This window comes from Psychrobacter immobilis, from assembly GCF_904846065.1.
Classification (GTDB): Bacteria; Pseudomonadota; Gammaproteobacteria; order Pseudomonadales; family Moraxellaceae; genus Psychrobacter; species Psychrobacter immobilis_H.
This window is the reverse complement of record NZ_CAJGZV010000001.1, coordinates 2,537,545-2,652,887: the sequence shown is the minus strand read 5'-3', so window position 1 is coordinate 2,652,887 and position 115,343 is coordinate 2,537,545. Positions and strand designations below refer to the sequence as shown.

Below are 115,343 nucleotides of genomic sequence, written 5' to 3'. Positions count from 1 at the left end.
CGTTAAACAATTTATTGGTACGTGAGATACTATCTAACCATAATAATTTTGAAATTGTAACTTTTGATGACAATGTAACGTGCCCAATTCAGTATTTACCTCTCGAAGGTTTGAGTGTTGAAGGATGAATACAGGAATATACACGAAGTATCGAAACATTTACGCAATATTACATAATCCGGCTGTAATTACATTCTAATAATATTCGTTTTTTTGAATGTATTGTTTAGATTATTTTAACAATTCTGCTCTAGAGTAGAGAATATCAAAGTTGTGGATAGTTTTTCAATCATCTGTTGGCGACGTTCATAATGTGAACGGAGCTAGCAGGTGATTTTTTTTGTTTGCACCATTACAAAATCGCAGCGTTATCAACTGGTTTTTACGGTTTTGTTTACACAACTTTACATAGCAACATTAATAATTTCAATGATTTGCCAGACGCAAAAGTGCTTTTTTGAGATTTTCATCAGTGGTGACATGCTCTGCGGCCTGTGATATAGTCCGCTTTGTGTTTTGGCTAAGAGCCTGATTTTCATTGGCTTTACTAGATTTTGACAAAGTTGCTGCTGCTGCTGATAGTTGTTTAGATGAATGATTATCAGCTGAATTTTTAGCTACGACGACGCGAATTTGCTTAAGTTGTTTAAATGTAATTGACTGCTCTGTTAAGACTTGCAAATAAGCGCTCTGCAAATAGCGAATATGATTGGCAGCAGTCATTGAGCCCACACTGAGTATTAATTGCTCAGAGGTGAGGCCTACGATCCAACAGGCATTAAGAATTTCTTCAGGTAGACAATCTACCAATAGCTCTTTTACCTCGTTGGTCGCTTCTATGTATAGCCGCATATTGTCAGCAAGCGTTCGGGGTAGTGCGCTACCAGCAAAAGCTTGATGGTCGATAAGTTGGGCAAGCCGATTTGGCTGTTTTTTTGACATCGTGATGACTCATCTAATAGGTGACAAAATCGATATTCATAATTGACATGCTAAAGGCAATTGATACTGAACGATTTGCGAGACAGTGAACTAAGCGGAATATGGTATTAACAGATAATACCAGCATTAGTCACTACAGAAGAAATAGCGGGCTGTTTTAACAAGGATTTTATCATGTTTTTGTAATGATCATCTCCTCTAAACTAATTGATGCTTTGTCACGGATGACGAGCGGTCTTGTATTAACAATAGGTAGTAAATTTATGAAACAAGCTTTATTAATTTTGTCAGTATTGGGAATGGGTATAGCACAGACAAGTGGTGCTGTCGAAACAACCTTTCAACCAAATAATACCTTGAGTCATACCATCACTAACATCTCTGCTTCTGCGAACTACGGTTCTAGCCGCAATATCTATAGCACTAACAGTGGTGCTCATGTATATAGCAATGATGAGATCAGTCAAGCCATTGATAATTTAAGTGCGCATGCCAAGCAAAAAGAATACCAGCTTGCTTCGCTTACCAGTCGTTTGTCTTATGAGCAGCGTCAGCAGCAATCAAGCCGCGCTCCTGATCGCAATTCTGCTCCTGCTATCGCAGCGGCAAGTGCATCGCGAGTAGCACTGTCTAGAAGCTCTGGCTACTGTGCTCGCTATGTACGTAAAGCGCTACAATCAGCAGGTTACGAATTTACGCCTAACCCTTCAGCTTATCAGTATGCCTCTCGCGGCACACTTGCTCAAGCAGGTTTTACCAAGATCAGTAATGATATGCAGCCACAAGTGGGTGACGTCGTTGTCTATAATCGTACGTCAAACCGTCCACATGGTCATATCCAGATCTTTGATGGTAACGATTGGGTATCTGATTTCCGCCAAAACAGCATTAGCCCATACAGTGGCACTTACAGCTATACGACATGGCGTGATTCGCAATATGTCGATGATGCATCAGACCGTGGTATTTACCTCGCGATGGCTGACAAATAATAGCCAGCTAGATGTAACTTAAGTTAAAAGTTTTCTCCAAATCCAGTAATGCTCTTTATAGCGTTGCTGGTTTTTTTTGCGCTTTGAGTTGTAATGCTTAAGTTAAAAGTAGAGTTAAAGCTCAAATCTCGACCAGTGGCTACGATTGTGAAAGTCAGGCGGGGAGGTGTGGTTTGGGGCAAAATATAAAGCAATCTCACCAAACCATAAAATAACGCAAGGATGTATTTGCTCAATCACAGTATTTGCGATGGCGTACTGCTGATTGGGTCGTTGGATTACTGGTACATTAAAGCTGCGCTCATAATGATGAGGTTTATTTGCGACTGATGGATCATTAAATAAAGGATTCTCCACGTACCTTAATGTTGGCTTTACATTATTTATCCAATTAATAGACGCGCGCGCCTGTCCATCAGCTGCATATAAGGGTGTTGGCGGTAAGGTCGCAGGATTACGATAGCTTTCAAATTGATATAGCGCGTAACGACCGTCTGGATTGGCATTAATCTCGATATAGGGCGTTGCCTTTTGAGCATCCGTTAGATTTTCATCATTTATCAGACGACCAGCGATAAAACACTCAAGGCAAGTCTCTTCCCACAAGTAATCATCGAATATTACTTGCGCTTGCTGCCACACTGACCAGTTTAGCTGCTTTGCTAGCAGTTGGTTGGGCAGGGTGAGTTGATAGGTTAGCTGTAAGTATAGTGATGGCTGTCGAATAATCTGAGCACGCACATTTATACAGATGCGCTGCAACTCATCTACTGTTACACCCAGTTGCTGTGCATCGTTTACTATGGTTTCGGTGGCCACACAGAGATTGAATGATTGGTTCATAGTTTAAGACCCGACAATAAAAATATAGAAGTAACCATAAGAAAAGTTGTACCGACTAAGCGAGCTAATATTACACGCTAAGTAAATCTAAAACGAGCAGACAACATAAAAGCCGCGAGCAAGATGCATCGCGGCTTTTACATTTATCGTCGCTATGTGGCTATGATTTGAGTTGATATGGCATACCATACCATCACTCAAACCAAGCTGGTCATCACATATTATTATGCATGACGTGCTAAGTTAGACAATTTTGGGTTGGCGTTTGGATTTTTACGTAGTAACAATGCCATACGACCAATAGAATGAACCAAAGACGCGTTAGCCGCTTTGGCAAGTTCCGCACCGATGACATCGCGCTCTTCTTTTGTGCCAGCAGGCAGTTTTACTTTGATGAGCTCATGATCTGATAGCGCGCGATCAATCTCTTCAGTAATGGTTGGGGTAATACCTTTGTTGCCAATCATGACGATAGGTTTGAGGTCGTGACCAATGCCTCTTAGGCGTTTGATGGTAGCGTTATCGAGTTGCATAGAATTCCTAGGTGTTGGTAAAAATAAAAGACAGTGCTATTAAGAGCAGTTGACGACCATTATAGATAATCTGTGGTCATCTTGCATGAGATCAGCAGGATTTTGCACGATTTTACGTGATGAAAATGTTAAACTGAATGTTTGGGCACATTATAAACGCTACTGTCTGATAAATCAGTGTTTTAACCAATAGAATTTAGTCAGTTTAAGACTGCAAATGTATAAAAATCTTGATTGATAGCATACTCGAATGAATTTAACCCATATCGAAAGTGCTTCATAAATCTTTTAGCTACTTCAGTAATATGTATAAATGTTTTGCAAAGCAATAGGAGCAGGTATTTTGGCCACGCGTATCGAAAATAAAAAACTGTCAAAGAGTAGTAGCGCTTGGATGAAAGAGCATATTGACGATCATTATGTGCAAAAAGCGCAAAAAGATGGCTATCGTGCCCGTGCTGCCTATAAATTATTAGAAATTAATGAAAAGACCAATATTATTAAAAAAGGCATGACGGTTGTGGATTTGGGCAGTGCTCCAGGCAGTTGGTCTCAAGTGGCAGGTCAGCTGGTAGGCGAAAAAGGTATTTTGATTGCCTCTGATATTCTGCCGATGGATACATTGCCTGATGTGACCTTTATTCAAGGCGACTTTCGCGAAGCAGAAGTGTTTGATGCGATCATGGCAGAGGTTGGTGATAGGCAGGTCGATGTAGTGCTGTCCGATATGGCACCAAATACGGCAGGAAACAGCGCAATCGATCAGCCACGCATGATGTATTTATGCGAGCTAGCAGTGGACTTTGCGCTTGCAACCTTACCAGAAGGTGGCGCACTTATTATGAAAGTGTTTCAAGGCGAAGGCACACAAGAATTACGCAAGCAGATGCAGCAGGATTTTAGTAAGATTCGTAGTATCAAACCAGGTGCGTCAAGACCACGGTCAAAAGAGATGTTTTGGATAGCGATTAAATAATCATAACGTCGTTGTGTCATAGCCATTGTAAGCTAGATAATGTGTCACCATAACATAGAGTCATGAGCGCATTGAACCCGCTACAATCGTTAACTGAATAATAGCGAAACCTGCTTGAATTATGCAGGTTAGCACCACATATCATGGTATATTAACTTTGTTTCAAGCATATGTTTTAGGCAAAGTCGTCTGACAATAAGCGCCTGATGTGCTCATCTACGATAGATATATAGGTCATTAATATTTATAACTTGTGAAAACGGTCCCTATGCAGCATTTGAGTTGTATGAGTCTGACTCATAAGTTTTGGCTATGAATATATCTACTAAAAAATGAGCGATACGTTTATAGACGTCACGTGTTTAATAAACACACCAATAAGTAAGGGATGGGAATAACTAGTGAGCGACATGGTAAAAAATACCTTATTGTGGCTGGTGGTAATCGGCGTTTTGGTGCTGGTGTTTAGCGGCTTTGATCAATCATCCGAGCCGGATAGCCTTAACTACTCTGAGTTTGTGACCGCCGTGTCAGAAAACCAAGTAGCCAGCGTTGAAATCGATGGCGAGCAAATCACCGGCGAAAAGAAAAATGGTTCATCATTTGAGACCATTAGACCAGCTGTGTCAGATGATGAGCTCATGCCATTGCTGCGTGAGAACCAAGTCGAAGTCCAAGGGACTGCCCCAAAACGCCAAAGCGTCTTGATGCAATTACTGATAGCCAGTTTCCCAATTCTATTGATTATTGGTCTGTTTTTATTCTTCATGCGTAATATGCAAGGCGGCGCTGGCGGTAAAGGCGGCGGCCCTATGAGCTTTGGTAAGTCAAAAGCTAAAATGTTGACTGAAGACCAAATCAAGGTGAACTTTGAAGATGTGGCTGGTTGTGAAGAGGCCAAAGAAGAAGTGGTTGAAGTGGTCGAATTTTTACGCGACCCTGATAAATTTACCAAGCTTGGTGCGACGATTCCACGTGGTATCTTAATGGTAGGTCCTCCAGGTACCGGTAAAACCTTGTTAGCCAGAGCCATTGCGGGTGAAGCTAAAGTGCCGTTCTTCTCAATCTCAGGTTCTGATTTTGTTGAGATGTTTGTCGGTGTCGGCGCCTCACGTGTCCGCGATATGTTCGAACAGGCTAAAAAGAGCGCGCCTTGCATAATCTTTATTGATGAAATTGATGCGGTCGGTCGTCATCGTGGCTCGGGTATGGGCGGCGGTAATGATGAGCGTGAGCAGACACTGAACCAATTATTGGTCGAAATGGATGGTTTTGAAGGCAATGAAGGCGTAATCGTCATTGCCGCGACCAACCGTGCGGATGTGCTTGATAAAGCGCTATTGCGTCCAGGTCGTTTTGACCGTCAGGTACAAGTGGGCTTGCCAGATATCAAAGGCCGTGAGCAAATTCTTAAAGTGCATTTGAGAAAGCTGCCGAATACTATCGGTGTGGATGCCAATGCATTGGCTCGCGGTACACCAGGTTTCAGTGGTGCGCAGCTGGCCAACCTTGTCAACGAAGCGGCATTGTTTGCAGCACGTCGCAACAAGACCAGTGTTGATATGAATGACTTTGAAGATGCAAAAGACAAGTTATATATGGGTCCTGAGCGTAAATCAATGGTCATTCGTGAAGAGGAGCGCCGTGCGACCGCTTATCATGAAGCAGGTCACGCCTTAGTCGCTGAGCTACTACCAGGTACCGATCCTGTGCATAAAGTAACGATCATGCCGCGTGGTTTTGCGCTTGGGGTTACTTGGCAGTTGCCAGAGCATGACCAAACCAGCATGTATAAATCAAAAATGCTGAGCGATATTGCTATCTTATTCGGCGGTCGTATCGCTGAAGAAGTCTTTATCAATCAAATGTCGACGGGTGCTTCTAACGACTTCGAACGTGCAACCAAGATGGCTCGCGCCATGGTGACGAAGTACGGTATGTCTGATGCGCTTGGTATTATGGTTTATGAAGATGAGGACAGCTCGCAAGGCTATTTTGGCTCTAGCAGTCGTACGATTTCAGAAGCCACGCAACAAAAGGTCGATGAAGAAGTTCGCCGTATGTTAGAGGAGCAATATGATATCGCGCGTGAATTGATTGAAGGCAATCAAGAAAAAATGCATGCGATGGTAGATGCCCTAATGAAGTGGGAAACGATTGACCGAGATCAGTTGCAAGATATCTTAGCAGGTGAAGACCCACGTCCACCTAGAGTTTATCAGCACAACGAAGTCAACTTATCGAAGAATGATATTAAAACAACCAACTCAACACCGCCACCGTTACCAGCGATGTAGTTATTAATTGATTCATATTCAATAGAAGAAGCCCTTTATCATAAAGGGCTTTTTTTGTTGTCCATATTTCGTGAAGGGTTTAGTACAGAATAGAGTTTACTGGTATCATAAGCACAACGCATAACAAGCACAGTGCATAACAAGCAGTCTGCAATAATTAGAATGTTTTGATGAGAGATAATTTGGTTATGTCCTTATTTCAGCCCTTACCCAGCTATAAGATATCAAGTCGTGATAAAACACTAGATCTATCGCAGCCTCATATTATGGGTATTCTTAATGTCACACCCGATTCGTTTTCAGACGGTGGACAGTTCAATGTGGTAGATAAAGCAGTTGTTCATTGCCAGCAGATGATAAAAGAAGGTGCGACTATTATCGACATTGGCGGTGAGTCTACTCGCCCCAATGCGGATGCTGTGGGCACTGCTGAAGAGATGCAGCGTGTTGTGCCAGTGGTTCGAGCCATTAGGCAGCAATGCGGGGAGGATATTTGGCTATCCATTGATACCAGTAATCCAGAGGTTATGAAAGCGGCTTTTGACGCTGGTGCTGATATTTGGAATGATGTACGAGCACTCAAACGCGAGGGTGCAGCAGTACTAGCGGCGGAGCTTGATATACCCATCATGCTGATGCACATGCGCGGCGAGCCAACAACGATGAATAATTTGGCACAATATGACGACATCATTAGTGACATAAGGGATGAGCTATTATCGCGTATTGACGAAGTAACAAGAATCGGTGTTAAACGTGAGAAAATTATTATCGATCCAGGCTTTGGTTTTGCGAAAGATTATGAGCATCATTGCGCACTATTAAGCCAGCTTAGCAGGCTACAAGCGCTTGGTTTTCCGATGATGTTTGGCATTTCACGCAAGCGTTTTTTAGCGGAAGTATTGAGCAAGGGTGGCGTCGAAGTCGTTGCTACTACCAACACGGTAGATCGTGATGTGGTAGGTACGGCGGCTGGTATCTTTGCCCTACAGCAAGGCGCTGGCATTATACGCACCCATAATGTGGCGATGATGCAGCAAGCAGTCGCCTTGTGGCGCCAATTATCTGCGCATAATTATCCTTAATCCCAATTTAAAATAATGAGAGTACTTTTATGACCACCCCGATTCAGCCAGAACCAACCAATGAACAGCGCCGCATTATCTATCAAGCACGCCGCGGATTAAAAGAGTTAGACTTTTATATTGACCTTTATGTTAAAGAAATTTACTTAACGGCAGAGCCTGCTGAACAAGAGACGTTTGCAGAAATGCTGACTCATGAAGACCCTGATTTGTTGGATTATTTCACCAATCAAAATCGTCCAGAAAACGAAGAAATATGGGCGTTAGTCAATAAAATTAAGACATGGCGTCATACCAAAGATTTGACTTAAAGACTGATTTAGATATAAAAAATGGTTGTCCAGAGCTGGCATAGATAGGCCTGAGCAACATAATGGTCTGCCGTTTTTTTTGGTGATAAAATATGACCTTGGCAAATTCGTTACGTATTGATACGGCTATTCGGCCTGCCAGCTATGTGCGTTTGCTGCTTTATAGTGGGTTGACCGCCGTCATGGCTGTACTGGCGTGGCTTGCTTCTTTACTGTTATGGCAATATGTGCTTATTTTAATCGTTACCGCCGCGGTGATTATTTATTTGACATTATCACGACCCATACTGCTGCACCTTAGCCAACCACCACTTAGTCATCGTGTTGAGCAGCATTGGCAGCTACTGCTCCGTACGGGTCGCGGTGATGAGCTATGGCAGGCACAATTAATCGCTGTCTCTGGATATCGATGGGCGATAAGCTTTGAATTCAATGTTATAGAGCCTTATCAGCGCTCTTTATCAGTGACCATCTTTCGAGATCAAGTGAGCCTTGAACAATGGCGAGAGTTGAATGTTTTGGCTAGATTATATTGAATATTCATAAATGGTGCTTATCAGTCCCATCGCCGAATGTTCAATATGCCTAACATAAACGCCGAAAATACGAGTTAAGGTAGTATTTTTTTATAGTGTCCAATGGGGGATTTTTTTCAAGAATTTACGAACGCCTACATGTCATAACAAAACACCTATCTGGATAGCGAAATAGATTTGTTATATTGCAAGAGAATTGTGAATCGCATAAGTAAATCGAGCTGTTGATTAATATATTAAATTAGCAGCGAAGTTTTTAGCGGTTTATAGATAATAAATAATATGACAAAAAGGAATCGAAAATGAGCTTATTAGGGAATTTGGTTAGTCAGGTGGCCCGTCGTGCGATGGATCCTGAAGATGCGCAGCGTAATCCTGTAAATCAACGCATTGATCCACGTCGTACAGGTGGTCTTGGGGATATATTGGGTAGCGTGCTAGGCGGTGCTAGTCAAACTGGTGGCTATAATCCACGCCAGTATGATCGTCAGCCAGACAATGGTTTTGGCTTAGATGATATTCTCGGTGGGTTAACAGGCGGTGGACTCACTGGTGGCAATCAAAGTGGCGGCGTCAATTCTAATGCCGGCGGTCTTGGAGACATATTAGGCAGTGTGCTAGGTGGTCAAGCCATGGGTAGTCAAACGAGAAAATCTGGATTCGGTGGTAAAGGTATGCTAATCGCTGCACTTATGCCAATGGTACTAAGCTGGATCAAACGCAATGGCGGCTTGAGTGGTGCATTATCGAAAATCACAGGTATGGGTTATGAAAACCAAGCGCGTTCTTGGATGAGTAACCAACAAGACAATGACAACCTTGATCCAAATGATATCAGTCAGTTATTCGATGAAAATGAGATTCAGCAGGTTGCAGCACATACTGGTGCTAATGACGTAGAAGTCCGTCAAGGTCTTGCTGAATTGCTGCCAGAAGTAATGAATCAGCTGACACCAAGTGGCAATTTGGATAATGAATCTGAAGCCAATGAAGAGATTGATCAAATCATCAATCAGCTATCTAGTCGACTAGGTGCGTTAAAATAAATTTATCTTTTAAAGAAAGTCGCAATCGTTAATGCCAAAAAGTTAATACCATAAAAAAGAGTACGTTATCCAATGTGCTCTTTTTTATGGCTGTTAGTTTGACCTTACTATTGGTACTCTATTACTGAATATTTACTCTTTGTTCTAAACAGATATGTTAAAAATGGTGAATAATAGAAAAATAATTCTATAAATCTTATAGGATGGTCATATGATTCATTGAGTCTTTTGTCGCAGTGGCTACTTTGATGATCCTTTATATAATATGACTGCGTGATGGTATAAGCATTTATAAGGATACTTAATCATGCCATTTAAGCCTATTCAAGCAGCGGTTGCCATTTTGGTCGGCTTGATCATTTGGTTTGTGATACCAGTGCCTACTGGCGTTACGCCTGAAGCATGGCACATGCTGGCGTTATTCATCGCCACTATTGTCGCCATCATCGGCAAAGTATTACCCATTGGTGCCATTGCTATCATTGCAGTCACCCTAGTCGCACTTACAGGCGTGACTAGTGATAGCCCAGCACAAGCCATTAGTGATGCATTATCAAGCTACTCAAGTCCGTTGATTTGGCTAATTGGTATTGCAGTCATGATATCGCGTGGCTTGATAAAAACGGGTTTGGGTCGACGTATTGCCTATTATTTTATTTCTATTTTTGGTAAAAAAACCATCGGCGTGGCTTATTCTTTGACTGCAGCTGAATTGATGATAGCACCTATTACGCCTTCTAATACGGCACGTGGCGGCGGTATTATTCATCCTATTATGAAGTCTATCGCGCAAAGCTTTCATTCGACGCCAGAAGAAGGCACTCAAAACAAAATTGGTCGCTATTTGGCGATGGTGAACTACCACGCCAATCCTATTACCTCTGGGATGTTTATCACGGCTACTGCGCCCAACCCTCTGGTTGTAGATTTAGTGAATAAAGCCACAGGCGGTGATATTCAGCTGTCATGGACCACTTGGGCAGTGGCGATGTTTGTACCTGGTATGCTATGCCTGCTTGTGATGCCGTTAGTCATTTATATAATTTATCCACCTGATGTTAAAATCACGCCCGATGCAAAAGGTTTTGCCAAGGAAAATTTGGCAGAAATGGGAAAAATAAGTAGCCAAGAAAAAATCATGCTCGGGGTATTTGCTCTGATGCTGTTATTGTGGGCGAATATTCCCGCATTGATGTTAGGTGAGCAATATAGCGTTGATGCTACAACCACAGCATTTATTGGTTTGACGACCTTAATATTGACTGGGGTACTGACTTGGGACGATATTTTAAAAGAGAAGTCAGCATGGGATACCATTATTTGGTTTGGCGCCCTTATTATGATGGCCGCTTATCTTAATAAGCTTGGACTGATAAGCTGGTTCTCTGGCAATATCGAATCGATGATTGGCACGACTGGGCTTGGCTGGATAGGGGCTGTGACTATTTTGACCCTAGTATACTTATATATCCATTACTTCTTTGCTAGTACCACGGCTCATATTACTGCATTATTTGCAGCATTTTATGCGGTGGGTTTAAGCTTGGGCGCACCGCCGATGTTATATGCGCTTATTTTAGCCGCAGCGGGCAACATCATGATGACGCTTACGCATTATGCAACTGGTACTGCGCCAGTCATTTTTAACTCTGGCTATGTGACGTTAAGAGAGTGGTGGAGTATTGGCGCGATTATGAGTGTGGTAAATCTGGTCGTATGGATCGGCGCTGGTTTGATTTGGTGGAAGCTGCTTGGTTATTATTAAAGGTTAAAGGTTAATAATGTGCGCTTAAACGAGCTAAAAACGCTCATCCAATGTCTCCAAGGTGTAATTTAGCGCCTCAAAGCAGATATCGGTATTAAAGCCGCGATATTGTAAAAAACGTAGCTGACGGGCTTTGTCTTTTTGTTCAGTCGGTATGTCATCGCCGTATTTTTTGGTACGTGCACTGACTGCCAGTTTTAGCCAGTCAATGCCTTCAACTAAATTCTCGGCGCTGTCGTCTATAAACTCGCTAAATTCTTCCGATTCGGCATTCGCCATATCGATAAGCTCGTCGATATTACCTGGCATAGCAATTTTTTTACGATAAAACTCCTGCTTAATACGCCCACGTCCGCGCCCTTTGCGGATGTTTTCCCGAATAAGCATCAGGGTAGTACGATAATCACTTTGATAACCTTTTTCTTCAAACTCATCGAGCAGGGCATCGATTTTGTCTGGGTCTTGCTCTTTATCAAGCAGTTTTTGCTTGAGCTCAGCCTTGCCGTATTCACGGCGCGATAAATAATAAAATGCCAACCAACGTAAGCGGCTTTCGGCTTTAATGGCATCAATATCCGCTTGGCGTTGTTCAGGGGTACGCAAATACGCTTTAAGCGCCGCGGGTAGGTTATCGGCTGTGCTATGCGCAGAAGTATTGGTAATGGCAGCATCGGTTATATACTGTGATTCTTTGTTAAATTCATTATCAGTAGCCGCGCTATCGTCTGGTTCACTATGAATATTTTGTTTAACTTCAGCCAGCATCTCTTTGATACTTTGCGCTTTTGGTTGCTGATAAGCAGGCACGTCACTAGGCTCAGGGCTAAAGTTAGCCGCTGGGTGAAAACGCTTTTTACGTTTCTTATTTTTAGCAGGATTTTTATTGGTAGAAGAGTGAGCCTCAACGGATTCTACTGAAAATTCAGCATCGTCAGATAATGAATGGTCTTCACGAGAGTAGGTTGAATGCTTGCGCGTCTTAGTTGTTTTTTTAGGATTGCCTTGATAGGAATGCTGAGAAAATTTGGAGGATTCAGAGTGTTTGGAAGATTTGGACGGTTTTTTTGATTTGATAGTAAGACTACTCGCTGAATCGGCATCGGATTCAGCGAGTATTTCAGCTAAGGTTTTAATGTTCATAACAATTTAATTTTCATAACAAGTCATGATTATTGATAACGGTTAATCATTGCGCCGTTATTGTACAGGGTCAGAGACCAACGCTTCATTGGCTTTATCTTCGGCTTTGGTCTCTTTCTTTGATCCAAGCTTTTCTTCACGGATTTTAGCTTCGATTTCTTGCGCAATCGCAGGGTTTTCTTTTAAGAACAGCACAGAATTGGCTTTACCTTGACCGATTTTTTCGTCGCCATAGCTATACCAAGAGCCTGCTTTACCAACCGCACCAATTTCAACACCCAAGTCAATCACTTCGGCTAAGTGGTTGGTACCTTCACCATAAGTAATTTCAAACTCTGCTTGGCGGAAAGGCGGTGCCATTTTGTTTTTGATGACTTTGACACGGGTTTGGTTACCGATGATTTCATCACCATTTTTGACCGCACCGATGCGGCGAATGTCCATACGCACTGAGGCGTAAAACTTAAGCGCGTTACCACCAGTCGTGGTCTCAGGGCTACCAAACATCACACCAATTTTCATGCGAATTTGGTTGATAAATACCACCATACAATTGGAGCGTTTGGCGTTACCTGTGATTTTACGTAGGGCTTGGCTCATAAGACGCGCTTGCAAACCCATATGTGAGTCGCCCATCTCGCCTTCAATTTCTGCGCGCGGCGTCAAGGCAGCAACTGAGTCAATGACGATCATATCGATAGCACCAGAGCGCACCAACATGTCGGTAATTTCAAGTGCTTGCTCACCATTATCAGGCTGAGACAGCAATAGCTCATCAGTATTCACGCCAAGCTTACGCGCATAAACAGGGTCAAGCGCATGCTCAGCATCGATAAAGGCGCAGGTGCCGCCTTGTTTTTGACATTCTGCAATTGCCTGTAGCGTCATGGTCGTTTTACCTGAGCTTTCTGGGCCATAAATCTCTACGATACGGCCTTTTGGTAGACCACCAATGCCAAGTGCAATGTCCAGACCCAACGAACCTGTTGATACTACATCGACATCCATAATAGCTGAGTCGTCACCTAAATGCATGATGGTATTCTTACCAAACTGCTTTTCGATTTGACCGAGTGCTGCTTTAAGGGCTTTGGCTTTATTGTCGTCCATACTGGATTCCTTGTCTTCAATCATTGGTTAAAACTATAAATTTGATATGATAAATAAAATGTTTGTAGCTACGAAGATTAACGGCTCAATAGTACTGATGGCTATCTAAATAATAGGCAGCGTTCGTTCAATGTCTATCTAAGATGAATGGGTTAAGGTATCGATGATGTAGACAGTAATATTAGATATATCACTCTACTATACAGTAAAATCGAATTATGATAAAAGTAAAATTAAGTTCATAATCAGCGCCAACAGGTGTGATTTGTAGGCCACATTATGCTCGTTGAGCCTTAACTGTTTTCTAAAATGCGGTTGATTAGGTAAGGTGATTATAACAAAAACCAAGGAGCATATAGAGGATTCAATGATGCTAAACGACACTAACTGTCGCATTGTATATAAGTGATAACTTGTGTAATCTAGTTGCTGAATACATCCTAATTTTGGATAGGATAATGCTGCCCTTTGTCAATAGCATTAAAAGTTGTCCACAAGAAATAAAGCGTCTAAATTTAGCTTTTGTGAAACATCAGTGAGGATTAATTTAATTTAAAAATATATTAAAAATAAATTACAGTATTATGAAATACAGTTTAACTTACTGATTTAAAAGGTTTTTTAAATTGTATAAAAAATGAACGATTTTACCTCATCCTTTGAGCTATCTAGGGAAATTGTTGTCAAGTGCGTACTTATGCACAGGGTTATCCACAGCTTATGGGGAGAACTCATGAATCCCTTATACTATCAATGTTTGAGTAGATAGGTAACCTGTGAGTGTGGCGCTGGAATATATTTTTTACCCCTATATGTAGCATTATCAATTTAAAAATTCTATGAAAATAGACGATGTTTCACGTATTAAAAAAATTTTATTATTTTTAATAAAAATACTTATAGCTTGTCCATTAAGGGTTGTAGCCGAAAAAAATCAAATAATATTGTCATTAGATAATTTGCAAGCACAAAAAAGCGGCTAAATAATTTAGCCGCTATACAGAAGTCACCGAAGATAAGTGAGCCGAATCTAATCTTTGATATAGATTAAATCCCAAACGCCATGTCCACTATTTATACCGCGGCGCTCAAATTTGGTCATTGGACGAAAGTCAGGGCGGTCGGTGAAGTTACCTGCGCCTGCTTGATTGGTTAAACCAGTAAAACCGTCTAAAACTTCAACCATCCAAAAGGCATAATGCTCCCAGTCGGTTGCGGTATGGAACCAGCCGCCTTGCTTTAGACTACGAGTCACAATCGCCATACGTTCAGGGCTGACGAAGCGGCGCTTGTGATGGCGCTTTTTTTGCCATGGGTCAGGGAAGTAAAGCTGGATACGATCAATATGGTTTTCTGGTAGTTGCTTGAGCAGTTGAATAGCGTCACCGTTAATGATTTTGACGTTATTTAAATTTTGCGTACCTGCCATATAGGCGCATTTACCGATGCCTGGCTCGTGCACTTCGACACCAACGAAATTGCGGCTAGGTTCTGCTGCCGCCATCTCAATGAACGAATCACCCAGTCCAAAACCGATCTCTAAAGTAAGCGGTGCTTCACTACCGTTAGGGCTATCAGCGAATAGCGTTCGTAGATTGTCAATACCATCAAGATTGCCATCACCGAAACTGTTATTGACCAGGTACTCAGAAAATTCTGGCGCGGTTAGTGCCAGTTCGGCATTTTTATTCATGTGCGTACGTCGTTTCATAAAAGTATTGACGATACGTAGATGTTTGCTTTCTTCAGGCTCACTCTCATTACTAATACGGGCTTCAATGTCAGTATTAGTATTGCTTTCGGTGTTAGTACTGAGGACTTTTTGCTCATCAGTAGTACTCGTACTATCGATGTGATCATTAATATCAGGATGTGGACTCATAGGATTGACAAGGCTTCATAAAATGGGTGATGTACGCTTATTATAAGTTAAATCTATACAGCTGTGAACGGACAATGCTTTTTTAATATTGTTATCGTTCATTCAGCATAAAAAAGTGAAAGTGTTGATCTTGTTTGACGTATCACATATAGATTGGCATTCAGCTGCCTTGACTATCCTTTACATTGAATTAACGGTATTTATCTGTCGTTTTACTGTTTTGTGCATCGGTTTTGGCGTTATCATATAAAGTGAGTAATGGATTTAAATTTTTCTTCATCGTTAATAGGGGTCATCTATGCTATTTATCGAGACGGATTCGCCGCCCCCTTTTTATCAAGAACAGCTGACTCCTGCTAAGCGTACACAACTTGATAAATGGTTTATCGGTCACCGTAGCCAGCATTATTATCTGAAACGTTTTGAGCAGTTCGATGCGCAAGGTTATCTGTCGCCAAAATGGCATTGGGCAGCATTTTTTGTGACTTTTCCTTGGCTCCTCTATCGCAAACGCTATATGGATGCGATTGTCTATAGCGTAGCAGGCTGGTCGTTTATTCAGCTCAATGTGGCATTGGTACTGGTTGCGTTTGAATTTTTGGCGATGTCCTTCATCCCTGATGCTTACCAGATGGCGACACGCATAGGCATTGCCGCGATCATTTGGTTATTTTGGTCGTTCATGGTGGCGCGTTGGACGGATGCGTATTATTACCGCATGGCGCGACGTGAGATTGCAGATGCTATCGATGATTATCCGCATGACGAAGCAGCGCAAAAGGCACATCTGCGCCGAGAAGGTGGGGTCAGTTTATTTGGGTTAGGATTGGGGTTTGGTATTTTTGCTTTTGCTTTAATGGTCATTAAGATACAGTTTCTGCCAATTATTGCCAAGCCAAAAGCCAATGAAGTGCTGTTCGATGCGTATGATATAGCCAAAACGGCACAAAATCGTGTGGCACTGATTTATCAACAGACAGGGCAATGTCCAATGGATTTGCCTATCGATACAGGCACTCAGCAGATACGAATTGATATCGATAAAGAGGCCGCTGGCGTAGTAGAAACGGATTGTGCAGTCATTGCGACCATACAAAATGTTCAGTTCCCTATCCGCTATCTAAATCAGCAGACACTGGTTTTTTACCATGTGCCAGACAGCGATAGTTGGAACTGTACAAGTTCACTAAATAAGAAACTGGCACCAGCAAGCTGTATGCCCGATTAGGGCATGTTTGATGATTTAACCATGACACTGACTATTTGTGAATCATCAAACACGCTTTAAAATATATAAATATTTAGGTGTTAGAGTCAGTTGCAACATCGTCCTTTCTATCAACGGGTGTTGCTTTACTTTTTAGCGCGTCATAAAAATCTGTTAAGTCCATTTTTCGGGCTTTATCAATGTCTTCATCAAACAAGCTTTCTAGCTCTGCCATCGCTGATTGTGCGGATTCAATCATGCTGGCTTCATCATCGTAGATCGCTTGCTGACGTTCAATCAAGTCATCGTCGTAATCGCGGAAAGTTTGCACCGTCTCGCGCGCTTTTTCTGGTGAGATGCCAAGCAGTTGTAGCGACTCACGCGACATATCCAAGGACGATAGGTAAGTCTCACGCCAAATATGACGCACACCGACCTCACGTAACCGATAATAATGCTGACGGTCACGTGCCCGTGCCAAGACAATCAAGTCTGGATAGTTTTTACGTAAGTATTGAGCCGTGGTGATAGAGCGCTCTAAATCATCAATGGCCAAAATAAACACACGGGCTTTTTTAATACCAGCCGCGCGCAATATCTCAGGGTTTTTTGGGTCGCCGTAATAGACTTGGTTACCAAATTTACGAACGAAATCGACGCGATTCGCTGAGCGTTCGATGGCGGTAAATTCGATGTTATGCATGCGTAGTACACGACCGATAATCTGACCGACGCGCCCAAAGCCAGCAATAATGACTTGATGTTCATGATCGGGAATGGCATCGTATTCGCGGCTGGGTTTGCTTTTGGCAAATAAAGGCTCACCGATTTTCTCAAGTAACAAAAATGCCAGCGGTGTGAGTGCCATGGAGATAGTGACGATAAGGTTCAGGGTATTGGCAAGCTCAGGTCGTAAGACATTTTGAGCAGTAGCGACACTGAATAAAACAAAAGCAAATTCACCACCTTGAGCGAGCGTCACACCCAGTCTGATACTGGTTGGCCAGCGATTGCCTGATATCTTTGCAATGGCGGTAATGACACCAAATTTGATAGCCATCAATGCCATTGCACAGCCAATGATAAACATAGGTTTTGCCAAGATAAGTTTGACATCAGTCAGCATACCGACCGACATAAAAAATAAGCCAAGTAGCAACCCTTTAAACGGCTCAATACTGGCTTCTAGCTCATGGCGATACTCAGAATCTGCGAGCAGTACCCCTGTCAAAAAAGCACCCAATGCCATCGATAAACCAATTTGACCCATCAAAATAGACACACCCATCACGATAAATAGCGCAACGGCGGTCAGCAGTTCTGATGCACCACTAGAGGCTACAAACTTAAAGAAGGGACGAACGACATAACGACTAGCAAAAATCAGTCCAGCAAAAACCGCAAAAACTTTGCCAAAATAAATCAAATCATAACTTTGTTCGCGCACCCCTGATAGGAAAGGAATGACGGCTAGCAAAGGGATAACTGCAATATCTTGGAATAATAAAATCGTGAACGCTTCACGACCGTGGGTGCTAGAAAGCTGCTGTTTTTCAGTCAGTATTTGTAGTACAAAAGCTGTGGACGACAAGGCAAGGCCAAAACCGACGATAAAAGCAGTATCGAGCTGTAAGCCAAAAATTTGATGTAACAGCCCCATTAATAATGTGCCAGTCAGACCAACTTGCAAACCACCGAGGACAAATATCGAACGCCGCAGTGCCCATAATCGTGAGGGTTGCAGTTCAAGCCCGATAATGAATAGCAGCATGACCACGCCAAACTCAGAGAAGTGTAACAAGCTCTCAGCATCGCCTGCGACGTCTAGACCACTGGGCCCCAATATCAATCCTGTAATGAGATAACCTAAGACCGTCGCAATGCCAAAACGTTTACCAAGGGGTACAAAGAGCAGGGCTGCTCCTAAGAAGATTGTAGCTTGTAACATTAAATTTGGTGAGCCGGTGGCGGCAGCGAACATCTGGAATCCTTAGCAATCATGATAAAATAAGCGGTACAATATGGGCATGGCAAAATAAAAAAATCTTAGCATACGTTATTTTTTACGATAAATCTTCCACACACCATTATCGGCAAGTGGATTGTTATAAGCATCGTTACGGCGCTTACGCGGGGTCTGGCGACTGTCTACGATTTTGAAATCGGGCAGCGCATGGACGATAAGCCCCGTTCGATAAAAACGTACGCGTTCAGGCTCCAGCATCTCGCCCTTGCTATCACGGCAAAATACATAGGCGCGCAAATCAATAAATTCACGATGCGCCACCAAACGCGCCTCATCATCATTATCAAATACGGCACTCATACGCACAATTTCATCAGCACTATAGTCACCACACTTATCAGTAAGCGCACCGACCGAACCGAAGCTTTTGGATTCTTTTGCACGGGTCTTGGTCAAATGTAGTCTTTGAACATGATAGATAAATTGCGGTATCTCAAGGCTGGCTGGTAGCGGCAGATGATCGGGCGGTAGATTGGCCGCAGGATAAAACGCCATGGCGCGCTCAAGCAGATTACGCCAACGCTGCTGATAGGCTTGGACTTCGGCGATATTGCCTTCATAAATTGGCATATCACGAACTTGACGCAAAATATCAGGCGGAAACTGCTCATCTCGAAAGCTAGCAATGTCTTCTTGCAGCGTCGATAACAATGCTTTGGCATGCTTTTTACCCTCTGCTGAGATAGGGTCATCAATGTGGCTTGGAGCAACAAAAGGAGCTGAGCGTCTCGACATGGCAGAAAATAATCCATTAGTGGTAAATTGAGTGTTTCAGCTTTAAGTATACAGAATTTATATGAAAAATATGGCGGTGAGGCTAAATTTCCCATCATTTTTAACATGCCATTACAATGCTAAAAATCGGCGTGATATAAGTTTATTTAAGATAAAGCCTATTTATGTCGGCGCATAAGGCGTTATGTTCATGCACGATGATTCGCCCACTGATAGTAAGTTGCGCGGATTATTGAAGATTTTTAGCAAAATAATTTTAAGGATTTTCGGGGCAGGACTGACGCGGTTATTTGGATTTTGGTCGCCGCTTACGTCATATATGGCACCCGCTTATTTGACACCTATCATGACTGACGCATGAGATTTTCGGATTCGAATCATATTCTTATCGTTGGGGTTAGGTATTTGGTCAATAACAGCGCTTTGGCTCATTTGGTGCATATGGAATTATGATTGCCACCATTTGATAAAATGTCGCTAATCAATGATAGGCAACGTTTAAATTGATATTTGAATGAAGAATGGTCTTTTCAATGTTTAATGTCTGACTTTCAAAGTCTGACTTTCAAAGTCTGATTTTCAAAGTCTGACTTTCAATGTCTCATGCTTAATGATTGTGACCAATATGATTATTACCCTCTGTTTGTTGTTCTGAGATATCGCAGACCAGCGCATCGCTATGTGCCTCAGTCTGCGGATGTGATGCGCTTTCTACCTGAATGGTCGCATGATGGATACCGAGCTCAAGCAAGCTTTGTTCTAAATTTTCAATCAATATGCTGGATTCATGAATATTCATCTCGCCATCGACAACGACGTGACAAGACAAGGCATTTAGACCACTGGTAATACTCCAAACATGCAAATCATGGACTTCTTGTACTTGCGGATGGGTAAGCAGTTTTTTTTCGACATCCACTAAGAATATGCCTTCTGGCGTGCCTTCCATCAAAATATGGACCGAATCACGCACGACGCGGTAACCACTAAATAAGATCAGTATTGCGACAATCACCGAGGCTGCTGCATCCGCCCAAACCCAGCCGAAGCTCATCATCAAAAGCGCGGCCATGATAGCGGCAACCGAACCCATTAAGTCACTCAATACATGCAGGTAAGCACTTTGCATATTAAGGTTGACCGGTGCTTTACTCGCATTTTTTCCTTGAGTGTCTTCGTGACTGTCTTTATGACTACCAGCATGACTGTGACCATGTGCATCTTCGCCGCGACTGCCTCGATGCATCAGCCACGCAACCAAAATATTGACCAACATACCGATAGTAGCAACGATAAGCATGCCTTGGGTAGCAATTTCAGGCGGTGAATTGAAGCGCTTAATCGCCTCATAAAAAATCATTAGCGCAATAATGACCAGCGTCGCACCATTGACTGTTGCGACTAAAATCTCAAAGCGTTTATAACCAAACGTCTTTTGATGAGTAGCTGCTTTTTCACCAATTTTAAATGCTATTAACGTCGCGCCAAGTGCGATTGCATCACTTAGCATGTGACCTGCATCAGATAATAGCGCCAAACTGCCAGTCAGCCAGCCACCGATGGCTTCAATAAACATATAGCCTGTGATAATGATAAAGCTAAACAGCAAGGTGCGCTGATAGCCCTTGGTATCTCGCGGGGCTGTTGTTTGCTCTAAGTGTTCATCGTGATCGTGAGTGGCTTGATTGTCATGAGTGTAGTTGCTCTCATCGTCTTTATGCAGATGGTTAGCCACATTAACATTAATATTATCATTCTGATGAGAATGGTTGCCTTGCTCAGCGTTTGATTTATTTTGACTCATAACAACACTCAGAATGACAGAAGAGGAAATTTGATTGCTTATAAGGCTGGGCTTGCTGTTCGCAAACTAGCCAGATATAAAGAATTTAGCATATTTAATAAACGCTTGCTGTATCTGGGCAGTAAACGATGAATTTCCTATTTTGAATAACCTTCTTTATTAACGGCGAGCTACAGCAGAGTAATTGGGTTTAAAGAGTAATAGTGAGAAGTTACCAGCCAACAGGGTCAATATCCAGAGTCAGCTTCAGATATTTGGCGCTTGGAAGGGCAAGTACAGGCTGCCACCATTGGTTTAATACATGGTGTAATTGTTGTCGATTTTTGCCTAAAAGTAGCAGTTGTACGTGGTAGCGACTGTTCTTTTTACTCATTGGTGCATCGATAGGTCCTAGTACAGCGAGATTATGTCCATTTGGCAGAATGGCAATGGCATCTTTAAGGGCTTGGGTCGTGGTAGCAAGGGTTTTACCTTCACAGCGTATCAGGACAGCATGACTATGCGGCGGTAAACCCATCATTTTACGCTCTTGCAATAGCTCGCGAGCAAAAGACAAATAACCATCTTTGACCAGTTTCAATAATAATTCATTGTCTGGTTGCAGCGTTTGAATGAGTACACGACCAGATTTATCACCGCGACCGGCACGTCCTGCGACCTGAACCATCAATTGCGCAGTATGTTCCGGCGAGCGAAAGTCGGCGGACAAGAAACCACGATCGGCGTTTGGTAAGCAGACAAGCGTAACATTGGGGAAATGATGACCTTTGGCGACCATCTGCGTGCCAACCAAGATGGCAGGATTGCCTTGATTGATACGCTGATAGATATTCTCCCAACTGTCTTTACGTCTGGTGGTATCGCGATCGATTTGGATAATGGGATATAGCTCTTTGCTGGTTTGCGGATTGGCAAAAATTGCATGCAGGTTTTCGCTGAGCCTTGTTGTGCCCATTCCTTTGGCATCCAAATTTTGACTGCCACAATCAGGGCAAACTGTCGGAATATAAGCTTGCCAGTCGCAGTGGTGGCATTTTAGATAGGAGCTACTATAAGCGTTGTGTTGGGACTGGCTATTATAATGAACGGTTAGATGCGCATCGCAGCGCGGACAATCTGCCTGCCAACCGCAAGCTTCGCATAGCAAAACTGGCGCATAGCCACGACGGTTTAAAAATATTAATACTTGATCACCCGCTTCTAGCGTTTGCCGTATTGCCCCAATAAGCGCATCAGTCAGCCCAGTATCATAGCGTGCGCCGTCGTCCGTTGTTTGTTGATGAGTACTTTGCAGGCGCGCATCAATCAGCTGCATGGTTGCAAGCTTCGCATTACCGGGACGAGTTTGCAGTTGACACTCTACCAGCTTACCGTCATCGACCAGTTTTAGATGCTCAAGAGATGGCGTCGCCGTACCCAATACGACAGGGATATTGGCTTGTAGTCCACGATACAGCGCGACGTCAGCGGCATGATATCGCAAGGTATCTTGCTGCTTATAAGAGCCATCATGCGCTTCATCCACGACAATTAAGCCCAAATCTGCAAAAGGATATAGCACCGCTGAGCGTGTCCCAATAATGATTTGAGCATGACCGGTACGGCAATCTTGCCAGCCTTGTAAGCGATGAGTATTGTTCATGCCAGAATGCAATAAGACAATGTGAGCGGCAAAGCGACTGGCGAAACGCGCGCGCGTTTGCGGTGTCAATCCAATCTCTGGTACCAAAATCAACACCTGCTTGCCAGCTTCCAATACGGCTTGCATCGCTTGCAGATAGACTTCTGTCTTGCCACTACCAGTGATGCCATTTAATAAAAATCCCGTGTAGCGATTGGCTTCATGAGCCGCAATAATGGCGGTAACGGCGAGTTGTTGCTCGTCATTGAGATCAAGGGGCATTTTAGCTAATTTAACAGGCGCAGGTGATTGTTTGGGCTGAATATATCGCTCGATTAACCCTTTGTCTTCGAGCGCCTTTAAAAAACTCCTCTCCATGCCCTCTAGTAATAAAACATCTTCACTCGCGCCGCGCTCGCCATGCAGCTTAAGCATATCAAATTGTTGTTTTTGTTTTTTGGCGTTGGCACGAAAGTCAGCGTCGCTTACCTGTGGCAAAATTCGCCAATGGGTAATCAGTAAATCCAGCGGCTTACCTTGACGAACGAGAGTTGGCAGCATGACTGCTAAAACGTCACCAAGCGGGTAGTGGTAATAACGCGCTAGCCAATGTGCCAGCTTTAGCATACTGGTCTCTAAAATAGGCTCAGCATCCAAGCATTTATTGATAGGTTTTAGCTTATTAAGTGGCACGCTGCTATTTGCTTCTGGAATATGAGCGACGACGATACCGATTAAAGTTTGACGACCAAAGGATACTTCGACACGGCAGCCAATAGGGAGTAAAGAAGGGCTTGATAAGGTGTTTATATCTGCTGGTACGCTATAGTCAAATACCCGATAAAGGGGCACGGGTAGAGCAACTTGTACCAACATAGAATGCGTTCCTAGTTTTCAGGTAAATGGTTTTTGGATAAACAGTTTTTAGGTAAATGGACTTTAGATAACCAGCTTTTAGATAACGAAATCGTAATATTGATAAGAATAATAGCAGTAAGCCCAAATAGTGATATTTGGGCTTACTCTGGCCTTACCTTTTAGCAGTGGCTTTTTTGACGTAACGACTTGAGAATTAAGTACGTCTATGTATTAAGCCTTACCATTTACATGATGATACGGCTTAAGTTACTCAATATATAAAATTGACTCAATCTCGACCACACCGCCTTTAGGTAACGCCGCTACTTGGACAGCTGCACGAGCAGGATATGGCTCGCTCAAATTGGCAACGAATACTTCGTTTAAAACAGCAAAATCACTCAAATCTGTTAATGACACGTTAAATTTAACCACATCATTTAAGCTGCCACCAGCCGCTTCACAGATGGCTTTGATGTTTTCGAACACTTGCTCAGCCTGTGCTTTAAAACCTTCTTTTAATTCCATGGAATCAGGGTCAAAACCCAGTTGTCCTGAAATATAGACGGTGTTACCGACTTTGACGGCTTGTGAATAAGTACCAACGGCAGCAGGGGCTTTATCAGTTTGAATGGTTTGACGAGTCATATTATATATCCTTTTTATCTTTTTCTGGTTTGGTAGGTAAGGGCGCATTATTCATCATTTACATCTCGTTTTTCACCATACAAATGATGACACGCTCTACGTTTATTTGCTAAAAATCAAAAAACACAGTTTATCATTATTTCAGGTCTTTCTAAAATTTTCTAAATCCGTCATTCAATGTTCTATTGAGTGAGTGTTGGTGGCGATGTATCACGCGCACTACACCACGCGCACTACAACTTGTTACCAGCACTACAGCTGATACAGCCTGATGATGTTTGGGAAACCTAGCAAGGAGCGTAGCTCGCGAATGCCTTGTGCTAGATGATTGCGACTGCGAACGATGATATGGATGATGGTGTCACTACTGCGCACATCTACTTTTTCTACCCCTATATTTAATTGGCGTAAATGATAGATTACTTCAGTAATTTGTTCGTCGCTGAGGGCTATAGATAGTTTTAAATAGGCTGGAAAGCGAATCTTTCCGGTATTTTTTATGTCATGCTCGCCAGCGTCACCTTGTTTTACTGCCTTGTCATTACGCCAGCGCAGCTGTATAACCTGATAAGGATTGTCTTTACGAATATCGTCAAGTGAAAAGCACTTGTGTCGATGAACAACCAGACCGTGACGGGACAAGTGACCGACGATAGGGTCACCATAAATAGGATGACAACAATTGGCAAAATCAAGCTCAACCCCAGACGCATTGACTATCAGCTGCTGTGGTTGGGTCATATCATCGCTGTGTTCTTGTGCTTGCAAATCATTGACTTCATCGCTAAACAAGCGAGTCACCACCAGCTGTGGTAGTAACGTACCAGAGCTTATTTGCTCAAATAGTTCGGATTTTTCGGTCAAGCCACGCCATTCAGTGAGGTTTTTCCAATCACTATCGGTTAAGTCATCGAGACTTTTTTGATAGGTTTTTAGCGCCCGATCTAAGGCTTGTTGACCATGGTGTTGCTTATCAGCAGGAGACAAATCTTTAAACCACCGCAAAATCTCTTCACGCGCTTTATTGGTCACGACAAATCCTAGCCATTCTGCTTTTGGTTCTGAGTGGCTATTGACTTCTATTTCAACCAGCTGCCCATTCTTAACGACTGTGCCAAGTTTGGCTTTTTTACCATCGATATTGGCGCCAACGGCTACATTGCCGACCATCGGTCCGACAGCGTAAGCAAAGTCTAGCGCGGTTGCGCCTTGTGGTAGCTCATAAGCGCGACCCTTTGGACTATAGCAGATGATTTTACTGGAGTGTAGGTAATCCATCAGCTCGTTAATGGTAGAGACTGCCGCTGAAAAGTCTGGGCTATTTTCATCTAAGCTGTCTTCATCGACCAAGTCTTTCATATTGCGTAATGAGGCTTGGATAACCGATTGGCTAACGTCTGAGGCATGCTCTGCACCGATGACACCAAGCCGCGCTGCGCTTTGCATTTGCTTGGTCAAAATCGTCACTTTGACGACATCGTTATCGCGCTCATAGATAAGCGTGAGCGATTGATTGCCGCCCGGTAGCGGACGACGAATATTATCAGCGATATGAGAGTCATCAATCTGGTATTTTTTAATTAAGTAATAGGCCAGCTTGTCACAGGCTTCGACATTATCGAGGACAATCTCAAAGGCATAATGACGGAGTAGAGCGTTGATTTCACCGCGATTGCGGAAAAACTGACGGTAGATGACCACGCGATTGTCTAAAACTTTGATCAGACCATTCAACCCCAAATTATTGAGGACAATACTTAAATAGCGATGTATCGCCTCTCTTTGAAAGTTACGCCCAAGCCCGTGCTGTAGTAGCTTGTCAGACAGTTTGTTGTACATATCAGAATCAAGGTTACGGTAACAGAGCACCTCAATATAATCGGCAATATCATTAAGACCCATCAGCCGCGCAAACGGCACATAAAAGTCCAACGTTTCTTGTGCTGTGGTGCGTTGTTTTTCGGGGCGTACTGCATCTAGTGTCGACATATTATGTAAGCGGTCAGCAAGCTTAATAATCAATACGCGTGGGTCGGCAAGGGTGGCTGTCAAAATTTTATGAAAGGTGGCTGCTTTGTTTTGCTGTTTATTGTGTGAGGATGATTTTAGCTTAGTCACACCGTCGACCAGTCTCGCCACTATTTTGCCATAGCGTTGCTCAATCTGCTCATCGCTCACCTCGGTGTCTTCGACCGTATCATGCAAAATCGCTGCAATAATCGTATCTCGATCCAAACGAAAACCTGCCAGTATCTCGGCCACCGCAATCGGGTGGGTGATATAAGGCTCTCCTGATTTACGCTTATCTTTGATGTGCGCAATATCACCGAACTCACAGGCATCAATAATATCACGGCGTTCAGCAGCAGTGAGGTAACCTACTGAGCGCAGTAAATTATATTGAGCCTCATCGACTAAATGATGGCTGAGTTTGGGTAAGGTTTGACTCATAAAGTAACGATCCTATTTTCCATTACCTGTTTGCCTGACTGTCTATCGGGTAAATGGTGACTGAATGAATGCTGGAATACTATAAATATAAAAAATTTCGAGAAAAAAGATAAAAATAGGTAGACCATCCTCTAATTAATCGTAAATCGCATTCAATGTCAACTGCTAAGCGAACAGGTGCTATAAAAATTTAGAAATTCTAACTCAATGGTAGGTTTTCAAGTATAAATGGTGACTAAAACAGTCAAAGCAATATCACAGCAATCAGCCATTACAACCAAAAAACCACAGCCTATGCTGTGGTCTCTCGTCAATATGTCATCACTGTGTGGATTTGTCTTATAAGGCAGTGGTTAGCTTTATAGGCTTCATACGACAAATCTTCAATGCGGTATCTTAATAATACAGTGTCTTAAAAACCATGATCGCCTGACAGTGCCAAATCTAATGAACTGGTGGCAAAGTTGTGCTCTGGCTGATTTAGGATATCGCGAGTGATTTTACCAGCAGCGATTTCACGCAATGCCAATACCGTAGGCTTGTCATTATCCACATCAACCAATGGTTCTGCAATGCCTTTAGCCAATTGACGTGCACGTTTGCTTGCCACTAAAATCAGTTCAAAGCGATTATCAACATTATCCAAACAATCTTCAATCGTCACTCGTGCCATATGTAGCTACCTCGGTTGTTTTTATTAGTCACGGAGCTTGCCCGTCACTCAATAAAAATAATATCAAAATATAAAGGGGGATAGCGAGACATTATAGCATTTTTTGCCCAGCCGCGTAGTTGCTTTTTGCGTGTCTATTAACGTATCTATTAATAAGCGCTCATCGACTGAGTTGACAGTAGTATTTCGTTCTTGCTTTACTCTTCTACTTTATTACTAAGTAAATTGCTGATGGTGCGATGATACCGCTGCTGTTGACGCTTAAGCGTCTGCCTGTCTGCCACGATAATGGCTTTTAGCTCAGTTAAAGCGACCTCAAAATTGTCATTAATAATCACAAAATCAAAATGGACATATTGCGCCATCTCAGTCACTGCGCCAGCCAGACGTTGCTCTATTACCTCCATAGTATCTTGCCCACGCGTCGATAGACGCTGACGTAAAGTGGCAATACTTGGCGGTAAAATAAAAATCATAATGGCGTCAGTAAAGATTTTTTTGACTTGTAGTGCGCCCTGCCAATCAATCTCTAAAATAACATCGACGCCTGCTTCTAACTGCGTCCGCACACTTTGCTCCGAGGTACCATAGTAATTACCAAAGACCTCAGCATGTTCTAAAAACTTGTTTTCACCGATGGCAGTCACAAATTTTTCGACGTCGGTAAAATGATAATGATGACCATCAATCTCGCCGGGACGTGGCGTGCGCGTGGTGTGTGATACGCTGACGGTTAAGTCATTAGTCGTGGCAAGTAGCTGCTTTACCAGTGAGGTTTTGCCCGTACCTGAGGCAGCGGTAATAATAAATAATGAACCTGTCATACAATGTGTCCTAATGGAGTGTGTGCTAGTCAAATCTGTGCGAATAAAAAAGCCAAAGCTGTTTTAGTAAACAATTCAAAACTGGTAAAAAGAAAAATCGCCATCATGTATGGCGATAGAAATTGTCATCGATGCACTATTATAAACTGCTTTTGTGGCTTTTATTTTAATTAAAGCCGCCTTTGACCAGTCGTTATCATCGAAGCGATCTAAAGATGGCATAGGGCGACTTAGTATAAATCACATTTTTGGTGAATTAAGTGCAGTTAACGCTGCCACTATGGAGAAATACTTTGAACGTACGAATATGTGTGTGCTTCTAGTTAAAACAGCCTCTAGTACCGTGCTATTTTCAAAGGCAATAAAAGTAAATTATGCTAAAGTAGCGTAATGAATTCATCCCAATTTTTGAGTTAAAGCTTTTGACAGTAATGTTGTGTATTTAAACTTTAATAATAAATTATCTAATGATAGGCCCTCTTATGCAAATTTATCTTGCCAATCCACGTGGATTTTGTGCTGGTGTGGATCGCGCGATTGCGATTGTGAACGAAGCATTGACACGTTTTGAACCGCCCATTTATGTCCGTCACGAGGTGGTACATAATAAATTTGTCGTCTCTGATTTGGCCAATCGCGGTGCGGTCTTTGTGGAAGAACTTCATGAAGTGCCAGATGGCTCTATCGTTATTTTTTCTGCTCATGGTGTATCAAAAGCTGTCGAAGATGAGGCTGAGCGCCGCGATTTGACAGTATTTGATGCCACTTGTCCGCTGGTCACTAAAGTACATATCGAAGTCGCTAAATTTGCGCAAGAGGGTATGGATGCGGTATTGATTGGGCATGCTGGACATCCTGAAGTGGAAGGCACGATGGGGCGCTTTAACCGTCGCCACGGTGGTCACATTCATTTGGTTGAAAACGAAGCTGATGTGGCAGCATTGAGCGTACAAAATGCCGAACGTTTGGCATTTGTTACCCAAACGACCTTATCTATGGATGACACAGCGCGCGTCATCGATGCACTGCGTGAAAAATTCCCTAGTATCCAAGGTCCGCGCAAAGACGATATCTGTTATGCCACGCAAAACCGCCAAGATGCGGTAAAAGACTTAGCCAGTCGCTGTGAGGTGGTATTGGTGGTCGGCTCGCCCAATTCATCCAATTCTAATCGTCTGCGTGAGCTGGCTGAGCGGATGAATTGCCGTGCGTATTTAATCGACAATGCCAGTGAGATGGATAAAAGCTGGTTGAATGGTGTGCAGAGTATTGGCGTCACCGCTGGCGCATCAGCACCCGAAGTACTGATTCAAGAAGTGCTACAGCAGCTGCAAGATTGGGGTGGTGATTTACCGAGTGAGCTATCAGGCATCGAAGAAAATGTCACTTTCAGTCTGCCTAAAGCCTTGCGTATCCCAGTCACCCAAGTGGGTAAATAGATACGGCTTTGTACAAGACATCTAATAGGTAACGTATAGTAGGTAACGCAAAATGAAAAAGCAAAAAAAAGGATTTGTATTGGCAGAAGCTACTCTCGGTGAGGTTAACAAACAATTGAAAGTGAATTTGTTTGTCGTGGTGGTGGTGGGATTCGTGTTAGGCAGTAATATTCTGCATTTTATGCGAGAAAAGAGTGTTTTTTATGGCGTATTAATTGCCGCGATGGTCGTTGCGTTATTTTTTGTCATTAAGAGTCGACAGGTTCTTAAATTAAAACAACAAGAGCTTATCAAATAAATCATAGGACAGTCATGTCAGCTTATTATAACTTTATCAAACGCGAACAGCGAGAAGACGGCGTCAACGTCGCACATTATCAGCCAACCAAACATGCTCAAGGCGCTTGGAATGAGCATGAACAGCATATGGCACCAGCGACAGGATTGCTCACGGCTGAGCTCAATGGTTATGCGCCGCAAGAAAACATGCGTATCGCTCGCATTAGCCTAGATATCTTAGGATTGATTCCACTGGATGACTTTACCATTACCACGCGTTGTATTCGTCCGGGCAAGACCATTGAGCTGATTGAATCAGTCATGAGCAGTCGCGGTCGTGATGCGATTATTGCGCGGGCATGGCGTCTAATGACCCAAGATACCAGCGATATTGCAGGCATTGAAGACCAAAAAGCGGTACATAAGCCCGAAGAGTTGCCTATTTGGGAAGACATGAAAGGCTGGCCGGGCGGGTTTATTGAAAGTGTGCGCTTGGTCGCTGATGATACGCAGCGTCGCCCAGGACGCGGTATGGTCTGGATTACTAATGAGGTGGATATGATCGAGGGCAAGCAAACTGATGACTTGGTGCATCTATTGGGCATGGTCGACACGGCCAATGGCGTTGTGCCTCGGCTTGGGCTTGGCTTGTCAGAATTAGAATGGATGTTTCCCAATACGGATTTGCAAATTCATATGCATCGCGCGCCGCAAGGTCGCTGGCTTGGCATCGAAGCGGTGCAGCAGTATGGCAATGATGGCATTGGCTTAACGAGCGCTGTGTTACATGACGTTCATGGCCCTTTTGGTCGTAGTGAGCAAATTTTGACCATTCGTCTGATGCCGCGTTAATTGCTCTGTGGTATTTAATTAAGCTCTATTTAATATGGTCAATTCGCTTTAAAAAAGTGATAGCAAGGCTGATAGAGAGTAGTTGCACTGTTAATATTTATCGTTATTAATAACAACCATCCTAAGGAGTAAAGTATTTGCATGAGTAAAAAACAAGTTCAGTGGTTCTGAAAAACAAAACGAAATAATGTAATTAATTAATTATACAAATCAATGGTAATGGGTTGTAATAGTATCTAACCACAGAACATGACTGTCATTAGACATTACTATGAAAAAAACAAACCGTTTTTCGAACAAGCTGACAACTATTCTGGAACTATTAATAGAAGCGTATTCAGAATAGGTTTTGTACTTTAATCCATTTGCTATTCACAGGAGTATGACTATGAGCAACGATATGAGCGATAAAAAATGTCCTTACGCACCGACCCAATTGACCATGGGCAATGGCGCACCAGTGGCAGACAATCAAAACAGCATGACCGCCGGCAAACGCGGCCCATTATTGGCGCAAGATGTTTGGCTCAATGAAAAGTTAGGAAATTTCGTCCGTGAAGTGATTCCAGAACGCCGTATGCACGCCAAAGGCTCTGGCGCATTTGGTACTTTTACCGTGACCAATGACATCACTAATTATACCCGTGCGGATATTTTTAGCGAAGTGGGTAAACAGACTGAGATGTTTGCGCGCTTTAGTACCGTCGCAGGTGAGCGCGGCGCGGCTGATGCCGAGCGCGACATTCGCGGATTTGCTTTGAAATTCTACACCGAAGAAGGTAACTGGGATATGGTGGGAAATAATACACCTGTGTTCTTCTTACGTGATCCGCGCAAATTCCCAGATCTAAACAAAGCCGTCAAACGTGATCCGCGTACCAATATGCGTTCGGCGACCAACAACTGGGACTTTTGGACTTTATTACCAGAAGCTTTGCATCAAGTTACTATCGTTATGAGTGATCGCGGTCTGCCAGCCTCGTACAGAAATATGCATGGTTTTGGCTCGCATACCTATAGTTTTTGGAACGAAGCCAAAGAACGTTTTTGGGTAAAATTCCATTTCCGCACGCAACAAGGCATCAAGAACTTAACCGACGCAGAAGCGGCAGAGGTGGTTGGTTCTGATCGTGAGAGTCATCAAAAAGACTTGTACGATGCCATCGAAAATGGCGATTTCCCAAAATGGAAAATGTATGTGCAAATCATGCCAGAAGCTGAGGCGGATACCGTTCCTTATCATCCGTTTGACTTGACCAAAGTATGGCCAAAAGGGGATTATCCGCTGATTGAAGTGGGTGAGTTCGAGTTAAACAAAAACTCTGATAACTACTTTGTCGATGTGGAACAAGCTGCATTTGCGCCAAGTAATTTGGTACCGGGTATCAGCGTTTCACCAGATAAAATGCTACAAAACCGCTTGGTTAACTATGCTGATGCTCAGCGTTATCGTGTCGGTGTCAATCATCAACAGATTCCGGTAAATAAGCCGCGTTGCCCTGTGATGAGCAATCATCGTGATGGTCAAGGCCGTGTCGATGATAACTATGGCAGTCGCCCGCATTATGAGCCAAACAGCTTTAGCCAGTGGCAAGAGCAGCCTGATTATGCTGAGCCACCATTAAAAATTGACGGCTATGCGGCGCATTATGACTTCCGTGAAGACGATAGCGATTATTTTAGCCAACCTCGCGCATTGTTTAATTTGATGAGTGCTGAGCAACAACAAGTGCTATTTGAAAACACAGCAAATAATATGGCTGGTGTACCGGACTTTATTCGGTATCGCCACATTCGTAACTGTAACTGGTGTGATGCCGCTTATGGCGAAGGCGTTGCCAAAGCACTAGGCTTAACGGTTGAAGATGCGATGAATGCTCGTGAGTCAGATCCAGCGCTGCATTTGCCTAGCTGCTTATAGTTGATAGGTTTATCTAAAAACGTATTACTAAATCTATTTGCTAAACCTATTATCGATATAACGACACCGCCTTAGGAAACTAGTGCGGTGTTTTTTATTGAATTACGCCTTTGATCTTGAAATATTCTGCTGCGCCCCTATTAGTATAAACAGCTTAGCGATATTTGAAATTGTGTTTTCTAATATATCTTTGAGTAAGTTTTATTTGAGCATCGCTATTTTATAATAAATTTTTGAGATAAATTAAAGGAGTTTTTTATGAGTGAACAGACCCCAGTTGATAACCAAAAAGTTGATAGCATCAATGTTAATAAAAGCAGCCCAGAATTAAAAAAACATACCTTTGAGGCGGAAGTGGCGCAACTGCTACATCTAGTCACACATTCGCTTTACTCTAATTCTGATATCTTTGTGCGTGAGCTGGTTTCAAACGCCTCTGATGCTTGTGATAAATTGCGCTTTGAAGCGACCAATGATGACAGCCTTTATGAAGACGATGGTGAGCTAAAAATTCGCATTGCGGTCGACGAAGACGCCAAAACCATCACCTTTACCGATAATGGTATTGGCATGAATGAAGCAGATGCCATCGAAAACCTAGGTACGATTGCCAAGTCCGGTACTAAAGCATTTTTAGACAAGCTGTCTGAATCACAAAAGCAAGATGGTCAATTAATCGGACAGTTTGGGGTTGGCTTCTATTCAGGTTTTATCGTTGCCGATACGATTAGCGTCGAATCACGCAAAGCGGGCGAGCCTGCGGATAAGGGCGTGCGCTGGGTATCAGATGGTACGGGTAGCTTTACGGTTGAACCTATCGCGAAAGAAACTCGTGGCACCGCCATTACTTTGCATTTAAAAGAGCAATATAGTGAGGGTGAAGACAGCTATTTAGACCGTGGCAAAATTAAGCAGTTGGTTAATAAATACTCAGACCATATCAGCTTACCGATTCAGATGCGTAAAGAAGTTTGGCAAGAAGATGTCAAAGAAGATGAGAACGACGACGCACCTGCTGGTGGCGAGATGGTATTGACCGATGAATGGGAAACTATCAACAAAGCCAGCGCGCTATGGACACGTACGGCATCTGAGATTGAAGATGAAGAGTATATCGATTTTTATAAAAATATCACCTATGACATGGACGCGCCACTAGCATGGACGCATAACCGTGTCGAAGGTCGCGTTCAGTATACTCAGCTATTGTATATTCCTAAAAAAGCCCCTGTCGATTTATATACTCGTGAGCAGCAGCATGGTCTAAAGCTATACGTGAAGCGCGTCTTTATTATGGATGAAGCTGAGCAATTATTGCCAATGTACCTGCGTTTCGTCAAAGGGGTCATTGATTCAGCAGACTTGCCATTGAACGTCAGCCGCGAGCTATTACAAGAGTCGCGTGATGTGAAGTCTATTCGTGATGGTAACGCCCGTCGCATTTTGACTTTGCTAGCCAGTCTTGCCAACAGTGAAGACAGTGATAAGCAAGAAAAATTCGCGCAGTTCTACGCTGAATTTGGTGATGTTATCAAAGAAGGCGTTGGCGAAGACATGGGCAATCAAGAACGTATTGCCAAATTGCTGCGTTATGCAACCAGTACTCAGGATAGTGTGACGACCAGCTTTGAAGACTATAAAGCGCGTATGAAAGACGGTCAAAAAGCCATCTATTATCTCACGGCTGACAATCTAGCAGCTGCTAAAAATAGCCCACAACTTGAGCTGTTTAAAAAGAAAGGTATCGAAGTTATTTTGATGACCAGCCGTGTTGATGAATGGGCGATGAACTTCTTGACCTCATTTGATGAGACACCGCTACAAAATATCGCGAAAGGTGCCGTTGATTTGGGCGACTTGCAAGACGAAGCCGAAAAAGCGGAAGCTGAAAAAGCGCAAGAAACCATGAAGCCAGTCGTTGATAAACTTAAAGCAGCGTTAGGCGAACGTGCCAAAGACGTTAAAGTATCAACGCGTTTGGTTGATAGTCCTGCCTGCTTGGTCGTTGGGGAAGGTGAGCTATCACCACAAATGATTCAGATGCTTAAGCAAATGGGTCAAGATGTGCCAGAAAGCAAGCCAACGCTTGAGGTAAATCCTGATCATCCATTGATTAAAAAGTTAGAGACTAGCGAGCAATCTGACGTCGACTTTGATAAATTGGCCCAAGTAATTTTTGACCAAGCCTTACTAGCAGATGGCGGTCAGTTAGATGATCCAGCCGCTTATCTAAAACGTGTGAATGAGCTTTTGATGAGATAGTAGTGAGTCTTTGATACAGTCATTTTTGAGAAAAAAGGAGGTCTTGGATTCAAGACCTCCTTTTTTATATGTTCTTAGCCAAATTTAAGCGAATTTTACAAATCAGCCTTATCCTCTTGACCGACAATTCGTTACAATCGCGTTATATTAGCGAGCTAAACTGTCTAGTCATATTTTTAGTCTTTGCTATTCGTCTCTTAAAATTATCTCATTGTGAATTGCATGTAATCTTGATGTCCATATGCTATATAAAAAATGTGAATTAATGACATTTCGTAGGTAGCTGCCACACCAAAAATCATCATCAACTCACTTTCTTTTCTCGACTGGCTAGAGGTTTAAGTCTTTGTCACTTGCGTCGTTAAAAACCGTATCGCTTCAGCGTTTTTCGCTCAATTTCGCTGCCAATATTATTGCAACCTTGTGGATGCTAGTAGGGTCGACGCGCGCGTTTTCTTGGGTAAAACCTACCTTTATCCAGTTTGCCGTATTTGCACTATTGGCACTCGGTAGTAATGTACTTTTTTCGTGGTTGGCCGCGGAAAATGGCAGTATCTTTAATGAGCAAGGGTTGGTCAGCTACTTAATTTGGCCGATGATAATTTTATTGGGCGGCATCATTTTGGCACGGCGTTCTGGCAATCAAACGTTGGTGTTTGTGCCCGTGGTATTGTGGCTAGTGGCTGATACCTTATCTGCACTATTACAAAGTTTGGTGCAGTTTTTGGGCAGTTATGGTTGGTTACCAGATTGGAGCTATTCACTTTTACCCATACTGTTTTTGGTGCTGTTTTTATGGCAGACGTTGGCGTTATTATGGATTTTTTCTCGTCGTCTACGCATACCGTGGTGGGAGCGGGTCATTGTATTGGTAGGTGCAGTCGCACTGTTGACGATTTGGCAGCGTAATGTCGCGGATCAGCCTATATTTAAGCAGATTCCTGTAGAGCCTGTTTTAGCAGAAGCAGCATTATATGAGCAGCCTCGTTTGTTACAGCAAGCATTAAATAGTATCGATCCCAGCACTTCGGGCAAGACCGACTGGTATTTTATGGGTGTGGCAGGATTCTCTGGTCAAGATGTTTTTCGCTCTGAGATTAATAAAGTGCGTGAGCTGTTCGATGTGCGTTTTGGCACTAGTGGACATTCACTCTCGTTGATCAACAATACTTATAGTTGGCTTGATGAGCCAATCGCTACCAAAACCAGCATTCTACGTGGATTAAAGAAAATTGGTCAGCAGATGAATGCCGATGAGGATGTGTTATTCCTAACCTTGTCTTCACACGGCAACGAAAATATCATTCAATTAGCAAATCCACCATTAGCAATGGAGAATCTAGACGCCGCATGGTTACGGGAGGCGCTAGACGCTTCAGGTATTCGCTGGCGGGTGATTGTGGTATCTGCTTGCTATTCAGGCTCATTTATCGATGAATTGGCATCACCGACTACGGTAGTGATTACTGCATCAGCCGCTGACAAAGCATCGTTTGGCTGCACCAACACAGCTGAGATGACCTATTTTGGGCAAGCGTTTTTTGCTGAAAGCCTGCGTGGCAATACCAGTTTTGAATCTGCCTTTAAAGATGCCCGTTTGCGTGTGAATGAGCGTGAAAGTGCGATGGGTTTTGAACCATCAGAGCCGCAGATGGTGATTGGTAGTCTGATGGAGACTGCTTTGCCAGCGTTCGAACAAGTATTGTTTGATAAAACCCGACCACCAGTCGCCAGCATTATTAATGACAGTGATTCTATCGCCATTAATATCGCAGAGGATAGTGCTTCTGGTCAGCCAGTGGCTAATACTGCGATCACTGCCAATTAACAACTAACAGTAAACCCAAAACCCGCAACCCAAAAATCACGATGAGCCGTATTAAGCTCGTTCAGTCTAGAATCTGTAATACTGACACTCGCTTTCCTTACTACTTTAATTCTTGTGAATGGTATAATGATTGAGTACTAAGTGAGTTTGGAGAAGTACTAGTATTACTTTACCAATGCTTTTTATAAGTCATCGTGTACTTTACTTTGGATAAAAAGGATGTCGCTTATGAACAACTCTTATAAACACAGTTTATCTACCAACTCAAAAATCACGCAGATCAGCGTCAACCGCTGTTTCGATGGTGAGCAGCATTACTATAGCCATCAATCATCATCGACCAAAACGCCGATGACCTTTAGCATTTATCTGCCAGATGAAGCGCTTGCTGGTCGCCGTTGTCCAGCGATTCTATATTTATCAGGTCTCACTTGCAATGCTGATAATGTCACCCACAAAGCGCACTTTCAGCAAAAATGCAGCGAGCTTGGCATGATATTTATCGCGCCTGATACATCACCTCGAAGTAGTGATGACAGAGATGTGCCAAACGACGACCGCTATTTTGTCGGTCAGGGTGCCAGCTATTATGTCGATGCGACGCAAGCACCTTGGTCAGACCATTTTAATATGCAAAGCTACATCGTTGATGAGTTATATGACTTGTTACGCTCAGAATTTCCTATTGACAGTATTGGCGTGACAGGGCATTCGATGGGCGGTCACGGAGCATTACTATTGGGCTTTAAGTTTCCAGGCAAGTTTGTGAGTGTCTCAGCATTATCGCCTGTGTGCGCGGCCAGTGAGTCGGCATGGGGGCAAGCCGCTTATAAAGAATACTTCGGCGATGATAAATCACGATGGGCGCAGGCAGATGCTGCGCAGATGATTGAAAAATCGGGGCAGCAGTATGCAAGTATCTTGGTGGATCAAGGCGCGGCTGATGATTTTTTAGCAGAGGGTCAACTGCAAACCACCCAATTGCAACTCGCTTGTGACAAAGCCAATCAGCCCTTAACCTTGCGTTATCAGGCAGGTCACGATCATAGCTACTATTTTATTCAAACGGTGATTAACGATCATATTGAACATCACTGGCGTATGGCGCAAATGAGCTAAGTCCAGTATTAGAATGATGATCTGATCGATAAATTGACAGACAGTTACGCTGATTATTTAGTCAAGCGTACTTATTGATATAAAATGAAAGTTGACTGAATATCTGTTAAGCATCTTTAAAGGTAAGGTTTTATGGTAAGTAATCTGACAGCATTAGTAGTCGATGGTTTGGCTTGTAAGCAGCAAACCGTTCAGTCATCGCTTGCGACCATGCAAGCCGATATGACCGCGGCTCTAAAAAATAATCAGCATGCTGATATTAGTACTGAATCACATGACAGACAGACACGTTCAGATGAGCTTATCGCAACTGTAGTCAATGAGTCGGGTGATAAAGTGCTAGATGACGCGCAAGTCTCACGAGTGATAGAAATGGCGTGGGAGGACAGAACACCGTTTGGGGCGATAGAGCATAGCTATGGTCTCAATGAAGCAGGCGTGATTAAGCTGATGCGCCAAGCGCTAAAGCCGTCGTCTTTTCGGTTATGGCGTCAGCGCGTGAGCAATCGCGCTACCAAACACCAAGCTAAGCGAGGCTTCGATGTCGGTCGTGCTTATTGCAAAACCCAGTATAAGCAGCGCTAGTGGTTTGAGTTCTTAATATTATTGCTTTAAAGGTTTAATTTTTTAAGTCAGTCCTTAATTTCTTTTTATTTTATTCGTATTTTATTTCAACAGAATCAGGTAGCTCAACTATGATTATTCCTTCTAAACCTTACCTTATCGCCCCATCAATACTCTCAGCTGATTTTGCACGTCTAGGTGAAGAAGTTGAAAGGGTGTTGGAATCAGGTGCTGATGTGATTCATTTTGATGTAATGGATAACCATTATGTACCCAATCTCACCTTTGGTAGTATGATTTGTAAGGCGCTGCGTGATTATGGGATTGATGCGCCAATCGATGTGCATTTGATGGTATCACCAGTTGACGGCATGATTGAGCAGTTTTTGGAAGCAGGTGCGAGTGTTATCACTTTTCATCCAGAAGCCAGTGGGCATATTGATCGCTCTTTACAGCTGATCAAAGATGGCGGTGCTGAATGTGGTTTAGTATTGAATCCCGCAACGCCATTACATTATTTAGACTATGTGATGGACAAGGTAGATCAAATTTTATTGATGAGCGTCAACCCAGGTTTTGGCGGTCAGTCATTTATTGAAGGGACGTTAGAAAAAGTGCGCCAAGTCCGTCAGCGCATCATCACCAGTGGTCGTGATATCAGATTAGAAGTAGATGGCGGTATCAAAGCCAGTAATATCCGAGCCATTGCCGAAGCGGGTGCTGATATGTTTGTGGCAGGGTCGGCGATCTTTAACCAAGATGACTATAAAGCGGCTATTGATGCTATGCGTGCTGAGCTGGCTTTGGCTAATGGTAACGAATAACTACGGTCTTATGTGATCGATAAATGCGTTCGTCAGTCATTTTTGTCATAAAAGAATAGTAGCAAAATGTGCTGTATAACGGATAACGATGCATAACGGTAAGTTACGTAAAGGTGAAATATGGACACAAAAAACTCAATCAATTCGTCAGAATCACCTGAGTCAGAGCAAATCACTGAGCAGCCAATTCAGAATGAGACACAGCAACGCAGCTTGGTGCCAAAGGGTATTACTATTGGCTTGGCTGTATTTGCCTTGGTTCTAAGTTTGGCAGGTTACGGCTTTCGGCTAATGGTGGGTGATGATACTGGTGAAGTATTACGTCATGCTGCGGTCATTGTGCCTGCATTTATGCTGGGCATTCCCCTGTTTTTTTGGCTAGGTTCGAAGATACTTAACAAAGTTAAAGGCATGCATATAGAGAGCTGGAATGCCATTAGCTTGGGTTATTTAACCTCTTGTATATCGATGCTTTGGTTAATGGGTACTTACAGTTAGAGTCTTATGAGCAGAGATAAAGCTGTTTGGTAAATAGTGCACTGCAATATTTATGATAGGCTGTTTTTATACAATTTTTAATTATTAAGTCACGCGCTGCAAGCGTGACTGGAATTTTACATGAGAATCATACCGACCAAGATTGCCAATATCATCTATCCAAAAGACCTACCCAATGGCTTATTCACCAGCTTAATTATCGCCTGTTTGCTGCTAGGGCTGGCATCATTACGTAACGGTACTGATTTACAAGGCTGGCTCAATGTTATCGAAAACTGGCTGCTTATGCTGTTGATATTTCCGACCGCCACCGCCACTGTAGCCTTACCGTTTAAATATCGAGATCCGACATTAGAGTTAAAGCTCATGTATTATCTCGGCATGTTTGTTGCCTTCTTATTTACTGTGGCAAAATTACGCTACTGGCGCTAATACTATCAGTGATAGCACATCCAAAGAGCCTTTATGTAGAAGACTTATGTGACAAGCCTTGAATTTCAAGACCAAAGCGTCCATTGTATGACTAAGATAGTTTTACCCGTATTACTGTAAAACAATAATGTTGCGGTGCGCGATTTTTCTTGCAAGTATTAGACGGGACAATGAGGAAGCAATTCATGCCATACGATATCGATAATGATATAGAAGTAGATAACGAAAGTACGGATCAATTTGCAGGATTTGCCAAAGAGACGACCCTTGAGTTGGTAGAGGCAGAAGATGGTCGCTTATTGTTACGTGACGCGGAACAAGACGAAGCGCCGCTGATGACCATTGATTTTTCTGAAAAGCTTAAAGAGCTGCTCGGTAGTGACACCCAAGCGATAGGTCAGCATATGATTCATGCCGCGATTCAGGTGATTATGCAAAAGCAGATGAGCCAATGGCATGCGCATGTTTATGACAAAGAGCCGACGCACTATAGTTAGTGATGAGATGGGTTGCTGTTGAGCTGGCTAGCAGCAGTTATTAAAATAATCATAATGAAAAATAGCAAGCATAAAAAAGGGTATATCAATTGATATACCCTTTTTTTTCAAATAACTTATATATAGAAAGTATTTATGAAAATATATTCTATATATAACAGTAATTATTTGATTTTAGCTTCTTTAAACATCACGTGCTGGCGAATTTTTGGATCGAATTTCTTCATTTCCATTTTGCCAGGCATAGTGCGTTTGTTTTTAGTAGTGGTGTAGTAATAACCAGTACCAGCTGTTGATACTAATTTAATTTTATCTCTCATGATAGCTTTCCTGTAAATGAGGGGTCTTCAAACGATAGGTACGGATCTAAAATATTAAGTCGCTACATAAGATGTAGCAGAAAAGCAGCTTAAACGACGAAAATTATCGAGATATTAAGCTGCCAGTCGTTACTTATACTTTTTGACCTTGTGCGCGCATATCTGCTAACACTTTATCGATACCAAGTTTGTCAATAGTGCGCATACCTTTGGTAGACACACGTAGACGTACAAAACGATTTTCAGACTCTACCCAAAAACGATGGTTATGAAGGTTTGGTAGAAAGCGACGACGGGTTTTGTTGTTTGCGTGCGAAACATTATTACCCACCATAGGGCGCTTTCCAGTCACTTGGCAAACTCGAGACATGGCGAACTCCTAATCTATGAGGTATGAGTTTTTCTCATACCAGTCTGGGCAAGTTGCACGTTTTTGCGGCATGGACACAGCAAGCGGCAGCTTTGCACCAAACAAAACTATATGAATGTTGAGTTGATATTGCTGTTATCTAAAGGCAAATAACAAGCGTACCAATTCAGAAAATTTTAAAGCCGACATTTATACCATAAAAGTGATGAATACTCAAATATTTTTATGATTATTGTCGATCTAAAGGATGGCTATTATACCCTGAAATTCACTGGCTATGTTGTTGATTATTTAATAGTAAAAATTAATTTTTAGTTGTAAGTTATGACAAAAGTCAGTAAAGTTGCTGTTATATATTTAATACAATCTGTTAATACAACTGGTATTAATGTAAATCTATGTATCATTACCAATCTATTATGATTCTGTGTAATGATTTTCGCTTATTTGCTCGAATAAATTACTGCTGACGCGGAGTCCAAAACATGTCATATAGCTCATTGCCTTTTACCTCTAAACTGTTTCAGCTCACTTCTTTGACTTGTGCTTTAGCATTGGCAGGCTGCGGTGGCGGCGGTGACGGTGATACTGTAGATTCTGTTGCACCGGCGCCTGATTTGGGTGTCACGCAACCTGGTACTGGTGGTAATGGTAATACTGGTGGTGGCCAACAAGTGCCAGACGTTGAGCCAGACTTCTTTATCCAAAAACTGAGCACAGCGCCTACTATTATTGAGTTGTCTGATGAGCAAGCAGCCTTTAGCGTTACGGTTAAAGCTGTTGAAAAAGTATCTGGTGGAGCGATGGTTGGTAAAGCTGTGACTCTAAAAGTAGTGGATTCTGAAAATAACGGTATCACCATCGAAGGTCAAAGCACCCAAACCACGGACAATGATGGCAATGCAGTATATGCATTAAAGCTCAATCCGCAAGCAGTTGCTGATAAAGATGACCTGATAAAAAATGGTTTTACGTTAGTAGCGACTGCTAAGAAAGCAGATGGCACTGCGGTTGCACCGCAAGAGCTAAAAGTTTCAGTCAGCAAAAAAGGTAGTGGTGACGGTACCCAAGTTATCGAAAGTGAGCTTGATATCAGTACTTCGTTAACTACGAGCTCGGTCTCCAATAACGTTTTAAACGTATATGGTGATACGGCAACCCTTAGTGTTATTGCCAAAAATAGTAAAGGTGCACGCGTCAAAGATGTAGCGGTTGGCTTAGGTATTGCCAACGTCAAAGGAATTGCTATCGTTGGCGGTAGCACTAAAGTTACTGATGATAACGGTCTAGCGACATTTACAATTCAAGTTGATGATAAATTATCAGTCGCTGACCGTACAGCGCTAGTGGGTAAAGCGATCGCTTATGCTATCAATATTGCAGAAGAAAGTGGCGCTACTAAAGAAACTAAAGGTGAATTCAAAGCAGCGCTTCCTGTCTCTGATTATGCTTTAACAGTGACTGGTAGCTCTAGTCGTCTTAGTGCTTATGGTGACAGTCAAACTATTACTATTGCTGCCACTGCTAAAAATTCTAAAGTACCGACAGCTATCAGTGGGTCGACAGCTACCATCAAAATTAATGATGGGTTGACTGGAGTGAATTTAAGCACTAACAAAGTGACTCTAAATGCTCAAGGGCAAGCCAATGTGACCTTGAACATTGATGCAGCTGTGAGTGAGGCTGACCGCAAGACGCTTATCAAAAACGGCATTAGTTATACGGTTGTCTTAACTGAGCCTAATCGTTCATCAACCTCAAAAACAGCTTCTAGCATAGTTTATCTACCTACTGCAGAATATAAAATCAACTTTAATGAAAGCAACAAGAAAGAACTATCAAGCTCAGGTGGTAGTGCTGTTATTAGCTTCCGTGTTAACAATAGTCGCGGCGGTATCATTGCAGGTCAGAAAGTTACAGCAAGCTTGCCCAAGGACTTAGCTAATGCTGGTCTATTAACGCTACAGAATAACTCTGAGCAAGTAACAGACAGTAAAGGGGAAGTGAGTTACACAGTACGAGTGCCTAACAACTTAACAGAAGATCAGAAACTACAGTTAGAAAAGGCGACAACATTTGCTTTAACAGCAAGCATCATCGAGTCTTCAGGAGTACCGAGCTCTGTCAGTAGCGAGCAGATTCGTATTGGTTCAGACATAGGTCAGAGCGATATCCAATTATCAGCACAAAGCTTACCTACGACGGTTAGCGCGCTAGCAGAACAGTTCAAACTGCAAGTTTCTGGTAAACGTAAGAACGGTAGTGCAGCAGTGGGTCGTACAGTCAAAGTAGTGTTAGATCAAAGTACAAGTACTGGAATCACTATTATCGGTAATGAGCTTATTACTGATAGTAGTGGAATAGCAGAATTTAGTATTGGCATCAGCAAAAGCTTAACGCCAACGCAACGTGAAAATTTGATAAAGTCGGGAATTGGTTATACAGCGGTAATAACGGACGAGGATGGCACTCAGTCTAGGTTGCCAGGAAATATCAAAGTTGAGCAGCCAGTAACCAGCATTCAGTTTGCCTCTATTGCGACACCATCTATCAGTGAGCTAGGTGGTAACGGTAATATCAGTGTTAAGCTGACGACTAAAGGTAGCAACGTTAAGCCGGTTTCAGATAAAGAAATTACTATTCAATTGGGGGCCAAGGCACTTAGTTATGGAGTCACTGTCACACAGTCGGCGATGACTGACTTCAATGGTGATGCCTTATTTGCGGTTAATATACCAAGTGATCTAACAGCCGCTGAACGTACCGACCTTAAAAATACTGGTATTAATTATCAATTGTCTTATGTTGAAAACGGTATTGTCTATAACTCTGCAGCCATAAAAGTCACTATTATCACTCCAGTGGTCACTCTAAATATTCTAAATGCTACCAATAATATTAACAGCCAAGCAGGCTATATCCTCAATAACGTTGGTAGTAATGCTAGCATACAAGCCCAGTTGAATGACCAGTCTTCTGGTGAGCAAATTGCAAGTCAGCCTGTTAAATTGACCTTTTCTAATAAACAACTGGCCAGTTTGTTGACCGTGAATGGTCAAATTGGATCATCAACTATTACTGCAAGTACAACTGCTACTGGCCTTGTTAGTTTTAATGTGGTGGTACCAGCCAACTTGACAGATGCGCAAAAAGAGACGCTTGGAAAGCAAGTATTAACAGCTACTTTGACAGAAACACTGACTGGAAAACAACAGCAAGTTAAAATCAAAGTCCAGTCGATGACATCGGCCATTTCTCTATTAGCTAACCCAGTAGATGCTTTAAACCTAAATGGTGGTCAAACACAGATTGAAGTAGTAGCAAAAGACAGTAAAGGTAATATTATCACTGGACAAAACATCTTCCTTTCATTACCAGCTTCTATCGCTAGCAAAGGAGTTACCTTAATATCTGGTAGTCAAACCACTGATAACTCAGGTAAAGCAGTATTCACTATCGCTGTGGCAAACAACTTAACTGAATCACAAAAATCTGCTATCGGCAGTAGCATTAGTATTGCTTTATCTGCTGCTGACGTTAACGGTAATATTGTTACTCAAGCAGCCAATGTCACAACTGTGACACCAGATGTAAACGGTACTAAAGAGAATTTAACAATAGGTGCGAATAAAGTCGTTAATACCAAAGGTGATACTTTCAAAGTATTTGTTCGTTTAGAGAATGAAGATGGCGCTGTTGCCAATCGTGAAGTAAGTTTAAATGTTGATGATCCTTTAAGAACAGGCGTTAGTGTCTCTAATGGGACTGCGAATACTAACAGTGATGGCGTGGCAACTTTTAACTTGACACTTGAAAATGGTGCTAACGTTAATCAAGCAATTCTAGAAGCTGGTATTCGATTAACAGCGACCACGACGACTGCTGAAAATGTCAAGTTGGAGCAAAATTACATCGTTGCAGTCGATACGGCTACGATTGATAGTTATCAGCTAATAGCATCTTCGGATAAACCTACCTTAAACACTGGTGGCGATCAAACTAATGCCACTTTCCGTGTGACTGACAGTAAAGGTGGTATCTTAGCAGGGGTGCCTGTACAGCTGAATATCGAAGCTCTAGAAGCAAGTGGAGCGGCTTTAACTACACCAAGCATGGTAACTACTGATGCTAATGGTCAGATCGATATTGGCGTCATCTTAGCAGCCAATTCTATCAATTCACGTCTAAATCATAGCGTAGTAATCAATGCCAAAATCGTCACGCCACAATATGATGCAGATGGCAAAGTCAGCATGCAAGTGCGTGAAGAGAAATCATTAAGCCTATCAGCTATCGGTACAGAAATTACTATTACAGCTACAGACGCTAATCTAAAAGATGGCGCATCTACTACTATCACGACCACATTAGTAGATGGTGCGGGACGTGCTATTGCCAATGCTGATATGGAGTTAGTCGACGCGAACGGTGATATTATCCATTCTAGTGCGACTGCTACTAGTAATGTAGATGGTAAAGCAGTATTTAATATTAACGAAGCTGATTTGAATTTTGATAATAACGGTAACTTACGTATTTTTGCCAGAGCCACTGGTGAGCGTGCACTAGTTGCACAGCGTAGTACTAGCAGTCTTGATTTGGTTAAAGTATCACAAGCAGGTATTAGTTTTATTAATATTGAAAATGTCTATGATGTCAATGCGGCACAAAATATTAATGTACAAATCCGTACTGACTCTCCAGCCCAAGCGACTGCGCTTATTGGTAAGGTTGTAGAGGTACAAACAACGATTGGTACATTTGCTAACAATAATGTGATTGTTACTCAAGCAATCACTGCAGGCAATATTCAAGGCAATATTATTACTGTCCCTGTGGTGCTAACGTCTACGCTTGCTGGTACAACTGTATTACAGGCAACTGTGCTGGGTGAAATGACTAACGGCGCGCTTAAATATCAAACCACAGTTGATACCCGTTTTAGAGCCACTACACCTGCGAAGATGCTGTTTCAAGCAGTGAAATCAGTCATCACACCCGGCAGTAGCACAGAAGTTGTTGCCACGGTTAAAGACAAAAATGATGTGCCAGTAGAAGGGCAAACGGTTGTATTCAGTCGTGCTGCAGATTCATCAGCTGGCCGCTTATCTGCTGCTACCGCAGTTACAAACAGCAAAGGCGAGGCGCGTGTGGTATATCAAGCCAATGCCAGCTCACCTATCGGTGGCGTGATTATTAATGCTCGCTTATTAAACGACAATGCCAGCATTGGTACCAAAACAACTAATATTACGGTATCGAAAGAAGCGGTTTATACAACCTTAGCGTTTAGTAATGTCTTATCTACTGATAATATTTATTACACGGTTCGCGGTTCAATATCTGTTATGGATGGCTCAGGGCGCGCGGTACCAAATAAAGAAGTATCGATCAAGTCTTATGCTATTGAATATGCTCAAGGTAAAGTTTGTTTGCTTGATAGCAATGTGACTTATCAAGCGGCCAATACTACAGACGCCGATGGCAATGTGAATACACCTGAACCTATAACTTTTGCAGAATTAGTTCCTGTACTGCAGAAGACGGATTGGATTATTAGTGAAGACAGTCCTGAATATAACTATACTTTAGATAGTGATGAAGATGTGAATAGCAACAATAGTCTTGATGCTATCAATCCCGTAGCAATTATTGGTGGCACACTATCTGATGACGGTTATTCATTCGTGACTGATGAAGAAGGTCGTGCAGACTTTGAGATTCGCTATCCAATTCGTTATTCAAGCTGGGTAAAAGTGCGTTTTGAGGCTTCTACTTTCTTGAATGGCAGTGAAAATACTCAAAGTATTAACTATTCTCTACCATATTTGGCAAGTGACTTGAGAGTAGAGGATCCAAACTTATTCTCTCCTTGGATTGGTGATACCAGTCCGTTTGGTGATGCTGGTGTGGTGTGTGTAAACAGTTTGAGTGTGAATATTAATGCCGAGAAAAATACATCTAAAATAGTATTATCTCCTTATCAAACAAGTTACTCTGTGTCTATTAATGGCGTAATTCCAACGACAACAGCACAAGGCTATAACAGCTTTATTGTAGACTTCAATCAAGCATTTGATTTGGGTTCTACAATAGGTGTTAACAGTAACGGTTCAGGATTTTCTAGAAATATTACAATCGAATAAACGACACTTTAGTAGGTAATCTGGTCAATCACATACTACTATCAAGCAAAAACCCCTAACCCTGCGTTGGGGGTTTTCATATTTATAACCTCAATAACGAAATACAACCAACTCAATCAGCAAAGTTAGGTAAAAGCGATTAGAATAGTCGGTTTCCTATGCTAATGACCGTATTGAAAGTCAGTAGCAAGTTTAATTTTTTGATTGGGCGCACTATGTCAGACACTGCAACGATTACTTCAGCAAAAAACTCATCTCATAAACTATCTAATAACCTGTCTAACAAGACGACAATCGATACTGCCACGCTATTGATTAAATGCCGTGATCAAGCCGGTATCGTGCAAGCGGTATCTGAGTTTATCCATCGTTATGGCGCTAATATCATCACTCTCGATCAGTATTCAACTGCTCATGAGGGTGGTCAATATTTTATGCGTTTAGAGTTTGCTTTAGCAGGATTGAGCGAGATTATTGAGAATTTTGAAGCCAGTTTTGCGCATACGGTAGCCAAGCGCCATAATATGGCTTGGCGTTTACATGATAATGCGATTAAGACGAAAGTTGGTATTTTAGTATCAAAGTTTGATCATGCATTGTTGGATTTGTTATGGCGGCATCAGCGAGGTTTACTTGACTGCGAGATTACCTCTGTTGTTAGTAATCACGAAGACTTACGCCAATCGGTAGAGAACTTCGGTATTACTTTCCATCATGTGCCAGTGACCAAAGACAATAAATCAGAGGCAGAAGAGCAGATTCATACGCTAATGGCAGGCAATGATTTGCTAGTGTTGGCGCGTTATATGCAGATATTATCGTCTGATTTTGTCAAGCGATGGCCGATGCAAGTCATTAATATTCACCATTCATTTTTGCCTGCATTTGTGGGAGCTGACCCTTATCGTCAGGCTTATGATAAAGGTGTGAAACTCATTGGCGCGACCGCGCATTACGTCACCGCTGAGCTTGATCAAGGCCCTATCATTGAGCAAGATGTACACCGAGTCACTCACCGTCAAGGTGTGACCGAGCTGCGCGCTATTGGTCGTGATATCGAGCGCAATGTCTTAGCACGCGCCGTGAACTGGCATGTACAAAACCGCGTGATTGTAGCGGGTAATAAAACCGTGGTTTTTAATTAGCCTCTAATTAGAGCTATTTCAAATTGAAAAGTGCTGGTTAACATAAGGTTAAAAAAAGCCGTGAGTATTATTCATTAATACTCACGGCTTTTTTCTGGACCTATTGCTATTGCAGCGCTGATTTTATATCAGCATCTCTAACACAAACTTGCTGCCCACAAAGCCAATGGCTAATAGGAGAAAAGCATAGATAGTCATATTGGCGGCACGTTTGCCCCGCCATCCAGCACGCCAGTTACCGACCAGTAGCGCCCCAAACAATAACCAAGACAGCAGGCTAAACACAGTCTTATGCACAATATGCTGTGCCATCAAATCCTCTACATAGATAAAGCCAATGCCCAATGCGATACTCAGCAGGACAAAACCGACCAATAACATATCGAATAATAGACTCTCCATACTTTGTAGTGACGGTAGTTTATTGACCCAAAACCGATGAATAGAGTGGTGCTTGAGTTCGCGTATTTGTAGGCGCAAAAATAGCGCTTGCACCGCTGCCATCAGCAGCACACAATAGGCGGCAAGTGATAGTAATATATGAGCTTCAAGCCCAATACTGATATTTGTAATGGGTTGATAAGGCGCACGGCCAATATAGCCAATTGTCAACCCTACCAATGCTGTTGGCGCTGCCAGTATGCCCAGACTGATAATAGGGCGATACAAGCAAAATAAAAAATAGAAGAACAAAAAGAATAAGCTGATTAGGCTGATGATATTAAAAAGATTGAAATTTAGCCCGTAAAGCGTCACAACATAAGGATAAAGTAGCGCCGCATGCGCGAGCATGCCGACCATCAATAATCCCAAACTGATGCCTTTATGGATAGGCTTATCCCGAGTCAGTGCCCAACTAAGGTAAGCGCTGACTAAGATATAGGCTAGGCTAGCAAGTAAGAATGCAAAGTGCACAGATATAATGCCTCATCTCATACTGAGCGTAAAATAGCCGCTCAATTTAATGCTAAAGTGGTATTATCGGAATGATTAGAATAATCGTCCAATTTATCATAAAATGGGTGCCAATTGAGCACCAACTTGCTTATTCCTTATAAATGCTTGGCCAAGTTTGCTTGAATAAGCGCTCATATGCCTAGCTTATAAAGCGATTGTCTATAAGTCATAAAGCGCTGCGCTAAGCTTTGGTAATGCTGTATTTGCAAAATCATTATAATTTTGGCGTCGTCTTGGTGCTATAGTGTTGATAATAGACTATTTTTTATCATTGTTTTTATGAAGATACGATTAAATACTTTACAGTATTCCCTAATAATATTTATCCGCCATTTGAGCTGAAGCCAGTTTCACTAAGTATTGTTTTAAGTAAGCATTATTTTAAGTAAATATTGTTTTCACCAAGAATTATTTTAAATGAGAGTTATTTATGTTTGATACCTTAACAGAACGCTTATCGTCGAGCCTGCGCAATATCGTCGGTACTGGGCAGTTGACCGAAGACAACATCAAAGATACCCTGCGTGAAGTGCGTATGGCGCTACTAGAAGCCGACGTCGCGCTACCCGTCACCCGTGACTTTGTGAAGCGCGTCAAAGAGCAAGCGCTTGGTGCAGAAGTGCTGAAAGAATTGGCACCGGGGCAAGCCTTTGTCAAAATCGTCCATGACGAGCTGACCGAAATGATGGGCAGCGCCAATCAGCAGCTTGAGATGACGGGTAAGCCACCAGTTGTTTATTTACTGGCGGGTTTGCAAGGGGCAGGTAAAACCACGACTGCCGGTAAATTGGCAAAGTTTTTACAAGAGCGTCATAAGAAAAAGGTGATGCTAGTATCCGCTGACGTCTATCGTCCAGCGGCGATTGCTCAGCTTGAGCAAGTGGCAGGTCAAGTGAATGCCAAGTTTGTTAATTCAAGTAGCGACGAAAACCCGATTGATATTGCCTTACGTGCTATCGAAGAAGCAAAGATTCAGTACCAAGATATTCTGATTATTGATACCGCTGGTCGTCTGGCTATCGATGAGACTATGATGGCTGAGATTAAGGCGTTAACTGCAGCGGTCAATCCGTCTGAAACGTTATTTGTCGTCGATGCGATGACGGGTCAGGATGCGGCAAATACTGCCAAAGCCTTTAATGATGCGCTGCCATTAACGGGTGTCATCTTAACCAAAACTGATGGTGATGCGCGCGGCGGTGCGGCACTTTCTGTACGCGCGATTACTGGTAAGCCGATTAAGTTTTTAGGTCGCGGTGAAAAATTAGACGCGTTAGAGCTGTTCCATCCTGAACGTATCGCTCAGCGTATTCTTGGTATGGGTGACGTCTTAAGCCTAGTCGAAGAAGTTGAACAAAAAATCGACCGTGATAAAGCCGAAAAAATGGCGAAAAAGATGCAAAAGGGCGGCGATTTCGACCTTGAGGATCTATTGACCCAATTCCAACAAATGAAAAGCATGGGCGGCATGGCAGGCTTCTTAGATAAGATGCCAGGTATGGGCGGCTCGGATATGCAAAAAGCAGTCGAAGATGCTAAGCCAGAAGAAAAAGTACGTGAGATGGAAGCGTTGATTAATTCGATGACGCCATTTGAGCGCAAAAATCCCGATAAAATTAACCCAAGTCGTAAGCGCCGTATTGCCGCAGGTTCGGGACGTGAGATTCAAGACGTCAATCGTTTGCTCAAACAACACAAGCAAATGGCAAAAATGATGAAAATGATCTCCAAGCCTGAAGGCATCAGTAAAATGATGAAGTCAATGCAAGGGTTGATGGGTGGCGGCGGTGCTGGTGGCGGCGGTGGCGGTCCTTTATTTGGTGGCGGCGGTCAGCAAGGCGGCGTCAAGGATGTGAATCCACAACAAATGGCTAAGCAGATGGGTCTGGATCCAAACAACATGCCAAGCACCGAAGAGATGCAAAAACAAATGCAGGAAATGCAGAATCAAGCGCCAAAAAAGTTTAAAACCCGTTTTTAATTGATAGATGCTTAGATTGCTATAGTATTGAATTCTTAATGAAAACCCCAAGGTGCAAGTCACTTTGGGGTTTTTTATGTCTGTCATGTTCCCATAAATATTGATGGATTAAGTATGAAAATTTATAAATTAATAAAATTTGCCTATCCTAAATGCTATGATAGGCGCTGTTTTATAATGCTAAGTCAATAGGTCGAGGTTATGATGTTTTTAGCAATGGATACCGTGTTTGATCAGTGTTCGATCGCGATTTTAGATGCCAGTGGTCAAGTGCTATCGAGTCATACGGAGACGGGTAAACGCCAACAAACCCAGCAAATTCTACCGATGATTGACGTCGCTTTGTCCGAGGCTAAGCTCAACCTTGCTGATTTACAAGCCTTGATATTTAACCGTGGTCCTGGTGCTTTTAGTGGCATACGGATTAATACGGCAGTAGTACAAGCATTGTCTGTCGCCCATGATATTCCTTGTGTAGGAGTCTCAAGCCTACAAGCGATTGCGCAAGCGGCGTATCAAAAATATGGTGTGACTGAAGTGTATAGCGCCCTTGATGCGCGTATGCAGCAAGTTTATTTTGGGCAATATGTGCTAATAGACAACCTTATGCAGGCGGTTAATCAAGAAAATGGCGAAGATACCGAGCAGTTGCTCGATTATGACAGCCGGACCCTGCTTAATATTCCCATTGCTGGCAATGGTGCGCCGTTATTAACATTACATGACGGTCAGATCATTCAGGCAGATATTCACCCTGATGCTACTGTGATAGGGCAGCTTGGTATTGCTCAATTTATGGCGACAGGCGGTACAGAAGCCTCGCAAGCTTTACCAAAGTATCTGCGTAATCAAGCGTGGAAAACGCTCAAAGAGCAAGGTAAGGCGTAACCATCATATTAATGCCAGCCATTATCAGTGCTATATAAAATATAAAAATACTCTAAAACACTATTAGCCAATAGATCCATATTTAGGAAAGCCATCGTGGATATCATTTTATTAATTCAAGCTGTTATCATGGGTATCGTTGAAGGTATCACTGAATTTTTACCCATCTCTAGCACTGGCTACTTGATTTTATCAGCGGATTTGATGGGCTTTTGGACCAAAGAAAAAGTCGATTTATTTGTGGTAGTGGTGCAGCTTGGTGCTATCTTAGCGGTCATTTATGATTACTGGGACAGACTATGGCAAGCGCTGATGGGTCTGCTGACAGGCAAAGCTGAAGGCATGAGTAATCCACGCCAGCTTGGACTTAGCTTGATTGTGGCGACTATTCCGGTGATGATCGTTGGTTTTACCTTCGCCGATGAGATTAAATCATATTTATTTAATCCTATCGTCGTGGCAATTATGCTGATTATCGGTGGTTTATTGATATTCTATGTAGAAAATCGCCCTAAAACGATTATTGCGCAAGAAGCAGAAGACGTCAGTCTAAAAACCGCGTTGATGATTGGTCTGCTGCAATGTCTGGCATTGATACCGGGAACATCACGCTCAGGCGCGACAATTATCGGCGCGCTATGGCTCGGCGTCTCACGTAAAGCTTCCGCTGAATTTTCTTTCTTTTTGGGTATTCCAGTCATCGTGGGCGCGGCATTATTAGATTTGCTGAAGCATCATGACGTATTGACCAATAGCGAGGATTGGCTGGTATTAGGTATAGGTACGGTGGTGTCATTTATCGTCGCCTTACTCTGTATCCGTTTGCTAGTAGAATGGGTCAGTCGTCGTGATTTTAAAATCTTTGCGTGGTTACGCATTATTACTGGCATCATTGTATTAATAGCGGCTTGGGGTTTTGGTTATCAAATGGCAGGCTAGAGCCGATTGTAGGATGAGTCTATAAGCCGCGAATAGGAAAGTAGAGATGACCGCTTCACGCCAAGGGTTCAAAGAGAGTAGTAACATTATGCGCTGCCAACTATACTATGTCAGTGAGTCGCAGCATAGTCAGGTTGCAGATATACAAGCGTTAATAATTGCACATGAGCTGCCCATTGTTTTACACCTTGAGCTGTTTACCGATAAGCTTAGTCAAAAACGTCGCCAGCAGTTAAGCCAGACAGCTACCCAACCTATTTTGTTGTTGGATGAAAAAAATAAGCTATCATGGCTGAGCGATGGGTTAAGCGTTGCACCAGAATGGGATAAGCTGCAACGCCGTGTAGTGAGTGCGGGGCGTAAGTCTGAGTTATTATTACAAGCAGTCAAAATCACGTCTGACAGTCATGTTATCGATGCCACAGCAGGCTTTGGTCATGACAGTTTGATATTAGCCAGTACGGGCGCTCAGGTCATCATGCTTGAGCAACAGCCCTTGATGGCATTGTTATTGTTAGTAGAGCAGCAGCGTATGAGTGGGCTAGCAAATTGGCAAAAGCTGATAAGCCGTCTGCATATTATCAATACCGATGCGCTTGGCTATTTTGCAACTCTAGCAGCTGATACAATAAATGACACTAAAGAAATCGATAAGAAAGCAGTCGATGTGGTGTATCTGGATCCTATGTTTCCGGAAGACAGTTACCAAGATAGCAAAACGGGTAAAGGCGCTAAAGTGGGTAAGCACATGCAAGCCTTACACCAATTGGCTAGCCCCCCAACGCTAGAACAAGAAGAACAGTTGCTACAAAGTGCGCAAGCAGTCGTCCGTCAAAATGCTCAAACGTCTGGCCGCGTGGTCGTTAAGCGTCCGCAATTTGCGCCGTTACTTGCGCATCAACAACCAAGTGAGAGCTGGCATAACGAAGCCGTACGCTTTGATGGTTATTTTGTTTAATAGCCATTTTTTATGATAATGACTGTGCTCAGTTAACAAGTTTGTATTTTTAGAATTAGGGAATTTAGGAGCAGGGAATGTCGACGCTAATTATTTGGATCATGGGTGCAGGATTATTATTAATAAATATCATTTTGCGCACTCGAATATTAAGGCTAGAAGCCCGTTTAAAAGAGTTCAGTCGTCCTGAAGATTATGTGGCATTTTTGCGTCAACAAGCCGCACCAAAAGACAAAATCCCTGCCATTAAAGCCTTACGCAAACAATATCCTGAGCTTTCGCTCATCGAGGCCAACAAATTGTGGCAGCAAATTCAGTAGCTCGCCAATCTATTAGCTTAATCTATTGGCTTTCAGACAGTTATATAAATACAAATAGGCATACAGAATATTCTATCAGTGATAATTAAAATACCATGACATTCGATGACAAACTACAAGCTTACCTGCAGCTGACGCGCTTTGATAAACCAGTAGGTATTGAGCTATTATTATGGCCAACGCTATGGGGCGTAATGCTGGCGGCGATGGGTCAAGCGCAACAGCAAGGTTCAAGTGCAGGTCTACCAAGTCTTAAGATGTTGGTGATTTTTGCGCTTGGCGCAATTTTTATGCGGGCGGCAGGTTGCGCGATCAATGATTTTGCCGATCGTAAGGTCGATGGTCATGTGACGCGCACCAAAGGACGTCCATTAGCTGATGGGCGTCTGTCTGCTAAAGAAGCAATCGCTGCTTTTTTAGTATTGGTATTACTCAGTGCCAGTTTGCTGTTCTTTTTGCCGATAGCCGTATTTTACTGGTCGCTTGGCGCAGTGTTATTGGCATTCATTTATCCATTTATGAAGCGTTTTACCCATTTGCCGCAGGTGTTTTTAGCAGCGGCTTTTGGTTGGGCGATACCGATGGCGTATGTGGCGATACAAGGCGCGCCTGATATATGGTGTTGGCTGTTATTTGTCGCTTATATGTGTTGGACCGTGGCTTATGATACCCAATATGCTATGGCTGACCGTGAAGATGATTTAAAAATTGGGGTCAAATCAACGGCGATATTATTTGGTCGCTATGATGTGATTATTATCTCGCTGCTACAAACATTGTTTTTGCTTATCATGGGCGCGGTCATTTGGCATTACTTTGCACCGACAAGCTTAGGCCTGACGCCAGTATTTGGCTTGGCGTTAGTGGCAATGATGTTTGCTAAGCAAAATAGCGCTTGTGCTACTCGTAATGCAAGAGCCTGTTTTCAGGCGTTTTTAGCCAATATATGGGTAGGGCGTTACGTCTTTGCTCTCATTGCAATCGCTTGTTTGTGGACGACTTTTAATGGATAACTTCAAAAAGCTCTCAAAGTCAAAAGCGAAAAAATCTTCTGATGCCAATGCACCTGTTATCGATTATCAAGCAAAGTTAGCTGAGCATGGGCTAACACGCGAACAAGTGATCGCCACCGAGCGTAAATTGGCTAAGTTTGCTAATACGATGGATTCGCTGGTACGTGTGCCTTTTACCAAACAAGGCATGGGTGCAGATGCGGCGCTTTCGACGATTCCGCTGGCAGGAGATTTAGCAGGACTGGCTTTAACCAGCTATGCTTTTGTATTAGGGCGTCAGCTGGGTGTGCCAGCGCATAAAATGACGCCTGCGGTCAGACTGGCACTTATTGATATGGTCGTTGGTATCGTACCGGGTATTGGCACGCTGCTCGATATTTTTATTCGCCCCAGTCGTAAGACTTTAGGCATCGTGCATGAGCATCTGCACGATGAATATGGCATTACTGAAACGATGCACATGGATCGGCCGTTTTTGCATCAATCGCTAGAAGATAAGCAGCGTAGCCGTTTTGGCGCTTTTTGGCACAATCCTATCATTGCGTGGTTGTATTTGCACATTCCTGATCTGTTGGGATTAATCGTTATTGTAGTGATTGGTTGGGGACTGTGGGCAGTAATCAGTTGGCTGGTCAGTCTGTTTGGCAAAGTAACTGGATTTGGCTAGAGAAAAGTTAATAGCATTAAAAAGGCGGCAAATATCATAAATATTTGCCGCCTTTTTAATGCTCAAGAGATTTCTTTTATGTAACTTTTTAAAGGTGCTAAGCTGTATTTTTTAATCAATTACTCAGTGATGACTTCTGCTTCGGCACTGACTGCATCAAAGCTAGTAATTTTGTTATTTTGGACAAGGTCGATAGTACCACCACCCGCATGACTGACCAGCTCGATGCTGCCATCGCTTGATCGATAAGTCGGGTTATTGCCTTGACCTTCAGGTGCACTTAGTGTCATTTTTGGTTTGTTCGGTAGGCTGATGATAGCGTTGAGTACGCCTGCTGCTGAGGTTTCAAAAACGACCGAGAGTGCTTCACCAGCCGCATTTTTATAACGGACATCAGTAATTTGCGCGCCTTTAATAGCTTGTTCTGGATTTGGTGCTGGGGCAGTATTGTTTACTGCCGATTCTGTTGCACCAAGGTCATTCTCTAGCTCAGTTAAGCTTACATCTTGTTCTGAGCTTACTTCAGAATTTGCGATATCATCACCATTATCAGCGGTCGTATCAACATTAATATTGCTAGTCACGGGTGTGGTTTGTACCGCCGCTTCAGAGATTGTTTCGTTATCTGTCTCAGGCTCTGGTGGTTTTTGGCAAGCACTCAATAGTGAGAGACTTAAAAAAATAGCAGAAATCGCCTGAAAATAGGGCTTTGATTTTGCAATTGTAAGAGCATCGGTTTTAATAATCATACGGCTATCCATTGGTTGTTTTTTTATTCAAATATAGTGAACGACGTAGAATTATTTATCCCTCACAGTTAAATATGACCGTCATTTGCTATTATTATTATCAATTTCTTGCTTACTATCTACAGGCATTACTTATTTCAGTTTTAGATTGTCGGCCGCCATACCGCTTTCTTTATACACGTCATCTAAGTATCGACGGCTGGCAAGTAGCTTGTCTACAACGCCACTTTGGCTTTGGATATTGAGCTTTTGAGAAAAGTCTAAAATCGAGTTTAATTGATCTAATACCATGTCATAGCTGGTATTTTGTTTGTCGGTATCAATAATGACTGTTTTGGCATAATGTTGATCGAGGCTAAGGTAGTCGCCAATCAATTCTGGAACACGTGTGGTGATGAGTTTATTGAGGGTAAATAGCTGTGATTCAGTGATTTCTTCATGATGGGTAGACTCATATTGTTGTCCAATATCATCCATCACAGATCGAAACGCCTTAGGTACTTGCTCGTCATAAAGTAGCTTGATAAAAGGATGTCGAGCTGAAAAGTTAATCATGCTGAGCCCGTTAGCTCGCTCATGATTTACCTCGTTGTTTACAGTCATATCTGCTTTAGACTGGGTAGCGACAAGATTCGCAGAAGCTAAGTATTCTTGATGCCGCTGTATAGAAGCAATCTGTGTGTGCTTAGACTTTTCTTTCATCACAAAAAATATGGGCACAATAACAATTAGGCTAAGCAAAATGAGTAAGGTAAAAAAAGACATGTCGGGACTCTGTCATAAAAAATGCTATTTATTAAAAAAAAGTTTTTAGATTACAATATAACATGCTTGTGTTATGTTAAGGCAAAATAGCGGTCGATAAAAGTTGTATCTCGCTATTATGTATCTTACCACTATATATTTTACGACTAAGTGTTTGCCTATTTCTAATTAAGGAAGATGATGAATAATGACACGATTACGAAGAGTCAGCTAGCCGCTTATAAACCAACTACTGCTTATGTCGGGACTTCTTGGGCGGTGATGTTGGTGGGTGTCCTAGCGTATTTACTTGGCTTATGGAATGCACAGAGTATGTTATTAAATGAAAAAGGCTATTATATAGCGGTGCTGGCGCTAGGTCTTTATTCAGCAATTAGTTTGCAAAAAACCCTTCGTGATCGTAGTGAAGGTATTCCAACAACCAATATGTATTATCTAATCAGCTGGGCGGCTCTTGGATTATCCATTGCGCTAATCGCTATTGGTTTGATGAATGCGGGAAGTTTAAGCTTAAGTGAAAAAGGCTTTTATATGATGGCATTTACCATGAGTTTATTTGCTGCAGTGACCATTCAAAAAAACACCCGTGACGAAGCACAGATTCGGACTTTAACTGCACCAATGATTACGACTGATACTCAAAGTAGTACTAAAATTGGTCATCAAGAGTCCCGCGACTCTGACACTGGAAAATCACTTTTTGGCGCGGTTAAATCTAGAATGGAAGGCAGTGATTAAACCTTTGACTAAAAATCTCAAGTAAGCGGTGTTTGTAAACGCGTACGATTTGGCGACAGGCGCGCAAGCATCGCTATTGATAAGGGGGCAAATGCTCCTAACATCATATCTGTTAGCGCTTCAGCACATATTGGTGCAATGGCATACCCCTTAGCTCCCATGGCACTCATGACCCAAGTTCGTTTACTATCTGCTAGCGCTCCAACGATAGGATGGTAATCAGGCGTTTGCGTGCGAATCCCCACCCGTCCTTGCCACAAACTAATATCTGTTGGAATAATCGAGTCCATCTCAGGAATGGCAGTCACTAGTTTGTCTCGGCTAATCTGATGCTCTTCTGTGCGGATATCTATGTCTGTATCATTACGTATAAAGCTTGCGCCTAATAAAAACTGAGAGTGCTGTTCTATAACATCGTTCAATTGTGCATCGCCTGTTTGCGCGGTAAATAATGCACAGTAGCCACTATATTTAAGCGGTATTTTGGGCAATATGGTGAGCTGTTCGGTTGTGGGCGTAAACCAAGAAAGCTGACCACGAATTTTACGACAATCAAAAATACGCTTGTCCAGTTGATGGCTCTCAAAAGCTGCGCAAATGACCACGTTATCAGCGCTAATGGATATCGTCTGCTTATCCTGATTATTGCCTTCGATACAAGCATTTTCTTCTGTTTCGCTAATACTCTTAACGTCTACTTGCTGAAAGTGGATGAGCGGATGCATTAGGATAGTATCTTTTAATGCTTGCGGATTGACCAAGCCAGACTGCGGTAAATACAAATTCTCTGATAAATCTTGTGTTTTTAACCCGCTGACAGTTTGCGCCTGCTCATGGGATAGTGTGGTGGCCATCTCATCGGGGTAATCAGCGATTTGCTCTGTGCCAATATTGGCTTTCATAAGCAGATCAAGAGCACCCGTTGGTTCAAGTATTGGCACTAATCCTAATTTTTCAGCATCTACATTTAAGCATCGATATAGCCTGCTGCTATAGAGATAGCCTATGGTATGCAAATGTTCATCGACATGATGAATGGGCGTCATCTTAGGAGCGAGCAGAGCACGAGGGTTGCCTGATGCGCCTGCCAAAGGTGCTGATTTATCTAGCAAAGTCACTTGAATACCACGATTGGCCAATGACCAAGCCGTTAATAGCCCTGAAACGCCAGCGCCAATGACAATGCTATGGGCGGGCAGGTTGTCAGTGGGTTTGGTAGATTGGCTATCGTTGTCGGGCGCGGCGGTGCTAGCATTATTGTAAGAGGTTATGTCTTTACTATTTATGTCTTTACTATTTATGTCTTTACTATTGTCAGTTAAATTTATGGTATCCAGCATGATCGCCGTTAGCATTTCGTTCTTACGACCAAAGCCTTTCACTTTTTTAATCTGAAAGCCACAATCTTGCAGCGCACGTTTGACGATACCGGCACAGCTATAGGTGGCGGCAGTTGTATTGGGTCGTGATAAACGCTGCATTTGTGCAAAAATACTATCCGCCCACAAGGTACTATTGCAAGAGGGCGCAAAACCATCTAAAAACCAAGCGTCAACATAAGGTGCATGCGAGCTAGAAGAGTTACTTGATAGTTTGGCTAAGCTCTCAGCTGCGTCACCCAACCATATATCAAAAGTCAAATTATCATCAAAGAAACTCAAACGATGACAGCCCGCGATAAGAGGCGGATAGGCCGCCAATAATAGCTCTATTAGTGTTGTCAATTCAGGCGCGCGCTGTCCCCATAAGGCAAGTATTTGGGTAAGGTCGGTAAGGGGTATCGGGAACTTTTCAGTGGTAATAAAATGCAGTTTTGCAGTTGCTAATTGAGGGTGTATATCCCGCAGCTGTCGCCATAGCTGCCACGTAGCGAGAAAATTCAGTCCAGTACCAAAGCCCAATTCAGCAATCGTAAAGCATTGCTTTGGTGCAAGATTGGTCAGTCGTTCAGGCAATTGATTGTGCGCCAAAAACACATGACGCGATTCCGCTAAACCATCAGCATTTGAGAAGTAAACATCACCAAACTCACCCGATACAGGCACTTTATTACCCGTATCATCCATCTGCCAATCAATCTTGGCAGGGGTGATATTTGATGAGTGAATGCTTAGTGACTGAGTGTTTTTAGAGGATGTCGACGATGTATCAGTATCTTTTGATTCGAACGTGGATTTAGACATAGACAGTCACATAAGATAAATCAATAAAAAGCGCGTGGTACTAGTTACCAGCGTTCACGGCGGATTACCAGCGTTCACGGCGGACAAACACCAACCAAGAAATAAAAATACCGACCAGTAAGCTAATTAACACAGTAAATGCACCGTATAAAAAAAGCTGACCTTTGCTCTCGTAGACCAAAACATTTACTTGAGTTTGCAAGTCATTCAACTCGCGCTGCAACTGTGCATTACGGCTTAATAGCTGCTGATTGGCATCGGATAACGCCTTATCAGATGGTTGTAATTGCGCCGCCAATGTATCGCTGATATTCATCACTGAGTTTTTCGTTGGTTGAGCGGTCGATATTGGTTGAGCTGGCACGGGTGTCGTGAGTGTTGGATCAGCCACATCGATAGCTGTCACCGTCGGCGCAGCCTGTGCTGAAACAGTAGCCATAAAAATCATACTAACAATGCTACGCTGATAAGAGCGACTTTTTAACAAAGATAGGCACTGAATCACGATTTTGCTACTTTAACTGATGCGCTGTCATCCGCTTTTGGCAATGTATGAATAAAGGGTTTGATATCTACGTGACTGTACACGCCATCACGTAAGTAAGGCTCATCGTTTGCCCATGCTTGCGCTGCTTCTGCAGAGTCAAAGTCAGCAATAATTAAGCTGCCTGACATCTCGCCTTTGCCATGCTCGATGGGTGTTGGACCAGCGATAATCAGTCGATTGTCATGATCTAAAGCTTGCAAGCGTTCGACATGTTCAGCGCGGGTAATCTGACGTTGTGCGCTGCTATTGGCCACGTCATGACCAATAATGGCAAATAAGGACATGAGACTTCCTCGATTAATGAAAATTATGATTAATTTAAAGTGTTTTGCTTAATGCGCCCGAGCTAATTGCGATTAATGATTGTCGCTATTGGCATTTAGAAATAGCATTGGCTCTATTATAAAATGATAAATTGAGTATTATTTGACGGTTTTATCCGTGAGCGCAGGGTTGAGGTGCTTTTTTAATACGGCAAACTGGGCGATGACGAATACCAACATAATCGGAATCCAGCCATAAGTTTTAAAGTTAATCCATGCCTCATCTGACATCGTAAACGCTGTGATATAATGCAGTATGCCCATAAAGGCGAAGAATAGTGCCCAAGCGAGAGTGAGTTTTTTCCAACCACTCATCGTCAGCAAAAAAACATCTTTCATCGCCAGTTGCATCAGTGGTTTATTAATCGCAGCACTCACCAGAAGTGTTAGTGCAAAGATACCGTTGATAATGGGTGACTTCCAACGCAGATAGATATCATCACGCAATAATAAAGTACCACCACAAAATAAAATGGTTAATAGTAAGACAACCCATTGCTGTTTATCAAACGTGCCTTTTTGGCGAATAAAATGAATGGCATAAACGATGATGGTGGCGATGAGCAACGCACCTGCCCCCGCTAGGATACCACTGTAGCGAGCAGCAATAAAAAAGGCAATTAAGGGAATAAAGTCTAATAAAGCTTTCATAGCAAAGGGGATGTCCGACAAAAACGTATGGGGTAGTTTACACGTCTACTGCGCCAAAAAAAAGCAATCAACACGATAATCATGCTATATCACAGGCCTGCGTAGCAATATCTGATGATTATGACTCATAATCATGACAACTGCCAAATATAACGGCTTATTGCCAATGTGCTCATTTTTTTGTTTTCTACACTTTTAATTTTTAATGCTAAGGCTTCTCTTATGAAATTCGATTTACATTGTCACAGCACTTGCTCTGATGGTACTTATGCACCAACGGAAGTAGTGCAGCGCGCCCATGCGGCCGGCGTCAATGTATTGGCATTGACCGATCACGATACGCTGGCAGGAATTGATGAGGCGCGTGCGGCTGCCATTGCCTGCGATATGCAGCTGATTAATGGGGTCGAGATAAGCTGTGAGCACACACTTATTGGTGGGTATGGCAAAAATAAATCAACCAATAAAATCATCCATGTGCTGGGGCTAGATTTTACCGATCGCGAAAAAATGCATGCAACGCTGCAACAATTACAGGATAGCCGTGCCACGCGTGGTCAACGAATCACTGAAAAGCTCAGCGCGCTATTAGATATTAACTATGATGAGCTGTGGCAAGCCGTACTTGATAAAGCTGGCGGCAATCCACAAGCGGTCGGGCGCGCGCATATTGGTCAAGTATTGTTTGAGCGCGGTGAAGTCAAGACGGTACAAAAAGCTTTTGATAAGTATTTGGCAGACAATAAGCCTGCTTATGTGGCGATTGATGCACTGAGCATGGCTGACGGCATTGAGCTGATTCAGGCTTGTGGTGGCAAGGCGGTGTTGGCGCATCCCACACGTTATCAGCTTTCAGCAACACGAGTCCGTAAACTGATTGAAGAGTTTGCTGGTCTTGGTGGCGATGCTTGTGAGCTGCCGTCGAATAGCGAACCGGTTAGTACTCGCAGAATGGTCGATCGCAGTATCGCTGCCCACAATCTTGTCGCCTCGATCGGCAGTGACTTTCATGGTAGCAATATGCCGTGGCGTCGTTTGGGTGATGTACCGACAATGAACCCTGATCAGCAAGGAGTTTGGCAGTCTTTTGCGATGTTTTCTTAGCCGAAAATTCATTGCTGAATACAGTTTTGAATGTTAACTCAGCTGAAATATCAATTGACAGGTTATCCAAAAACCATGCGTCATATATTGACGCATGAAGGCACTAAATAGATTGATAACTGCGACAGAAATTGCCACACTAGATAAGTGGGATTTATTTTTAAAAATGAAATTGTCGGGGTTAACTCCCGTTTAGTTTACAAAATGTAGTACCGACACTCGCATTCTTATCTACTTAAGTTTTTGGGAATGGTATAAGGTAAAAAGTCATATCATTTATTATTGTTGATTCAGGCTTTTGATTTTTATTTAATGGTTTTAATGTCAACTTAATAACTTTCAATATTTGCGGTAGCCCTACTATGGCTGTATCGATATCTCATCTAGGCTACACCAAGCTATCTCAAGCAATTTTTGAGTGGCAAGCTGCTGATAAAACGTCATTACTGGCTTTATTTATGGTGATGGAGGTATCTTTACACTGGCTATGGTGTTTATTTGTTTGGTGGCGCCGTGATGTTTATGATACCTATGTTGATATAGCCCTGCTGTATCCACTATGGTTCGGCGTGACACTGGTAGCTTTGTTTTTATTATGGATGACCAGTCGTTTTTCACCTGTCAAAAAAGCCAATAGCAATTTGTATAAGTGGCAAGGCATACTAATTACGGTCTATAGTGCCTATATTGCAATGGTTATTTTAGTTCTAGGACATAGTAGCTTGGTCGCGGGCGTCTCTTTAGTCGGCGGTGCGATATTGGGGATGATGCTTATACGTCGGCGCTATGTATGGAGAGCATTTTTAGGGCACGCAGCCGTCATTCTAGCAGTCACATTTATTCCTTATCTTGGCGTTACTTTACCCAATCTGCGTCAAATGACGCTCACGGTCATTCCTCTTGATACCTATTATAGTTATATCAATTATAGTGAAATTACGACAATCGAAAACGCCATCTCTGCCTCTATTTTTCAAAATGGCACGCTAAATTGGGACAGTGTTGATCAATTGCGCCGATCTTCCGCTTTTTTTTGGCGTTCTACGCATATTTATATGGCGCTACCAAAAGCTATTTTTATTATCTATATGTTTCGTACTTTGTTGCTAATATTAGATGACAGTAAAAAGGAAATTTTGCAGCATGCCAATCAAGATGAGCTAACCCAACTCAAAAGTCGCCGTTACGGGATGATGCAAATGAAGCAGGTGCTGAAGTCAGTAGAAGACCATCAAGATATCAGCGTTATTTTATTGGATTTGGATTGGTTTAAAGAGGTCAATGACAGTTACGGCCATGAGATTGGGGATCGAGTATTGGTGGAGGTCGCACAGACGCTCTTGCAGTCTTTAACTGATGAAACAATCGTGAGTCGCTATGGCGGTGAGGAGTTTTTGATTGTATTGCCAGATACGAAGCACGACACAGCTATGATAATTGCTGAACAATTACGGCGCGTTATCGCCAAACACGTCATCATTCTCGATGACGATACAGCCTTTAGTGTGACTGCCAGCTTGGGACTATATACACTGACTCATGGTGAGCGTAATTGTATAAAACAAGCCTGCGAAACTCTGAATAAAAAGGATGCATCGCAGTCGCTTGCTAAACCGCAGAGAATTCCCTCGTATAGTAGCAAACGCGTGAATCGTAAAATTCCCGCAGTGCAGCTACCTCACGATATTTGCCAGCGCTTAATTTGTATGGCAGATAAGGCTTTGTATGAAGCCAAAGGCCGTGGCCGTGATCAAGTGGTGAGTGCCAACGAGATGTTGGCAGCAAAAAATAATAATATTGAAGCGCTCTATGGCACATAGCTAGCTGCCATAGTCGAAGGGTCAAATACGTTTTAGTATATTAATTGTTTTACTAAGCTTGCCAAGACACTGGTGGCAAAGCTACCTGTCGTTAACGTAAAGCTCAGCACCAATGTCTGTTCATTATCTTTATCCTGCCATTCCCAAGACAGCGCTTCAATAGGTAGGCGCAGCGCGCGGCGCTGTGCTTTTACATCACGCTGCTCTAAGCCATTGGCTAAGCGCGCCAGTAATGGATTTTGTTGAATCACATTTTTCTCAGTACTTGCTGCCATGCCGCTGACTTTATCATTATCCTTGCCCCATAATGCAGCAGTGGGATGGATATCACCCGTCTCAAGGCGTTCACGCAACGTGTCGTCTATGGCTTCGCTAGTAAATATTGACCCTGAACCCTCTAAGTTAAACACTTCGCCTGCCAGCCCAGTATTCCAGCTGCCATCACGCACTCGTACTGCCAATATCTCATTGAAAATTAAGCTACGTGCGGCAGACAGCTCCATTGTATTTTGCTCACGTGGCGCGTGCTTGCGTTTGCTCTTTTTGGGTTGTGCTCGACTTTGCTGTAGTGGACGCGCAAACAGTGATAATGCTTCTCTAATATTATTGCCATTTCGTCCAAAACGCTGAGGGCCAAAATAATTGGGCACGCCATTTATAGCGATGCTTGATAAATGCTGTTCGACATCTTGCTTCGCCGACAATAATTGCTCAGGTGCTGGCAATGCTGTATCAAAATTAGCAAATTGGATATCACGCAAGGTGATGGTGAATTGATTGGCGCGATGCGTGCCGCGATTGAGCTTTTTATTATGCCATTGCTGGTCAATGATCGTAACCGATTCATTGGCTCCAATATCGACTGGTACAAACTCAGATGTTGGTAGTTGCTTTTTTGGTATTCTCAAACTAAACCACTGCGTTGTCAATGCATGGCGATCCTTAAGACCTGAATAACCAACATCACGCAGAGGAATCTCTGCCCACTCTGATAGTAGTTTGGCAAGATAAGCGGTATTCATCCCTGATTTTTGGATATGCAGCCATAAATGCTCACCTTCACCGGTGAATTCGAGCGGCAATAGCTCATTAACGATAAAGTCTGTTGCGTGGGCTTTATAGGTTGCTTGCTGTACAGGTGGTTGAATAGGCTGCGGTAACTGCGCAGTATCCGTCGCTGCGGTAATATCGATACTTGCCGTATCAAACTGCTCATTATCAAATTGACTCTTTTCGAGAGCGGATTGAGGGCTAGCATTAATATCGGTCATGTCATCACGAGAATTCATAAAGTCGTCTTTTATGTTGAGGATAAGATTTAAAAAAAATAGGTAAGCATAGGGATTAACAGTTAACGATTACGTTTTGCAACGCAGGAAACATACAAAAAAAACAGCGTGTGCGAAAGTGTCTTGCTACTATCAATGGATAGCGTTTTAAAAAAACATTTAAATAAACGTATCGAGAATGGTGTTTTTCGTTGAAACTGGCTGATGCGATAGGGTTGTTTTCAACACGTTTGATTCAGGGCACCATTATAACTGTTGAGGAAGACTTATGACCAATGCAACGATTGACACAGTGACTATTAATAAGGCTGATATTGCCAGTGGCGGCATGAAATCTTACAAGCAAGATGATGATAGTATCATTTTAATCACCCGCGACGACGATGAGTTTCAGGCGTTCGATGGTAAATGCCCGCACGCAGGGGCAGATTTAGGCACAGGATTACGTTGTGGCAATCGCGTGGTCTGTCCTTGGCATCATGCAACTTTTGATAGCCGCGATGGGACGCTATTAGAGCCAGTCGCGACAGCAGGATTGACTCAATATGAAGTGACCGATAATGGCGACAGCTTGACGGTGAATACTTCAGCGAAGAGAGATAAACAGATTGCAAATGATAAGCTTATCGATACGCATACTCTCATCGTGGGCGGCGGCGCAGCAGGTTTTATGACAGCGCATCAGCTGCGTAACACTGGCTATGGCGGCAAAATCACCTTGATTAGTGCTGATGATAAAGCCCCTTATAACCGTCCATTATTGTCCAAAGCATTTTTAGCGGGCAATATGCCTGAAGAGAAGCTTCTACTAGGGGGTGCAGATTGGGCGAGCAAACACGATATTCATTTGCGCTTGAATCAAACCGTCAGCGAAGTATTGCCCAATGAATGTGCGATTATTATTAAAGATAAAAATGGTCATAGTGACAGACAAACCGCTGATTTCTTAGTGGTCGCAACAGGTGCTGAGCCAAAGATACCGCCTTTTAAAGGGGCTGAGCTTGATGGCGTTTATACCTTACGTAGTATGAATGATGCCAAATTGATCAAAGCGGCCAGTCACGATCAGCGTGTGGTGATTGTCGGTACTGGCTTTATCGGTATGGAGGTTGCTTCCGCATTGGCACAAGCAGGCACGACGGCTTCTATTACGGTCATCGGACAAGACCATCGCGTGATGGGAAATATCGTCTCTGAAACCGTCAGTAATGCGCTGATCAAGCTGCATGAAGAAAATGGGATTCAGTTTGTTTTTGATGCCAGCGTGACCGAAATCGTTGAGGTCGAAAAAGCGAATGAGAATAGCGGTAGCAATTTCTCACAAGTTGGTGCTATTAAATTAGCAAATGGTGAGCAAGTCGATGCAGACATCGTGATTTTAGGGACTGGCGTAGCACCACGTACAGAATTGTTCGAGGGAGTAAACGCGACAGATGGCGTGCAAGTGGATGAGCATTTGCAGCTGCGTGAGGGTGTTTATGCATTGGGCGATATTGCGAAAGCTTCTGGACAAATGGGGCGCATGCGCATTGAACATTGGCGCGTGGCCTTGCAACATGGCTTAGTGACTGCGGCTGCGATATTAAATGATGATAGTGTCAACTCGCTCGCCGCGCGTATCCCTTTCTTTTGGACGATGCAATATGGCAAGAGCCTACGCTATAGTGGACATGCGAAGACACCCGATAATAATATCTTGTTTGGTTCGCCAGATACGTTAGATTATATCGAATACTACTTTGATGATGTTGGGGAAAACACACGTGCTAGTGCGGCTAGCACTTTAGGGCGTGATAAAGAGTTGGTTGCCTTTTCTGAACTACTTCGCCGTGGTCATGCACCAACGCGTGCACAGCTCAATGCAGGATTTAATATTATCGACCAAGCACAGGCGTTATCGCCCTAGTACTCAAGATGGATACATATTACTATTAAGGCTGACCTATCGATTTGGGTCAGTTTTTTTAATACAAACAAGGAAAGGAAAAATTATAATATGAATAAAAACACTATAGATAAAAATTACTTGGATAGAGAGTCCGTGTTTTTACGACAAGCGCAAGCCGATGATATTGGTGCACTTGAGCAATTATTAAATCGCTGTTATCGCGAGACCGCAGGTTGGACCAATGAGGCGGATTTAATTGGCGGTATTCGAACCACGTCAGCTGAGCTCGCTGCCGTGATTAATGACCCTAATCACTATTACTTTGTCTATCCAAAAACGACAACGGGCGACCGTGATGGAAAGGAAACGGGTGAGATACTCGGTTGTATCGCTGTCGATATCAAAACCGATGCTGACTCAAATAACAAAGCCTACATCGGCATGTTTGCAGTAGATCCAGAGCTGCAAGGGCAGGGCGTTGGTAATGTTATTTTGCAAGCAGCAGAAACCTTTGCTACTCATCATCTACAGTCAGATGAGCAAGCAGCAGCTAAAAACACTGCGCGTTTGACCATGTCCATTTTGAGTCATCGTCCTGAGCTGTTGGCTTACTATCAGCGCCGAGGTTATGAGCTAAATGGTAATAAAATGCCATTTCCAAATGACGGCAATAATGGCGAGCCAAAGCGTGAAGATTTAGAATTATTGGAGTTAGAAAAAATGGTTCATTGAAAAATCTTGAATGTTTAAAGGCTGATTTTATTAACCCCAAAAATGACCAAAGGTCATAAATAGCCCAACACTTAGTAATATAAATGCCACGATGATTAAGCGCTTGAACCAGTTAAAAGCGGGCAAGCGCGTGGCATTGTCATCAGACATCAGATAGGCAAACAAAAATAACAAACTTGCTGCCAAGGTCATAATTCCCAGACCAATCGGTAATATAAAAAAGTACACCTGCCACACAGTTATCTCGCAACGGTTTTGAATACCACATCATAGCAGTATCGTGAATGGACTGTCAGTATGCACCGCCCGTTAATTCGTTTATTTCATTGCATGATAAAAGCTATTCATCATAAATCTAAACTTGTATTCTAAAATTAAGTTGGGTATTTTTAAGTAATTCTGTATAGTGAAGTAACATTATAGATACATTGAGATTGAGATGACTAATCTGAAAAAACTGGCAGTCATAGCATTACTAACACCGCTATTTGTCGCATGCTCTAATGCACCTTCTGAAAGCACAGTTGAAGCGTTAATCGAGGCACAATACGAGCAAGCCAATAGTATGATGGACGATGCGATGGCGAACGCAGGCAATGATGAGATGGCAAAGGCGATGAGCGGCATGATGGAGGGTATGATGCCAAAGCTTGAAAAAGTAGAAAACGTAAGCTGCGATACTACCGAAGGTGACAACACTTATTTGTGCACTGCTGACGTCACGCAAACCATTGGTGGTAAAAGTCGTATCGATAGTGGCGCTTTTAAGGTGAACGATGTGAATGGCAAATGGGTATTGACTCAATAATGGTTTACAAAGTCATCAAAGTTAGTGATATAAAAAAGGCGCTTAAGTAGCGCCTTTTTTTGTGCTTAACAATAGCTAATGAGTGGTTTATATGGTTTTATAAAGTTTGTGATAATAAAAAATAAGCAAATAAGGAGTACTCAATGTCTGGCAATATTCTATCGAAGGTCTTGTTTAAAAGAGCATTCAGAGCAACGACAATAGCAAGCGGCTTCCTTGTTTTTGCGTCAATATTGCCAGCTTTGGCTCAAGCCTCAAATCAACATTATCAAGTTCAAGCATTCTCTGATGATTATTCTGCCACCATCACAACAATAGAGGATGAAGACAGCGAGTCAAACAGTATTATTAACGTTGTCAATGCAAAAACTGGGCAAACCCTTATTAGTCAGTCCGCCGGCCTCGATATTGACTATGAGTTGGAAAACAGTAAAGCGCGTCAGCTAGGTGAAAAAATTAGCGCCAATATTGCCAATAGGCACTATGGCGAGCATAGCGTGCTGATATACGATGATTTTAATTTTGATGATCAAAAAGACTTAGCACTCAGAGATGGACGCAACGGCTGTTATGGTGGACCTTCTTACCAAGTCTATCTAAAAGAAGATAATACTTTCGTGCATAGTGATGGATTTACAGAGCTGGCACAGGGATACTGTGGTTTTTTTGACATTGATAAAGACAGTGAAATCTTGAGCACTATGACTAAAAGTGGCGCAGCATGGCATCAGTTTAAAGAGTTTAAGGTCATCAACGATAAACCAGTCGTTGTCCATATCATTGAGGAAGAATGGAATAACAGAAGTCTGCTATCCATTACTGAAAGCAAAAAGATCAATGGCAAAATGAAAGTCGAGAACTATGAAATGTTACCACCCTATGTCGAACAAGCAGAAAGCTCATTTCCCTATATCTATATGCTGACAGTAGATAATAATAAAAAAATGGTGCTCGATAGTCAGTATAAAGAGGGCAGCGAGCAATTATATTATGCTTTTGCAGATGAGAAGGGCCGAATTGAGCTGCTTTATGAAGGACAGTTTGACTATGATAAAACAAAGAAAACACTGAGCTTCACCAACAGACCTGTGCTCTACAAAATCAATAACCAAGGCATTACGGTAAAACTACCTAATAAGACGGTTCAGTTAAAGACGCAACCTAAGAGCGTGATTGGCAGTTTGGATGAGGTCATTCAGTTTAAGAATGTCAGAGTGAAATAAAGAATATTGAAGTAATTCGTTAAGGTGACAGATAGCCCTCAAATCTAGAAAAAAAGGCTACTCTCTTAAGAATAGCCTCTCTATTGACACACCCTATCAAACTAAGGCGTATCTTAACGCAATCTTAACGCATTGTCACAAACTCTTCTGAGCCAGTTGGATGAATGGCAACTGTATTGTCAAAGTCCGCTTTAGTCGCGCCCATTTTGATGGCGACGGCAAAGCCCTGAATCATCTCATCAACACCAAAGCCAAGACCGTGTAGACCAATGACTTTTTCCTCATCGCCCAAGCACACCAGTTTCATCATACATTTCTGACGATGCTGGGTCACCGCGCTATACATCGAGGTAAATGTTGAGTTATAGCATTTGATATTGTCCTTGCCATAGCGCTCAACCGCGTCGATTTCAGACAAGCCAATCGTACCAATAGCAGGATGGGTAAAGATCACCGTCGGTATCAACGTATAGTCCAAATGCTCATTAGGTTTGTTGTTAAACAAGCGTTCGGATAAACGGCGACCGGCTGCAATAGCTACTGGCGTCAAATCCACACTGTTTTCGATAATATCGCCGACCGCATAGATGTTCTTAACATTGGTGTTCTGGAATTTATCGACTTTGATTTTGCCAATTTCGTTCGTTTCCACACCCGTCACTTGCAGGTTGATATTGTCTGTCGATGGCGCACGACCAATCGCCCAAATCAAACAATCTGTTGTGTCTAGGCTGCCATTTTCGGTACACAAAGTCAGGCTGCCATCTACGTTTTTATTGACTTCCGTGAGCGTAGTATTGGTATGCAATTGAATACCGTCTTGCTCCATCTCTATCAGCAACGCCTCTACTACACTGTGGTCAAATGAGCGCAGCGGCGAGTGTTTGCGCACATACAAATGCACTTCGGCACCCAGACTGTTTAACACGCCTGCGATTTCGACAGCGATATAGCCAGCGCCTACAATCGCCACGCGTTTTGGCAAATGATTCAACGCAAAAAATCCGTCAGAGTCGATGCCGTATTCTGCGCCTTTGATATCTGGCTGAATAGGATGACCGCCCGTAGCAATCAAAATGTGGTCAGCGGTAATCAGCTCGCCATTTACTTCTACGGTATTGGTATCGACAAATTTGGCAAAGCCTTTGATCACTTCGACGCCGTTTTTAGCCAAATTATTGTCATAAGAGCGGTGAATATTTTCGATATATTGTTGACGGCTCTGCACCAATTTTTGGAAGTCAAAACCTTTAACATCCACATCGAACCCATAATCTGGTGCATATTTATGAATAGCCTCGGCAACTTGCGCACCATACCACATCACTTTTTTGGGTACACAGCCCAAGTTCACACAAGTACCGCCCAATTGGTTGGCTTCGATAATGGCGCATTTTTTGCCATAGCTCGCCGAACGGTTGATTGAAGCAATGCCACCGCTACCGCCGCCTATGGCGATATAATCATAATGTTTGGTCATAATGAATCTCTTTATTAAGTTGTTATTGGTGCTATCTTGGACTCTACCGTAATGGGTCTTATCATCCATCTTACAAGTTTTTTGTGGTTAGGGTATGTTCAGTCGCTTCGATGTGGTTAGTATCTCACTAGAAACAGCCTAATATTTAAATGTCTATACCTGCCTAAACCTACTTAAACAATGGCACGACGTCTATAAAATAGCAGTCCGGGAATGGATAAGCCTAATACCAATCCCGAGGTCACAAATAAGGCCTCAAACAAATACACCATCATTTGGCTAAATAACTCGTCTGAAAAGCCAAAATAGCCAATCTGTACCATACTCACCATCGCCTTATAAGCGGCGATACCGGGCATCATACAAATGACACTGGGCGAAATTAATGCTTTAGGCGGTAGGGTGTATTTCTTGGAAAAATATACACCTAAAAAGCTGGCAAGCATCGCCCCAAAAAAGCTAGCAACCACGAGATGCACATGCTGATAAACAAGAGCCGTCTTTAGTCCGAAGCCAAACGCAGTCATCAGCAAGCAAGGCAGGATATAGCGTTTGGGTACGCTAAACATCAGCGTCCAACCAAGGGTAATAATACACGACAGCGCAACGGTTTCAATGAACCACATCTTAAAACCCCCAGTGCTGTATGCGAAGTAAAACCAGTGCCATCACGATGCCAACGCACGCTGATAGGGTGAGCATATAAGTAAAAACCGCACGTCCAATCCCAATATTGACATAGCCTTTTAAGATATCTGAGAAAGAATTGATCAAAGGAAAGCTTGGTACTAGTAAGAGCACACTAGAGGCAACGGCAATATCGGCATTATTGCCAATATCAAAATAATAGGTCGTCGCTCCAATTAAGGAAGCAATAAATGCTGTCACAATGACGGTGATAAAAGGATTAAAGTGTTGTTTGGACAGGTAAATACGGGTGAACATCGCTACCATACCAGCGATAAATGTCACTGCGGTAATCGACCAACTGCCACCGTTTAGATAAGCAAACGCCGCACAAGACGCGCCAACAAACACGCTTACTAGCCACGTTGGATACACAGTCTTATCCAACTCATCAAAGGCAAGGGTAGTGCGGTCAATCAAGTCATTATTGTCGATAGTGGCTTCGGTCTTGTTGACGATTTGCTGGATTTGTACCAATAAATTGACATTGATGCTTTGATTGATTGTGTCTCTAGTAGTAGTGATACAGCGCTCGTCACAGATAGTCGTCAGGGTGATGGCGTTAAAGTTCAGCGAACATTCGACGCTATTCATTCCCAAGGCAAGCCCCAAGCGTTTGGACAAGTCCACCACCACGGCAGACTCAGCGCCATACTGCATAAGGAGTAATCCGCAGCGCACGCATAGTCGGGTAATGCGCTGCTGCTTTACGTAGCTGATAGAGGTCATGGGTGAGATACGCAGGTTGGTTGGTATTGATACGCTATTATAAAGGGTCTGGATGCTGACGCGCAGACATTATCGGATATTATATTGGATGCTACTATAAAGTATAAATTTTTTTGGCAAAGAGAAAATAGAACGTACGGTAGATGCGTGAGTGATCAATGTGATACGAGCGTTTATTTAGTGGAATCTATTGCAGGCTGCTCTCTGAGCAGCGATTTTAATTAAAGGAATAAAGTTGTAGGCGTCAAATGGAGGTTGGCTGGGAATTGTGATATCAAACAAATAATATCAAACAAATAATAGACTATAAAATTAATAGACTTTTGTTTTCTATAATGATAATCTCTTCCTCGATAATTTAGACACATTACTTACATTATAATTACATATTGATTGAATTTTAGTTACGTTCTCAATGACGTATCGCTCTCAATTAATGTGTGGCAAGACATGAATTTCGATCGTGGAATGTTAAGTCTATCAATTCATTGCCTTTAGCTCAGTTATTTAACTCAATTGCATCTCTCAACCAGGACGTCTAATGACCAGTTTTCATAACATAAAAAATGCTCTATTGCTGACTACTATTACTACTTTAGCAGGGTGTACTACGGTCGCCGATATGGCAGGGTACGATACGGCTACATTAAATACTGATGCGGCTAAAAGTTACTCTCAAGTGGTCTCTAAAGCCAGTAGTCAAGGCGCGGTAGATAATACTTCTGCTACCGCTATTCGAGTGAAAAACGTCTTTAATCGTATGAAGCCCTACGCCGTTCGCGCTAATACAACAGGCGTTCCTTTTGATTGGCAGGTCACGGTTATACGTTCACCTGAATTAAACGCTTGGGCAATGCCGGGTGGTAAGATGGCTTTTTATACCGGTATTGTAGAAAAGCTACAGTTAACAGATGCAGAGATCGCGGCAATCATGGGACACGAAATGACCCATGCGTTATCTGAGCACAGTAAAAAGGATGCTGGGCAAAAAATTCTGACCGGCTTAGCGCTGCAGTTAGGTGGTGCCGAACTACAGTCAAGAACAGGGTTAAGTGATGATGCGTTGGGTTTGATTAGTGACTACGGACTTGATAAGCCATTTTCTCGTAGTCAAGAGTCACAAGCCGATGCGGGTGGTCTACGCTTAATGGCGCAGGCAGGCTACAATCCAGAATCTGCCGTTGCAGTATGGCAAAAAATGGAGGCTGCCAATGGTCGTAGCAACGCTCTAGCCACGTTGATGTCTACCCATCCAAACTCTGGGCAGCGTATCGCTAAAATTCAGGCACTCTTACCTGAGGTTACGCCAGTTTATAAAGCGGCGGCTAAAGCACCTACTAACGCAACTAGTGGGGCAACGACTGGAGTAACGACTAGAACCATTAAACGTAAATAACTCAGTAAATGCTATCAAATCAGTGAATGTTATCAAAAAAGGTAAGTCAAACGACTTACCTTTTTTTGCGAATAAATGTTGAAAATTGGTTGGTTTAAATTTCATCTTACGTCTTGGTGTTGGGTGTCAAGTAGGTTAGCGGCGAGGTACGAGATCTAACAACTAAGTATTGGAGCCAATCCCGCTTTTCGCTCATATCTACTCACTGATACGAGGCGAGGGCTACGGTTTGTTCTGTCTCTTGCTGCGCGTAGCCAAGCCAAAACCTAGTCCTCGCAACTCGTTCAATTGAGCAGGATAACCGCTACAATCGGGGCTAAACCGCGTCCCAAAACAATCTTCATAAATTCAATGGTAGGTTGGGTGGAGTTTGCGACACCCAACATCTAAATATGAAAGGGCCATTCTCAACAGCCCCAATCAATAGGAAGCAAACCATCCTTCACAAATCGATGAAATGAGGAATATTGCCAGTCTTTAACTTGTTTAACATACTCATGTTTAATAGGGTTCATATGAATATAATCAATATGTGCTCGATAGTCTGATTCATCGCGAATGCAATGCTCCCAAAATCGACGTTGCCAAATACCACGCTCGCTTTTTTTAAGTCTACTACTCGAAATAGATTCTGTTTTGGCAATGTTATAAGAAAAGTAATATTTAATGAGTTTTATTCGTTTAGAGAAGTCTGCATCATTATTTGGCATAGTACATAACATATGCAAATGGTCTGGTAAGATAACAATGGCATCAATGTAGAAGGGGTGTTTTTGTTTAACGAGTTTGAAGGCGCGTCTAAGTGTTGCAATTTCTTTGACTAGCAAATCGCTAGACCTATCAGCTAGATTGATAGTGAAAAAGTAGGTTGCTCCTTTTTGATAGTGCCTTCGATACTGCATGCTATATCTACAAATTATAACTAATAACTGATATTACTTAATTTTGTTGGGTGTCGCAAGCTCCACCCAACCTACGGATTGTAGGTAATTCTGTGTTTAGATTGTAGGTTGGTGTCGAAGGATGAGACCCAACGAGTTGGTTTTGATGAATATGAGACAGTTGGGTTTCCTTCGTCAATCCACCCTACGAGCTGAACTTAATTAGTGTTGATGGCGAAGGATGCTCGGCAGCGGTTCTGAGTAATGCTAATTAGTCTTAGTTTGCTTTGCTAATCTTAAATATGGCATTCATGATGTGAATTTACTTTTCATACCTAGATATTTAGTATTTACAGCGTTCAAAAAATCAATAATTAAGCTTTCAAGTTCAACAAGATCTGCATTAAATTCAGATTTTTTATCCTTTATATATTTATCTGTTTCAGTTTTAAATAGATGCTTAAATTTGATAATGTCAGTTACTCCTTTAGCTTCAAGAAAATAGTATGACGCAATAATTTGTAATTTGTCATCTACGCTATATGTTTCATTGTGTGCAACTGAGTTTCTAAATTGTCTAAAACTATTTGTAAACTTATCCAGAGCCTTTAAGCTTGTTTCTATATCTGACCCTTTTACGTGTATGTTTTTGACAATAGTACTATTTTTGCAGTCTCTTTCAGGTAGTCCTAAGTTATAGAGAATATTAATAAGCCTTAAGCACCTATCATAAACAGAAGTTATTCGAAGGTAATAGTTTTCTATAGCAAAAACTATATGATCATGACGATTCATTGAGTCAGGGGAAGTGCTAGTTCTATAGCCAGATAAAAGTTCAATAGAAAAGTGTAATTGTTCCATGCAATCAGTGATACTCCTGACAGCTTTGAAACAATCTAATGTATATTGCTCTAAAGGACTGGCTGTGACTGTAATACCACTTTCTAAATCACACCTCTTTATGTATGGAATAATAACAGTATTAGCTGAATTGAATACTTGTAGGTTATCAAGTGCCGAATTTTTCATAATTTATACAATACTCTAAAATGTTAAATTTTTATGTTTCCCGTGTCAGCGTAGCCTACGAGCTTGGGTAATACTACTCTTAATTTCAAGAGCTTTGCTTCTTCCTGGAATAGTAAAAGACACTAAAGTAGAGTCGAAAAGATTAGTTTCGATAAGTCCTTTATTTACTAAATTTGATACAACTTCTTGAGTTTCGAGCTTAGAGATTTCCATAGCATCATAATTTAAACTACTCAAGTTTATAAAGTCTTCTCGACTATCTTCTATTATTAAAGCCATGACGTATAAGAAACCTTGTTCATTACTAGATAAGTTTAAAGATCTAATTTCTTGGCTTTTACTGTTTAAAACTTTAGAAAAGTAGCTCCAAAAAAATGGAATTATTATAAATGCTATAGTAGAGTTCAGATAAAACCGATACAACACATAAAAACTAATCAACTATTTAGATAAACCATGACTTATTCAATCGACTATCGTAAACAGGTTCTTTCTAGCATCGATAATGGTCTGACTGTTAGAGAAGCTGCTGCTTTTTACACGCTTAGCACCAGTACTATACATAGCTGGAGACAGAACTTAGAGCCTAAGAAAGGGCGAGATAAAGCCCCGACTAAAATACCTGATGACGCTTTGCTTCAGGATGTCAAAGCGTATCCTGATGACTATCAATATGAGCGCGCAAATCGTCTGGGCTGTAGTAAAACCGGCATTCATCATGCTTTAAAACGATTAAACATCAGCCAAAAAAAAGACACTAGAGCATCCAAAAGCCTGTCTGGAAAAAAGAGCTAAGTATCTCAATCACTTGAGTGATTATATAATTCAAGGCTATCCCATTGTTTATATGGATGAAAGTGGCTTTGAGCATGAGACCATCAGGCCTTATGGCTATGCTCCGATAGGTAAGCCTTGTATCGATCGCTACAACTGGCAAGGTAAAAAACGTACCAACGTCATTGGTGCCCTGTACGAAAGAGTACTATTTGCACTTGATTACTTCGAAAAAAACATCAATGGAGATGTATTCTATAACTGGTGCAAGTACACGCTAATACCGAGCCTAAAAACCAAGTGCGTAATCGTAATGGATAACGCAAGCTTTCATAAACGAGTACAAAAGCTGCTTAATAGACACGGCCATCGCCTTTTATTTTTACCACCCTACAGCCCTGATCTGAACCCTATCGAGAAAAAGTGGGCACAGGCTAAATTTCTACGCCAAGGATGGATGGAGAATAATCTACCTAAACTGTTTCATGATATGGGCTGTATCGATTTTATATTAAGCTGACTATAATAAGGTTCCAGAGAATATTAATCCTCCAATTAATGGGAGTTTCCAGTTATATGGAACCTCAGGAATGAAGGAAGGTGCAAAGGCATTTCCTAGTAGTATTGATAAGCATACTATGAACACTGCTGTAACGAACGCACGTGAAGTCTGTAGCTGTTTTATTATTTCTGTTAGCCAATCCATGAATTATCTTTTGAGGTTTTTACTATAATTTAACTTTAGTTTACTTCAAAAAATTCACTTTACAAAAAAAATTTGAACTAAAAGTAGCCTCTCTACAGTAAACAGTTTTTAGACAACAAAAAAGCCCGCTCCCTAAAGAGTAGCCTTTTATCACTCCTTCAACAATTTCTATTAGCTTACGTCTTTGAGCCTATAAATTTTCTAAAATAATCATACTAAACATAGAAATATGTTTATTCAATCAATTATACTTAAGGATCAATAAGTACATAAAGGACTGTCATGACCATCACCACCATCCAGCTATTTACTTTCATCATTGCTGTATTCATATTTATCATGACGCCGGGTCCTGGTGTGTTTGCCACGATTGCCAAAGCCATGACGCAAGGTTCTTGGGCGGCGCTGCCTTTAATTATTGGACTTGCCGCAGGCGACACTATTTATATGGTGTTTTCCGCTTATGGACTGAGCGCGTTAGCAAGTAATTTCAATACACTGTTTACTGTCGTTAAGTTTGTGGGTGCAGGTTATTTATTTTACTTGGCATACAAGATGTGGACGACGGAGCCGAGTGAAATTATCACTGGAGATATAGCGTTAAAGAGTAAAAGCGAGGGTTTGAAAAGTCTGATGTCAGGCTTTTTGGTGTCCATTAGCAATCCAAAAGTTATTTTATTCTATATCAGCTTGTTACCTAGCTTTTTTCCAGTAACCAGTCTGACAAGGGTAGACATTACGATTCTATGTCTGGTGATTTTTGGCTGCGCCATTGTTGCCATGATGATGTATGCCTTTATGGCGAGTTACGCGCAAAAACGTCTAAAAAACCCTAAAGCGCGTCAGAAATTTAACCGAGTAGGGTCTTCATTTATGGGATTGGCTGGCACATGGTTGATAGCGAAGGGTTAAATTTGCTAGATGGCATTTAATACAAGGGGCGGCCCGCAACAGCAACTTTGGATTCTATACACCAAAAAAGGCCACTCCCTAAAGAGTAGCCTTTTATCAATGATCATCTAACAAATACCAGTTATTAGTGACGACCTTGGCCTGCAGGCTTCTCAAACCCTTTTGCACTCATGCATGAATCTATTTTCTTCATATCGCTTTTACTTGGACGACTCTCTTTATTCATTTTTACGCCAACTCGTTGAGCACAATCATCCATGGCTTGTTTCATATCAGCGGACATCGCAGGTCTTTGATGATTGCGATCGCTTGTGCCATTTGATGTGCCGCTTGACGCACAGGCGCTAACGCCAACAGTAGATGCTAAGACAATAAATAGTAATTTTTTCATAAGAAGTCCTTAAGAGTTTCAGGGGTCGTACGAGAGTGGGTAGCGTCAATTCGTACGTGCTATACCGTTATTAACCAGTTGTTTCTATATCGTATGCGTATACGTATCATATCTAACTAGTTAAATATTAATACATTTAACTTTTAAGTATCTTTAATAGATATTAAGAAAGGTAACGTAGCGAAGTAATCTAAGTCTCAGTTTATATATCAATTTTCATTCATAGCTTATAGTTCTCGCTTTGCCTTATTCCAACTAATAAAAAAGGCCACTCTATAAAGAGTAGCCTTTTATCAATCATTACTAATGGTATTAGCTGACTTCTTTCATACCTTGTTCAAGCATCGGCTTTAAGAATATACCCGTGTAGGATGCTTTGACTTCTGCCACTTCCTCAGGTGTTCCTTCAGCGATGATCATACCGCCACCTTTACCGCCTTCAGGGCCTAGATCAATTACCCAGTCGGCCGTCTTGATTACGTCAAGATTGTGCTCGATGACCACGATGGTATTACCTTTATCGCGTAGGGCATGCAGGATATTGAGCAGCTTATCGATATCATGGAAATGCAAACCAGTGGTTGGCTCATCCAAGATATACAGCGTCTGTCCCGTATCACGCTTGGCAAGTTCACGCGCCAGTTTGACACGTTGCGCCTCACCACCTGATAGTGTTGGCGCAGACTGACCCAAGCGAATATAGCTCAGACCGACATCCATCAGTGCTTGCAGACGACGATAGATGGCTGGTATCGCTGAGAAGAACTCAACGGCATCTTCAACAGTCATATCAAGCACGTCAGCGATGGTTTTGCCTTTATAGTGAATCTCTAGCGTCTCGCGGTTGTAGCGCTTGCCTTCACAAGTATCACATGGCACATACATATCTGGTAAGAAATGCATCTCAACCTTAATGAGACCATCACCTTGGCACATCTCACAGCGTCCGCCTTTCACGTTGAAGCTAAAGCGACCAGGCTTATAACCGCGGGCACGCGCTTCTTGGGTCTGGGCAAACATCTCACGCACAGGGGTAAACACACCAGTATAAGTTGCTGGGTTTGAGCGCGGCGTACGACCAATCGGGCTTTGATCGATATCGACCATTTTGTCTAAATGCTCAAGACCGCTAATGCTTTCAAATTTATCGGCAATCAGCGTTGAGGCATTGTTTAACTGAGTCGCTGCCAATGGCATAAGCGTACGGTTAATCAACGTTGATTTACCCGAACCTGAGACACCCGTCACACAAGTCATGATACCAACAGGAATGGTCAAATCCACATCGTGCAGGTTATTACCTGATGCGCCTTTCAGCTCGATGGTCATCGGTACTTTCTTGGCTTTAGCCTTACCTTTGACTTCGACATCGATAGTTTTGGCTTTATGACGGACAGTTGGAATCTCAATTTTTTTCTTACCAGACATATATTGTCCAGTCAGCGATTCTTTGTTTGCCATGATGTCATCGACTGTACCTTGGGCGATCACGTGACCGCCGTGTACGCCTGCACCGATACCGATATCAATCACGTGATCTGCTTGGCGAATCGCATCTTCATCATGTTCAACGACCAGTACGGTATTACCCAAATCACGTAAGCGCGTTAGGGTTTTTAGCAGGCGATCATTATCACGCTGATGCAGACCGATGGATGGCTCATCAAGTACATACATGACGCCCATCAGACCAGCACCGATTTGGCTGGCCAGACGAATACGCTGCGCTTCACCGCCCGATAGTGTTTCGGCAGAGCGAGCAAGGGTCAAATAATCAAGCCCGACGCTCACAAGAAAGTTTAAACGCTCATTAATCTCTTTAAAGATTTTTTCGGCTACTTCACCTTTATGACCACCAATCTTTAGCGTTTTATAATAGTCAGCAGCGTCTCCGATAGACAGCTTAACGATTTGAGCGATAGTTTGGTCATCAACACGGACGTTACGTGAGATTTCATTCAAACGCGCACCATCACAAACGTTACAAGTGGTATCTGCTAGATATTTGGCTAACTCATCACGCACCAAGTTACTTTGCGTTTTAGCATAACGGCGCTCTAGGTAGGGAAGCACACCTTCAAACGGTACAGTCTTATTCGTCTTGCGACCGCGCTCATCGGTAAAGTTAAAGGTCAGCTTTTCTTTACCAGAGCCATGCATGATTAGGTCTTGCTGCTCTTTTGACAGATCCTGCCATGGTGCATCCATATCGATTTTAAAATGCTTACAGACCGTGCTAAGCAAACCAAAATAGTACGCATGACGCTTGTCCCAACCATTGATTGCACCTTGATTAAGCGACTTCTCATGATGAGTAATCAGTTTTTCAGCGGCGAAATATTGACGTTTGCCGAGGCCATCACAGCTTGGGCATGCGCCGTATGGATTGTTAAAACTGAACATACGTGGCTCAAGCTCAGGCACTGCACGATCACAGACAGGGCATGAATGCTTGGCTGACATCACTTGGTTTTCGTCACCGCCTTCCTTTGGGTTGCCATCCATAAAGTGAAGCGTGACCAGTCCTTGACCTAGACGTAATGCCGTCTCTAAGCTCTCAGCGACACGGTTGCCCAAGTCATCACGGACTTTAAAGCGATCGACCACCACTTCGATGGTATGTTTTTTCTTCTTATCCAGTGTTGGTAGCTCATCGGTGTCATAGACATCACCGTCGACGCGCACACGGACAAAACCTTGTCCGATGAGCTGCTCAAGCAAGACGGTATGCTCACCTTTACGCTCACGAATCACCGGTGCCAAGATCATAATCTTGGTGTCATCTGGCAAGGCCATGACCTGATCGACCATCTCAGTGACCGACTGCGCGACCATTGGCTCACCATGCTCAGGGCAATATGGCGTACCAATGCGTGCATAGAGCAGACGCAGATAGTCATAAATTTCGGTAATCGTACCGACGGTCGAGCGTGGGTTATGGTTGGTTGATTTTTGCTCGATAGCAATCGCAGGGGATAGACCTTCGATACTATCGACGTCAGGCTTCTCCATTTGCGAGAGGAACTGACGCGCGTATGCCGATAAACTTTCGACATAACGACGTTGCCCTTCGGCATAGAGAGTATCGAAAGCCAATGAAGATTTACCAGAGCCAGATAGGCCAGTGATTACCACGAATTTATCTCGTGGGATGTCTAAATCGATGTTTTTTAAATTATGAGTACGTGCGCCGCGTATTGCGATATGGTCATGTGCCATCGGTTACAGGTTTCCTATTTGCTAAAAGGGGATTGGGAAATATCTCAAGTCAAAAAGTAAATACAGATCAGTAAAGTGGTTGGTTAAAACGTGAATAATTCTAAATTTATGGTGTTATTATAAGTAGCGTTGTTATTAAGAGTATCGTTATAAACAAAACAGTCGTTATGAACAGTGTCGTTATAAAAGATACATATATATAAGGTAAAAGTTAAGCCAGCCGAGTTATTCATTTTCCATTATTGTTTGGCTTTGTATTGCTTATCGCTCCTATGACTATTTGTTATAGGACTAAGCAAATCTAAATCAAATTAGTGTTAAGTAACAGGCATCGTTTGTTATGGTTTTGACCAAAAATGTCATTTTATAGAAGCGTTCATCGTTATGTAGATGTGGTGAGTGAGCCATTAATTGTGCTGACAACGTTTTACTTTATTGTCACGGTGACAGCATTATTCAAGGTGTCACTGTGCATCTGATGCACTTGGTAACAAAATAATCTCGTAATATGAATGGCTTGGGTTGAGGGCGCATACATTGCTGCACCAGTAAGACAAAAGTCTCGGCAACCAAACGGCGAATGTCTTATACTAGGGGGCTTGATTTATAGGCCAATGCCTTGATAAACCAGTAGTGATAAATCATGGCATGGCGCAAGTGTTAGTCGCGAAAGATAGCAATGAGCAACCAGCAATGATCAACCAGTGAGGCAAGTATGAATAGCGTAGAGAAACGGGCAATCCTCGGAGTCGGTGGTATATTTGCTTTGCGGATGATTGGTCTGTTTATGATTGTGCCTGTGTTTTCTGTATATGGTGACAATTATACGCACGCGACGCCATTTTTGATTGGCTTAGCCGTCGGTATTTATGGTCTAGGGCAGGCGATATTTCAGATTCCTATGAGTCTTGCTGCGGATAAATTCCCGCGTAAGCCGATTATCTTTTTAGGACTGATCTTATTTGCTCTCGGTGGCATAATTGCCGCCAATGCGACTGATATTTACGAGGTTATCATTGGTCGGGCGCTGGCAGGTAGTGGCGCGGTTTCTGCGGTATTGATGGCGTTATTGGCTGATGTAACGCGCGAAGAAATGCGTACCAAAGCGATGGCAACGATGGGCTTGACCATTGCGACTTCTATCATGCTCGCTTTTGCCTTTGGTCCGTTATTGGTGGGCTCGCTAGGTATCTCTGGTTTATTTTGGTTGACCTCAGGCTTTGCTGTTTTGGCGATGCTGTTATTGTTGTTTGTGCCGACACCGCTACGAGTGCTTAAACACAATTTAGACAATAAATCGATTGGTCAACAATTAGCGACCGTCCTCAAAATCGGCGATTTAAACCGCCTACATATCGGTATCTTTGCTCTGCATCTGACCATGACCGCCATTTTTGTGATTTTGCCGCATCAGCTTAATGAAGTGATGGGGCTGTCGGTACGTCAGCAAGGCTTGGTTTATTTGCCGCTGTTATTTATTGGTTTTGCCGTCGCCATTCCTTTTATTATCATCGCTGAAAAGAAACGCAAAATGCGCCAAGTATTCTTAGGCGCGATTGCGCTAATGACCGCTGCTTTAGCGATATTGGCTATTGGCAGTCAGGTTGGCGTTGGTATTATATTAGGTTTGCTTCTGTACTTTATGGGCTTTAACTTGCTTGAGGCAACAATTCCATCATGGATATCTAAGCGCGCCCCAGTCGCTAATAAAGCGACGGCGATGGGGCTAAATTCATCTAGCCAGTTCTTTGGTGCGTTCGTTGGTGGTGCGATGGGTGGTTTGTTATTAAGTCAGCCGAATTTGCTGGCGTGGGGTATTTTGGCCGCTATTATGGGTGCGGCGCTACTCATTATCATTCCGATTGCTCAGCCACCGTATTTATCAAGCACGACCGTCACTATTCCTAAAAATATCAATATCCAAGACTGGTCACGGCAAATGCTAGCGGTAGATGGCGTGGATGAGCTGGTCGTGATGGCAAAAGAGCAAGTGGCTTATTTAAAGTTGGACAAAACACAATTGACAGATAATTCACGGCAGCAGTTATCGAGTTTGGCACAGAGTCCGCTAGATATTTAACAAAGGGTATGGGCAACGTACTTAGGCGAGTAGAGATAAGGTTGGATAGGCAAAAACTGAGTAGACAACGACTAGATAGACAGCCATTATTAATAAGTGAACGCTAAATCTTTATCTCTATTTAAAAGGAATTAATATGAGTAAGTTTAAAGTGCTGTCGCACGGTGTTGCTATTGGTAAAAATATTGCGCCTCGAGTAATGGCCAGGCTGGCAATAGGTGCTGGTCTATCAGCCACGTTACTACTCTCAGGTTGCGCCACACAAAACATTCAGGCCTATCAGAACAGCACGCCCACGCTTGATATGCATGAGTTCTTCTCAGGTCAAATCGATGGTTGGGGCATGTTTCAAGGTCGCAATGGCGAGGTCAAAAAACGCTTTTACGTCGATATTGATGCCACTCACGAAGGCGATAATGTCATTGTTTTAGATGAAAAATTCTCATGGGCAGATGGGTCAAAATCACAGCGTATATGGCGATTGACCAAACAAGCTGATGGTAGTTGGAAAGGCACAGCAGGCGATGTCATTGGCGAGGCAACAGGGGAAGTGGTTGGCAATACCTTGCATTGGAGTTACTTGTTAGAGCTACCCGTTGAGGATAAAACCTACAAAGTGAATTTTGATGACTGGATGTATCTGGTCGATAAAGACGTCATGCTCAATCGTTCAGTGATGAAAAAATTTGGCGTAGAGCTGGGTAGCGTCACCTTGAGTATGCATCACAATAACGAGAGCAATGATTCTAAATAAGTTTATAAAGGGCAGAGTGAGTTGATAAGTCAGTAACTGGTAATAGTATTAATTCGCTTAATAAAATGGCAAAATAGCAATATCATGGTTTTTTAAACCCAAAAATTATAATATATATCTAGACGACATAGATTATCGTTTTTAATAGATAGCTTGTAGATATTCCAATAAAACTTGATTACAGTAAAATCATTAATGAATGCGCTTAGCTGCACAGTCATTAAAGCGATTCATAAAATTATTCATAAGTAAAAGGACGGTATCATGCGCGGAGTTAATAAAGTTATCATCATCGGTAACCTTGGAGCAGACCCTGAGGCACGTCAATTTAATAACGGCGGTAGCGTGACCAATATCTCGGTTGCAACGTCAGAGCAGTGGACCGACAAGCAAAGCGGCGAAAAAAGAGAAGCGACGGAATGGCATCGTATTTCTCTATTTAATCGTTTGGGTGAAATTGCCGCGCAGTATTTGCGTAAAGGCAGTAAAGTTTATATCGAAGGCAGTTTGCGTACCCGTAAATATCAAGATCCCAATGGTCAAGACCGTTATATTACTGAGATTCGTGCTGAGCAAATGCAAATGCTAGATGGTGCGACTAGTGGTCAAAGTGATAATAGCTTTGGCGGTCAAAATCAGGGTCAAGGTGGTGGCTATGGCAATCAAGGTGGTCAAAGCAATCAAAACAACTTTGGTCAGCAAGCAAACAATCAGCCAGCACAGCAAGGCGGTTACAACCAGTCAGCTGCTCAAGGTGGTCAAAACAGCTTTAACAATCAAGGCGCACCTGCTCAGCAGAATCAATTCAATCAACCTGCGCAAAAGCCTGCACAGTCAAAGCCAACAGCAATGCCAGATGGCCCTGTCGATGATGATATTCCGTTCTGATGATGATAAGACATAGAGTTATTTGTTAAGAATAATCTATAGAAGACCCTGCAATTGCAGGGTTTTTTTATGCCTAGTGATAAATAATTTAAAAAAATAAATTTTCTATAGTGCCCATAAAGGTCGTATGAGAGTGAGCGCGTTTAGAAAGATAGACTTTATCAATTGCTATATTATCTCGCTAAAAAAGTAAAACGTTTGTTGGTTTTTATAGTTGTAACTTGATAGTTATTTGAAAGAATAGAAAATTAATTATTGGTCGGCAAACGATTTAGTAAGAAGATAAAGCGGATAAACAGTAGCCTGCTTCATTGATTTTATCGATTTTTTTATTCTCATTATTTTATCAAATTTTATATTGAAATTTATGAAAACTACCTTTCATATCCTATATAGACCGTCTGTTCTATTGGATTTAATTAGTGCTAACGGTTCATTAAATGGGTTGATATAATCCACTCGAATCAATAATTCAAACAATATTAAATGTGGGGCTTTGATTTAAAGTGATTTTTATTAACCAAAAAAAAGTCAAAATTTGACTGTTCAATGGCTGAAATAATAAAAATTCATCTGGTCGACCGCTTAGGACAGGGTTGGTTCAATGTGAAAGGTTAAAGCTGTCACGCTTTTATAATCAATTGACTATAAAAGTGTCCACCTTACTGCTAGTGCTGAGTACAAAGAATGAAAGATGGTGATGTGTTTCAAAAAACTGATTTGGGCAGAGAAGAGATTAAATCTCAGAGTCTCGGCATATTGCCGCGTGAAGCGAGAACATTGCTTATTATGATCGATGGCAAACGCACGTATCAAAGCTATCTTGATACGCTTGATCGTAGCAAAATGTTTGCCGATTTTGGCGGTGTTGCACCACTATTTGAGTTGCTGTTAGGGCTTGAGTGCATAGAGATAGTGGGCGCTGATAATGCTGCCTCCCAAACATTCACTGCGCCGCAAGCATCGACGGCTTATCAGTCTCAATCATCGTCGTCTGAAAGAAATATTGAGACAGAGTTTGATCGCACCTTTAATGATAAAGGTCTCAATAAAATGGCAGCATTAGGCAAGAAATCAATCAGTAGTATTTTCAAGGCTAGGTTGTCTGGTGCGAGCTACGAAACGATAAAGTCAGAGTTGGCCAACTATATTGAAAAAAACGCCCCACCAGTAGAAGCTTGGGGTTACTTGTTGAGTTTAGAACAATGCGCGGATAGCTCGCAATTATTGAGCTTGGTCAAAGAAATACAGAGCACCAGTAGCAGTAATTTATCGCGCGGCATGAATGATTTTATCAAAAAAATTCAACGTTAATATATACGCGACTTATGTTATAAAAAAATGACTTATACCACAAATACTCGGTTATAAAAGGCAGTAGCTGGGTGGTGATAGGTGAAAAATTTAGCAAACTAATTGGAGTGTTTTGTGGAATCAGCTGAGCTTTCAGAATTAAATCGCCTAAAAATGCATCATGGCGAGCATATTATTTTACGTTTAACTTATATTAGCCGCTATAACACCGACAATCCTGAAGGTGAAGTAACGCGCATCCTGACACAAGCTCAGCAAAACAATGAGCGCAATGGTATTACAGGTGCTTTGGTGTTCAATCACAATTATTTTTTGCAAAGTATTGAAGGAGCGAGACCCGTCATCAATGAATTGCTCAGAAAACTGGTTAAAGATGATCGGCATCATGCCTTACAAATCATCGAATGCCGTGAAGTAGAGTTGCGCCATTGGAGTAAATGGTCAATGAAGTATTTGATTCCAAGCGATGAAAACAAAGGACTTGCGCTCAAATTTTCGACAGGTACTCAGTTTAATCCTTATTTGATGAACACCAATCAAATCATGATGTTGATTGAGACGTTTTCAGACCTTCAAGAGCAAGAAGCAGTGAGCGCCGCCAAAAAGAAGAAACCATGGTTTTCTATTGGCTAATTGACTGACGTTTATAAACGCTAAGGACCATCACACCCATGACATTTTACAAGAGATAAGATATGACATCAGCAATGGAAGATGCACACATTTTGATGAGCATGACATACGCTAGCCGTGCCAACCCAGATGTATCGGCCAACGACTTCAACGAAATCTTGCAGCAAGCACAAGTAAATAATGCCGCCAATGGCATCACTGGTATGCTGACGTTTAATAAAGATTATTTTTTGCAAACCATTGAAGGGCCAAGAGCACAGATCAATCGTCTGTTATATAGTTTAATTGCTGATCCGCGTCATCATGACTTACAACTTATTGAAACACGTGAGTTAAAAAATCGAGCATGGTCTAAATGGTCCATGAATTATGCTTCCCCGACTGAAAAAAATGCGGCGATTTATTTAAAATATTCGACAACGATTGATTTTAATCCCTATTTATTGAGCGCCGAAGCAGCCTATAATTTGATGAATGAGCTTAGTGATCAGCATGATTAATCAATGGCGCTTTTGACTAATCGGTAGGTATATATGGAAACAATCGGTTGCTATTTTTTATGGATTTATGTTTGCTGAGTTATTCGTTTAACCGTTTTTAGGACATTGTTTATAGAGACTGGTTTTATCTTAAAATTAATAACTGTTTACGAATAACTATTAAATAAATAGTGGTTTTTTATTTACCCGATTTTACTATTCACTGACCTTTGTTATAGAACAAATAATAATCTACTGTTGTGATAGCAAGGTTTTTTGTTTATATTATCTACGCCCTTAGGTACTGTGGCTAACAATATTTTATTTGGTTGAAAAAATATCGATTTGTGACATTCATCGTTGTATTTAATGATGAATAAGTCATTCTTAGTTCTTAATAGTGAATAATATCTATTAAGGTTATATTTTTTATCTTACAGTTGGATTTATTATGAGCAAAAATACCGCCATTGATTTAGAAAACCTGAACGTTGATGAGTTACGTGCCATCACTGAAAATGCTCAGCAGCTTATTGCCAAAAAACAACATCAGCGTTTGTATGACGCTTATATGCAGTTTGAGAAAATTGCAGAAGATAGCAATGCCTCTATCGAAGAAATTCTAAAAGCTGGTGAAACGCTAGAGAAAAAACGCAGCATCAAGTATCGCAATACTGACAACAACGAAGAAACATGGACTGGCCGTGGTCGCAAGCCAACGTGGTTGGTTGAAGCGCTAGCAGCAGGTCGTAGTATCGAAGATTTTGCTATCTAGATAAATGGTTAACAGGATGATGTCGGTTTAGATTTAGCAAGGTACAATGTTTACCAAAGACTATTTAAAATAAGCGCTTGTTTAAATGAGTTCTGTTTTAAAAAAGCACAATGTTACATCTACTCTGATCATCGGGCTTGTTTCTCATGATTTGTGTGCAATTATAGCGTTTGATCGTGATAGTCCTTTCGTCTTAGAAGCTGATAAAAGCCAGTATTTTTATTGCCATTATTTTGGTAAAAAGATACTGGCTTTTTTTCTGTCATCTGTATGCCATTGTTTGTTATGATAATGACGTTTTTGTCTTATATAAGAGTTATGCAACCGTGCCCCAAGTATCTGCGTCGTCTCATAAGCGCCCTCGTAAGCTGTGGTGGCTGGTTGGGTTTGTATTATTTGCATTATTTGCTGTGTTGCAAATGCCAGCGGCGTGGCTGCTTGAAAAGTATGCTCCCGAAACGCCTTATGTACAGCATGTGTCGGGTAATTTATGGCAAGGCTCCGTTATCTGGCAAATGCCTTTAGCAGCCACACCGCTCACAGGTACGGCAGAATGGTCGTGGCAGCCATGGCATTTGTTATTGGGTAAGATAAGTGCAGAGGTCGATATTAATTCAGCACAAACCCGCCTCAATGGACAAGTAAAAATAGGCAGCAACTCATGGCAAGTGGATAATATGAGCGGCAAGATAGCACCTGAGACGTTGGCAAATTTGGTTGATTGGCAATTGCCCAATACACCGATTCAGGTCAATAACGTTTCGCTCAGCCGTCAGTCTGGCTCAAGTGCCGCCGCAGAAAACGCTTCAACAAAAGATCCATCTGGTTTTACTCAAGCGGATGGTCAGTTGACATGGGTCGGCGGCGAGATAGGCTATCCTAGCGGTGGCAAGGTTTTTTATCTGACCATGCCTGCGATGCGTGCTGAGTTAAGTGCCGAGCAAAAAAACAATAAAAACCTGCTCCATATCAATTTATTAAACAATCAAGATAAGCGCTTGGGCGACTTATATATCGATGGCGATAATATGTTGGATGTCAGTTTGACGCAGCGTTTATTAGAAAGTATGCCTGAGTATAAAGGGCAAGCACCCCAAGATACGCCAGTTGTTAGTGTGCGTCAGCCGCTATTAAATGGGCTGGGGACACGCTAGATGATGAATGTTTCTACAACTTTAAAACCTGTGCTTAACACCCTTAATCGATTCTCAGGTTGGGTATTATTATTGGCTGTTGCTTGGTTATGTTGGACAGCGGCTCGATTACTATGGTTGTTGCTCGCAGCACCATTGGCACCGATGCTGCCACCAGCGCCTTTGCAAAACACATCGGCATCTGGCAAGGACTATAGTGGATTATTTGCTATTTTTGCAGACCCTGATCCTATTGCAGCAGCAGTGCAGCCACCGCCCAATGTCAATCTAAAAGGCGTTCTGTTAGCAATGCCAGAGAGCATGTCCTCGGCACTATTGGACGTCAATGGTGAAGTGAAAAACTATCGAATCGGTGATGCGCTAAAAGACAGTGGCTATACCCTTGTCGCTGTCGACTGGAACTCGGTTGTCATCGCTGATGCTAGCGACAAGCAAACCGTCATTAGCATGCCAGCCACGATGCCATTAGACCAAAGTGACATGATCGCAGGTGCCGTCAGTAATCAGCGCTTGCCAGAGAACAGCATGTTGCCTAATGCCCCTCAGCCTACACAAAATACTGAGGAGGCGTCCACTGCGACAGGCAGTGACAGTAGCCCGCAATCTGCTATCGATGAGGCGGTCACAGAATTGCAAGAAAACCCCGCCAGTTATTTGAGTAGGATGGGGGTTATGGCAGCAGGGGAAAGCTATCAAGTGACGCCTGCAATGCCAGCAAAGCTGCGTAATCGCCTAGGGCTTGAGCCAGGTGATAAAGTGCTAACGGTTAATGGTCAAAGCGTGGGTAGTAATCCTGCCCAAGATGCTAGTGTGCTGCAACAGGTACAGCAATCAGGTGAGGCGCAAATAGAGGTGCAACGCGGCGATCAAGTCATTACCATTCGTCAGCAGTTTTAAGCAAATAAGTTTTAAGTAAACAAGTATTTAGATAGTGCCACTTAAATAATGCCATTGTGGGCAGAATGTTAAGTGAGCAAAGCAATCATTGAGCACCTTAGCACACAATAAATCCAGTACATACTAAGCGACATCACTGTAGGTAATCATCAATATGGTAAGTTTTCATAATTTTTCAGTCACGCCTCTGTACCATGTTTTGCAGCGCCTGATGCGCCTGTGTCGTCCTCTTTGTCTCGCCGTACCATTATGGGCTGCCAGTACGGGTCTTGCGAGTGCTGAGAGCTGGAAAGTCAACTTACAAGATGCCGATATCAAAGCCTTTATTAATGAGGTGGCAACCATCACTGACCAAAACTTTGTCCTTGATCCACGTATTAATGGCAATGTGACGGTGATTTCTAACAAAGCCTTGTCGCGTGACGAAATCTATCAGCTGTTCTTGAGTGTGATGCAAGTCAACGGTATTGCAGCGATTGACTCGGGAACGACCATTAAATTGGTGCCAGATAATGTCGCCAAACAATCTGGCGTGGCTGTTGATTTACGTGGTGACAGTGTTGGTGAGGCATTAGCTACTCGTGTTATTTATTTAACCAATACTCAAGCTGCAGAAGTGCTGGGTGTCATCCGTCCGCTTATGCCTCAATCGGCTCATGCCGCTGCCGTGCCTGGTGTCAATGCTTTGGTATTGTCCGATCGTGCCGATAGTCTTAATCAGCTGACATCGCTTATCCGCGATTTAGATAGCAACGTCAATGACAGTTTGCAAGTGATACCACTACGTCACGTCGATGCTGAGCGTATGATGGAATTGATTAGCGCCTTGGTTGCAAGCGCTGGTAGCGGGCAAGCACAAGGTGGTAATAACCAGCTTAAAGTTATCGCTGATACCTCTAGTGATAGATTGTTGGTGAAAGGCAGTCCGGAGATGATTGCTAAAGTCAAAGAGATGGTCAATCAATTGGACACCACGCCTACAAGGCGTTTGAGTGGTCTGCGTGTCTTTCGATTAAAATACGCCAGTGCAGGTCATATTGCAGATATGCTACGCGGATTGCTCGCCAATCAATCTATTAATAGCGCTGGAGCAACGTCCTCGTTAGAGTCGGCATCATTGAATGATTCCAGTAGCACGGGCGCTACTTTGACTAATGAGTCTAGCACTAACACAACGAACAACGCGACGACCTCATCGACCTCTGGTGCCAATTCGAGTAGTACTGGTACAGGCGTTGGCGGGCGACCTTTTAGTATTATCGCTGATGAAACCCAAAATGCCGTTATCGTTAATGCGGCACCTGAGCTGATGTTTGAGATTGAAGATGCGGTCAATCAGTTGGACAGTCGCCGCGCGCAAGTATTGATTCAAGCGGCTATTGTAGAAGTGTCAGGTGATGATGCGACCCAGCTTGGTGTGCAATGGGCGCTTGGCAATGCCAATAGCGGCTACGGAGTCGTAAACTTCAATAACGTAGGCGCGAGTGCTACAGCACTTGCTGCCGCCGCGTTAGGTGGCGGTGCCGCCAGTATCAGTGCAGCAGCAGGCTCGATAGCTGGTGCTTTGATTGGTATTGGTGATAGCAGCAAAGACAGTCAGGGAAATACCCAGTTTTATGGGGCTATCTTGCAAGCGCTTGATTCTTCTACCAGTGCCAATCTTCTGTCTATGCCATCAATTTTGACATTGGACAATGAAAAAGCCAGTATTTTAGTGGGTCAAAACGTGCCTTTTGTGACAGGTTCCTTTACCACCAGTGGCAACGATTCTAGCAACCCCTTTCAAACCATTGATCGTCAGGATATTGGTATCAATCTAAATGTCATTCCTCATATTGGCGACAATGGCACCGTACGCTTGGAAGTCTCACAAGAAGTCTCATCCGTCGTGCCTGGTAGCACTGGAAATGCTACTGGTTTGGTGACCAATAAAAGCCTCATCAATACGACGATTCTGGCTGATGATCAGCAGACCATTGCTCTTGGTGGCTTGATGCGTGAAAACAGCACCACGCGCCAACAAAAAGTCCCTGGCTTGGGTAATGTACCAGTCATTGGTCGACTGTTCCGCTCCGACAATGACACGACGCAAAAAAGTAATTTAATCATATTTTTACAGCCAACTATCTTACGTGATGGCAGGGCAGTCGCCAGTGTCACCGAACGCAAATTTAACCAAATGCGCGTCCTGCAGTTGGTCATTGATAAAAACGGTACCATTAAACAGCTGCCATTGAGCGGTACAGAAGGTTGGAATGGCGATGTTAGTGTAGATTATGAGTTGATGCCGCTCAATCCCCTTGTTCCTAAGCGCGATCAGACACCAAAGTCTCAGTCTCAAGGTTTTACCAAAGTAGACAGTCCTAATAATGGTATGACAACTTACCCTTTAAACCGTTAAGCACTCAAAAAAGCGCTTTATTAATGATAGGTTAATAAAGCGCTCGCCTCCTATTCTTATAGCATGTAGAGACACGGTGTAATAAATAAACTACGCCGTACATTAGCTTGCGTATTCATAACACAGATAAACATAGCAGTTTTTATATCGCAGTATACTAATGAGTAATTGAGTAGTAAGTATGAACACTTGCTGATAAATATAGCAGATAATGATATAAAGGTAGGGGTGAAAGCAATGACAAGTCATACAAATGCTAAAAAGTGGTTTTTATTAGCAGTCGCTGCCACCGCCTTATTAGTGATTCCTCGGCGTAGCAGTCGACAAGCTAATACCAGACCGTTAGATGAGCACAATGTATCAGATGAGCACTCAGATGAGCACAATGCAAAAGCCAATCATGATGATACTAATAGGGCGTGTTGAAGGTCTCTTTATTTATCAAAAGCTCTTTTGTTGATGAGTATTTTTCTAACTGTCGAAATCATTTTAAATAAAGTTGCCATCCTAAAGTGTTCATTGACGTGGTTATTGCTACAAAATGACAAATAATGTCTATTGAATGACAAATCACGGAACGCCTCGCTGAAAACTATTAATTTTGGAGTCTATCAATGACCCCTATCGATTCACCTAAGATGATTAAACAGCCCTTATCTACTATTTATCCTCTCATTGACACGCATACTCATTTTGATGCCCCAATCTTTGATGATGATAGAGAAATACTGACGCAGCAGGCTCACAATCAGGGGGTACGCCATCTGGTATTAGTGGGTTATCTATATCAGCATTTTGAGCGGATGTATGAGACTGAGCGCCTGTTAAATACGCTGTCATTACCTACGACAGCCAATGTCGATAGACAAAAAGTGTCAAATTTTAGTAGCCATATTGCGGTCGGTTTGCATCCTTTTTATATCAAACAGCATACTGACGATCATTTAACTGCTATGGCAAAAAGGATTGCTGATAAACGCCCATTAGCAATAGGCGAGATTGGTTTGGACACCTTTACTGAGGCGATGAAAGCGCCTGACATATTTGCCAAACAAGTACGATTTTTTAAGGCACAATTGGACATGGCGGTGACTCATCAGCTGCCAGTGATGCTGCATATTCGTAAAGCACATGCAGAAGCGTTGGCCATACTAAAAGCGCATGACTACGATGCGCACAAACTTGGCGGTATCGCGCATAGTTTTAGTGGTGGGACGCAAGAAGCCAAAGCATTTATTAAGTTGGGATTTAAGCTTGGGGTTACCGGTCAAATCACTAATCCCAATGCTAAGAAACTGCGCCGCGCCATTCAAGCCGCGGTTGATAGCTATGGCGTTGAATGTTTGGTAATAGAAACGGATTGCCCTGATATGACGCCTATCATGTGCCAAATATCTGACCATGATTCATCAGTGCCAACTCAAAACTCAGACAGTGCACGGAGGAGTGCAGCCGTACGTAATAGAAATGTACCTGCCAACTTGCCATGGGTATTGCTAAGCTTGAGTGAGTTGCTTAATTTACCACCCGCCATTCTTGCTAAGCAATTGTGGCACAACAGTTGCAGTGCTTTGCAAACAAAATGGGATTATCCGTTATCGTAGTGCCACACATTTTAGTCACTGACGGTTTATTGTATGGCTAGCCATTGATATGATAGTGAATGAGATAGCCGTGAATAAAGAAATTGACGTAATATAAGCGCCACCAAAATAATTTAAAAGAGCATTTAATCTGTTATGAGTGAAATACAACCATTTGAGCAAACACTGACAGAGTCCATTGGCATCGAAGACGTTACAAAGACAGAAGAGCTGAGCGAAGACAATGTGCAATATGAACGCCGTTTTCAAGGTACGCGCACTCTTTATGGTACGACAGCTGTCACTACTTTTGCCGATGCGCATGTATACGTTATTGGCGTTGGAGGCGTTGGTTCTTGGGCAGCTGAGGCTTTGGCAAGAACGGCAGTGGGCACTATTACGTTGATCGATTTGGACGTTTTGGTTGCGTCCAATGTCAATCGGCAGTTGCCTGCACTAGACAGCACCTTTGGTGAGAGTAAAATTGCAGCGATGGCCACCCGTATTCGTGAAATTAATCCCAAAGTAACGCTAAACTTGATTGATGATTTTTTAACTGTAGAAAACGTCGCCACTTTATTGCCAAGTCGCGATGAAGCAAAAGCCGCTATCGCTCAAGGCAGACCTATGGTTATTTTGGACTGCGTAGATGATATGAATGCCAAGCTTGCCATCGCGTTACATTGTCGTTTTAATAAATTAAAACTGGTTTGTGCAGGCGGCGCAGGTGGAAAGATAGACCCTAGTCAGATTAGGGTGAGTGACTTGCGTGACAGTTACCAAGATCCTTTACTGGCCAAATTACGCAATAAGCTGCGCCATGAAAAAGGCATTAATAGTACACTAAAAGAAAAGTTCGGGATCAAATGTGTCTACTCTACAGAGCCACCGCGTGTAGATAAGAGTTGTCAGACAGGCGGTTTGCAGTGTGGTGGTTACGGCTCAGCAGTAGTGGTCACATCGGTGGTTGCGATGATTATGGTGAGTGAAGCATTACAATTATTAATAAAACAGGCGGGCATCAAGCCGAGCGTCTGATCGTATTTAATGGAGTCTATCTTGTCTATATTGAACGCACCTAAACACAGCTACCCAGTGGCGGCAGATGAAGTAGAACGCATCAATAAGCTTAGGAAGTATCAGGTGCTCAATGACAATGATGAGCCTGCATTTAAGCGCCTAATTGATCTGGCGAAGCTATTTTTTGATGTACCAGTCGTGACCATTACTTTCATGGATGAAGAAACACAGTATCTAAAATCTGTCCAAGGACTGGGCGGTGTTTGCCGCACGACGCGTGAAGTAGCTATTTGCAATTATACCGTGCTTTCTAACGACGTCTTTGTAGTATCGGACTTAACTAAAGACAGCCGCTTTAGCCACAATCCCCTAGTGACAGAATCGCCATACCTACAGTTTTATGCTGGTGCGCCAATTATCTTGCATGAGGACAATAAAAGCTATCGTTTGGGCTCGCTGTGTGTGATGGATATGAAGCCCAATCATGACTTTGATGAGCAAAAAGCAAAGGTGTTGGCTCAATTTGCGATGATGGCGGCAGATGCCTTGCAGCTACAGGATAAGCAGCGTGATGCCAAACATGCCAATGAGATGAAATCAGACTTTTTGGCCAATATGAGTCATGAAATCCGCACACCGATGAATGGCATTATTGGTATGGTGGAGATGCTCGGTGAGACCAAACTTAGCAGTGAACAACAAGAATACGTGGACAATATCAAAGTTTCCAATGAGCATTTGATGGCGATCATTAACGGGATTTTAGATTTATCGAAAGTAGAATCTGGGAAAATGACCATTGATTCTATTCCTGTTAACTTATCCGCATTATGTAATGAGGTGGTCAGCCTCTTTGCTGTTAAAGCACGTCAGCGAGGGCTTATTTTAGACTACCATTATACCGAGTCGTTATCGCCCTATGTACAAGGCGATCCGGTACGCCTCAAACAAATTTTAGCAAACCTTGTTAATAATGCGATTAAATTCACTCGTGAGGGCGGGCGAGTCACTATTGATGTCAAACATGTACCCAATTGTCATTGTGATGGTTTTGACGATGACAGCGCTGACCAATATCGCGCTCAAGGTATTTCGGCAAGTGATCTCAGCAAAATAACGGCTCAAGAAGCTATCAGTAATACCATCTATCATGAAGTCATGACCTTATGCATTGAAGTCACAGATACGGGTGTCGGCATCAAAGCTGAGTCATTAGATGCGATATTTGATGCTTATGACCAAGCAAATAAATTCACCCACCGTCTTTATGGTGGCACAGGTCTAGGGCTCTCGGTTTGTAAGTCTTTGGTTGATTTGATGGGTGGTTATATCGATGTGGATAGCGAAGTGGGTGTGGGCACTACGTTCAGTGTTTTATTACCGCTACCGACTATTGATGAAAACCAGTATGAGATGTGGCAAGATTCAAATGACTTTACGATGATTGAATCAACCCATGAGCGTGCTGGTCATATATTGTTGGTTGAAGACGATACCGTCAATGCCATTATCGCTAAAAAAGCCCTGAATAATAGTGGTCATACGGTCACGCATGTCACTGATGGGCAGCAGGCTATTGAAATTTTTGCGCTCTCACCTGAGCGTTATGATGTCATTTTAATGGACCATCATATGCCTATTTTAGATGGCGTACAGGCCACTATTAAATTGCATGAACTCTATGATCCTCAATCATTACCACCTATTATTGCGTTGACCGCCAATGCAATGGACGGTGAGCGCGAAAAGTATTTAAAAGTTGGGATGCAAGATTACTGTACCAAGCCTTTTAAACAAGAGCAGTTGAATGCATTGGTACAATATTGGCTGATACAGAAACATTCATCAGCAGAAGAGTAGTGCTTTGGTAGATATTTATAGAAGGTTATTTATCATCGCTGTCATCAATAGCGACAGTTCATCCACTATAAAAAACCATAGCGTTAACCTTGTTTGACATACTCCATATGAATTTTACTCGGTTGCGTTGGAATACTTTTCAATCAAATTAACTACAGAGACAATATTCATAAATAAAAAAAGCTGAACCGCTTTATCAGTGGTTCAGCTTTTTTGTGGAATAACAGCTAGAGGCTAACTGTTAAGTTCTACTATGTAAGTTCTATTATGTCGAGCGCTATGACTTTTACATACTATTGGCTAACGCGAGTTTGATAGTCACCTGTGCGAGTATCAACACGTACGATTTCTTCTTGTTGTACAAATAATGGCACACGGACGACAGCACCTGTCTCTAACTTGGCAGGTTTGCCGCCACCACCTGAAGTATCACCACGCACACCAGGATCTGTTTCAGTGATTTGCAACTCAACAAAGTTAGGCGGTGTTACTGAAAGAGGAGTACCGTTGAATAAAGTGATGGTACATAGTGCATTGCTGTTTTCTTTTAGCCACTTTATTGAATCGCCCATCGCTGTTTTGTCCGCTTGAATCTGCTCAAAACTTTCAGGGTGCATGAAATGCCAAAACTCACCATCGTTATATAGATAGTTCATTTCAGTGTCCATGACATCAGCAGCTTCTAAGCTATCGCCTGACTTAAAGGTTTGTTCCAATACTTTACCACTACGAAGGTTGCGCAATTTAACACGGTTAAAGGCTTGACCTTTACCTGGTTTGACAAACTCGTTTTCAAGAATGGCACAAGGGTTGCCATCGAGCATGACTTTTAGACCAGCTTTAAATTCATTAGTAGAAAAACTTGCCACAAGAAACTCCTAGGGGTTATAAATAGGGTGGTAGATAAGGGAATGAATAGCTTGCTGCGTTAAAATCGCTTATTACGCTAAGTGTTTAAAGGATAGGTCGTATGCTTTGATAGGCTACGCACTAAGCGCGTATAATAGCGACTTTTGGGCACAGGTATTAGGTTGTCATGATAAACCATTTAATCACACAAAAAAACTGGCAAACGCAATTATCCGAGGCCATTACCTCTATCGATGAGCTGTTAAGCATCCTAAGGCTAGAATCATTGCGTGCAGAGGTTTATGTACCTAAGCATTTTGAGCTGCGCGTACCACGTGGATTTGTGGCAAAAATGAGTATCGGCGATAGCAATGATCCTTTACTGAGACAAGTATTGCCTGATCAACGCGAGCAAATCAAGGTAACGGGCTATGTGGCAGATCCCTTGAGCGAGAATACGCAAAACCCAGTCAAGGGTATGCTGCATAAGTACCAATCCAGAGTATTATTGACCGTGACAGGTGCTTGTGCCATTCATTGTCGTTACTGTTTCCGTCAGCATTTTGACTATAGTGCCAATATGCCGACGGCTGATGCCAAAGAAAATATCATTGATTACATTACCGCACACCCTGAGATCAATGAGGTGATTTTGAGTGGCGGTGATCCACTGAATGTGACAAATAGACGCCTGTTTGCTTGGCTAGATACACTAGAGTCACTTCCGCAATTGACCACTATTCGTCTGCATACGCGCTTGCCGCTGGTCATCCCATCGCGTTTGGATGATGCGTTATTGACCAGACTGTCTCAAAGTCGCTGTCATATTGTGATGGTCATCCACTGTAATCATGCCAATGAAATCGATGCCTTAACAGCAGAGCATCTGCAACGTGCTCGAGCGGCTGGCATCACTTTATTGAATCAAGCGGTGCTATTAAAAGGCATCAATGATAGCGTTGCTGTTCAAACACAATTAAGTCAGCGTTTATTTTCTGCTGGTGTGTTGCCTTATTATTTGCACGTACTGGATAAAGTGGCTGGAGCCGCACATTTCGATAATGATGAACGCTTTGCAATTGAGCTGTATTGGTCATTGTTGGCAGTACTCCCTGGTTACTTGGTACCCAAGCTGGTGAGAGAGCTACCAAATAAACCTTTCAAAGTACCGATTGATATTTACAATGATCGTTAATATAGGCACTATGGTATATTGAAAAATTAGTGAACAAAGCGTGGTTTTTAGAAGATAGGCGTGCGGTTAGATGATGCTATAGAAATTAATCGTTACTAAAAATGGGTGCTGTCGATTTTGATGGTTGCTGCTGATTTGTATCTTTTATCTTGTGTTGTTGCATACGGCATGGTTGAATATTTGCCTCCTGCCAAGTTACTCAAGGTTACTAGGAATACTGATGATAACTTTATCGACGTTTCAAGAGCACCTATCTTCTACAGAGGCATTGCCACTAGTTTCTAAGCGATCCGCTAATGGTCAAGAAGGTTATTTGCTAAAGTTGTTGGCAGTGTTACCTTCGCAAACGCAAGCACAGCAAGCTGAACAATTGGCAAAAATACTTACGGTACTACGCGTGGCCAATATAGATGAGTCGCAACGTCTTACCCTTATGGCGACGGTGATAGACGCCTCAGATCAGTTAATTGCCACTTTGCGACAGTCTTATATTTATGAGACAGGTGCGCTTAGCGACATTCAAATGGGTTATGTGGCTCAAATAAAGTCGCTATACTATTCAATGATTATGGTCTATGACAGAGTGATACGTCATAAAACTTCATTGCTCAATAATCAGCGAAAATACGCTGCAAGTAATGGCTGGCAGCGCTATTTTAATGGTGATAAGTCCTCATCAACGACACTCGCCATTGCTATTTACCAGACGCTGCTGATGTACCAGAAGCTATTGGGTGAAGAAGCACTGTGCTATCAAAAACCCTCATCTTACTTATGGCACAAAATCAATCAGCTGTATTATCTTGCTTATCAGTACCATGCGGCTGAGATTAATATGATTGTTACGGCAGGCACCCAGCGTGCCAAGACGGTTCATCAGCTGTATTGCCAAATTTGTTTATACAGTCTATTAAATGTACGTGCCATGCGTCGTCCCAATATTCTGCTCGTCCAACGTTTGTTACCTGAATGGGCTAAGCATATCGTTGCGACGATTGAGCCAACCACCGAGACCCGCGTGTTCGTTGATTTACAAAGTGACAATCCGCCAACTTACCTGACGGCCAGCTCTACAATCAACCCATACGACGATCGCTATCACTGTTTATTTATAGAAATTGCCCCGCTGGTTGAGTATCTTAAACGACGCAAACAGGCTTTAGTTAAGGAAGGGGGTGACGGCGTTGAAAGTCACTTGCTTAATAAAATAGCGATGACGCTTAATTACCGCTATTTACAGCCGCCGCTTACCCTAGCGACTAAACATAGTGCGAAAGAAGACGCTGTTTTGATTACGGGTTTTAATAATATCCATTATCGGGTGAGCCATTCGCATAGCTTTGCCAGTTTAATCGCTATAAAAGAGTTACCAGATGAGCAGCGTCCTCGTTATGATACCGTGAATAAAAAACAAGACAGCAGCCACGTATTAGCCAGTGAAACCTTTGATCGTAATGATGATTTGTCACTATTTCGCACCCTGCGACTATCATCAACAGTAGATACTTTAAATAAAGACCGCTTTCATAAAGACCGCTTTCATAAAGATGGCTTTCATAAAAACAGTGTTCATAAAAACAGTGTTCATAAAGAAAGTGTTCATAAAGAAAGTGTTCATAAAGAAAGTGTTCATAAAGACAGTCTTAACATAGTGGGTGATGAGAATGCATCTGCGACGACTGCACCGCCAGCATTACATATGATGAGCCTTTTTTTAGTCTGTCGATCTGATACAATCACGCCGCCTGATTGGTCGATGGGCGTGGCGCGCTGGCTTGATTTTGATAGCAAAAACCCAGAGATCGAGTGGCAAGTACTCGGACATCAGCTAGTGGCTTGTGGCTTGCGTTTAGAAGGTAGAGAAACGCGTAGTCGCCATTTTGTGCCAGCATTTATCCTTGGTAGAGATGAGCGACTACAAACCACTGGTACTTTGATTGTACCGACTTCTTACTTTCAGACCGATGATAGAGTCATTATGCGTATTAATAGCAAACAAACCCCTTTACGTTTGGGGCAGAGGTTGCTGATTACGGATGAATTCAGCCAGTATGAGGTGGTGCAGCTATAGTTTGTTTGAGCGTCTATGGAAAAGTTGTCAAATAGTAATGTCAATAAATGCTGGCTTAAAGGTTACTTTATTGAATTTTTTATTCGATAATAGCAGTGAATAAATGTACTGAATAATGATGATAAGTTAGTCTGCAATCAGTCAAGTTATTGTCTATAATGATTGATACAGTTATGTTCGTTTATACGATGTTTTTGCTTCGCCAAGATGTCGCCTTGATTCGAAAGACGATGCCAATCTACTAAAAACCGCTAAGCCTATCCCTGATAGTATTTTCCTTGCTGGGTTAATGCTTGGAAAAGGTGTAGGGTATCAAACATAAAAATAAGATCACAAGATCCAAAAGGCTTCTTATGCGTACTCAGTCCATCTTAAACCTCTTAGTCATTGATGACGATCAGCTCTACGCTGAGCGCCTTGTGCACTTACTAGGTTGCTATTATGACACCATCAATTTAGGGTTTTTGGACGATAAAGAGGAGCTGTTAAAGTCACTTCGACAACCGTGGGATGTCTTGGTGTTTGGCAATGCTTATGATATGAGTTTCACCGATGTGGTGGGCGTCGTTCAAGAGCAAAGTATTGATTTGCCTATGATCTGCCTATTCAATGAAGAGATGGCAGCGTCCGCCAATAACGATGAGGGGCTACCTGATATTATTAGCGGCACGATGGTCAAATCGCTCAAAGTAGACCAAGAGATGGCAGTAGTGATGTCTATCTGTCTACAGCATGATAATTTACGCAGTCGCCGTGAGCTTAGAACGTTGCGCCATGTTCTCTCTGAAGCAGAGCAACGCGCCAACGTATTGATTAAAAACTCTAAAAGTGCGGTCGCTTATATTGATCAGGGCATCCATATTTTTGCCAATGACCCTTATCTTCAGCTTTTTGGTTTTGAGTCGATTAATGATGCCATAGGCGTGCCTGTTGTTGACCTGATTGCAGGCGGTGATAACGTTAAGGGTTTCAAACAGTTTTTACGTCAATTTGATAAAGGCAGCCGCCAAGAAGTCGAGTTCAATTTTGAAAGTAAGCGGATGGATGGCAGTACTTTTGAGGCAAAGCTACAATTGGCAGCCGCGACCTTAGATGGCGAGCCAGTGACGCAGGTTATTATCCAACAAAACCATAATAATAGTGCGGAAGTCGCCAAGCGTTTGGCAGCCGCTGAATGCAAAGACAGCCTGACAGGAATCAACAACCGCCGCGGCTTTGAAGAACAAATGGCAATCGTGTACCAGCAAGCACGTCAAGGTATAATGACGGCTGGGCTTTTGTATATTCAGCTCGATAATGTCGGTAAAATAAGAAGCAGTTTAGGTTTGCAAGGGGTAGATGCGACCGTCAAGCAAGTCGCCTATGCATTAGATGAGCTGATATCAGACGGGCATGTGAGTCGTTTTAGTGATACCGCCTTTACCATACTGGTCGAGGACAAGAGCACCACAGAGCTTGAAACACTGGCTAAGCATATTGGTTCACGTATCAGTGATATGCTCATTGAAGTAGACAAGCGTACGACCAGTACGACTGTCAGTATTGGGATTGTCAAAATCGAAACCAATACAGCAGAGCCAAGTATCGTGCTTGAACGAGCAATGGATGCCATCAATCAGATTATGATAGAGACCTCTAATCATGGCGGCACCTATCATTTATATGATCCAAGCGAGCATGCCAATAGTGATGATCATGCGCTTGCCGAATCTTTAGTTGATGCCATTGCCAATAGCCGTTTTGAGTTATCTTTCCAGCCAATATATGATATTAACAATGACCGAAGCGACTTTTTTGAAGTATATCTGCGGTTGCCATTGGCGGATGCGGACAATACGATATTGACGCCTGATCAATTTATGGCAGTCGCCAAGACGCATAAATTGCTCGAAAAAATAGATCGTTGGGTGCTCATCAATGCCTGTAAAAAGGTCAATGAGGTACGTAAAACACATCCTGAAGCCAGATTGCTAGTGCAATTGACTAGTGCCTCATTGATAGACAAAAAACTGCCTAGTGTTGCCAGTCAGCTTATAAAAGCGGTGGGCGGTGCAGCTGGTGTGCTCACCTTGCAGTTCAACGAAAAAGACGTCTCAGACCATCTTACAGTGGCAAAAACACAGTTTGCCGCCCTTAGTCAAGTCAGCTGTCAGATGGGCATCAATAACTTCGGTTCTTCTGCCAAATCCATAGAGATTGTCAGTTTTGTGCAGCCAGATATGGTGCGTTTAGCACGCAGCTATGTGGATGGCATTGACTCAGCAGACAATTTAGAAACTGTCAAATCACTTATTATGCGTACTAATGAAGTCAATGTGGACGTATTGATGCCTTATATTGAAGATGCGGCGACCATGTCCGTTGCTTGGAGCGTGGGCGCGCGCTATTTACAAGGCTATTATTTAGAAGAACCCAGCAGTACGATAAAGGTTGCGACCTAAAGTCATTGAGAGTGCGTTTGATATGTAACTATCAACAGTGCCTATTTATGGAATATTCTACACGGCTTAATAGTCCATAAATTCTTTATCGTCATACATTACAAAAGCCTTACTCAAACTGTCCTATAAGCGTTGTTTATTGGCTCGATATGCCCCAATAAATAACGTTATGTTTTTAAAAGCAGCTGTTTAGATGTGAAGAGGGTTCCACTTTGCATGTGTTTGACCCTACCTTATTATCTATATTGTTCACCTATAGCTGACATTCCTTAACCAAAGATTGCCGAAAATGCCCATCATTAATAAATATCAAATAAGCAGTATATTTGCTGCTGTTTTATTGCTCAGCGCTTGCGGAGAAAGTACGCAACCGGATCATCGTGCTGCTGTGACATTGCCGCTCTATACGGAAGGTGATGCTGATAACGGCGCGATCATTTACCAAGACGCTTGTGGTCAATGTCATCAGCTGAATGCGGGGCTCAACAAAAAAGGTCCGCAGCTGATGAATATATACGGTGCGCCCGCCGCTGAGCTGGAAGATTACACCTATAGTGACGGGCTAAAAACATCAGGTTGGGTATGGGATGCGCAAACGCTCGACCCTTATATTGCGGATGCAGAAAAAGCCATGCTAGACTCAAAAATGCTATCAAACCCGATGCCCGATGCGCAAGAACGCGCAGATGTCATCGCTTATCTGTCAACGCTTCGTGCCGCCGCGCCGATAACTGAAGATGACTCAAAGCAATAGACAATCTATGGCGTGTCCTCAAGCTAAACGAAAGCGACTAAATGGGCTAAAGATGGTTGAATTTTGCCAAACCACGTCAAACAGTTGGTTAATATCTTAATATTATCAGTGCTATTTTCCTTGTTTGGCTGCCATTTATCTCATTTTTATCACCATTTTTAAAATAAGAACACGCCCTAGAAACACTAATCCCATAAGAAATGAGCCAATAATTGACTATGACCCACGCAGCCATCGATAGAGCCATTACAACACCACATCAATCAGCAGCAGAGGTGATTCATAAGTCGACCTTTAGCGCTGCCGACTGTCGTCACAATCAGCAAAAAATTGCCCAACTTATGGCGCAGTTAAATCATATTGTGTTAGATAAGCCGCAAGTGGTTAAGCTTGCGCTGAGTGGTATTTTGGCAGGTGGACATCTGTTACTGCAAGATCTGCCGGGTATGGGCAAGACGACGTTGGCGCAAGGCTTGGCGCAATTATTAGGCTTGAGCTTTAGCCGTGTACAGTTCACCAATGATATGCTGCCAGCAGACATCTTAGGCATGAGCATTTATGATCAAAAGAAACAGCAATTTGAGTTTCGAGCAGGTCCTATTTTTACTCAGCTGCTACTCGCTGATGAGATTAATCGCTCTAGCCCTAAGACGCAAAGCGCGTTACTAGAAGCGATGGAAGAACGGCAAGTCACCCAAGATGGGCAAACCTATCCTTTGCCGCAGCCATTTTTTGTCATTGCAACCCAAAATCCTTTGCAGCAAGCAGGTGTCTATCCGCTTCCTGAATCGCAGCTAGATAGATTCTTACTATGCTTGTCGCTTGGTTATCCGTCGCCTACCGCAGAGCGCGAGCTATTAAAAGGTCAGGATCGCCGCGAGCTACTAAAAAATTTAGATGCGCTGCTTGATACCGAGGCGGTCTTATTAGCACAGCAAGGTGTTAAACACGTTTATGTTGCGGATGTGGTCTTGGATTATCTGCAGCGATTGGTCGCAAAGACACGAGCAAGCTCCGAGTATCATGGCTTATCACCGCGTGGAGTATTGTCGCTACAGCGTGCCGCGCAGGCTTATGCGTACGTATCGGGGCATATGGAGGTGACACCTGAGGATATCCAAGCGGTGTTTGCCGCGGTCACAGATCATCGCCTCGGTCAGCGTTTTGTCCCAGCGCATGTGACTGGTGGGCAGGCGACGCAGACCATCGCGCAACGTATATTGGCAGAAGTGGCTGTTGTCATTTAAATGATGGTTATTTCAATAGTTGTTATTACAATCACTGTTATCTGAGCACTTATTTTTCAGCTGTTTGTTGTTTCATGGCGTATTTATTTTTAAAGCTATCACCAATTATGAATGAGAGTATCAATTTTATGGTAAGGATAGGGTAGTCATGCGCTTTTTGCCAAAAGCCTTAACCGTACCAGCCACTTCCGCATTAAGCCGTTGGTTTGCCTCGCGTGCGCCCAAAAGTGATAGTGCCACCCTCAATTTGCGTAACGTTTATATCTTTTATAGCCGTGAAGGGACGCTATATGCGGTGTTATTAATTATTACCTTTATTGCTGGCATTAACTATGGCAATAACTTGGTATTAGGTTTATGTTTTTATTTGGTCAGCGTTTGGCTTATCAGCTTTCATGTAACCTTTGCGCACATTTCAGGTCTGCAAGTACGTTTGCTTGAAGTGACTATGGCAGAAGCGGGCGCGCCTGTTTGGGTGACTTTGCAGTTGCGCAGTGAGAGCCGTCAACCGAGACGACAGTTGTTATTTAGCTTTGAGCAGGCTGATGACAAAGCTAATAGCAAGAAAGATAAAAAAGCCAATAAAAAAATCAAACATAGCGCTGATAATAAACAGTCGATACTGGTGACGCGACTGCAAGGCGAGCAAGTGATTCGCTTGCCAGTACCGACGCAGAATCGTGGGCAGTTTGAATTACCACGCTTAAAAATAAAAACGGTTTATCCTTTGGGCATTATGCGGGCGTGGTCCTATGTTTATTTTGCCCGTACTGCTTGGGTCTATCCAAAACCTGAAGTGTTTGATTGGCAGACGCAATATGCCGTTGCCAGTCAGGAGGATTTGCCAACAGGTGGGCAATATCGGCAAGGTCAAGATGATTTTGAGCGGCTAGATAACTACGTTGAAGGCGAGTCGCTTGCACGGGTGTCGTGGGGACATGTAGCACGTGGTCAAGGCATGTTGACCAAGCACTTTGCTGATCCAGTCGGTCATGAGCAAACGTTGGATTATGCGGCTATGCCAGCAGCACATCATGAGCAAAAACTCGCACAACTGGCGTATGGGGCGATGAAATTAGGTGAGCTGGGCGTGACATTTCATATGCGCTTACCCAATGATACCCATTCTACTGCACCAATGGGTGAAGGCGACAGTTTTGCACAAGCGTGCTTGCTAAGGTTGGCGAAAGCACAATGACTAATAGGACCAACTCAAAAAAACTCCCTACAAATGATGCTGAAAACACATTTATAGGTTTTCCTGAAACAAGTCCCACGAGCTTTGAGCAGCTGGCACTGGGTCAAAACGTCACTGATCGTGCTCTACAGGATAGCGCTGCAAAATGGACTCGTAAGCTATTCGCCTTACCTGCTTATTATTGGGTACTAATTGCTCAAATTACCGTTATTTTACCTCATGCGGCGCATCTGCCGTTTTGGTTGATAGGTTTTGCGGTGGTCAGCATCGCCGCCCAGCTACCGTCTATAAAAGCTAAGTTTAAAAAAACAGCGCATTTAAAACGTGTCTATCAAGGCATGCAAATGCTCGGCTTTTTATTGGGGCTGGCAGGTCTATGGCTGACTTACAATACAGCGTTTGGACTGGATATGGGCGTGGCGTTTTTAGTGCTATGTCTCATTAGCAAATTGTGGGAGATGTATAAACGGCGTGATGCTTATGTGGTCCTAAATTTATCACTATTTGTCCTTGCCGCGCTGTTTTTGATGGATCAAGGTCTTGTTACGACTTTAGAAGTGATTGTTGGTGCAGTTGTCATTTTATTGGCATTTATTGCGCTTAATGATGACGGCAACACTCGCGGTGATGGTCGCTTGCGTACTTTGGGTGTGCTGGGTATCGGGGCATTACCGTTATTAGTCTTGCTATTTTTGTTCTTCCCGCGCTTGCCACCACTATGGTCAGTACAGCTATCAGGTCAGCAAGCAACCACTGGCGTGTCCGACAGTATGTCACCCGGTGATTTTGCCAATTTAGGACAATCGACTGAGCTGGCGTTTCGGGTAGAGTTTGCAGAGAATCGCCCGCCGCAACAGCAGTTATATTGGCGTGGTTTGGTGTTTAGCGACTTTGACGGTATTACATGGCGTCCTAGCCCTCAGCAACGACAATGGCGACCTGCACCGCAAATGCCATCTTGGATTGAGAATGCCTTTGCAACTGTTCCCGACTCAGTAAAAGTTGCGCCTACCAGCTATGAAATTATCCTAGAGCCGACGCAGCAAAACTGGCTATTTGGACTTGATTATCCTTTTGCCCAGCGCCAAGATGTCAGTATTACTTCAAACTTTACCTTATTAAAAGATCAGCCCGTCACTCAGCAGTTACGCTATGAAGTATTGCAATTTGCACCGATGCGTATTGACCCTGTTCTTTCGGATGAGTTGCGACGTATAAATCTTACACTACCAGCTGACGGAAATCCGCAAGCACGCGCACTGGCACAGCAGTTATTTGCGCAATCAGACTCAGACCCAGTGCGCTATATGGCGGCTATTGAACGCTGGATTAATCAAACAGAATTTCGTTATACGTTATCACCGCCACGGCTGAATAATAACCGTATTGACGAGTTTTTATTTGAGACCAAAGCGGGGTTTTGTGAGCATTATTCTTCCAGTTTTACCTTTATGCTGCGCGCCGCTGGCATACCCGCGCGCGTCGTCGCTGGCTATCAAGGTGGTGAGCTGAGTCGCGGTGGTAATGTGTGGGAGGTGCGGCAAAAGGATGCGCACGCTTGGACGGAGGTTTGGCTTGAGGGTCAAGGCTGGGTACGTGTCGATCCGACTGCCTTTGTTGCGCCTGAGCGTGTCGAGCAAGGAATGGATGCGCTGACGCAGGCACAAGGAGCGGCAATGTTCGGCGATGGCGCTAGCGCACAAATCAGCTATCAGCAATATCAAATGCTACAAACCTTACGCCGTCTGTCCGACCAAGCCAGCTACTATTGGCAAAAAGACGTCGTCGGTTACGATCAGGACAAACAAGCTGACTCGCTGCTTAAATGGTTTAATATCCGTTCAATCATGCAACAAATTATTTGGTTGGCAGTTAGTGCTATTACCGTCATGGTTATTTTGGTCTTTGTCATTTGGCAACGCCGCCGCAAGCGCTGGCATCCAGCAGACCAGCCGCTTGCACAGCTATCAAAACGTATTGGCAAAGCGGATAAATCACTTGCTCGTGATGAAAGTGAAGGTCAGCTGGCTTGGCTTGAGCGCTTGGCTAGGGCTGTTGATGACCGAACTAATGATATCGGTAGTTATGTAAATAGCGATGTAAATGTGTCACGTAGCGCTGATAGTAGTAAAGCTAGTAAGCTCACAGATAGCGGTCATTCAGATATTGTCCAAGCAAAAATCATGCAGATGAGGCAGGACTATCGTCAGCTCCGTTATGGGCGTCTAAGCACACTTGGAACCAATCATAGCGAATACCAAGCCGTACTCAAACAGCTAAAGAAAGATGCGAGTGAATTGTTTTAGTGGCTGTTTTGTGAAAGCGTTGCTTAGCACATGATAAAAAATTAAGGATAATAGAGGAGGCGGTTCTATGGCGATATATGTGGATTTTATGCAGATAGAATTTAAAGGCTATAAGTGGTGCCATATGCTGGCAGATACCCTGCAAGAGCTGCATGATTTTGCCGCACTGATTGAAGTGGATAAGCGTTTATTCCATCGAAACGCCAGCTATCCGCACTATGACGTCACGGTACAAATGCGAGAAACGGCGATTCAATATGGCGCTATTCCTGCTGGTCGAAAAAAGATTATCGAATGTGCAAAGAAGTTAAAAGTAGAGTTGCATGAGCAAATAGCACGGTCTGAGGATTACTAATACGTTAATCTTTTAAAGGCATAGAAAAGGTGGGTTATGCTTTTGCATCCCACCTTTTTATATCTTTAGGTTTTCACCCAACGCTTATACCCTCTCAAAAAATTAGAGTAGCAAGGAAAACGAGTGCAAGTACGACATCTAGTAGACTAGGCGAGCGGAACAAGCAAAACTGACGTCGTTAATCGTATTTTTTGGGTTTGGTATTACTTTGCAATAGCGGCTTTACTGACACCATCAAGGGCTTTTGCAATATTCGCCAATTGGGTATCACAACCTTTGATATTGTGACGACTCTTTAGGTATTCGGGATTGTTGTACGACAACCAAACTTTTTTATCAGCATCTTCACTGATGAGGATTTTTTGTGGTAAGTCGATAGCGACGCTTTGCTCGCAATTCATCAATGGCGTACCCGCTTTTGGATTACCAAACATAATCACTTGCGTCGGTCTTAATGTTAAATTGACACCTTGGGCGTTCTTTTGATGATCGACGCGTGCAAATACTTTCATACCTTTGCTTTCAATAATTGCCGCCAGTTTATCTGCAGTATCTTGCACGGAATGATTGCTTTGCAGCGTAACCAAGCCTTTTTCGGCATCGATAGCAGTCATCGTTGCTGGCATTGATGGTGCTTTGTCTGGCGTGTTTAAAATATTTTCAACACTGGCGCAAGAGGATACTGCCAATGCTAGGGCAGCGATAGAGAGAATCTTAAGCATGAAAAGTCCTTTTATTGTCATTGTTTATTCAGCACATGATGGCTGGCAAGATCGAATATTTAGTGTGAACCATAATATTCCTTGTGCTTAGTAGCATTGTGCGTAATAAACCGCGCATAGTAAAGCCTCGCATTGCAACACACCTTAAAAAATGCCTAAGCCAAAACGAATAGCTAAACCAAATGCTCTGCTAGATAATCGACGAGCAGTCTAATCTTTGGCGACAAATGACGGTTGTGCGGGTAGACAGCCCAGATACTTTCTTCAGGCTCTCGATAGTTATTCAGTAAGCTGACCAGCTCACCTGATGCTAAGTATTTTTGCACATAATAATCAGGCAGCTGCACGATACCCAGACCTTTTAACGCAGCATCGACTAGACTGTGACCGCTGTTATATTGGACACTGCCAGACACGCGCAGGTTTTTTTCTTTATCAGCGTTTTTTCCAGAATCTATTTTGCCATCTTCTATAAAGTGCCAATAGTCACGCGTGCCAAGTAAGCAGTTATGCTGACTCAGATCGCTCAAAGAATATGGTATGCCGTATTTTTCGAGATAAGCAGGCGCGGCACAGACGAAATTGGTACGACGGCTGAGCTTTTTTGCCATCATCGTCGAATCACTTAATTTGCCGATACGAATCGCCAAATCATAACCGCCATCAATGAGGTCGATTTTTTGATTGCTCAAAAATGCCGTCACTTCGATATCGCGATATTGCACCATGAAATCATTGATCAATGGCAATAATTGCTGCTCGCCATAAGTGACAGGAGCGGTCAGTTTAATCCTACCTTGAGGCTTTGATTGTAAATTGCTCACTGCTTGCTCAGCCGCATCCAAGCCATCGAGCACCCCGCGGCAATGCTGATAAAACACGCGACCTTCTTCAGTCAGTGATACCTTACGCGTCGTGCGATACAGCAGTTTAATATTCAGTCGCTTTTCTAAAGCGCTTATCTGCCGACTGACTTGCGCGGTAGAAATGCCCAATTCTTTTGCCGCGCGCGTAAAGCTTTCGTAATCTGCTACATAAACAAATTCGCTAATACCATCCCAGCGCATGATTATTACCACTGTGTAAAAGATATTTGCAAATATAGCACATTGTTATCGCTATAGAAAAAACTATAATAGCCAGTATAAAGCTTTACAGACTGCTACAACTGCCGCTTGCCTCCATTCAACAAGCAAGATAAGCTGAATAGAGGTCTGCGCTTAATAACCCATAAAATGAATTAAAAAGAGAGATAACGATGTCAGATAAATTTATTAAATCAAAAGCCGCCATTGCTTGGGGTCCAAATGAGCCACTATCTATCGAAGAAGTGGATGTCATGCTGCCCCGTAAAGGCGAAGTATTGGTAAAAATTGTTGCCAGTGGCGTCTGTCACACTGATGCATTTACGCTATCGGGTGAAGACCCAGAAGGCGTATTCCCAGCGATTTTGGGTCATGAAGGTGGCGGTATCGTTGAGCAAATCGGCGAAGGCGTCACCAGTGTGCAAGTCGGCGATCATGTCATTCCTTTATACACAGCAGAATGTGGCGTCTGTAAAATGTGTACCTCTGGTAAAACCAATCTTTGCTCAGCGGTACGCGAGACCCAAGGTAAAGGCTTAATGCCAGACGGCACTACGCGCTTTTATAAAGATGGTGAGCCAATTTATCATTATATGGGCTGCTCAACCTTCTCTGAATATACGGTGTTGCCTGAGATTTCTTTGGCGAAAGTGAACAAAGAAGCACCACTAGAAGAAGTCTGCTTATTGGGTTGCGGAGTCACGACTGGTATGGGTGCAGTGATGAATACGGCTAAGGTAGAAGAGGGTGCGACCGTTGCTATCTTTGGTCTAGGCGGCATTGGACTGTCAGCGGTCATCGGTGCGGCAATGGCAAAAGCCAGTCGTATCATTGCTATTGATATTAACGAGAGCAAATTTGAGCTGGCTAAAAAGCTTGGCGCAACCGACTGCATCAATCCTAAAGATTACGACAAACCGATTCAAGAAGTCATCGTTGAATTGACCGATGGCGGCGTTGATTATTCATTTGAGTGTATCGGTAACGTCGATGTCATGCGTTCAGCGCTTGAGTGCTGCCATAAAGGGTGGGGCGAGTCGGTCATCATCGGTGTCGCTGGTGCTGGACAAGAAATCTCTACTCGCCCATTCCAGTTAGTGACTGGTCGCGTCTGGCGCGGTTCAGCATTTGGCGGCGTAAAAGGTCGCAGTGAATTACCAGGTTATGTTGAGCGTTATTTGGCTGGTGAGATTCCACTACAAGACTTTATCACTCATACCATGCCATTAGAAGATATCAACGAAGCGTTTGATTTGATGCATAAAGGCGAGAGTATCCGTACGGTTATTCATTTTTAAAAATCATTATTAATAATAGTGATTATAGATTTAGCCTTATAAAATAGCAGTATGCTAAACCAAGAATGCCGTCCTTATATAGGGCGGCATTTTTTTGGTATTGGTAATTATTTTTTAGTGGAAAAAATTATCTGTTCGGCAAGCGTGGTTAGATCTGCTGCGACAAAGTCTGGCGCTAGAACGTTTGACGCTGATAATAAAGCATTGTGCGGTCGCGTGAGAAACGCCCCTTGGCAGCCAGCCGCTTGAGCGCCAATCGTATCCCAAAGATGACAAGCGACTAGGCATAAATCTGACAACTCAACAGACAATGCGTGAGCGACCATTTGATAAGTCTCAGGCGCAGGCTTGAATTTGCCGACAGTTTCAACACTAAAATGCTGTTCAAAGAAATGGCTGATGCCAGCTTTTTCAAGTGGGGTCGGGGAAGCGCTAT

General features: G+C 42.8%; 102 protein-coding genes (2 of these 102 only partly in view). 65 read left to right on the top strand and 37 right to left on the bottom strand.

Translation table 11 applies throughout. The features are described from left to right. On the top strand, positions 1-128 hold the 3' end of the coding sequence (gene lpxC / locus JMW64_RS11010) for a UDP-3-O-acyl-N-acetylglucosamine deacetylase (RefSeq protein WP_201554702.1). 790 nt of this gene lie to the left of the window's left edge; only the last 128 of its 918 coding nucleotides appear in the window; the start codon falls outside the window, past its left edge; the stop codon is at positions 126-128. A gap of 298 nt (positions 129-426) precedes the next feature. On the opposite strand, the gene JMW64_RS11005 is transcribed toward lpxC, so the two are convergent. Next, a complete protein-coding gene (locus JMW64_RS11005) occupies positions 427-942 on the bottom strand; it encodes a hypothetical protein (protein WP_201554700.1) in 516 nt (171 codons plus the stop codon). 263 nt (positions 943-1,205) lie between these two features. Between JMW64_RS11005 and JMW64_RS11000 the strand changes: the two genes are divergently transcribed. Continuing rightward, the gene (locus JMW64_RS11000; protein ID WP_045444182.1) at positions 1,206-1,934 is read left to right on the top strand and encodes a CHAP domain-containing protein; all 729 of its coding nucleotides are present in this window, start codon (positions 1,206-1,208) and stop codon (positions 1,932-1,934) included. 114 nt (positions 1,935-2,048) lie between these two features. Here JMW64_RS11000 and JMW64_RS10995 read toward each other — a convergent pair whose 3' ends face one another. Both JMW64_RS10995 and JMW64_RS10990 read right to left on the bottom strand, forming a co-directional pair. Next, positions 2,049-2,777, bottom strand: coding sequence for a DOMON domain-containing protein (locus tag JMW64_RS10995; protein ID WP_201554698.1), 729 nt, complete (start codon positions 2,775-2,777; stop codon positions 2,049-2,051). Positions 2,778-3,001: 224 nt separating this feature from the next. Continuing rightward, positions 3,002-3,310: a YhbY family RNA-binding protein gene (locus tag JMW64_RS10990; protein ID WP_045444184.1), complete on the bottom strand. Its 309-nt coding sequence runs from the start codon at positions 3,308-3,310 to the stop codon at positions 3,002-3,004. Positions 3,311-3,653: 343 nt separating this feature from the next. Here JMW64_RS10990 and JMW64_RS10985 point away from each other — a divergent pair, with 343 nt between their 5' ends. From JMW64_RS10985 to JMW64_RS10955, 7 genes are all read left to right on the top strand, one after another. Next, positions 3,654-4,286, top strand: a complete 633-nt coding sequence (locus JMW64_RS10985; protein ID WP_045444188.1) for an RlmE family RNA methyltransferase — start codon at positions 3,654-3,656, stop codon at positions 4,284-4,286. Positions 4,287-4,687: 401 nt separating this feature from the next. Beyond that, a complete protein-coding gene (gene ftsH, locus JMW64_RS10980) occupies positions 4,688-6,583 on the top strand; it encodes an ATP-dependent zinc metalloprotease FtsH (protein WP_055124711.1) in 1,896 nt (631 codons plus the stop codon). Between the two features lie 188 nt (positions 6,584-6,771). After that, positions 6,772-7,668, top strand: coding sequence for a dihydropteroate synthase (gene folP / locus JMW64_RS10975; RefSeq protein ID WP_201554697.1), 897 nt, complete (start codon positions 6,772-6,774; stop codon positions 7,666-7,668). A gap of 29 nt (positions 7,669-7,697) precedes the next feature. Further along, complete coding sequence (locus tag JMW64_RS10970; protein WP_045444191.1) at positions 7,698-7,979, top strand: FAD assembly factor SdhE; 282 nt, start codon at positions 7,698-7,700, stop codon at positions 7,977-7,979. 92 nt (positions 7,980-8,071) lie between these two features. Beyond that, complete coding sequence (locus JMW64_RS10965; protein ID WP_045454123.1) at positions 8,072-8,515, top strand: hypothetical protein; 444 nt, start codon at positions 8,072-8,074, stop codon at positions 8,513-8,515. A gap of 302 nt (positions 8,516-8,817) precedes the next feature. Then, positions 8,818-9,561 (top strand): YidB family protein, encoded by a 744-nt coding sequence (locus JMW64_RS10960; protein ID WP_201554696.1) that lies wholly within the window; start codon positions 8,818-8,820, stop codon positions 9,559-9,561. 307 nt (positions 9,562-9,868) lie between these two features. Then, positions 9,869-11,326 carry an anion permease gene (locus tag JMW64_RS10955; protein WP_201554695.1) on the top strand — a complete coding sequence of 486 codons (1,458 nt, stop codon included), beginning with the start codon at positions 9,869-9,871 and terminating at the stop codon, positions 11,324-11,326. Between the two features lie 33 nt (positions 11,327-11,359). Here JMW64_RS10955 and JMW64_RS10950 read toward each other — a convergent pair whose 3' ends face one another. From JMW64_RS10950 to trmB, 3 genes are all read right to left on the bottom strand, one after another. After that, positions 11,360-12,466, bottom strand: a complete 1,107-nt coding sequence (locus JMW64_RS10950) for a regulatory protein RecX (protein WP_201554694.1) — start codon at positions 12,464-12,466, stop codon at positions 11,360-11,362. A 57-nt stretch (positions 12,467-12,523) separates the two neighbouring features. Further along, complete coding sequence (recA, locus tag JMW64_RS10945) at positions 12,524-13,576, bottom strand: recombinase RecA (RefSeq protein ID WP_055124705.1); 1,053 nt, start codon at positions 13,574-13,576, stop codon at positions 12,524-12,526. 1,030 nt (positions 13,577-14,606) lie between these two features. Further along, positions 14,607-15,458, bottom strand: a complete 852-nt coding sequence (gene trmB, locus JMW64_RS10940) for a tRNA (guanosine(46)-N7)-methyltransferase TrmB (protein WP_201554693.1) — start codon at positions 15,456-15,458, stop codon at positions 14,607-14,609. A 298-nt stretch (positions 15,459-15,756) separates the two neighbouring features. Between trmB and JMW64_RS10935 the strand changes: the two genes are divergently transcribed. Continuing rightward, positions 15,757-16,686: a pilin gene (locus tag JMW64_RS10935; protein ID WP_201554691.1), complete on the top strand. Its 930-nt coding sequence runs from the start codon at positions 15,757-15,759 to the stop codon at positions 16,684-16,686. Between the two features lie 73 nt (positions 16,687-16,759). Here the strand turns inward: JMW64_RS10935 and JMW64_RS10930 are convergent, their stop codons facing one another. From JMW64_RS10930 to gmk, 8 genes are all read right to left on the bottom strand, one after another. Next, positions 16,760-18,646: a monovalent cation:proton antiporter-2 (CPA2) family protein gene (locus tag JMW64_RS10930; protein WP_201554690.1), complete on the bottom strand. Its 1,887-nt coding sequence runs from the start codon at positions 18,644-18,646 to the stop codon at positions 16,760-16,762. Between the two features lie 75 nt (positions 18,647-18,721). Further along, positions 18,722-19,426 (bottom strand): hypothetical protein, encoded by a 705-nt coding sequence (locus tag JMW64_RS10925; protein ID WP_201554689.1) that lies wholly within the window; start codon positions 19,424-19,426, stop codon positions 18,722-18,724. A 607-nt stretch (positions 19,427-20,033) separates the two neighbouring features. After that, positions 20,034-21,230, bottom strand: a complete 1,197-nt coding sequence (locus JMW64_RS10920; protein ID WP_201554688.1) for a cation diffusion facilitator family transporter — start codon at positions 21,228-21,230, stop codon at positions 20,034-20,036. A 211-nt stretch (positions 21,231-21,441) separates the two neighbouring features. Next, the gene (locus tag JMW64_RS10915) at positions 21,442-23,727 is read right to left on the bottom strand and encodes a primosomal protein N' (RefSeq protein ID WP_201554687.1); all 2,286 of its coding nucleotides are present in this window, start codon (positions 23,725-23,727) and stop codon (positions 21,442-21,444) included. Positions 23,728-23,976: 249 nt separating this feature from the next. Further along, positions 23,977-24,357: a RidA family protein gene (locus JMW64_RS10910; protein WP_201554686.1), complete on the bottom strand. Its 381-nt coding sequence runs from the start codon at positions 24,355-24,357 to the stop codon at positions 23,977-23,979. 252 nt (positions 24,358-24,609) lie between these two features. Next, entirely contained in the window at positions 24,610-26,808 is a 2,199-nt protein-coding gene (locus JMW64_RS10905) for a RelA/SpoT family protein (protein ID WP_201554685.1), read from the bottom strand. A gap of 412 nt (positions 26,809-27,220) precedes the next feature. Next, entirely contained in the window at positions 27,221-27,481 is a 261-nt protein-coding gene (gene rpoZ, locus JMW64_RS10900) for a DNA-directed RNA polymerase subunit omega (RefSeq protein ID WP_045444217.1), read from the bottom strand. 197 nt (positions 27,482-27,678) lie between these two features. After that, the gene (gene gmk, locus JMW64_RS10895) at positions 27,679-28,305 is read right to left on the bottom strand and encodes a guanylate kinase (protein ID WP_055124697.1); all 627 of its coding nucleotides are present in this window, start codon (positions 28,303-28,305) and stop codon (positions 27,679-27,681) included. A gap of 482 nt (positions 28,306-28,787) precedes the next feature. Here gmk and ispH point away from each other — a divergent pair, with 482 nt between their 5' ends. The 12 genes from ispH to JMW64_RS10835 all read left to right on the top strand — a co-directional run bounded on the left by ispH (position 28,788) and on the right by JMW64_RS10835 (position 40,820). After that, positions 28,788-29,744 (top strand): 4-hydroxy-3-methylbut-2-enyl diphosphate reductase, encoded by a 957-nt coding sequence (gene ispH / locus JMW64_RS10890; RefSeq protein ID WP_201554683.1) that lies wholly within the window; start codon positions 28,788-28,790, stop codon positions 29,742-29,744. 52 nt (positions 29,745-29,796) lie between these two features. After that, the gene (locus tag JMW64_RS10885) at positions 29,797-30,042 is read left to right on the top strand and encodes a hypothetical protein (RefSeq protein ID WP_201554681.1); all 246 of its coding nucleotides are present in this window, start codon (positions 29,797-29,799) and stop codon (positions 30,040-30,042) included. A 14-nt stretch (positions 30,043-30,056) separates the two neighbouring features. Then, complete coding sequence (locus tag JMW64_RS10880) at positions 30,057-30,875, top strand: thioesterase family protein (RefSeq protein ID WP_201554680.1); 819 nt, start codon at positions 30,057-30,059, stop codon at positions 30,873-30,875. A gap of 388 nt (positions 30,876-31,263) precedes the next feature. Beyond that, complete coding sequence (locus tag JMW64_RS10875) at positions 31,264-32,796, top strand: catalase (RefSeq protein WP_320158181.1); 1,533 nt, start codon at positions 31,264-31,266, stop codon at positions 32,794-32,796. 258 nt (positions 32,797-33,054) lie between these two features. Further along, entirely contained in the window at positions 33,055-35,058 is a 2,004-nt protein-coding gene (gene htpG / locus JMW64_RS10870) for a molecular chaperone HtpG (protein WP_201554679.1), read from the top strand. Positions 35,059-35,404: 346 nt separating this feature from the next. After that, on the top strand, positions 35,405-36,886 hold the full coding sequence (locus tag JMW64_RS10865) for a C13 family peptidase (protein WP_201554678.1): 1,482 nt from the start codon (positions 35,405-35,407) through the stop codon (positions 36,884-36,886). Positions 36,887-37,114: 228 nt separating this feature from the next. After that, on the top strand, positions 37,115-38,005 hold the full coding sequence (fghA, locus tag JMW64_RS10860) for an S-formylglutathione hydrolase (protein WP_201554677.1): 891 nt from the start codon (positions 37,115-37,117) through the stop codon (positions 38,003-38,005). A gap of 303 nt (positions 38,006-38,308) precedes the next feature. Then, positions 38,309-38,590: a TIGR03643 family protein gene (locus tag JMW64_RS14210; RefSeq protein WP_372815738.1), complete on the top strand. Its 282-nt coding sequence runs from the start codon at positions 38,309-38,311 to the stop codon at positions 38,588-38,590. 110 nt (positions 38,591-38,700) lie between these two features. Next, positions 38,701-39,393 carry a ribulose-phosphate 3-epimerase gene (rpe, locus tag JMW64_RS10850; protein WP_201554676.1) on the top strand — a complete coding sequence of 231 codons (693 nt, stop codon included), beginning with the start codon at positions 38,701-38,703 and terminating at the stop codon, positions 39,391-39,393. A gap of 120 nt (positions 39,394-39,513) precedes the next feature. Beyond that, positions 39,514-39,891 carry a hypothetical protein gene (locus JMW64_RS10845; RefSeq protein ID WP_045454163.1) on the top strand — a complete coding sequence of 126 codons (378 nt, stop codon included), beginning with the start codon at positions 39,514-39,516 and terminating at the stop codon, positions 39,889-39,891. A gap of 120 nt (positions 39,892-40,011) precedes the next feature. Beyond that, positions 40,012-40,323: a hypothetical protein gene (locus JMW64_RS10840; protein ID WP_045444243.1), complete on the top strand. Its 312-nt coding sequence runs from the start codon at positions 40,012-40,014 to the stop codon at positions 40,321-40,323. A gap of 185 nt (positions 40,324-40,508) precedes the next feature. Then, entirely contained in the window at positions 40,509-40,820 is a 312-nt protein-coding gene (locus JMW64_RS10835; protein ID WP_045444246.1) for a hypothetical protein, read from the top strand. A 164-nt stretch (positions 40,821-40,984) separates the two neighbouring features. On the opposite strand, the gene rpmG is transcribed toward JMW64_RS10835, so the two are convergent. Continuing rightward, on the bottom strand, positions 40,985-41,140 hold the full coding sequence (gene rpmG, locus JMW64_RS10830) for a 50S ribosomal protein L33 (RefSeq protein ID WP_045444249.1): 156 nt from the start codon (positions 41,138-41,140) through the stop codon (positions 40,985-40,987). A gap of 133 nt (positions 41,141-41,273) precedes the next feature. After that, entirely contained in the window at positions 41,274-41,510 is a 237-nt protein-coding gene (rpmB, locus tag JMW64_RS10825) for a 50S ribosomal protein L28 (RefSeq protein ID WP_010201401.1), read from the bottom strand. 485 nt (positions 41,511-41,995) lie between these two features. Between rpmB and JMW64_RS10820 the strand changes: the two genes are divergently transcribed. Next, on the top strand, positions 41,996-47,656 hold the full coding sequence (locus JMW64_RS10820; RefSeq protein WP_201554675.1) for a beta strand repeat-containing protein: 5,661 nt from the start codon (positions 41,996-41,998) through the stop codon (positions 47,654-47,656). A gap of 215 nt (positions 47,657-47,871) precedes the next feature. Continuing rightward, positions 47,872-48,801: a formyltetrahydrofolate deformylase gene (gene purU / locus JMW64_RS10815; protein ID WP_109589658.1), complete on the top strand. Its 930-nt coding sequence runs from the start codon at positions 47,872-47,874 to the stop codon at positions 48,799-48,801. 123 nt (positions 48,802-48,924) lie between these two features. On the opposite strand, the gene JMW64_RS10810 is transcribed toward purU, so the two are convergent. Further along, complete coding sequence (locus JMW64_RS10810) at positions 48,925-49,716, bottom strand: cytochrome C assembly family protein (protein WP_193008587.1); 792 nt, start codon at positions 49,714-49,716, stop codon at positions 48,925-48,927. A gap of 472 nt (positions 49,717-50,188) precedes the next feature. Between JMW64_RS10810 and ffh the strand changes: the two genes are divergently transcribed. The 7 genes from ffh to JMW64_RS10775 all read left to right on the top strand — a co-directional run bounded on the left by ffh (position 50,189) and on the right by JMW64_RS10775 (position 56,524). Beyond that, positions 50,189-51,739, top strand: coding sequence for a signal recognition particle protein (gene ffh, locus JMW64_RS10805; RefSeq protein ID WP_201554674.1), 1,551 nt, complete (start codon positions 50,189-50,191; stop codon positions 51,737-51,739). 204 nt (positions 51,740-51,943) lie between these two features. Continuing rightward, complete coding sequence (gene tsaB, locus JMW64_RS10800) at positions 51,944-52,627, top strand: tRNA (adenosine(37)-N6)-threonylcarbamoyltransferase complex dimerization subunit type 1 TsaB (protein ID WP_193008676.1); 684 nt, start codon at positions 51,944-51,946, stop codon at positions 52,625-52,627. Between the two features lie 96 nt (positions 52,628-52,723). Continuing rightward, entirely contained in the window at positions 52,724-53,566 is an 843-nt protein-coding gene (locus tag JMW64_RS10795) for an undecaprenyl-diphosphate phosphatase (RefSeq protein WP_109589588.1), read from the top strand. 46 nt (positions 53,567-53,612) lie between these two features. Next, on the top strand, positions 53,613-54,524 hold the full coding sequence (locus JMW64_RS10790; protein ID WP_201554672.1) for a class I SAM-dependent methyltransferase: 912 nt from the start codon (positions 53,613-53,615) through the stop codon (positions 54,522-54,524). Positions 54,525-54,601: 77 nt separating this feature from the next. Next, complete coding sequence (locus tag JMW64_RS10785) at positions 54,602-54,844, top strand: hypothetical protein (RefSeq protein ID WP_060491739.1); 243 nt, start codon at positions 54,602-54,604, stop codon at positions 54,842-54,844. A 95-nt stretch (positions 54,845-54,939) separates the two neighbouring features. Beyond that, positions 54,940-55,857, top strand: coding sequence for a 4-hydroxybenzoate octaprenyltransferase (gene ubiA / locus JMW64_RS10780; RefSeq protein WP_201554670.1), 918 nt, complete (start codon positions 54,940-54,942; stop codon positions 55,855-55,857). Further along, positions 55,850-56,524 carry a DUF4112 domain-containing protein gene (locus tag JMW64_RS10775; RefSeq protein ID WP_227676601.1) on the top strand — a complete coding sequence of 225 codons (675 nt, stop codon included), beginning with the start codon at positions 55,850-55,852 and terminating at the stop codon, positions 56,522-56,524. Before ubiA ends, JMW64_RS10775 begins: the two co-directional genes overlap by 8 nt. Positions 56,525-56,643: 119 nt before the next feature. Here JMW64_RS10775 and JMW64_RS10770 read toward each other — a convergent pair whose 3' ends face one another. Together JMW64_RS10770 and JMW64_RS10765 are read right to left on the bottom strand one after the other, a co-directional pair. Beyond that, positions 56,644-57,273: a hypothetical protein gene (locus JMW64_RS10770; protein WP_227694190.1), complete on the bottom strand. Its 630-nt coding sequence runs from the start codon at positions 57,271-57,273 to the stop codon at positions 56,644-56,646. 132 nt (positions 57,274-57,405) lie between these two features. Then, positions 57,406-58,038, bottom strand: coding sequence for a hypothetical protein (locus JMW64_RS10765; protein WP_193008592.1), 633 nt, complete (start codon positions 58,036-58,038; stop codon positions 57,406-57,408). A 177-nt stretch (positions 58,039-58,215) separates the two neighbouring features. Here JMW64_RS10765 and yiaA point away from each other — a divergent pair, with 177 nt between their 5' ends. Further along, the gene (gene yiaA / locus JMW64_RS10760) at positions 58,216-58,776 is read left to right on the top strand and encodes an inner membrane protein YiaA (RefSeq protein ID WP_083475698.1); all 561 of its coding nucleotides are present in this window, start codon (positions 58,216-58,218) and stop codon (positions 58,774-58,776) included. 17 nt (positions 58,777-58,793) lie between these two features. On the opposite strand, the gene mnmD is transcribed toward yiaA, so the two are convergent. The 4 genes from mnmD to ispZ form a co-directional block, all read right to left on the bottom strand. Beyond that, a complete protein-coding gene (gene mnmD / locus JMW64_RS10755) occupies positions 58,794-60,842 on the bottom strand; it encodes a tRNA (5-methylaminomethyl-2-thiouridine)(34)-methyltransferase MnmD (protein ID WP_227694257.1) in 2,049 nt (682 codons plus the stop codon). 181 nt (positions 60,843-61,023) lie between these two features. After that, on the bottom strand, positions 61,024-61,398 hold the full coding sequence (locus JMW64_RS10750) for a hypothetical protein (protein WP_227676030.1): 375 nt from the start codon (positions 61,396-61,398) through the stop codon (positions 61,024-61,026). Between the two features lie 62 nt (positions 61,399-61,460). Further along, the gene (locus JMW64_RS10745) at positions 61,461-61,790 is read right to left on the bottom strand and encodes a YciI family protein (protein WP_045444270.1); all 330 of its coding nucleotides are present in this window, start codon (positions 61,788-61,790) and stop codon (positions 61,461-61,463) included. Between the two features lie 138 nt (positions 61,791-61,928). After that, positions 61,929-62,480 carry a septation protein IspZ gene (gene ispZ, locus JMW64_RS10740; protein ID WP_045444273.1) on the bottom strand — a complete coding sequence of 184 codons (552 nt, stop codon included), beginning with the start codon at positions 62,478-62,480 and terminating at the stop codon, positions 61,929-61,931. A gap of 222 nt (positions 62,481-62,702) precedes the next feature. Here ispZ and JMW64_RS10735 point away from each other — a divergent pair, with 222 nt between their 5' ends. Together JMW64_RS10735 and JMW64_RS10730 are read left to right on the top strand one after the other, a co-directional pair. Continuing rightward, positions 62,703-63,584 carry a PHP domain-containing protein gene (locus JMW64_RS10735; protein ID WP_201554664.1) on the top strand — a complete coding sequence of 294 codons (882 nt, stop codon included), beginning with the start codon at positions 62,703-62,705 and terminating at the stop codon, positions 63,582-63,584. Between the two features lie 362 nt (positions 63,585-63,946). After that, complete coding sequence (locus JMW64_RS10730; protein ID WP_193008597.1) at positions 63,947-65,404, top strand: GGDEF domain-containing protein; 1,458 nt, start codon at positions 63,947-63,949, stop codon at positions 65,402-65,404. Positions 65,405-65,436: 32 nt separating this feature from the next. Here JMW64_RS10730 and truD read toward each other — a convergent pair whose 3' ends face one another. Next, positions 65,437-66,693, bottom strand: coding sequence for a tRNA pseudouridine(13) synthase TruD (gene truD, locus JMW64_RS10725; protein ID WP_201554662.1), 1,257 nt, complete (start codon positions 66,691-66,693; stop codon positions 65,437-65,439). Positions 66,694-66,961: 268 nt separating this feature from the next. Here truD and JMW64_RS10720 point away from each other — a divergent pair, with 268 nt between their 5' ends. After that, positions 66,962-68,599: an FAD-dependent oxidoreductase gene (locus JMW64_RS10720; RefSeq protein WP_201554660.1), complete on the top strand. Its 1,638-nt coding sequence runs from the start codon at positions 66,962-66,964 to the stop codon at positions 68,597-68,599. A gap of 90 nt (positions 68,600-68,689) precedes the next feature. Next, entirely contained in the window at positions 68,690-69,313 is a 624-nt protein-coding gene (locus JMW64_RS10715; RefSeq protein WP_201554658.1) for a GNAT family N-acetyltransferase, read from the top strand. Between the two features lie 30 nt (positions 69,314-69,343). Here the strand turns inward: JMW64_RS10715 and JMW64_RS10710 are convergent, their stop codons facing one another. Beyond that, on the bottom strand, positions 69,344-69,505 hold the full coding sequence (locus JMW64_RS10710) for a hypothetical protein (protein ID WP_227676031.1): 162 nt from the start codon (positions 69,503-69,505) through the stop codon (positions 69,344-69,346). A gap of 247 nt (positions 69,506-69,752) precedes the next feature. Here JMW64_RS10710 and JMW64_RS10705 point away from each other — a divergent pair, with 247 nt between their 5' ends. Both JMW64_RS10705 and JMW64_RS10700 read left to right on the top strand, forming a co-directional pair. Further along, on the top strand, positions 69,753-70,121 hold the full coding sequence (locus tag JMW64_RS10705) for a hypothetical protein (RefSeq protein WP_087815076.1): 369 nt from the start codon (positions 69,753-69,755) through the stop codon (positions 70,119-70,121). 143 nt (positions 70,122-70,264) lie between these two features. Continuing rightward, positions 70,265-71,344 carry an XAC2610-related protein gene (locus JMW64_RS10700; protein WP_055124675.1) on the top strand — a complete coding sequence of 360 codons (1,080 nt, stop codon included), beginning with the start codon at positions 70,265-70,267 and terminating at the stop codon, positions 71,342-71,344. 124 nt (positions 71,345-71,468) lie between these two features. On the opposite strand, the gene gorA is transcribed toward JMW64_RS10700, so the two are convergent. The 3 genes from gorA to JMW64_RS10685 all read right to left on the bottom strand — a co-directional run bounded on the left by gorA (position 71,469) and on the right by JMW64_RS10685 (position 74,240). Further along, positions 71,469-72,824 (bottom strand): glutathione-disulfide reductase, encoded by a 1,356-nt coding sequence (gene gorA, locus JMW64_RS10695; protein WP_201554656.1) that lies wholly within the window; start codon positions 72,822-72,824, stop codon positions 71,469-71,471. 173 nt (positions 72,825-72,997) lie between these two features. Further along, positions 72,998-73,450, bottom strand: a complete 453-nt coding sequence (locus JMW64_RS10690; protein ID WP_194619273.1) for a threonine/serine exporter family protein — start codon at positions 73,448-73,450, stop codon at positions 72,998-73,000. A 1-nt stretch (position 73,451) separates the two neighbouring features. Further along, positions 73,452-74,240, bottom strand: a complete 789-nt coding sequence (locus JMW64_RS10685) for a threonine/serine exporter family protein (protein WP_201554654.1) — start codon at positions 74,238-74,240, stop codon at positions 73,452-73,454. Positions 74,241-74,781: 541 nt separating this feature from the next. Between JMW64_RS10685 and JMW64_RS10680 the strand changes: the two genes are divergently transcribed. Continuing rightward, positions 74,782-75,636, top strand: coding sequence for a M48 family metallopeptidase (locus JMW64_RS10680; protein WP_201554652.1), 855 nt, complete (start codon positions 74,782-74,784; stop codon positions 75,634-75,636). A 407-nt stretch (positions 75,637-76,043) separates the two neighbouring features. Here JMW64_RS10680 and JMW64_RS10675 read toward each other — a convergent pair whose 3' ends face one another. From JMW64_RS10675 to JMW64_RS10665, 3 genes are all read right to left on the bottom strand, one after another. Next, a complete protein-coding gene (locus JMW64_RS10675; protein ID WP_201554650.1) occupies positions 76,044-76,538 on the bottom strand; it encodes an REP-associated tyrosine transposase in 495 nt (164 codons plus the stop codon). A gap of 288 nt (positions 76,539-76,826) precedes the next feature. Continuing rightward, the gene (locus tag JMW64_RS10670; RefSeq protein ID WP_201554648.1) at positions 76,827-77,546 is read right to left on the bottom strand and encodes a Cthe_2314 family HEPN domain-containing protein; all 720 of its coding nucleotides are present in this window, start codon (positions 77,544-77,546) and stop codon (positions 76,827-76,829) included. 45 nt (positions 77,547-77,591) lie between these two features. Beyond that, positions 77,592-77,825 carry a hypothetical protein gene (locus JMW64_RS10665; protein ID WP_201554646.1) on the bottom strand — a complete coding sequence of 78 codons (234 nt, stop codon included), beginning with the start codon at positions 77,823-77,825 and terminating at the stop codon, positions 77,592-77,594. Between the two features lie 177 nt (positions 77,826-78,002). Between JMW64_RS10665 and JMW64_RS14095 the strand changes: the two genes are divergently transcribed. The 3 genes from JMW64_RS14095 (at position 78,003) to JMW64_RS10655 (ending at position 79,938) form a co-directional block, all read left to right on the top strand. Continuing rightward, on the top strand, positions 78,003-78,341 hold the full coding sequence (locus tag JMW64_RS14095) for an IS630 transposase-related protein (protein ID WP_227694015.1): 339 nt from the start codon (positions 78,003-78,005) through the stop codon (positions 78,339-78,341). Further along, entirely contained in the window at positions 78,325-78,840 is a 516-nt protein-coding gene (locus JMW64_RS14090) for an IS630 family transposase (protein ID WP_227694225.1), read from the top strand. The genes JMW64_RS14095 and JMW64_RS14090 overlap by 17 nt, the downstream gene beginning before the upstream one ends. A 468-nt stretch (positions 78,841-79,308) precedes the next feature. Further along, the gene (locus JMW64_RS10655) at positions 79,309-79,938 is read left to right on the top strand and encodes a LysE family translocator (protein WP_055124667.1); all 630 of its coding nucleotides are present in this window, start codon (positions 79,309-79,311) and stop codon (positions 79,936-79,938) included. A 124-nt stretch (positions 79,939-80,062) separates the two neighbouring features. Here JMW64_RS10655 and JMW64_RS10650 read toward each other — a convergent pair whose 3' ends face one another. Further along, positions 80,063-80,329 (bottom strand): hypothetical protein, encoded by a 267-nt coding sequence (locus JMW64_RS10650; protein ID WP_201554645.1) that lies wholly within the window; start codon positions 80,327-80,329, stop codon positions 80,063-80,065. Between the two features lie 312 nt (positions 80,330-80,641). Then, positions 80,642-83,548 (bottom strand): excinuclease ABC subunit UvrA, encoded by a 2,907-nt coding sequence (gene uvrA, locus JMW64_RS10645; protein ID WP_201554644.1) that lies wholly within the window; start codon positions 83,546-83,548, stop codon positions 80,642-80,644. A gap of 715 nt (positions 83,549-84,263) precedes the next feature. Here uvrA and JMW64_RS10640 point away from each other — a divergent pair. The 14 genes from JMW64_RS10640 to JMW64_RS10575 all read left to right on the top strand — a co-directional run bounded on the left by JMW64_RS10640 (position 84,264) and on the right by JMW64_RS10575 (position 99,386). After that, positions 84,264-85,628: an MFS transporter gene (locus tag JMW64_RS10640; protein WP_201554643.1), complete on the top strand. Its 1,365-nt coding sequence runs from the start codon at positions 84,264-84,266 to the stop codon at positions 85,626-85,628. Between the two features lie 136 nt (positions 85,629-85,764). Beyond that, positions 85,765-86,382 carry a DUF3833 domain-containing protein gene (locus JMW64_RS10635; protein ID WP_201554642.1) on the top strand — a complete coding sequence of 206 codons (618 nt, stop codon included), beginning with the start codon at positions 85,765-85,767 and terminating at the stop codon, positions 86,380-86,382. 264 nt (positions 86,383-86,646) lie between these two features. After that, positions 86,647-87,270, top strand: a complete 624-nt coding sequence (gene ssb, locus JMW64_RS10630; RefSeq protein WP_201554641.1) for a single-stranded DNA-binding protein — start codon at positions 86,647-86,649, stop codon at positions 87,268-87,270. A 702-nt stretch (positions 87,271-87,972) separates the two neighbouring features. Next, positions 87,973-88,584, top strand: coding sequence for a hypothetical protein (locus JMW64_RS10625; RefSeq protein WP_201554640.1), 612 nt, complete (start codon positions 87,973-87,975; stop codon positions 88,582-88,584). A 114-nt stretch (positions 88,585-88,698) separates the two neighbouring features. Then, positions 88,699-89,217 carry a BLUF domain-containing protein gene (locus JMW64_RS10620; RefSeq protein WP_227694182.1) on the top strand — a complete coding sequence of 173 codons (519 nt, stop codon included), beginning with the start codon at positions 88,699-88,701 and terminating at the stop codon, positions 89,215-89,217. Between the two features lie 62 nt (positions 89,218-89,279). Then, the gene (locus tag JMW64_RS10615; RefSeq protein WP_201554639.1) at positions 89,280-89,717 is read left to right on the top strand and encodes a BLUF domain-containing protein; all 438 of its coding nucleotides are present in this window, start codon (positions 89,280-89,282) and stop codon (positions 89,715-89,717) included. 430 nt (positions 89,718-90,147) lie between these two features. Next, complete coding sequence (locus JMW64_RS10610; protein ID WP_045453321.1) at positions 90,148-90,471, top strand: H-NS histone family protein; 324 nt, start codon at positions 90,148-90,150, stop codon at positions 90,469-90,471. Positions 90,472-90,797: 326 nt separating this feature from the next. Then, the gene (gene gspN, locus JMW64_RS10605; RefSeq protein WP_201554638.1) at positions 90,798-91,625 is read left to right on the top strand and encodes a type II secretion system protein N; all 828 of its coding nucleotides are present in this window, start codon (positions 90,798-90,800) and stop codon (positions 91,623-91,625) included. Continuing rightward, positions 91,626-92,522 carry a type II secretion system protein N gene (locus JMW64_RS10600; protein WP_201554637.1) on the top strand — a complete coding sequence of 299 codons (897 nt, stop codon included), beginning with the start codon at positions 91,626-91,628 and terminating at the stop codon, positions 92,520-92,522. A 154-nt stretch (positions 92,523-92,676) separates the two neighbouring features. Continuing rightward, positions 92,677-94,923, top strand: coding sequence for a type II secretion system secretin GspD (gene gspD, locus JMW64_RS10595; RefSeq protein WP_201554635.1), 2,247 nt, complete (start codon positions 92,677-92,679; stop codon positions 94,921-94,923). Between the two features lie 237 nt (positions 94,924-95,160). After that, complete coding sequence (locus JMW64_RS10590) at positions 95,161-95,349, top strand: hypothetical protein (RefSeq protein WP_201554633.1); 189 nt, start codon at positions 95,161-95,163, stop codon at positions 95,347-95,349. Between the two features lie 188 nt (positions 95,350-95,537). Continuing rightward, positions 95,538-96,527: a TatD family hydrolase gene (locus JMW64_RS10585; protein ID WP_201554631.1), complete on the top strand. Its 990-nt coding sequence runs from the start codon at positions 95,538-95,540 to the stop codon at positions 96,525-96,527. Between the two features lie 135 nt (positions 96,528-96,662). Then, complete coding sequence (locus tag JMW64_RS10580) at positions 96,663-97,544, top strand: tRNA threonylcarbamoyladenosine dehydratase (RefSeq protein ID WP_201554629.1); 882 nt, start codon at positions 96,663-96,665, stop codon at positions 97,542-97,544. Positions 97,545-97,553: 9 nt separating this feature from the next. Beyond that, entirely contained in the window at positions 97,554-99,386 is a 1,833-nt protein-coding gene (locus JMW64_RS10575; protein WP_201554627.1) for a GAF domain-containing hybrid sensor histidine kinase/response regulator, read from the top strand. A 293-nt stretch (positions 99,387-99,679) separates the two neighbouring features. Here the strand turns inward: JMW64_RS10575 and efp are convergent, their stop codons facing one another. Then, the gene (gene efp, locus JMW64_RS10570; RefSeq protein ID WP_087815712.1) at positions 99,680-100,255 is read right to left on the bottom strand and encodes an elongation factor P; all 576 of its coding nucleotides are present in this window, start codon (positions 100,253-100,255) and stop codon (positions 99,680-99,682) included. Between the two features lie 167 nt (positions 100,256-100,422). On the opposite strand from efp, the gene epmB reads away from it, so the two are divergent. From epmB to JMW64_RS10530, 8 genes are all read left to right on the top strand, one after another. After that, on the top strand, positions 100,423-101,430 hold the full coding sequence (gene epmB, locus JMW64_RS10565; protein ID WP_201554624.1) for an EF-P beta-lysylation protein EpmB: 1,008 nt from the start codon (positions 100,423-100,425) through the stop codon (positions 101,428-101,430). A 220-nt stretch (positions 101,431-101,650) separates the two neighbouring features. Next, positions 101,651-103,501, top strand: coding sequence for a hypothetical protein (locus JMW64_RS10560; protein WP_201554622.1), 1,851 nt, complete (start codon positions 101,651-101,653; stop codon positions 103,499-103,501). Between the two features lie 353 nt (positions 103,502-103,854). Then, positions 103,855-105,942: an EAL domain-containing protein gene (locus tag JMW64_RS10555; protein ID WP_045444344.1), complete on the top strand. Its 2,088-nt coding sequence runs from the start codon at positions 103,855-103,857 to the stop codon at positions 105,940-105,942. Between the two features lie 289 nt (positions 105,943-106,231). Beyond that, on the top strand, positions 106,232-106,696 hold the full coding sequence (locus JMW64_RS10550; protein WP_201554620.1) for a c-type cytochrome: 465 nt from the start codon (positions 106,232-106,234) through the stop codon (positions 106,694-106,696). Between the two features lie 218 nt (positions 106,697-106,914). Then, on the top strand, positions 106,915-107,943 hold the full coding sequence (locus JMW64_RS10545) for an AAA family ATPase (RefSeq protein WP_201555121.1): 1,029 nt from the start codon (positions 106,915-106,917) through the stop codon (positions 107,941-107,943). Positions 107,944-108,091: 148 nt separating this feature from the next. Next, positions 108,092-109,141, top strand: coding sequence for a DUF58 domain-containing protein (locus JMW64_RS10540; protein WP_201554618.1), 1,050 nt, complete (start codon positions 108,092-108,094; stop codon positions 109,139-109,141). After that, positions 109,138-111,447 carry a transglutaminase family protein gene (locus JMW64_RS10535; RefSeq protein ID WP_201554617.1) on the top strand — a complete coding sequence of 770 codons (2,310 nt, stop codon included), beginning with the start codon at positions 109,138-109,140 and terminating at the stop codon, positions 111,445-111,447. Before JMW64_RS10540 ends, JMW64_RS10535 begins: the two co-directional genes overlap by 4 nt. 67 nt (positions 111,448-111,514) lie before the next feature. Further along, positions 111,515-111,802, top strand: a complete 288-nt coding sequence (locus tag JMW64_RS10530) for a DUF4031 domain-containing protein (RefSeq protein ID WP_193008622.1) — start codon at positions 111,515-111,517, stop codon at positions 111,800-111,802. Positions 111,803-112,005: 203 nt separating this feature from the next. Here JMW64_RS10530 and JMW64_RS10525 read toward each other — a convergent pair whose 3' ends face one another. Further along, entirely contained in the window at positions 112,006-112,524 is a 519-nt protein-coding gene (locus JMW64_RS10525) for a DUF302 domain-containing protein (protein ID WP_201554616.1), read from the bottom strand. Positions 112,525-112,697: 173 nt separating this feature from the next. Beyond that, complete coding sequence (locus JMW64_RS10520; RefSeq protein WP_201554615.1) at positions 112,698-113,591, bottom strand: LysR family transcriptional regulator; 894 nt, start codon at positions 113,589-113,591, stop codon at positions 112,698-112,700. 191 nt (positions 113,592-113,782) lie between these two features. On the opposite strand from JMW64_RS10520, the gene JMW64_RS10515 reads away from it, so the two are divergent. Further along, positions 113,783-114,907, top strand: coding sequence for an S-(hydroxymethyl)glutathione dehydrogenase/class III alcohol dehydrogenase (locus tag JMW64_RS10515; RefSeq protein ID WP_055124643.1), 1,125 nt, complete (start codon positions 113,783-113,785; stop codon positions 114,905-114,907). 107 nt (positions 114,908-115,014) lie between these two features. On the opposite strand, the gene JMW64_RS10510 is transcribed toward JMW64_RS10515, so the two are convergent. After that, positions 115,015-115,343: the 3' end of a haloacid dehalogenase type II gene (locus JMW64_RS10510; RefSeq protein ID WP_201554614.1), read on the bottom strand. The gene runs 367 nt beyond the window's last position; the window shows 329 of its 696 coding nt (coding positions 368-696); its start codon lies beyond the right edge, outside the window; its stop codon occupies positions 115,015-115,017.

Excerpts from the sequence above, each read along its gene's own strand:
- JMW64_RS10745 (WP_045444270.1), bottom strand. The coding sequence starts at position 61,790 with ATGTCCTTATTTGCCATTATTGGTCATGACGTGGCCAATAGCAGCGCA.
- rpmG (WP_045444249.1), bottom strand. The coding sequence starts at position 41,140 with ATGAGAGATAAAATTAAATTAGTATCAACAGCTGGTACTGGTTATTAC.
- tsaB (WP_193008676.1), top strand. The coding sequence starts at position 51,944 with ATGTTTTTAGCAATGGATACCGTGTTTGATCAGTGTTCGATCGCGATT.
- trmB (WP_201554693.1), bottom strand. The coding sequence starts at position 15,458 with ATGAGTCCACATCCTGATATTAATGATCACATCGATAGTACGAGTACT.
- JMW64_RS10990 (WP_045444184.1), bottom strand. The coding sequence starts at position 3,310 with ATGCAACTCGATAACGCTACCATCAAACGCCTAAGAGGCATTGGTCAC.
- folP (WP_201554697.1), top strand. The coding sequence starts at position 6,772 with ATGTCCTTATTTCAGCCCTTACCCAGCTATAAGATATCAAGTCGTGAT.
- gspD (WP_201554635.1), top strand. The coding sequence starts at position 92,677 with ATGGTAAGTTTTCATAATTTTTCAGTCACGCCTCTGTACCATGTTTTG.
- JMW64_RS10910 (WP_201554686.1), bottom strand. The coding sequence starts at position 24,357 with ATGACTCGTCAAACCATTCAAACTGATAAAGCCCCTGCTGCCGTTGGT.
- JMW64_RS10650 (WP_201554645.1), bottom strand. The coding sequence starts at position 80,329 with ATGAAAAAATTACTATTTATTGTCTTAGCATCTACTGTTGGCGTTAGC.
- JMW64_RS10770 (WP_227694190.1), bottom strand. The coding sequence starts at position 57,273 with ATGATTATTAAAACCGATGCTCTTACAATTGCAAAATCAAAGCCCTAT.
- JMW64_RS10675 (WP_201554650.1), bottom strand. The coding sequence starts at position 76,538 with ATGCAGTATCGAAGGCACTATCAAAAAGGAGCAACCTACTTTTTCACT.
- JMW64_RS10905 (WP_201554685.1), bottom strand. The coding sequence starts at position 26,808 with ATGAGTCAAACCTTACCCAAACTCAGCCATCATTTAGTCGATGAGGCT.
- truD (WP_201554662.1), bottom strand. The coding sequence starts at position 66,693 with ATGAATTCTCGTGATGACATGACCGATATTAATGCTAGCCCTCAATCC.
- JMW64_RS14095 (WP_227694015.1), top strand. The coding sequence starts at position 78,003 with ATGACTTATTCAATCGACTATCGTAAACAGGTTCTTTCTAGCATCGAT.
- JMW64_RS10655 (WP_055124667.1), top strand. The coding sequence starts at position 79,309 with ATGACCATCACCACCATCCAGCTATTTACTTTCATCATTGCTGTATTC.
- JMW64_RS10715 (WP_201554658.1), top strand. The coding sequence starts at position 68,690 with ATGAATAAAAACACTATAGATAAAAATTACTTGGATAGAGAGTCCGTG.
- JMW64_RS10710 (WP_227676031.1), bottom strand. The coding sequence starts at position 69,505 with ATGACCTTGGCAGCAAGTTTGTTATTTTTGTTTGCCTATCTGATGTCT.
- JMW64_RS10685 (WP_201554654.1), bottom strand. The coding sequence starts at position 74,240 with ATGACCTCTATCAGCTACGTAAAGCAGCAGCGCATTACCCGACTATGC.
- JMW64_RS10735 (WP_201554664.1), top strand. The coding sequence starts at position 62,703 with ATGAAATTCGATTTACATTGTCACAGCACTTGCTCTGATGGTACTTAT.
- JMW64_RS10995 (WP_201554698.1), bottom strand. The coding sequence starts at position 2,777 with ATGAACCAATCATTCAATCTCTGTGTGGCCACCGAAACCATAGTAAAC.
- JMW64_RS10935 (WP_201554691.1), top strand. The coding sequence starts at position 15,757 with ATGCTATTTATCGAGACGGATTCGCCGCCCCCTTTTTATCAAGAACAG.
- htpG (WP_201554679.1), top strand. The coding sequence starts at position 33,055 with ATGAGTGAACAGACCCCAGTTGATAACCAAAAAGTTGATAGCATCAAT.
- rpmB (WP_010201401.1), bottom strand. The coding sequence starts at position 41,510 with ATGTCTCGAGTTTGCCAAGTGACTGGAAAGCGCCCTATGGTGGGTAAT.
- JMW64_RS10840 (WP_045444243.1), top strand. The coding sequence starts at position 40,012 with ATGAGAATCATACCGACCAAGATTGCCAATATCATCTATCCAAAAGAC.
- JMW64_RS10590 (WP_201554633.1), top strand. The coding sequence starts at position 95,161 with ATGACAAGTCATACAAATGCTAAAAAGTGGTTTTTATTAGCAGTCGCT.
- JMW64_RS10970 (WP_045444191.1), top strand. The coding sequence starts at position 7,698 with ATGACCACCCCGATTCAGCCAGAACCAACCAATGAACAGCGCCGCATT.
- JMW64_RS10925 (WP_201554689.1), bottom strand. The coding sequence starts at position 19,426 with ATGTCGAGACGCTCAGCTCCTTTTGTTGCTCCAAGCCACATTGATGAC.
- JMW64_RS10785 (WP_060491739.1), top strand. The coding sequence starts at position 54,602 with ATGTCGACGCTAATTATTTGGATCATGGGTGCAGGATTATTATTAATA.
- JMW64_RS10705 (WP_087815076.1), top strand. The coding sequence starts at position 69,753 with ATGACTAATCTGAAAAAACTGGCAGTCATAGCATTACTAACACCGCTA.
- JMW64_RS10885 (WP_201554681.1), top strand. The coding sequence starts at position 29,797 with ATGAAAAAGCAAAAAAAAGGATTTGTATTGGCAGAAGCTACTCTCGGT.
- JMW64_RS10540 (WP_201554618.1), top strand. The coding sequence starts at position 108,092 with ATGCGCTTTTTGCCAAAAGCCTTAACCGTACCAGCCACTTCCGCATTA.
- JMW64_RS10560 (WP_201554622.1), top strand. The coding sequence starts at position 101,651 with ATGATAACTTTATCGACGTTTCAAGAGCACCTATCTTCTACAGAGGCA.
- JMW64_RS10835 (WP_045444246.1), top strand. The coding sequence starts at position 40,509 with ATGCCATACGATATCGATAATGATATAGAAGTAGATAACGAAAGTACG.
- JMW64_RS10845 (WP_045454163.1), top strand. The coding sequence starts at position 39,514 with ATGGACACAAAAAACTCAATCAATTCGTCAGAATCACCTGAGTCAGAG.
- JMW64_RS10615 (WP_201554639.1), top strand. The coding sequence starts at position 89,280 with ATGACATCAGCAATGGAAGATGCACACATTTTGATGAGCATGACATAC.
- rpoZ (WP_045444217.1), bottom strand. The coding sequence starts at position 27,481 with ATGGCACGAGTGACGATTGAAGATTGTTTGGATAATGTTGATAATCGC.
- epmB (WP_201554624.1), top strand. The coding sequence starts at position 100,423 with ATGATAAACCATTTAATCACACAAAAAAACTGGCAAACGCAATTATCC.
- JMW64_RS10680 (WP_201554652.1), top strand. The coding sequence starts at position 74,782 with ATGACCAGTTTTCATAACATAAAAAATGCTCTATTGCTGACTACTATT.
- JMW64_RS10700 (WP_055124675.1), top strand. The coding sequence starts at position 70,265 with ATGTCTGGCAATATTCTATCGAAGGTCTTGTTTAAAAGAGCATTCAGA.
- JMW64_RS10930 (WP_201554690.1), bottom strand. The coding sequence starts at position 18,646 with ATGTTCGCTGCCGCCACCGGCTCACCAAATTTAATGTTACAAGCTACA.
- JMW64_RS10790 (WP_201554672.1), top strand. The coding sequence starts at position 53,613 with ATGACCGCTTCACGCCAAGGGTTCAAAGAGAGTAGTAACATTATGCGC.
- JMW64_RS10955 (WP_201554695.1), top strand. The coding sequence starts at position 9,869 with ATGCCATTTAAGCCTATTCAAGCAGCGGTTGCCATTTTGGTCGGCTTG.
- JMW64_RS10525 (WP_201554616.1), bottom strand. The coding sequence starts at position 112,524 with ATGCTTAAGATTCTCTCTATCGCTGCCCTAGCATTGGCAGTATCCTCT.
- gorA (WP_201554656.1), bottom strand. The coding sequence starts at position 72,824 with ATGACCAAACATTATGATTATATCGCCATAGGCGGCGGTAGCGGTGGC.
- JMW64_RS10575 (WP_201554627.1), top strand. The coding sequence starts at position 97,554 with ATGGAGTCTATCTTGTCTATATTGAACGCACCTAAACACAGCTACCCA.
- JMW64_RS10920 (WP_201554688.1), bottom strand. The coding sequence starts at position 21,230 with ATGAGTCAAAATAAATCAAACGCTGAGCAAGGCAACCATTCTCATCAG.
- JMW64_RS10600 (WP_201554637.1), top strand. The coding sequence starts at position 91,626 with ATGATGAATGTTTCTACAACTTTAAAACCTGTGCTTAACACCCTTAAT.
- ssb (WP_201554641.1), top strand. The coding sequence starts at position 86,647 with ATGCGCGGAGTTAATAAAGTTATCATCATCGGTAACCTTGGAGCAGAC.
- ffh (WP_201554674.1), top strand. The coding sequence starts at position 50,189 with ATGTTTGATACCTTAACAGAACGCTTATCGTCGAGCCTGCGCAATATC.
- JMW64_RS10720 (WP_201554660.1), top strand. The coding sequence starts at position 66,962 with ATGACCAATGCAACGATTGACACAGTGACTATTAATAAGGCTGATATT.
- JMW64_RS10960 (WP_201554696.1), top strand. The coding sequence starts at position 8,818 with ATGAGCTTATTAGGGAATTTGGTTAGTCAGGTGGCCCGTCGTGCGATG.
- mnmD (WP_227694257.1), bottom strand. The coding sequence starts at position 60,842 with ATGGATGATACGGGTAATAAAGTGCCTGTATCGGGTGAGTTTGGTGAT.
- JMW64_RS10820 (WP_201554675.1), top strand. The coding sequence starts at position 41,996 with ATGTCATATAGCTCATTGCCTTTTACCTCTAAACTGTTTCAGCTCACT.
- JMW64_RS10730 (WP_193008597.1), top strand. The coding sequence starts at position 63,947 with ATGGCTGTATCGATATCTCATCTAGGCTACACCAAGCTATCTCAAGCA.
- JMW64_RS10585 (WP_201554631.1), top strand. The coding sequence starts at position 95,538 with ATGACCCCTATCGATTCACCTAAGATGATTAAACAGCCCTTATCTACT.
- JMW64_RS10550 (WP_201554620.1), top strand. The coding sequence starts at position 106,232 with ATGCCCATCATTAATAAATATCAAATAAGCAGTATATTTGCTGCTGTT.
- JMW64_RS11005 (WP_201554700.1), bottom strand. The coding sequence starts at position 942 with ATGTCAAAAAAACAGCCAAATCGGCTTGCCCAACTTATCGACCATCAA.
- JMW64_RS10950 (WP_201554694.1), bottom strand. The coding sequence starts at position 12,466 with ATGAACATTAAAACCTTAGCTGAAATACTCGCTGAATCCGATGCCGAT.
- fghA (WP_201554677.1), top strand. The coding sequence starts at position 37,115 with ATGAACAACTCTTATAAACACAGTTTATCTACCAACTCAAAAATCACG.
- recA (WP_055124705.1), bottom strand. The coding sequence starts at position 13,576 with ATGGACGACAATAAAGCCAAAGCCCTTAAAGCAGCACTCGGTCAAATC.
- ispH (WP_201554683.1), top strand. The coding sequence starts at position 28,788 with ATGCAAATTTATCTTGCCAATCCACGTGGATTTTGTGCTGGTGTGGAT.
- JMW64_RS10880 (WP_201554680.1), top strand. The coding sequence starts at position 30,057 with ATGTCAGCTTATTATAACTTTATCAAACGCGAACAGCGAGAAGACGGC.
- rpe (WP_201554676.1), top strand. The coding sequence starts at position 38,701 with ATGATTATTCCTTCTAAACCTTACCTTATCGCCCCATCAATACTCTCA.
- JMW64_RS10610 (WP_045453321.1), top strand. The coding sequence starts at position 90,148 with ATGAGCAAAAATACCGCCATTGATTTAGAAAACCTGAACGTTGATGAG.
- uvrA (WP_201554644.1), bottom strand. The coding sequence starts at position 83,548 with ATGGCACATGACCATATCGCAATACGCGGCGCACGTACTCATAATTTA.
- JMW64_RS10765 (WP_193008592.1), bottom strand. The coding sequence starts at position 58,038 with ATGTCTTTTTTTACCTTACTCATTTTGCTTAGCCTAATTGTTATTGTG.
- JMW64_RS10635 (WP_201554642.1), top strand. The coding sequence starts at position 85,765 with ATGAGTAAGTTTAAAGTGCTGTCGCACGGTGTTGCTATTGGTAAAAAT.
- JMW64_RS10545 (WP_201555121.1), top strand. The coding sequence starts at position 106,915 with ATGACCCACGCAGCCATCGATAGAGCCATTACAACACCACATCAATCA.
- JMW64_RS10775 (WP_227676601.1), top strand. The coding sequence starts at position 55,850 with ATGGATAACTTCAAAAAGCTCTCAAAGTCAAAAGCGAAAAAATCTTCT.
- JMW64_RS10515 (WP_055124643.1), top strand. The coding sequence starts at position 113,783 with ATGTCAGATAAATTTATTAAATCAAAAGCCGCCATTGCTTGGGGTCCA.
- JMW64_RS10665 (WP_201554646.1), bottom strand. The coding sequence starts at position 77,825 with ATGGCTTTAATAATAGAAGATAGTCGAGAAGACTTTATAAACTTGAGT.
- JMW64_RS10580 (WP_201554629.1), top strand. The coding sequence starts at position 96,663 with ATGAGTGAAATACAACCATTTGAGCAAACACTGACAGAGTCCATTGGC.
- JMW64_RS10875 (WP_320158181.1), top strand. The coding sequence starts at position 31,264 with ATGAGCAACGATATGAGCGATAAAAAATGTCCTTACGCACCGACCCAA.
- JMW64_RS10750 (WP_227676030.1), bottom strand. The coding sequence starts at position 61,398 with ATGGCTACTGTTTCAGCACAGGCTGCGCCGACGGTGACAGCTATCGAT.
- JMW64_RS10965 (WP_045454123.1), top strand. The coding sequence starts at position 8,072 with ATGACCTTGGCAAATTCGTTACGTATTGATACGGCTATTCGGCCTGCC.
- ubiA (WP_201554670.1), top strand. The coding sequence starts at position 54,940 with ATGACATTCGATGACAAACTACAAGCTTACCTGCAGCTGACGCGCTTT.
- JMW64_RS10915 (WP_201554687.1), bottom strand. The coding sequence starts at position 23,727 with ATGTTGGTACAAGTTGCTCTACCCGTGCCCCTTTATCGGGTATTTGAC.
- JMW64_RS10690 (WP_194619273.1), bottom strand. The coding sequence starts at position 73,450 with ATGTGGTTCATTGAAACCGTTGCGCTGTCGTGTATTATTACCCTTGGT.
- JMW64_RS10520 (WP_201554615.1), bottom strand. The coding sequence starts at position 113,591 with ATGCGCTGGGATGGTATTAGCGAATTTGTTTATGTAGCAGATTACGAA.
- purU (WP_109589658.1), top strand. The coding sequence starts at position 47,872 with ATGTCAGACACTGCAACGATTACTTCAGCAAAAAACTCATCTCATAAA.
- JMW64_RS10535 (WP_201554617.1), top strand. The coding sequence starts at position 109,138 with ATGACTAATAGGACCAACTCAAAAAAACTCCCTACAAATGATGCTGAA.
- gmk (WP_055124697.1), bottom strand. The coding sequence starts at position 28,305 with ATGACAGGTTCATTATTTATTATTACCGCTGCCTCAGGTACGGGCAAA.
- JMW64_RS10640 (WP_201554643.1), top strand. The coding sequence starts at position 84,264 with ATGAATAGCGTAGAGAAACGGGCAATCCTCGGAGTCGGTGGTATATTT.
- JMW64_RS10555 (WP_045444344.1), top strand. The coding sequence starts at position 103,855 with ATGCGTACTCAGTCCATCTTAAACCTCTTAGTCATTGATGACGATCAG.
- yiaA (WP_083475698.1), top strand. The coding sequence starts at position 58,216 with ATGATGAATAATGACACGATTACGAAGAGTCAGCTAGCCGCTTATAAA.
- JMW64_RS11000 (WP_045444182.1), top strand. The coding sequence starts at position 1,206 with ATGAAACAAGCTTTATTAATTTTGTCAGTATTGGGAATGGGTATAGCA.
- JMW64_RS10670 (WP_201554648.1), bottom strand. The coding sequence starts at position 77,546 with ATGAAAAATTCGGCACTTGATAACCTACAAGTATTCAATTCAGCTAAT.
- ispZ (WP_045444273.1), bottom strand. The coding sequence starts at position 62,480 with ATGAAAGCTTTATTAGACTTTATTCCCTTAATTGCCTTTTTTATTGCT.
- JMW64_RS10530 (WP_193008622.1), top strand. The coding sequence starts at position 111,515 with ATGGCGATATATGTGGATTTTATGCAGATAGAATTTAAAGGCTATAAG.